This window comes from Opitutus sp. GAS368, from assembly GCF_900104925.1.
Taxonomy (GTDB): domain Bacteria; phylum Verrucomicrobiota; class Verrucomicrobiia; order Opitutales; family Opitutaceae; genus Lacunisphaera.
In genome coordinates this window covers 2,331,787-2,446,654 of sequence record NZ_LT629735.1, presented here as the reverse complement: position 1 = coordinate 2,446,654, position 114,868 = coordinate 2,331,787, and the positions used below count along the sequence as shown (strand labels likewise).

Below are 114,868 nucleotides of genomic sequence, written 5' to 3'. Positions count from 1 at the left end.
CGCAGGCAGATGCCTGGGAAACAACAACAGGTCGTAAGTCAGATTAAACTGCCCCAGCAGCGCAATTCCCCGGCGAAACTTCGGTCGCAGGATGAACCTGTCGTCGGGTTCGTCGTGCACGACATGCCGGACCCCCACCAGCTTCGTTTCCCGGGCATATTTCCCGAGTTGTTTTTCGAGGTCGTCCGCCCGCAGATCGACCCAGCCGACCACGCCCTTGACGAAATTGTGTTGCTTGGAAATTTCCAACAGCCAGTCGGTTTCCTCGATACATTGCCGGGCCTGGACGGCAATGCTGCCGTCAAATCCGGTCGTCGCGAGCAAAGGCTGCAGATCCGCCGGCAGGAAATCCCGGCGCAAAGCCGACTTCTCGGGCGTGATCCACCCGTATTGCTCGGTATTGTAGATCCAGAAATGCTGATGGGAATCAATGCGCTCCATGAATGCCCCCCGCGTTGAGGTTGCACGCCCGGCCAGGCGCATTTGAATCCGTCTGGCAATATGGGCAGGATACTACGGCACTCATTGCACTACCTCCAGGACGGCTTGCCGCTCGATGCCAGAGCCGTTGCCCAAATGGATATCCACGAACCCCGGCTCCATGCCCAGCGCCATGGCGCGATTATAAAACGCGAGCTCGGCGCGACCCAGTTGGAATTGGACCTCACGGCGTTCGCCGGGAGCCAGCGTGATTCGCCTGAACCCACGCAGCTGCCTTACTGGACGGGTGACGGAGGCCACCCGTTGGTGCACGTAAAGCTGCACCACCTCGTCCCCGATCCGGTCGCCGGAGTTTCTTATTTCGACCGTGACCGTGGCGGTTCCATCCCGGGGGATTTGTGCAGGACTGATCCGGGGGAGGCCAAATTCAAATGTCGTGTAGGACAGTCCGAAACCAAACGGGAACAGCGGCTCCCGCGGTGAATAGAGGTAGTCGCGATCCACACTGGGTTTGTGGTAATAATACGCTGGCAGCTGCCCGACGTTTTTCGGGAAGGTGATGGGCAGTTTCCCACCGGGGTTGAAATCGCCGAAGAGAACATCGGCCACCGCGGTTCCCGTTTCCTGGCCCAGATAAAATCCCTCGAGCACTCCTGCGGCCGCCTCCACCATCCCGCCTGCCGCCAGCGGCCGGCCATTGATCAGGATGACCACGGTCGGCACGCCCGTGGCCGCCACCGCCTTGACCAGCTCCTCCTGCCGGCCCAACAAAGCGAGGCTATCGCGGTCCCCCAGGTGTTGTTGGCTCCAAGCCTCGCGGCACACTCCCTCATTTTCGCCGATGACGATCACGGCTACGTCGGCCCCTCTCGCCTGCTCCACCGCCTCTGCAATGCGCGCAGTCTCCTCTGTCGCGACCGGCGGCTTGCTCGCTTCATCGGTCCACCACGCCTCCCATCCCTGGACCGCGTCCGTAATCCGACAGCCCTCGGCATAACGCACGGCAGCCTGGCCGCCCACTTTCCGCCGAATCCCTTCCAGCACACTCACACCCTCCGCGGGCGCATAACTGTAACCGCCCACATGCACAGCGGCCGCGTTCGGCCCCAGAACGGCAACCGTCCTTATTTTCCCCAGGTTCAACGGCAGCAGCCCGCCGGCGTTTTTTAAAAGCACGATCGACTTTCTCGCGGCCTCCAGCGCCAGGCGCCGATGCTCAGGAGCGTTGGTCACCGCTTTCGCCCGGGCGGGGTCGACCAGCGGCTGTGCGAACAGGCCGAGCGCCTGCTTGGCCTTGAGGATCCGCGTCACCGCTTCATCGATCCGCTGCGGGGAAACCGCGCCTGAGCTGACCTGTTCGGCCAGGGAACCGAAGGTCCCGTGATCGTCGGAGAGTTCGAGGTCGACGCCGGCTTGAAAGGCCTGCCGGGCGGCATCAACCGGATCGGCGGCCACATGGTGCAAAGTCTCCAGCTGCGCGACACCATTGTCATCTGCGCAGATCAAGCCGGTGAACCCCCACTCGTCGCGCAAAAGCCCCTGCAGCAGTTTTCGATTGGCATGCGAAGGAACGCCATCGATCTCATTGTATGATGCCATGACCGCGCCAACGTGCGCTTCCCGCACCGCCGCTTCAAAAGGTGGGAAAAATTGCTCCCGGAGGATCCGCTCCGAATAATTTCCAGGCCCACGGTTTGTCCCGCCCTCCGGCTGGCCGTGCGCCGCAAAATGTTTCGCGGTGGCAAGGACGTGATCCTTGCCGATGCCTGGCCCACGCCCTTGCAGGCCAAATATCGCCGCCACTCCCATGCGCGAGACCAGGTAAGGATCTTCCCCGTAGGTTTCCTCGGTCCGGCCCCATCGGGGATCACGAGCCACGTCCAAAACCGGCGTAAGCAGCCAATTGGCGCCGCGAGCCCGCGCCTCCAAGGCAACCGCAGTGAATACTCTTTCCAACAACTCGGGATCCCAAGAACTCGCCAAGGCGATGGCTTGGGGAAACGAAGTCGCACCTTTGGCCATGAGTCCGTGCAACCCTTCTTCGACCACAAGCGCGGGGATGCCTGAGCGGGTCTCGTTTTTGAGTTTCCGTTGCAAGGTATTCGCTGATTTCGCCGCCGCTTCAGCGTCAAGGTAGGTCGTGACTCGCCACACCCACCCCGCCCCGTTACCGAGAACCGGTTCGGCCACCTCATCTGAAAACACTCTGATCGGATACAAGCCCGAAGTATTGCCAACTACGGAGTGAATCTGCGCGATCTTTTCCTCCAGGGCCATGTTCGCCACCAACTCGGCGGAAGCAGTCACTTCACCACCGGCAGCGCCGGTGGGGCAAAACGCGACCCAACCGGCGACGGACGCCAAGACCAATTGAATGAAACAAGAGGAAGCAGTTTCGATTTTTCGCTGGGCCTTGCTTGTCATTCGGTCACACCAAGTCAACAGGCGGCGGTCTTTGGCTCTACTTGTGAGAGCGTTAGGCCGTCGCGTCATGCGGACGTCGAGCTTTCAATGGCAATTGAGTCGGTCACCCTGGCATCCGTCAGGGCCCGATAACGAAACCAGTCGAAGTCCGCGGGTAAATTGAAGGCGCTCGAATCCTGGGCACAGAGGGCCGCAAACACCCCGGTAAAGGCGAGCCCAACCCCGCCCTCGTTGGGATAGTCGTCGGACAGTATCGTCGCGTCCAGATCCGGACCCAAGGTGCGTTGGGCGCCGCCCGGCAGCGTCATGAGAAATCTCAAATGCTCATGGTCGAGGATCGCGCCGATTTCGACGACCCCCGGGAACGCAGGCGGCAGCGCTTCAGAGTATACTTCGCTGCACCGCCGATTGTCCGAACTAAGAATGCGAAGAATCGGTTTGCCGGTTTCGTCGGCCGTCACATGCGCATAATAGAAGTTCGATGTGTTGTAATACATCGCCAATCCCGCGCTCTGCTGAAAGGAGCGGGGAGAAAATTCAAATCCCGCGGCTACTCGGCAACGCGGGTGATGCAGTCTGAAGCCGACCAGGCTTTGGTCGAAGAGGGACTGCAGGGAGCATCTTCCGCGCAATCGAAGATACCCCGGTTTTTCCGTCAGGCTGAGCCAATCCGACGTCGACGGCTCCCGCAGCGTATTCCATTGTAGATTCAGAGTCGCGTTTTCGAAATGGTCGTCAAAGGCGGGCAAATATTGCTCGACCGTATCCACCGGCGCTTGGAATGAATCCGCCGGCTCATGGCCGCCGGTGGCCAGCCGGGGCCATTCTCCCTTCGCCCAAACGATGTTCTGGATGGCGGTCTCCCGGCCAAGGATGCAGCGAGGGCGGGAATTGTGACGGGAACACAGGTGTGCAAGATACCACTCTCCCTCCGGTGATTGGACCAAGGAACCGTGCCCCGCCTTCTTGAGCCGCAGGCCGGGATTCCCCGAAGAAGTGAGCAGGGGATTATGGGGCGACGACTCATAGGGCCCGTCGATCGTGCGTGAGCGCGCCAGCGATACCGCATGATTCCATTCCGTGCCTCCCTCGGCGGTCACCAGATAATAATAGCCGTCACGCTTGTAGAGATGAGGCCCTTCGGTCAGGCCCCTCGCCGTTCCCGCGAATATATTCGCCGGTTCACCCATCAGGCGTTTTTCCTCGAATGAGTAGCTCTGAAGCGCGATCCCCGCAAACGCGGCTATTGTCGTGCTCGTGCGCCAGACCTGGCTCACGAGCCATTTGCGGCCATCCGTATCGTGAAAGAGTGATGGATCAAACCCGCTCCTATTGAGATAGACCGGGTCGGACCAAGGTCCCTCGACGCGTTCCGCCGTGATTAAGTAATTGCGGACATCTTTGAATGGACCCGAGTGACATTTGACATCCGAATACACGAGCCAGAACCGGTCGTCGGCGTAGCTAAGGGCCGGGGCCCAAACTCCACCCGAATCCGGATTTCCTCGCATGTCCAATTGGGACCGCCGGGTAAGTGCATAGCCGGCGAGCTCCCACTTACCAAGGTCGCGGGAACGATGGATCTGGACGCCCGGCCACCATTCAAAAGTGGAAGTTGCCAAATAATAGTAGCCCTTTGCCCAGATGATGCATGGATCCGGATGAAATCCTGGCAGAATGGGGTTTGGAATGTTGGCCATGAATTAAGCGGTTACTTTCAGGTTTTGTGCCTACCAGCTTGCTAAGTATTCCAGTCGGCGGCTTCGTGGTTTTGCATCTTCCCCTGCTTGAACTGCGAGGAGCTCAAAATGTGCTTGGGCCCCGTGTGGGAAAAAGACTGGCGCGCGGTTCCGCGCGCCAGTCTCGAAGTTCCGGAGCAAGCGATCTCTAGAAGGAGACCCGCGCGCTCAACTTATAAGACGCACCATCGGCATAAACGAGCCCGTAGCGCTTCTGATCGTCGAGGAGATTATCGATGTTAAATCGCAGCGCCACTTCGCGCTTGCTGGTCAGTTTATAGGTATACTCCACCATCGCGCTTAGGCTCAGTCGCGATTTTGTGCTCAGAACGAGCGAGTGCAGCTTCCCATCGGCACCCGGCACCGCAATCCACGTGCCGTCAACCGCGTATCCATTCATCCATTTCTCAGGCGACTGCCAGGTGCCACCGAAGCCCACCACAAAACCCTTAAGCGGCTCAATGTGTTTGAGGTCATATCGGTTCCAGATTGTGACGACATGCGAAGGCGATCCGTCAAGTGACTGACCTGTTCCCACACCAATACCCTTATAGGTCGAGCTGTCGGTCGGATCCGTATAGGCGTCTTTGGCGAGAATTCCTTGGAATGTGCCCCAGCCATAGGTCGGGAAATTCCAGATCGCCCATTGACTGCCGAAAACGTAAGGCACTTTCACGTATTTATAAGCCGAGGTCATCTTATTCTCGTTGTGGGCATACGTTGCCACGATTTGCCAATCGTTGGTCGGTGAGACGACAATCTGGGCATCCCAGCCTTTGTTTTCATCATCAATTGGCACATAAGCACCATCGGCCGAGTTACTTCCCGGCGAGTTCAGCAGCACATTACCAGTGCCATCGGTCAATGCCTGATTGTATCCGCTCTCAAACATCCAGCCCGGCCAGTTCAGGTAGGATTGTGACTGAAATATTTGTGCATCGTTCAAGACCTGGGCACCGGCGCTATTCGGATCGTTGGGAACTTTGAAGGTCAGGTTGCTTCCGGGTCCAATCGTGTGATTCGGGTCGAGCACCTGCATATACGGCTTGTTTTTGATGTAATCGTAGAATCCAGGGGTTATTCCGTCGATTGCATAGGCCAGCGGCTGGTTCGGATTGTAGTTTTTGGCCATTCTCACCGCATTAGGAGCCCACCAAATGAATCGCGGCGTGCCAGAACGCTTAATCTTGTAAGCGGCGATGGTGCCTGAAATGCGCCCGCCGAGCAGCTCAAATTTAAGCCCGAGTTCGTCGCTCTTGGATTGTGTGGGAGCAAGTGGCGCGCCGGCCCCGTCGGTCAGGTAATAGTTTGGCACGACACCTGTGGAGTGAACTCCATATATTGAGATGGAGGGCAGAACTTTGACGGTAAGCCCGATCTGCGGGCTGGTCTTGGTCGGGGGCGCGCTGACGGCTTTCGCCTGCGGGGTCCAAGTCGGCGTCGTAGCGTCATAAGCTATGGTTGAATTGGATGCATCGGTCCGATCATGCCGCAACCCACCGATCAGATTAATCCGGTTGTTGAGATAGCTTCCCTGATAAACGGCATAGTAGCCCAGATCCCAATCTATACTGTGAGCGCCGTCCAAAGGAACGACGGGGAGCGAAGGCCCACCATAGCCTTGGTGATTAAGGGAGAAGTAACCGGTATCATCGATGGCCTTGAAGTCGTAGATTTGATCACGATTTAGGGCACCACGCGTATTGCTCGACCGGGGGTTGCTCTTAAGCAAGTCGTCGAGAGTCGACTTTTGATAATTCAGCCCGATCAGGAAGTTATGCGTACCAAACGCCTCAAGTTTATAATTGAATTCAGCGCGCAATTGATCGCGCGTCTCATCCTGGCTGTCATTGTTCCACTGATACTGGATAACCGCGGTGTCAGTCGGCGGAAGATAGTATTGTGCGGTGGTATCGTTGGGATCGACGCCGATTTGGCGATACACATAGTGCCGATAGAGAACGTCGCCGAGGAAATGCCCGTTCCAATAGTCCAAAGCGTTGTTCCGATCAAATGGCGGGTTAAAGCCGTTGATGAATGCATTTGCCACGACTTGGCTACCCCTGGTCTCGTGCGTCCTCTGAAGACCGGCTCTAAAATAAAGGTTGTCCGCCAATTTTTGGTCCACGGTCAGCAAATGATTCTGGATTCCGGTGGTATGATATTCATCCGGTCCGCCCCAATTGAATGTGCGAAGGTTGACGACACCAGTGAGTAGAAAATCAGCGCGGCGGGAATTTGCGTAGCTCCCGTTGCTAATATCAACGCCGCGAATGTTCTGCAAATCACCAGATCCGGTGACCTTTTTGGTCCCCCATTCGTTGTCGAAAGTTATCAACGTGTTTGCCCAAGGACGGAAACTTAAGACCGGCGATATAAATTGCTGCTTGTTTTTATAGAGGTCAATGAAGCTGCCATTCTGCTGCAAAGCACCGGTAAGGCGAAATAGCAGATGTCCAGTTTGGCTCAAAGGGCCCGTGAGGTCCAGAGTCGCCCGTTGCCAGCCCTCGTTGCCTGTCTCAATTGCGATTTCGCCTCGTGCTTTTTCTTCCGGCCTTTTCGGAATATAATTAACAATACCACCGAAGGCGCCGACACCATAAAGTAGAGCCGAGGGGCCACGCACTACTTCGATACGATCCACATTGATGGTATCCGAAAATCCTTTTCTGGTAAACCCATCACGAAGCACGGAGTCTGTGATCAAACCACGAATCTTGTAGGTGGTCTGATTAGGGTCGCGCGTTACGCCTCGCGCATCGTTTGAGCCTGCGCTTGATGAGTTGTCATAAGACCCTGGGTCGACCAGCCCGTCCACCTGCGAATTCAGGACTACGCCGCCTGAAAACCGGAGGGCATCCCTCAGATTCGAAGATCCCGTGTCTTGGATGAATTGCGAGGTAATCACCTCAAGATCCATCGGAACATCCCTGATCGCCGTCGACAGACGGGTTCCAGAGGTTGAGTTTGTCGCTTTGTAACCCGAATCTCTCTCGGTATTGACAATAAAGGGACTCAACACGAGTGGCTGCCCTTCCAGTGAATCTTTCTTGGTGTCCGCGGGTGGTTGGTCCTCAGCGCTTAATACTCGGGGGACCAAGACCAAACTCAGGAGCAGGGATATACAAGTGCTGCGCTCCAGTGCCAATCTAGCGGGTTTGCTCGATTTCATCTGATTTTATTTTGGGTGTTTCGCGGCGTGCGGATTTTGATCAAAGCCACCAGAAACAGTCTCCAGCTGCTCAAGAGGGAACTTGCGCAAGGAGAGGGTGTGTTCAGGGGTAAGGGTAGGATCGCGCTTAACGCCTCAATTGAGGTGGGGGTGACGCGAAACAAGAATCAACGCAAACTACGCATGTCAATATATCTATTGCGCTATTTTGCATTACTTTTTGCGTAACTCAGCCACATGAATTTAGAAATTATTAAATTAATATCTCACCATTAATGTGTTATGAGTCGTATAAATTCAAATGAAACGGACTGTTTTATTTATATTTGCATAGACAATGTAAACACTTTGCACGCTTGCAAAGGCCCCGCTTTCTGCAATTAAGAGGTCTTCCCTAATGATCTCGGTAAAGCAGGATTCGATCGCCAAAAAGCTCAATCTATCAATCGCAACCGTTTCCCGCAGCCTGGCCAACCACCCCGCTATTAGTGCTGAAACCCGCACCCGAGTCCAGAGGGCTGCCGAAGAATTGGGCTACAAGCGGAATGCAGCACGTGACGCCGGGTCCAACCAAAAGACGAAGCAGATTCCGATCGGAGTATTTGTCGGAATCCAGCCGAACTCTTCACCCTTGGCGACTTTCCCGCTCATCTTGAAAGGCATTCAAGAGCGCGCGAAATCCGAAAATGTTTCGATCGATGTCAGCTTCCAGGATCCGACGCTTTTTAACCCGGACGCACGCGCTAATCCGGTCATGCGCCAAATCCGGGAAGGCAAGTGGCGGGGCATCATTCTAATCTATCCGTATTCCCATAAAGTGGTGGAAGCGCTGGCGAGAAAAATTCCACTGGTATCGACATTGGAGGATTACGACAACCTGAGCATCGATAGCATCGATACGAACCATCACACCGGGATCGTGGCGATGATCAATCGCCTGGTTGCCCTCGGACATCGCAAGATTGGATTTGTCACCTGGGCCTACGTGACGAGCGGGCACTGGAGCACCCAGCGTTTTGCCGCATATGTAACCGGGATATTCGCCAACGGATTGGAATTCCGCCTGGATTGGATCTTTAACGTTAACAAATCAGCGCCCGATCTGAGCATCAGTGAGATTGCCAATGAGGCGGTGAGAAAAACCCGCGAAGACGGCGTGACCGCCTGGGTTTGTGCTGCCGATCACCAAGCTTACCAGTTGATGATGGATTTCCACGCCCGCGGGATACGTGTCCCGGAAGATTGCTCGGTAACCGGTTTCGACGGCATCGAGCCGCCCCCTTCGCTCAAGCCTGTCACCAGCCAGCGCGTGCCAAACGAAACCATCGGTTCCGCGGCCGTGACTCGCATACTTAACCGCATTCAGCACCCTAAATCACATCAGCGGAAGATTCTGGTCGAAACTCAATTTGTGGAGGGGGCCACCATTGCCAGTCCTCGCCCCCTAGCTGGTGTTTCAGCCGAGAAAATACCTACCAGGTAAGCCCAATCCCCCGATCGATTCATGTCCGACATCAGCGATCAAGGGTAGAGGAGTTCCATGTTCCCACGGACACCAAGCTCAATCGCGGCAATCACCTTAGCGATTCGCATATAAACCTATTTCATCGGATTCCTCTCATTGAAACAGTTGACCATAAGGGCCCCGTTCAGAGCGCTCATTTTGGCCCTCTTACTGCCTTCCGTGGCAATCGCCTCTGGCGGCCTATATGACCAGCCAAGTCCATGGTGGCATTCGCTCAACATTCACGATCTAGACGGCAAGGATATGCCATTCGACGGAAAGTGGCTGGTCCTGGCATTTCTAGATGTAGACTGCCCTGTGTCCAATGCCTACGTGCCGGTGCTCAATGAACTCGCCCGTGACTTCGCTCCTAAGGGCGTCAGATTCGTGGGGGTTTATTCCGAATCAGAAAAAGAAACTGATCGTATGAAGCGTCATGCTCGCGAATTCTTACTCGGCTTCCCAACTGCGCGTGACCAAGCCCAACGACTCAAGCATGTCGCCGGAACCACTTATTCTTCCGAGGTGGCCGTGTTCGACGCAAAAGGCACCCTGTTATATCGGGGGAGAATCGACAACCACGTCGGCGAGAATGGCGCCTCGCGGCCACGGGCGACTCAGCATGATTTGCGAATGGTGCTGGACCGGCTTTGTGTCGGGGATGCCGGACCATTCCCTAGCCAAAATGGTTTTGGCTGTCCCCTCCCCGATTCGCCCAGCGATCGATGAAAGCATTTGTCCTGCTGTGCTGCGGTCTGCTCGTGACGACCAGGGGAACTCCTATTCCGGCAGAGGAGTCACCACCCACATGGAGCCGGGATATAGCACCCATTCTTTTCAGCAACTGCGTCGAGTGTCATCGGCCCGGCGGCCCCGCACCGTTTTCATTGCAGACGTATGAAAGCGCCGCCAAGCGAGCAAAATTCATCAGCCGGTTGACCGAGGCAAGGATCATGCCTCCCTGGCTTCCGTCAGGCCCCCATGGCGTCTTCCAGGGCGAGCGCGGGCTGTCCGAAGGAGAGATTGCGACGCTGGCAAAATGGGCCGCTCTCAGCGCCCCTGCGGGCGACCTCCCTTCAGCCCCGCCGGTTCCCACAGTCGAAAACCGCGAGTGGCCGCTTGGTCCGCCCGATGTCGTGGTGCGAATGCCCCAGCCGTTTCACCTCTCCAGCGGCCCCGGCGATATCTATCGGGCCTTTCCCATCTCCCTGCCGGCGTCCGCCATTCCGGCTGACGTCCGCGAAAGAGCGCGCATCCCGGGCACCGATCTGCTCGGCGTGGCCGCGATTGATATTCACCCCGGAAACCGGCGTGTGTTGCATCATGCGCACCTCTGGGCCGACTCAAGCGGGCAAGCCCGTCAACGTGAGATTTTCGTGGGCGCCGGCTACGAGGCTTTCGGCAACCCGGGATTCCCGGCCGCGGCGTATCTGGGCGGTTATGTGCCGGGCACGACTCCCCGGCGGCTGCCTCCCGGCATCGCCGAGGCCCTTCCCTTGGGGGGAGACTTGGTGCTCCAGATCCACTACAGCCCGAGCGGAAAACCCGAAGCGGACCAAACGGAGATTGGTCTCTATTTCAGCCGCGAGCCGATCAAACGCACCGTCGAATGGCTGCGGCTCGGCTCGTTCAACCTGGAGATTCCGGCCGGGGCGTCGGCCCATGTGATCACCGACGAGCTGGTGATTCCGGCCGACTGCTTCGTGCTGTCAATATCGCCGCATATGCATTTTCTTGGGCGCGAAGTCATCGCCCGCGCGATCTTTCCGGATGGTTCCATACGAGACTTGTTGAACATCCCTCGTTGGAATTTCAAGTGGCAGGATCGCTATAATTTTAAGGAACCACTGCCGCTGCCCCGGGGCACGAAAATCCAGGTCCGCTGGGTCTACGACAACAGCGCGGCCAATCCCCGCAATCCGCATTCCCCGCCGCAAGCCGTGCATTTCGGCCCCAACACCACCGACGAGATGTGCGAGTTCCACCTGTTCGTGGTTCCGTGGTCGATCGATGACTACCCGAAATTCGGCGAACTGATGGAACGCAAGATGGCCCAGAAAATCGCCGAACTCACCGACGAACAACGCCAGCGCTACGGTTTCGATGCCGCCGAAAAACGCTGAGGCGTCTCAGGCGCGATGTTGCATGCGGCGCCGGTGCTCCGCGGGGCCGTAGCCCATCAAACGACTGAAAACCCGGTGAAACTGGGCGTAGCTGTGGAAGCCCGCCTCGTAAGCCGCGGCCAGCGCCGTGAGCCGGTTCCCGCTTCCGTAACGTTCGATGAATCGCTCCAAGCGCAGCCGGTTACGATATTCCGCGATCCCCAGTCCCACCTCGGTTTTGAACCTCCGGCTCAGCCGCGCCGGGCTCAAACCGGCACGCAACGAAAGGCGACCCAACGATTCGTCGGATTCTCCGCGGCGCAGCATCTGCAGCGCATTCTCCACGGCGGGATGCAGCGTTTGGTAGTGCGGCATGCCGGCGTTCGCGGCAAACCGCTCCCAGCTGCGCAGCACCAGGTAGCGAAGACCGGCATTGAGAATATCCACGTGTTCACTGTTCCGAAAAAGTTCGGCGCAGAATTGCGTCAGTGAAAGCATATCCCCATGGGCCAGACTTTTGCAGAAACGGCCCGCCGGATCCCTCTCGGTCAGGATTGCCGCCGGCGAATTCCGCACGGCCGCCTTCAATGCCTGCGGCGTGAATACCACCACCCACATCTCGTAGTCAGGAGAGCGATCAATCAACTGATGTTCCTGGGCCGGGAAAAGCCATACGAGATCGTCGGCCCGCAATTCGTAACGCCGGTCCCCCAGGATGTAGCTGGCCCGGCCCGAGATCACCAGATTCAACTCCAGCTCCGAATGCTTGTGCATGGGCCACACCGAAGTCTGGCGGGCGCGGTAGAACCACACGGCGCCCTGCGTCCCCTTCGGCAGATTGAATTTCTCGAACATGCGCGGTGCGACAAATACTGATAGGCTTTCGGGAATGGCAACAAGAAGTTGCTGCGCCAAGCCCGCACCCTCACGGCCCGGCGCAAACCAGACGCGCCGCCACTTAAAAAACACCCGCCCCCTGTTGGCGCTCGCCTGGGTTATATAGAAACCGGGACCTAGCGCCCACCCCTCCCATTTATGTGACTGTGATCGAGATTTCTCCCGTTTGAAAACCTGTTCGGGCTGGGCTCCCGCGAACCGCACGTGGCAAAGAATGATAACACTTCGCGATCCAATGAGAAGACGACGGCCGGGGGCGTCTGCTACGTTTCATCCACACCCCGACCCCATGCCTACTCCTCTCCCCAAAACCAAACTGAATGAAACGCAACTTCGCCAATTCCGTGACGAGGGCTATGTGATCCTCGGACGCGTGCTCAGCGATGAACAACTCGAAGGCCTGCGCGGCGAAGAGGCCCGTTTTCGCGCGAACGCGCAGGTCGGCAAGGACCAGAAGAACCAAACCCTTTTCTTCAGCCAGGTCGGTCCCTATTCCCAGATTGTCCGCCAAGTCGGCCTTGAAGGGGCGCACCTCGATGCCTTGGAACAGCTCATTGGGCCCAACCTCATGTTGTGGTATACCCAGTTCGTCACCAAGATGCCCGATGGTGAAAGCGGAAAGTCGGAATTTCCCTGGCACCAGGACAATGGCTACATCTCGATCGAACCGGCCAACAATGTCACCGTCTGGATCGCGCTCGACGATGTCGACACCCGGAACGGTTGCGTGTGGGTCGACCCCAAGAGCCACCTTCAGGGGCTCCTCCCGCACAAAAAGAAAAGCGCCGACAGCTGGTTCCTCGAGATCAAGGTCGCGGGCGATGGCGTGCCAGCGGTGCTGAAGGCGGGCGAGGCTGTCGCTTTCACGGGCCTGACGCTGCATCGCTCCAAACTCAATCATACGGACCGGCCGCGTCGCGCATTTTTCTTTGAATACTGCGACCCGGCGTCGGTCGCGGTGTCGCTCGTCGATCACTCCGGCGATCCGGCGTCGGCACCCCGCTCCCCGGTCATCCGCCGGGCAGGCACCTGGCTGGCTCGTGGCCAGCTGCCCCTGCCCCCGAACAACAAGTTCGAAGCCTGAGGTCCGATGCAAGCAGCCGCTTTCGCGCGCAACCAACGCTCCGTTTCCCGGCTCGGCTTCGGTGCCATGGGCCTGGCCGGCTGGTTTGGCACCTACTCCGAAGATGAGCTCATCCGCTCCGTGCTGCACGCGCTGGACTCCGGCATCGATTTCATCGACACCGCCCGCGCCTACGGACGGTCCGAGGAAATCCTGCATCGTGCGCTCAAAGCCTGGAAAGGCCGGGCGCCCTTTGTGGCCTCCAAGGTCAATCCGCTGGGCCCAAACACCAAATGGGGCTGTCCGATTGCTGCTGAGGTCGTGTTTCCCCGAGGCCATGTGACCAGGGAAATCGATCTGTCGTTGCGAACGCTGGGAGTCGAGCGCATCGATCTCATGCAACTCCACGTCTATTGGGGCTCATGGGGGACGGAAGGCTACTGGCTCGATGAACTCGACGCTGCCCGGGCGGCGGACAAAATCGCGCTGGCCGGGGTTTCGTTGCCGGATCACCGACATGATGTGGCCCTGCCATTGGTTCGAAGCGGCCGCATCGATTCCGTGCAGACGATCATGAACATCTTCGATCCGTTTGCCGGCGATTGCCTCATCCCCGCCTGCCTGCAGCATGGGGTGGGCGTGATCGCCCGCTGCATCCTCGACGAAGGCGGCTTGGCGGGATTTCTCAAAGCGGACACCACTTTCGAGAGCTCGGATTTCCGTTCACGCTACTTCGACTCGGTCGGACGCGACATCTACCTCAGGCGGGTCGAGGCGCTCCGCCAGTTCGTGCCGGCCGAGGCAGCTTCGCTGGCGACCCTGGCGGTCAAATATGTGCTGGCCCATCCCGGCGTAACCACCGCGATCTCTTCCATGCACGTCAACCGCTTTGCCGATGAAAACATCGGCGCGCTGCGCGAACCACCCTTGGATCCGGCGGTGGTCGAGACCCTGCGCTTGCATCACCGCTGGACCCGGAATTTCTACGAGGCCAAGTATGTGTAGTGGCCGTTGCGACGCCCGGAAGCAGACCGGTGTGGCGTGTGTCCACTGGGCGGAACTGTTGCCGGATGAGTTCCGGGCCCGTCGCGCAGCAGCCCCGTTGGCTTGGCTGCCGCTCGGGCTATGCGAACCCCACGGGCACATCGCCGCCTACGGGCTCGATACCATCAAGGCAGAATGGCTTTGCACCGAAGCGGCCCGCCGCTTTGGCGGGATTGTGGTTCCCACCCAGGCATGGCACATTCATGAAACCGGCTACCATGCCCGCTGGCTGGAGGATGTAATCGGTCAGGAGGAAGGCGAACTCGGCACGCTCCCGCCCGATGTGCTGCTCCGAACCTTCCTCTATCAACTGCGCGCGCTCGCCAATGCCGGTTTCCGTGCGGTGGTCGCGGTCTCCGGCCACGCCGGCGGCAACCAGCAGGACCTTCGGCGCGTGGCGGCGGCTTTTTCCGCCCGGGTGCCGGTGGCGGTCGATGTTTTCGCCGACCCCGAGCTGGTCGCCGGCACGTTTGCGGGTGACCATGCCGGCAAGTTTGAGATCTCGCAGCTGATGGCCATCCGGCCTGACCTCGTCGACCTGAGCCGGCTGCGCCGCGGCGACGAACCGGGCGCGGGCGGCTCCCTGGCCATCGGTAACGATGCCGCGGAGTCGACGCTTGAACACGGCCGCGCTATTCTTGAGGCCCAAGTGGCCTTCCTGGGGAAGGTCGCCAAATCCCGTCTCACCACCGCGCTGGTGGCGCCCCCGGCAGAACGCGTTACTTTCGCAGTGACCGAGGAAATCTGGACTGGAATCATGCGCGATCCGAAACCGTTCGTGACCGCCCACCCTCTGCCCGATCAAGCGCCGGTTGCGTCGGCTTCACGCTGGAAGTCGGGTGAGCACTTTGTCGTCACGGGGCAGCCCGCGAAAGCCTGAGCTTGCTTTTCACCATCGCCCAAATCCATCCATGATTCAGCCGCCCCAGTTCAAGCGGATTACTTTCACTCGGCCGGGCGTCGTCGAATACGCGTCGATGGACGAGCCACTAATCATCTCAAAGCCTACCGAGGTGATCGTCAGAAACCTTTACTCCTTGGTCAGTGCCGGCACCGAACTGGCGTGCCTGAGTGGAGCGGAATGGTGGTTTCCGTTGCCGAACATCCCCGGTTACGCGGCGGTCGGCGAAGTGGTGGCCCGAGGAACCGCCGTGACGAAGGTTGTCCTCGGCGATGTTGTGCTCACGCACGGTCCTCACGCCGGATACTTCAAGATCGACACGACGGATCGCTATACAGGCACCTGCATCAAGCTGCCAGCCGGTCTCGCCCCGGAACTTGCGGCTTTGGCCCGCATGGCGAGCATTGCCATGACCTCGCTGAGGGTGGCGCACATCGAATTGGGCGACCAGGTGCTCGTCGCGGGGCTCGGCTTGGTCGGCAACCTGGCCGCACAGCTGGCCGGTCTGCAGGGCGGCACGGTGATCGGCATCGACTTGAACGAAAAACGCCGCGCCCTGGCGCAGGCGTGCGGTCTTGCCCATACGGTCGATCCCGCCCGGCCGGATTGGAAGGACGTGGTGCGCGACATCACGGGGCGGCGGGGCATCACCACCTTCATCGACGCCACCGGCCTTTCCCAAGTCATCGCGGAAGCCAGCACGCTGGTGGCCCCTCGTGGCGAAACCGTGCTGCTGGGCACCCCACGGGCTTCCCATCAAGCCGACCTGACCGAAGTCTTCCGCGGTATTCATCTTCCGGGTTTCGTCACCTACAAGGGCGCGCTCGAATGGCGCTACCCGACCTTCACCGAAGAATTCGAAAAACACTCCGTCGAGCGGAATTCCGGCATCATCATGGAACTCGCCGCCGCCGGGACACTGGTCTTCGACCGCTTGCTTACCCACCGGGTCGCCCCGGAACGGGCGCCGGAGATTTACGCCGGGCTTAAGAACGGGCAGGATGAATATTTAGGCATTATGTTTGATTGGACAACATGAACACCGGTGAAAGTGTCATCGCAGGCGGCGGTTTCACGCGACAATATCGGCAAAACAGCCGCAGACTCAAAACAACATCCCCATGGTAAACGACATACCCCTCGTTTCTTCGACGATCACCCGGTGGCTGACCGCACGAGCTCTCTCGGCGTTGGGTGGTCTCTGCCTTGCTCTGGCGGGAGCGGGGGCAATGCGGGCAGCGTCACCGAATCCGGTGGCCCGTTGGTCCTTTGAGGAGATGTCTCCCACCATCGCCAATGACACCATCAGCGGGCATGATGACGAGATTGTCGGCTTTTCCAAACGAGTGCCGGGAGCGAGCGGACAAGCACTGCGATTTGACGGTTATACGACCGGAATCAAGCGTCTGGCAGCCAATGCCCCCCGCCTCGGCGATGCCGTGACTTTCGAAAGCTGGATCGCCCTCCAAGCCTACCCATGGGCCTTGTGCGGGATTGTGAACCAGGCCGATGAGCAGGAGGTGAAAATTTCTGCCCATGAGGGTATGATTCCGGCGAAAGACGGAGATCCCGCGATGGAGCCCGATCCGCGGGCCGGCTATTTCTTTGGTATCGACGGCGACGGACGGGTGCATCTGCAGCTATCGCTCGGCGGGCATTGGGTGAAATGTCGTTCGGATGCGACGATCCCACTGATGAAATGGACGCAAATCGCGGGCACCTACGATCCGAAAGCCGGCCGGATGGCCGTCTACATAAACGGCAAGTGTGTCGGCTCGATGCCGGCGAACGGACACATTGATTTCGCGCGCGAGGTGGAACTGCTGATCGGCAGAAATCACCAGGCGAAAACTCACGAGCATCCCATCAGGCTGAGTCCGCCGGCGCTATTCGGCATCGAAGGATATCTGGACGAGGTCATTATCCTCGATGGCGCGCTCGGCGCAGACGAGATCAAGCGCGACTATGACTCGATTCAGCCGCCAAGGGACTCAGGAATGCAGTTGGCCAAGCTGCCCGACGTGGCGCCCGCACCGGCCGGTTTCGGCGCCTATTACACTCGCCTGAAATTTACGGAGACATGGGACGCATCGCGCCGCGACGGTCCGGACAGCGATGTGGTCGTCCTGTTCGATGACCGTCCTTGGAAATATATGCTCTGGCGCGGGACGAACTACATTCCCCACTGGGTCACTGAAAAAGGCATCTGGTATACCAATGAGTTCAACGAGACGTGGGGTTCCGGCGCCTTGGGCTGCGCCGAGCCAATGTCGGACAAGCAATCCCGTTATTCACGCGTCAGTATCGTCGAAAGCAGTCCCGCGCGGGTGGTAATCCACTGGCGTTATGCCTTGGCCGACACCCGCTATGTTTCGGCCCGCGTCGATCCGCTGACCGGATGGGGTGATTGGTCCGATGAATACCATATCATCTATCCGGATGGGATCGGCGTGCGGAAGATTTGCCTTTGGAGCACGCAGCCCCGGGAACCGCATGAATTTCAGGAATCGATCGTCCTCGTTCCGCCCGGCTCGCGGCCCGAAGACGTCCTCGAAACGGACGCGGTGACGATCATGAACATGCAGGGCCAGGCTCACCTGTATTCCTGGGCCGAACATGCGCCCGACAAAATCGCCCAGCCCGAGCACGCGAATATCGAGATCATCAACGTCCGTTCGATTGCGCGGCCATTCCTGATCGTATCCGACGAGCCGTTTGAGCTTTATGGCGAAAAACATGACGGACCGCTCTTCCGGCCAATGAATGTGGAAATCAACCGCGAGAACTCGATTTTCCCGTGGTGGAATCATTGGCCGGTGGCGCAGATCCCGTCGGACGGCCGGGTGGCCACACATGCGGATCGGATGGCGCATTCCTCGCTCACGACCGGACTGGAATGGAAGGACTGGGACAACTCCGTCAATTCCCGCACGCGGGTAATGCTGCACGGGTTGACGGAATTGCCGCCGGCACGTCTCGTGGGAGTTGCGCGCTCCTGGTTGCACGCCCCGGCGCTTCGGGGACTCCCGGCCGGGATCAGCAGTCGGGGTTACGATATGTCCGAACGCGCCTATCTGCTTGAGAAAGCGACCGCGGGCGACGCAGAAGTCATCGGATTCACGCTGGATGCCAGTGCCGAACACCCTCTTTATCACCCCGCCTTCATCATCAAAAACTGGGGTGATCAGCCAGCCCGCGTCAGCGTGAACGGGCGTGAGCGTCCCGTGGGGCCAGGCCTGCGAACAGGTATCCGGCGAACGATCGATGGCATCGATTTGATTGTGTGGCTTGATCTGGAGAGCACGGCGCCGGTTCAACTGGTTGTCTCACCAAGATAGGCGCCCCCCGGCTGGATCGACCGATGAATAAAGTGGTCTTAATAGATTACAGCTTGGCTCTCTACCAAGGGGAAAAGACCAAAAATGGACCGCTAGCACCCGCCCGGTGATCTGAATCGGGTTTTTTGCAGTATGCCCATTGCCCTTCGTTTGATCCGCTTGTGCCTGCTGCTCGCTTTCTCCGCTGTTTTTGCAGCGTCTGCTTTGGCCACCACGCCCGTGCCCGAGCAACTGCCTGAAGGCATCATCATCGCTTGCGGCGATTCCTTTCTGAAAATCGAAGTCTGCGCCGACGATATCATCCGGGTTGCCCATGCCAAAGACCGCGCTTTTTTCAACCGCTCCAGTCTCGTCGTGGAGAAACGCCCCGCCTCCATGCCACAATGGCATTACGCCGCCGAAGACGGATCCGTCACTGTCCGCACCGCCAGGCTCCAGGTGCGGGTCGATCTTGCGACCGGCGGCGTCTCGTTCCTCGACGCCCACGGCCGGCCGATTCTGGCGGAAGAACCCGGGACACGCCGGCTTGAGCCCGCCGAGGTGCAGGGCGAGAAAACCTGCCATGTCCGCCAAGCCTGGACATCCAACATCGGCGAAGCCCTCTACGGCCTCGGTCAGAACCAGCTCGGGTTGCTCAATCTCAAAGGTTACGACCTCGATCTCTGGCAGCACAACAGCACCACGGTCGTGCCCTTCCTGGTCTCGACCTGCGGTTACGGCCTGCTCTGGGATAACCTCTCATTCACGCGCTTCGGCGATCTGCGCGAACCCGTGCCGATCCCGGCCACGCAGCTGTTTGACGCCGACGGCCGGCCCGGCGGTCTGACCGCCTCTTATTTCAGCGACGCCAGCCTTGAAAAGAAGGTCACGCACCGCACCGAAACCCGCATTGACATCGACGTGCCGAATACCGTCGCCAAACCCAATCGCCGCGTTCACCCCGACCTGCCCGAGGAAGGCGACTGCAGCGTCCGCTGGGAGGGCTACGTGCAGCCCGCCGAAACCGGCGATCACATTTTCGAGGGTTACTCGAACGGCGACATCAAACTGTGGATCGACGGCCGGCTGGTCATGAACCACTGGCGCCAAGGCTGGTTACCCTGGCTGGACGTCGCCCGGGTGCCGCTGCAGGCCGGCCACCGTCACCAACTCAAACTCGAATGGTCCCGCGACCAGGGCATGCCCACGATGCGCCTGCGCTGGAAAACTCCGGCCGCGAGCACGGCCACGTCGCTCTGGTCGGAGGTCGGCGACGGGATTGACTACTATTTCGTTTACGGCCCGCAACTCGACCGTGTCGTGTCCGGCTACCGGCGGCTAACCGGGACGGCGCCAATGATGCCCGTCTGGTCGTTCGGTCTGTGGCAGTCGCGCCAGCGCTACGAGACGGCGCAGCAAAGCTTGGATGTGGTCACCGGGTTTCGCCGCCGCGGGATCCCCTTCGACAACATCGTGCAGGATTGGCTTTACTGGAAGGAGAAGGCGTGGGGTTCGCATCAGTTTGATCCCGCGCGCTTCCCGGACCCAGACGGCTGGATTCGCGCCATCCACGAGCAACACGCTCACCTGATGATTTCCGTCTGGGGCAAGTTTTACCCTGGCACGGAAAACTTCGCCGCCATGCACGCACACGGTTTCCTCTACGAGCGCAATCTCGACGAGAAGCTCATCGACTGGCTCGGGCATCCCTACACCTTCTACGACGCCTTCAATCCCGCCGCGCGGAAGCTTTTCTGGGCCCAGGTCGATCAAGCCCTGTTCCGTCGCGGAGTAGACGCTTGGTGGATGGACGCAACCGAGCCCGACCTCACGCCTGTGCCCACACTCGAGGGCCAGCGCTCGCACATGCATCCGACCGCGCTCGGCCCCGGGGCCCGTGTGCTCAATGCCTCGCCGCTGCTAAACAGTGCCGGCGTCTACGAGGGGCAGCGGGCCGCGGCGCCCAACCAGCGTGTTTTTACTCTGACACGCTCGGGGTTTGCCGGCCAGCAACGCTACTCTGCCGCCGTCTGGTCGGGTGATATCTCGTCCACTTGGACGGCCCTGCAAAAGCAAATTTCCGCCGGTCTGGGCTTTTCGCTTTCGGGCCTGCCCTACTGGACCATGGACATCGGCGGATTCGCGGTGCCACGGCGCTTCGCTCGCAAGGACGCGAAGCCGGAAGACGTGGAGGAATGGCGCGAATTGAACACCCGATGGTTTCAATACGGCACGTTCGTTCCACTGCTCCGCGTGCACGGGGAGTTTCCGAACCGCGAGATGTGGGAATTCGGCGGCGAGTCGCATCCCGCTTACCAAGCCCAGTTGAAATTCGACCGGCTGCGCTACCGGCTGCTGCCCTACATTTACTCGCTCGCCGGTGTGGTGACGCACGAAAACGGCACCATGATGCGCCCACTCGTCATGGATTTCACTGATGACCTGAAGGCCCGTGACATTGTCGACCAGTTCATGTTCGGACCGGCGCTATTGGTGAATCCGGTGACCGAATATCAGGCGCGCAGCCGCCGGGTCTATCTGCCCGATGCCGACGGCTGGTTCGATTTCTGGACCGGTGCCGCGCTCAAAGGCGGCCAAACCATCGAGGCACCCGCACCCTACGACTCAATTCCGCTCTACGTCCGGGCGGGCTCAATCGTTCCGTTCGGTCCCGAACTGCAATACACGCAGGAGAAACCCGCCGACCCGGTCACACTCCATGTTTATGCCGGCGCCAATGGCGAGTTCACGCTCTACGAAGACGACGGGCTCACTTACGGCTACGAACGTGGTGCCAGTGCGCGCATCCCCATTCGATGGGACGACGCCAGGCGCACCCTCACGCTTGGCGCCCGCACCGGCTCATTCCCCGGCATGCTTGCCGAGCGCACTTTCGAGATCGTGCTGGTAGCGAAAGACAAGCCCGTGGGCTTCACCTTCACGCCGCGTGCCGACCGGACCGTGCACTACCGTGGCGACATTGTTGCAGTGCAAATTCCCTGAAAGATCGGTGAGCGTCCGGCCGGACTTTCCATTACCTACAAATCCGCTGGGTTTGATCTGCGGCGCCGTGGACGAGCGGACAGTTTTCGCCCGGCTATAAGGGCCGGCAAAAAAAGATAACAAGCGGCCTCCGGATGAGAAGACGGGGCCCACGGCTGCCTGCTATGCTGCTCCAACCCCAACAGTTGTGTCCACGCCCAACCCCTTCCGTCCATGAAGACGTATGCCTCTTACCTTTCGCCCGATGAAACCAGCGACGCCCTGCGCGACTTCTTCTGGCGGGAATTCGAGCTGGCCCGCATGTGTTTCGGATGGCTGCCCGCCTTTGACACGTGGGAGCAGAAATGGTGGTCCGGCCAGATCGGTTACTGGCATTCCCGTCACATGCGGTTCCTGGAACAACGCATCCGGGAACTCCCGGGCGCCTTCCCAGATCGCAGCAGTCCGCCGGCCATTCTGCGGGATGCGTATACCCGGATTTCCCTGGCCCCCTCCGCCCGCGCCTTCTGGACCGGATACGACCTTCTGCTCCGGGAGCTCTATCGCGACTATGATGCGTTTCTCGCGGTGGCTGACCCGGTGACCAACAGCCCCACGCTCGACTGCCTCAACGTGGTCCTGGTGGAGCGCGCCCGCATTCAACACTGGCTTTCCGCAACTCCCCTGGCGCGATACCATGACCGCAGCAGCTTGGGCGGACCGGACCAGGAATGGCTCCGCTACTCCGAACAGGTGCTCGCCGGCATCGACCGCGCCATGGACGGCGACGAAAACGGCTGGCCGCCCGTTCCGGAGGCCGAACCGCTGGGACCGGTGCCGGTCGACGGCCGCAGCGATCCTTCCATGGTCGCCAGCGATTACCAGACGCGGATCCCGCAAAACGAGAAGGGAACCTACGAGTTCTACGCGGACCCGGCAAACTCCCCCATCGCCAACCACACGCGGCAGATGATCTTCATCAACTCGACCGAGATCATCGCTTCGGAGCTGGTCGCCTACATCTTCTATTCCTCCCACGAGCTTCCGTTCGAGTTCTACTACGACACGGCCCGCCATATCTGGGACGAGGTTCGCCACACCGAGATGGGCCTGCGCCGCCTGAAACAACTCGGCTTCAAGATTGAGGATTTCCGCTACTGGGGGCCGTGCCACGTCCAGAAGGACGCAACCGCGCTGGACCACTACGAATTTTATTCCGATCTCACCAACCGGGCGGAGGCCTGCTCCTTCAGCTACAAGCGCACCTGCGCCGAGGCCTTCCGGCAACACGGGGACATCGTGTCCGCCGTGCAGAGCGAATTCGATGTGGCCGACGAGCGGCTGCACACCGGCTATGGCTCCAAATGGAGTCCTGAGCTGTTCAAACTCGCCACCGGAGAGAGCATGACCTCCGCGGCCCTCGTGGAACGCTACCGCATCGCCGCGCTCAAAAAGAAGGGTTACAGTGCAGAGGAGATCGAAACCCGGAAAAAGGCACTCAACAATTTTTGCGGCGCGGCCGAGGGGCTCGGCAAACACCTCACGACCGTCGCCAAGTCGGCTTACTGAACCCTAACCCGCATGGCCTTGGGGAAAATCGATTCGGCCCGCCGTCCCGCGTTTGGCATCATCGGGACCGGGGAAATTGTCCGGATGATCCGGCCGACGCTCCTGCGCGACGACTCGCTCCGGGTGGCCGCCATCGCGGGCAGCAAGCCCGGCGCCGCGGCGCAGCTGGCCCGGGAATTCGGCGGGATCACCGCCTGTGCCGACTACCGGGAATTGCTGCAGCTTGACTTGGACGCTGTCTTCATCGCGACGCCGCCGCATATTCATTGCGAAATAATCGAGGCCGCGCTGGCCGCGGGTAAACACATCGTGTGTGAAAAGCCGCTGGTCATGAACCTCGAGGAGTTGCGCGCCGTCGAGGCTGCTCACTGCCGCCATCCCCACCTGAAGCTGGCCAGCAGCTCCAGCCGGTTTCACGCCTGCCCGCCGGTGCGCAAAGCCCGCGAACTGATCGCCCGCGGCCGACTCGGCAAGATCCTCACGGTGCGCCTGAACATCTCGAGCGAATACCCCCGGGCGGTGGCCTCGCAGCCCGCCTGGAGACGCCAGCGCGCCACCAGCGGCGGCGGCATCGCCATGGATTGGGCCGTCTACGACCTGGATTGGCTCCGGTATCTCCTAGGCGATCTCTTCGTCCCCAAGGCCGTCATGGGTTCGATCAACTTCTGGCAGGATGAAGGGACGAAATTGGAAACCAGCTATCTCGCCCATATTCTGTGTGAGCGTGGGCTGACAATTTCCCTGGAACGCCGGCCGGAACACGGACCGCAATTCCAACGCGCCGAAATCCGGGGCACCGACGGGGGACTCGATTTGCCGTTTATGCCGGGAGGCGGACCGCCCGGACTAGTTTGGTATCACCGGATCGACAATGCCACGCTGCAAGAGGAGGCGCTCGCGGAGAAAATGAACGATTGGGACAGCATTCTCGCCTACCCGGTGATCGATCTGGCACGCGCCCTCGCGGAAAACCGCGAGGTGGCCTCGCCCCTGGAGGTGCAGCCGGGGATCTACGGCGTGATTGCGGCCTTGTATCAATCGGCCCAGACGGGAGAGAGCGTTGCCGTGACTCGTAAGCCAAAAAAATGAAAACATCCAAGGCTCTCTTCTCGCCCGGAACAACCTGGTTGGTGCGCGAACGGGATTTCAACGTCCCGGCAAAGATGGATTTCGGCCTGTTGAGGCTGCTGCCCGGATCCCGGCATTGTTTTTCAGCAAAAGCCGAGGTCGTCGTGGTTCTCCTGCACGGCCGGGCGCGCGTGACGGTCGCCGGGCAATCGGTGGTGGCCACCCGCCGTTCCGTCTTTGAGCAGGGGCCGTTTACGGTCAGCCTAGGCCGGGACGAGAAAGCCGAGATCCAATCACAGACCGCTTCCGAGTGGGTGGTCATGCGCACGACCACTTCAAAGGCGCGGGGTGCACGCCTCTATCGGCCGGCGGACTGTGCGGGCGAAGACCGCGGCGCCGGACTCGCCCAAGGCGCCTGCCGTCGCTTGGTGCGAACCATCTTCGATTACACGGCCCGGCCCGACTCATCCTTTGTGGTCGGCGAAGTGATCAACCTGCCCGGCCGCTGGTCGAGCTATCCACCGCATCACCACCCGCAGCCCGAGATCTATCACTATCGCTTCACCGCCCCGCAGGGTTATGGCCATGCCGAGACTGGCGAACGGGTGCATCGCGTGATGTCAGGCGATACCACGGTGATCCCCGGCGGCTGCGATCATGCGCAGGTTTCCGCTCCCGGCTACGGAATGTATTACCTCTGGGTTGTCAGGCATCTGCCCCGCAATCCCTACCGCGGTTTTACCGTCACAAAAGCGCACCAATGGTTGCTCGACCCCCATCAGCAGGGATGGAAACCCTCCCCCCACCTTTTCGCGTGAAAACCGTCCGGATTACCACTGCCGCCGCTGTGGTGCGGTTCCTGCAGGCGCAATATGTGCGCCGTGACGGCGTTGAGCACCGGCTGATCAACGGTATTTGCGGCATCTTCGGGCATGGAAACGTGGCCGGCCTGGGCCAGGCGCTGGAGGAGCACGGCGGTAAAATGCTGCCGTATTTTCAGCCAAAAAACGAGCAGGCCATGGTTCACTCCGCCATTGCCTATGCGAAAACCAAGCGGCGGCTCGGCACGCTGGCCTGCACGACCTCCGTCGGCCCCGGTGCGACCAACATGGTCACTGGTGCGGCCACCGCCACCATCAACCGCCTGCCCGTGCTCCTGCTACCCGGCGATATTTTTGCCAACCGCCGGCCTGGGCCCGTGCTCCAGCAACTCGAATACCCCGGCTCGCAGGATGTCAGTGTCAACGACTGCTTCAAACCGGTTTCGCGCTATTGGGACCGCATCAACCGCCCCGAGCAGATCCTGACCGCGTTGCCCGAAGCCATGCGCGTGCTGGCCGACCCCGCGGAAACGGGCGCGGTCACGATTGCCCTGCCCGAGGACGTGCAATCCGAGGCGTTTGATTGCCCGGTGAATTTCTTCGCCAAGCGCGTTTACGATGTTCCGCGCGCGCTCCCGCCGATCGCCGCGCTGACGGCCGCGGCCGCTATCCTCCGCACCGCGAAACGCCCCCTGCTGGTCGCCGGTGGCGGCGTGCATTACTCGGGCGCCTGCGCCGCGTTGAATAAATTCGCCGAAATCACCGGCATCCCGGTGGCTGTGACGCAGGCCGGCAAGGGTGCGCTGCTTGAATCCCACGCCCTCGGGCTTGGTGCGATCGGCGTCACGGGCACGCTGGCCGCCAATCGCATCGCCACCATCGCGGACGTCGTGGTGGTCGTGGGCACGCGTTTGGCGGATTTTACCACGGCGTCAAAAAGCCAGTTTCAAGATCCGAAGGCCCGCTTCATCTCGATCAACGTCCATGCGGCCGACGTGGCCAAGCACGGGGCCTTCCCTCTCCTTGGCGACGCCCGCGCCACCCTGGCCGTTTTCGGCCAGGCGCTCCGTGGCTGGCGCGTGCCCGCGGCGCACTCCCGCGCGATCGCCCGCGCCCGGACCGCGTGGGAAAAGCCCTGGCGCGCGATGACGTCGCCCGGCAAGCCGAGCCCCGACAGTCGCTTGTATCAGAGCGAGGTCATCCGCGTGCTCAATGAATTCTGCGACGAAGCCAGCACGGTGGTTCACGCGGCCGGCGGCATCCCCGGCGATATCCACAAACTTTGGCGCGGCCACTCTCCGACCGACTACCACTCCGAATACGGCTACTCCTGCATGGGCTACGAGATCGCAGGCGCGTTCGGCGTCAAGCTGGCTGATCCGGAGCGGGAGGTTTATGCCTTTCTCGGCGACGGCAGTTACCTGATGCTCAACCACGAGATTGTCACGGCGGTGCAGGAAGGACTGAAGATCACCGTCGTGCTAAGCGACAACACCGCCTACGGCTGCATTCACAACCTTCAGAAAGCCTGCGGCGGCCGCAGCTTCGGCAACGAATTCCGGCACCGGTCGGGCACGAGCGGCCGCCTGGACGGTGCCCCTCTCACCGTCGACTACGCCGCCAATGCCCGCAGTCTTGGGGCAACGGTGTTTACCGCCACCGATGCGGTATCGCTCAAGCAGGCCCTCACTGCCGCCCGGGCTGAGCGCAACACCTGCCTCATCTACGTGCCGGTGACGCCGCATTCGGTCATGCAGGGCTTCTCCTGGTGGGATGTGCCCCCGGCCGCACTGTCGGGAGTCCCGTCCGTGCGCGCGGCCCGCCGCACCTACGAGAAAGCGGTGAAGAAACAACGCTTCTATTACTGATTTATGCCCTCTCTGCCGTTCACCCCGCCCCTCGTTCAGCTGCACGACTGCCTCGTCGGTGCCAACCCGATCATCTGGAGCAATGACGACTTCAACGATCTCGCGGGCGATGTGCCGCTGGACACGATTCTCCGCGAAATGCGAACCGCCGGTTTCTCTGGCAGCGAACTGGGCCATGCCTATCCGCGCACGCCGGGCCCCCTCGCCGATGCCCTCGGCCGCCATGATCTCCGGCTCGTCAGCGGCTGGCACAGCACTTATCTCGTCTCGCGGGAGCTTGCGGAAGAGGAACGCTCCTTCCGCGCCCACAGCAACCTGCTCAAGGCCCTCGGCGCCCGCGTGGTGATCGTCGCCGAATGCACTCGTTGCATTCATGGCGACCGCGACACTGCGCTCGGCTTTGGCGACAAACTTGCGCCCCGCCTTAGCGAGGCCGAATGGCCCAGGCTGCTTGCCGGCCTGAAGCACTTGGCCGCGCTCGCCGTGGCCGAGGACATGCAGGTCGTCTATCATCATCACATGGGCACGGTGATCCAGAATGAAACCGACCTGCATCGCCTTCTCGCCGGGGTGCCCGAGCTCCGGCTGCTGCTCGATGCCGGCCACCTTGCCTTCGCCGGCATCGATCCGGTTGCCGTGGCCCGGCGTTACGCCGCTCGCATCGCCCATGTGCACCTCAAGAGTGTCCGGCCCGAAGTCGCCGAGCGCGTGCGCCGCGAGGGCTGGTCGTTCTATCGGGCTGTGGTTAACGGCGTGTTCACGGTGGCCGGTGACGGCTGCGTAGATTATCCCGCGATTTTCGCACTCCTGGCCGGTGCGGACTATCGCGGTTGGCTGGTGGTCGAAGCCGAGGAGGATCCGGTCAAGGTGCCCGCCCTGCCCAAGGCCACTCGCGCCCGCGACTATGTCCGCCAGCAGACCGGAGTCTGATTGAAACCTATCATCATGAATATTTCACGCATGTCCCAGATGTCGGCCCTCGGGGCCGATTGGTGGAACGACTCAGGTGCTCCCGCTGAACTCGGCGAAGCCGTGGCGCTCGGGGCCGTGGGCGGCACGTCGAATCCCGTCATCGTTTCGCAAACCGCCAAGGCTAATCCCCAGCTCTGCCTGCCGATCCTCGAGCAGCTCATCAAGGATCATCCCCACGCCATCGAGGACGAACTCGCTTGGAAGCTCATCCACGCGCTCGGCATTCAGTCCGCGCGGCAACTCCTACCCGTCTACGAGAGGACGAAAGGCGCGAAGGGATTCCTGTCGATGCAGGTGAACCCGAAGTTTTACCCGAACAAGGACCTCATGGTCGCACAAGCCATTGAACTCACCTCACTCGCACCCAACATCGCCATCAAGGCGCCAGCCACCGACACCGGCATCGCCGCCATGGAAGAGATGACGGCGCGCGGGGTGCGCGTGAACGCCACCGTCAGCTTCACCGTGCCACAGGCCCTCGCCGTGTCCGCCGCCTTGGAGCGCGGGCTCAAACGCGCGCGCGCAGCCGGCCACGACGCCGACGCGATCCGTCCCTACATCACGCTGATGATTGGCCGCGTGGACGATCAATTGAAACGTGTCGCCGCGGCGAAGAAGATTGCCACCACGCCCGGGGTCATCGACTGGGCCGGCATCGCCGTTTTCAAGCGCGCCCATCGGCTTTTTCTGGAGAGCGGCCGGCCAGGCACACTGCTCGCCGCGGCCTATCGCCACGAAGGCCACTGGTCGCAGATCATCGGCCGCGAGGTCCTGCAGACGATACCATACACGTGGTGGACGAAGTTCAACAATGCCGCCGCGCAGCCCCGCCTGACCCTCGACCAACCGGTGGACGACGCCATCCTCGCCGAACTGCGTGCGAAGTTTCCCGACTTTATCAAGGCGCACGACGAGGACGGCATGAAACGGGCGGAGTTCGTCCGTTACGGCGCGACCGTGCATACGCTCGACCAGTTTCTCGCCGGCTACGCCGATCTTCTGGCCATCGTCCGGGCGGCCATGCTCGGCTGAGTCGTAATGAACCCCCGTTCCCAAACCTCAACTCATCAGGAGAAAACGCTTGGATCGATCATCCATCCCTGACGTTTGGTGCGGATCGACCCTTTGGCGCCTGTATCTTTCGCGTCTCGATAGCCATTTTCAAATGACCCACCCCACCTCCTTCCAACATCCTTTCTATATCGACGGCGAATGGACGACCTTTGCGGGCGCCCCGCGCTCGCCGGTGTTCAATCCCTCGCTCGGCGAAGTCCTCGGCGAGCTGCCGCTTGGCGGTGCAGCCGAGGTCGACTCCGCCGTCCGTGCGGCCCACGCCGCGTTTCCAGCGTGGGCGGACACACCCGCCGTCGAACGCGCGCGCGTGATGTTCAAATACCGCACGCTGATCGAACAACACTTCGACGAAATCGCGCGTCTCATCTGCCGCGAGCACGGCAAGACCTACGCCGAGGCGCGTGGCGATCTGTTTCGCGGCTATGAAGTCGTGGAGCTTGCCTGTGCCGCGCCGACTCTGCTCACGGGCGAACTGCTGCCGAACATCGCCCGGGGCATCGACGGCGAACTCGCCCGCCACCCGCTCGGCGTGTGCGCCGGCATCACTCCTTTCAACTTCCCGGCGATGATCCCGCTGTGGATGTTCCCGCTCGCCCTCGTGTGCGGCAACACTTTTGTCCTTAAGCCCAGTGAGCGCGTGCCGCTCACTGCCATCCGTCTCACCCAATTGCTGGCCGAGGCCGGGCTGCCGAAGGGCGTCTTCAATCTTGTCCACGGCGGTCGGGACGCGGTCGATGCGCTGCTCAAACATCCCTTGGTGAAGGCGGTTTCATTTGTTGGATCAACCCCGGTCGCGCGGCATGTCTATACGACCGGCACCGCCCACGGGAAGCGCGTGCAAGCCAATGGCGGCGCCAAAAACTACGTGGTCGTCATGCCTGATGCGGATATCGGGAAAACCGTTGAAGGCATCATGAACGCCGCGTTCGGCTGCGCCGGCGAACGCTGCATGGCCGGAGCCAGCATGCTGACGGTTGGCGACCGGGGCGGCAAGCTGCTGCCCGAACTGGTCAAAGCCGCCCAAGCGCTCACGGTCGGTCGCACCGACGTCGAGAAGCAACCCGGCATGGGGGCCGTCATCACGGCCGCCCATCGCGATCGGGTGCGCAGCCTGGTCGACGAGGGCGAACGCGCCGGAGCCAGGGTGGTCGCGGATGGACGCAGCGTAAAGGTCACGGATGCGCCCAACGGCTTCTATCTCGGTGCGACGATCGTCGAGGACGTGCGCACCGAGATGAAGCTCGCGCAGGAGGAAGTCTTCGGTCCCGTGCTCAATGTGCTTCACATGTCCGACCTGGACCAGGCCATCGCGCTGGCGAACCAATCGAGTTTCGGCAACGGCGCCGCGATCTTCACCCGCAGCGGTGCCGCCGCGCGCGAGTTCAAGCATCGCGTGTCGGCCGGCATGATCGGCATCAATGTCGGCGTGCCTGCGCCGATGTCGATGTTCCCCTTCAGTGGCTGGAACGAATCGTTCTTCGGCGATCTGCACATGCAGGGCCGCGCCGGCGTCATGTTCTATACGCAACCAAAGGTCACCACGTCCCGGTGGTTTATTGACGGCGAAGGCGACATTTGGCGCAAGTAAACCCAAGCCCTTCCTCCATCAACGCTCCACCCCTTTCCCATGCTCACTTTCGCTCAATTCGGCGCCGGACGCATCGGTGCTATCCATGCCGCCAATCTGGCGGCTTCCGCTAACGCCCGCCTTCGCTATGTCGTGGACGTCAATCCCGCCAGCGCCCAAGCCCTCGCGGGAAAATATGGAGCCCGCGTTGTCGATACCGCCACCGCCCTCGGCGACCGCGAAGTCAACGCGGTTATCATTGCCTCCTCCACCGACACTCACGCCGATCTCGTGATTGCCGCCGCCCGCGCCGGTAAGGCCATCTTCTGCGAGAAACCCATTGATCTCTCGCTAAAGCGGGTCGATGCGTGTCTTGCCGCCGTGAAAAAGGCCGGGGTTCCGATGCTGGTCGGCTTCAATCGCCGATTCGACCCGAGCTTCGCAGAGTTGCACCGCCGGCTTCGCACCGGAGAGATCGGCGCGGTCGAGCAAGTGATTATCACCAGCCGGGACCCCGCCCCTCCGCCGGTGAGCTATGTCAAAATCTCCGGCGGACAGTTCCGCGACATGACGATTCACGATTTCGACATGGCGCGGTGGCTCCTTGGCGAGGAGCCGGTCGAAGTCTTCGCCGCCGGCAGCTGCCTGATCGATCCGGACATCGCGCATGCCGGCGATACGGACTCGGTGATGGTGGTGATGAAAACCGCCTCGGGAAAGCTCGCCCACATCAATAACAGTCGTCGCGCCGCCTACGGTTACGATCAGCGCGTCGAAGTTCACGGCGCCAAAGGCCGACTGCTCGCCGGCAATCTTACCCCGACCACTGTTGAACTGGCCGACGCCCGTTCGGTAAGCGTGGACAAGCCGCTCCATTTCTTCCTTGAGCGATACGCCGTCGCCTACCGGCTCGAGTTGTCTGCCTTCGTCGAGGCGACAACCCAGCGCAAACCGCTTCCCGTAAACGGCGAAGATGGTCGCCAGGCACTGGTCCTCGCCGAAGCGGCGGCAAAGTCGCTTCGCACGGGACGAGCAATCAAGCTCCCAACCAAACATTTTCAGTCCTGAGAAAATGGCGGTGCCACCGGCTGCTGAACCCACTGAATCAAAAAATCGCGCGCTCTCATGGATCTCTTCGATTTAACAGGCCGGCGTGCGTTGATCACAGGATCTGGCCAAGGACTTGGCCTCGCCATGGCGCGAGGCCTCGCCTCCGCCGGCGCTGAGCTCATCATCAACGATATTGATCCGCTGCGCGCCGCGGCTACGGCGGCCGAATTGCGCGGCTCGGGTATCCGGGCACAACCGCTCGCCTTCGATGTAACCGATGCCGCTGCCATAAACGCCGCGTTCGCGTCCGGCTTGGAGCCGATCGACATCCTGGTCAACAACGCCGGGATCCACCGTTACGGTCCTTTGGAAACACTGGCGCTCGCCGACTGGCAATGCGTATTGGACACCAATTTGACCGGCGCCTTCCTGACCTCTCAGGCCGCCGTCGCCACCATGTTGGTCCGTGGCCGCGGAAAAATCATCAACATCTGTTCGCTGATGAGCGAAGCCGGCCGGCCCACCACGGGGAACTACATGGCGGCCAAAGGCGGCCTGAAGATGCTCACCAAGGCCATGGCGGTGGAATGGGGACGCCGCGGCATCCAAGCAAACGGCATTGGTCCGGGGTATATGTTGAGCGAGATGACCCAGCATCTCGCCGCCAGACCCGACTTCGATGCCTGGGTGAAACAGCGCACACCGGCTGGCCGATGGGGAACGCCCCAGGATCTTGTCGGAGCCGTGGTGTTTCTGGCGTCACCCGCATCTGATTTCGTCAACGGACAGATCCTATATGTGGACGGAGGGTTTTTGGCGTCGCTTTAATCTAGCTCATTTACTTGATTCCGGCTCATGCCACTGTGAATCCTCTCCCGTCTTCCCTCCCCGGTCCCCGCGCAGAGCCGCCGCCTGAGACGACGACCCCCCGGCTTAAGCCCTTGCCTCATGCCGCGGCCGGCTTGACCGCCATTGCCAAGAGTTTCGAACATGGTCTGGGCCGCGCGGGTGTCGTGCGCACCGCCAAGGCGTTTGCCAAGGTCAACCAAAAGGACGGTTTCGACTGCCAGAGCTGCGCTTGGCCCAGTCCGGATGAGAAGCGCCATGTCTTCGAGTTTTGCGAAAACGGCGCCAAGGCCATCGCCAGTGAGGCCACGACCCGGACAATCACCGCGGAATTTTTCCGCGAATACTCCATATCCGCCCTCGCGGAGCAATCCGACCACTGGCACGAACTGCAAGGCCGGCTGACCGAGCCCATGGTGCTTCGCACTGGCAGCGATCACTATGAACCCATGGCGTGGAACGAGGCCTTTACGCTCATCGGCGAACGATTACGCGCCCTACCCTCGCCAGACGCGGCCGCGTTCTACACGTCGGGTCGCGCCAGCAACGAGGCGGCCTTCCTCTACCAGCTCTTCGCCCGCGCCTACGGCACGAACAACCTGCCGGATTGCTCCAACATGTGCCATGAATCGAGCGGCTGCGCGCTCAACGCCGCCATCGGCATCGGGAAGGGCACGGTCACGCTTGAGGACCTCGAAGCCAGCGACCTGATCGTCATCGCCGGCCAGAACCCGGGCACCAATCACCCACGCATGATGACGACGCTGGAGAACGCCAAGAAGCGCGGCGCGAAGATCATCGCGATCAACCCGCTGCGCGAGGTCGGCCTGATGCGGGTGAAGAATCCGAACCCCGAGGAATACTCCAACCCGCTCAAGTTTGCCGCCATGCTGCTCGGCAAAAGCACGGCGTTGAGCGATTTGTTCCTGCCCGTGCGCCTCAATGGCGATCTGTCGCTCTTCAAGGCGCTCGCCCGCCTGATACTTGAGGCCGAACAGGCCAACCCCGGCTCGGTGCTGGACCGGGATTTCATCGCAAACCTGACCACGGGCTTCGACGAATTCGCCAAGGACATCCGCGAAGGCGACTTTGCCGAATGGGTGCGCCTGTCCGGCGTGGCTGAGTCCGACATTCGCGCCGCTGGCGCCATGATGGCCGGCTCCAAGCGCATGATCATCTGCTGGGCCATGGGCCTCACCCAGCACAAGAACGCCGTCGATACGATCCGCTACGCCGTGAACCTGCTGCTGCTGGGCGGCCACATCGGCCGGACCGGCGCCGGCGTGTGCCCGGTGCGCGGCCACAGCAACGTGCAGGGCGACCGCACCATGGGCATCTGGGAAAAACCGCCCGACACCCTGCTCGCGGCGCTGGAGAAGGAATTTCATTTCACCCCGCCGGGCCATCACGGCTACGGTGCCGTCGAGGCCATCAAGGCCATGCACGACGGTCGCGTGAAGGCCTTCGTCGCGCTCGGCGGAAATTTCCTGCAGGCCACGCCCGACACCGCGTTCACTGCCGAGGCACTGCGCCGCTGCGACCTGACCGTCCACATCGCCACAAAGCTCAACCGCTCCCACCTCATCACCGGCCGCACCGCCCTGATCCTGCCCTGCCTCGGTCGCACCGACAGCGACGAACGCGCCACGGGCGAGCAATTCGTCACCGTGGAGGATTCGATGGGCATCGTGGGTTCGTCGCGCGGTCGCTTGAAACCGGTCAGCGACACCCTGCTCAGCGAGGTGGCCATCATCGCGGGCATCGCCCGCGCCACGCTGCCCTCATCGACGATCAACTGGACCGGCATGAGCCATGACTACGCGATCATCCGCGACCACATCTCGCGGGTGATTCCCGGCTTCACCGATTTCAACGCGCGCATCAGCCAAGGCCCGTTTTACCTGCCGAACGGCGCCCGCGAACGCGTCTTCCGCACCGCCACCGGGCGCGCCAATTTCCACACGGCGGCGACCAGCTTTGTGCCGGTCGCACCCGGCCGGTTCCTGCTGCAGACGATGCGCACGCACGACCAGTTCAACACGACGATCTACGGCCTCGACGACCGCTACCGCGGCATCCATGGCGGACGCCGAGTGGTTTTCCTGCATCCCGACGACATCGCCGCCCTCGGTTTCCAGCAGGGGCTGTTCGTCGACATCACCAGCCATTACGCCGGTCAGGAACGAATCGCACACCGCTTCATGGTGGCGCCCTACGAGATTCCCTGCGGCTGTGCCGCGACGTATTTCCCCGAAGCCAACGTGCTGGTCCCGATCGATAGCATCGCGGACGAAAGCGAAACCCCGACCAGCAAATCGATCGAGGTCAGCTTCACGGCCAGCCCCGACCAGGCCGCGGCAGCCCGGGCCCACCGCGCATGAACTCGGCCCGCCTGCCCGTCACTCGCTGGCCAGCGGGCGAAACCGGCACCGCAGATTCCACGGACAACCTCGCCATCGAAGAACCGATGGAAATCCGCGTCAGCGGACGCAGCGTAGCCGTCACCATGCGGACACCCGGCCACGACCGCGAACTGGCCGCCGGATTTCTGCTGACCGAGGGGCTGATCCGGCAGGCGTCCGACGTGTTGGATATTCTGATGTGCCGCGATCTCCCGGAAGGTCAGACTGGCAACGTCGTCGACGCCCTGCTCGCGCCGGATGTGGCCGTCGACTTTGCCCGGTTGACACGGCACGTCTTCAGCTCGTCGAGCTGCGGCCTGTGCGGCAAGGCGACGATCGATGCGGTCGCCCACAATTTCCTGCCGGCAGCTTCCGGACCGCAGTTTACCCCCGCCTTCCTGGCGACGCTGCCCGGCCGGCTCCGCGCCGCTCAGCCGGGGTTTGCCGCGACGGGCGGACTTCATGCCAGCGCGCTTTTCAACTCCGCCGGTGAACTGCTTTGCCTCCGCGAGGATGTCGGCCGGCACAACGCGCTCGACAAGGTGCTCGGCTGGGCCTTGCTGGAATCCCGCCTGCCCCTGCGCGACACGGTTCTGCTGGTCAGTGGGCGCGTCTCCTTTGAACTCGTCCAGAAAACGCTCGCCGCCGGACTGCCTCTGATCGCCGGCATCGGCGCTCCCTCGACCCTCGCGGTTGAATGCGCCCGGCGCGGCAATCTCACACTGGTCGGATTTCTCCGGGCCGAAAGATTTAATGTCTATTGCGGGGCGGAACGGGTACGCGGGGCATGAACATCGAGGCTATTTTCATTTCCCCCGGGCACAATTATGTCGGCCACCATGGGCAGCCGTCTGGCACGCACGCCATCGAGTCCGTGGAATCGGTGGAATGCGTCGCCGGGCGCGGTTTGCGCGGCGATCGCTTTTTTGACCACAAGCCTGACTACCCCGGCCAGATTACGTTTTTCGCCGCAGAGGTTCACGAGCACCTGCAGCGCTCGCTGAAGCTCCCGGTCGCCCCCGCTTCCGCCTACCGGCGCAACGTGCTGACACGGGGCGTCGACCTGATGACACTCATCGGCAGGGAATTTACCGTCCAAGGCGTGCGCTTTCGCGGCATGGGTGAATGCAAGCCGTGCTACTGGATGGACCAGGCCCTCGCGCCCGGAGCCGAGCAGTGGCTGCAGGGCCGCGGCGGCCTGCGCGCGCTGATCCTCAGTGACGGCTGCTTGCGCCTGACTGCGCCATCATGAGCCACACCGCCGTCCTGTTCGCCGGAGGCTATTCCCACCGCATGGGACGCGACAAGGCCGGGCTGACATGGGGCGACCGCCGGTTGCTCGAGCATCAGGCCGACACCCTCCGCGCCACCGATCCGCAGGAACTGATTCTGAGCTGCCGTCCTGAACAACCATTCGCATTGCCCGATTTCGTGCGTGTCGATGATGGCGAGCCCGGCGCGGGCGCGCTGGTCGCGCTGGCCGGCTTATGGGTCCTGCACCCGGCGGAAGTGCTGCTCGTCCTCGCCGTGGACATGCCCCTGATCCCGGCCACATGGCTGCGCGCGCTGGCACACCTGGCAGAAAACGAAGGACGGGCCGTGGTCCCGCGCCGCGCCTCCGGCTACGAACCGCTGGCCGCTGCGTGGCATCTGTCCTGCCTGCCCGAGCTGCGGGCCGCGCAGCTTTCCGGGCAAAGATCGTTTCAAGCCCTGTGCACGCGGCTGGAAGCTGCCGGGAACCTGCGGGAAATTTCCGCAGAGAATTTTCCCCCGGAATGGCTCACAAACCTGAATACACCGGAAGATCTGCCGGCCTCCCGATACGAGTGAGCCGAAAAACCAACCTCATCATTCCGGCGGGATTTCAATACACGTCGCACTGGCAACCTAGTCAAATTGGCCGCACTAACCGATAGCAAGTGCGCTCAATGGCGCATTCCGTCATTATCTTACTAGGCCAAGATCAAAACGCGTTATCTCCTTCCCTTCCTTTGCTCCCCCCCGCCAGTGTGGTGTTTACCTTCTTTGGCCATACTTGCCGTGGCACGGTGCTTTGCACCCATGCCACGCTACGCGCCATTTGTTGCACTGCGAAACAGTCGCTCGGGGGGCCGATAGCCCCAACGTGAAGCTAATGAATCAAATCAAACCCGTGCCAAGTTGGCCTGTCGGCGGTGATTTGCTTCAAGCCCCTTGAACCGGACGGCTGCTTTCCCTCTGAGAAACACTCTTGAAGGCCTAATTTTGAAGCAAATGGTTGTGACTTCTGACCATAGATGAGCCGCCACATAGCCACTTCGAGCGAAACACGAACTCAAGCCGAGGTTAGGGAAATCGCTTCGCCAGTGGCCGCGGCCTACAGGGCAACCAAAGCGACACATTTTCCTGAAGACTCCTCCAGTTCGTGATTTTGGAAGCGGATCGGGTCCAACCGACTGATTGGGCCCCACCGCGCACGAGGTTAGGAAATCTATGACCGCCTGCTTTTACCGGAACGGTTATCCGGGAGTATTGGAACCGCCGAGTGAAGCGCTTCGGTTCCGAGCCGCACCAAATCCCGGAGAACAGCCGCCCTCAGATTCCGGCCGTGGCCCGAACAATGCAAATCACCGGCGGCGCACTTCTGCGCTTCGCCGGTGATTGCCGGGTTGGACTGTCCCTTAGGCGGACGCGGCCCGCCCGATGAACTGGGCAATTTCCGCGGGCTTCGAGACGTAGACGGCGTGGCTGCCCGGGACTTCGGTCACCTGCGCCTTCACGCGTTCGGCCATCATCCGCTGGGCCGGCGGCGGGATCATATTGTCCTCGGAGGCCACCAGGTAGTGGCTCGGCTTGGACTTCCAGGCGGGATTCGTGACGGCGCCGGTCAGGGCATCAAGGCCCCACGGAACCTGCGAATCGGCCATGAACGCGGCCAGACCGGCTTCGACGTCTGCCGCGAAGGATGCGGCGAACCTGGAGCGGTCGAGGAAGAGATAACCATCTTTCGGCGGCAGGATCGGGGGAACGGGCGCGCCCGGGGGAGGATTGGCGATGAGGGAGGCGACCGACTCGCCCTGGTCGGGCGCAAAGGCCGCGATGTAGACGAGGTTCGAAACCTTGGGATGAGTGCCGGCTTCGGTGATGACGACGCCGCCGTAAGAGTGCCCCACGAGGACGACTTCGCCGTCCACACTCTCGATGGCGGCTTTGGTGGTGGCGACGTCGTCGGCGAGGGACTTGGTCGGGTTCTGAACCACGACGACGCTGTGGCCCTTGCGCTTCAGTTCGCGGTAGACGCCGGCCCAGCCGGAGCCGTCGACGAAGCCGCCGTGGACGAGGACGATGGATTTCTTGGCGCTGCTGTTCGATTGATTTGATTTCTGCGTATTCATGATGGGTTTTTATTTTGGGTTGCGGTGGCGGTTGCCAACCGTGAAGCCACTTTATCAGCCGCGCTCGAAACTGCCCAATACCACCTTTCTTTGATGGCGATGCCTTTCAGGAATATCAGGAAACGAGGCCGAAAGTGGCCCGCGAACACCCGCCGTGCTCAAACGTCGGGGCTGACGCGTCAGCTAGCCCGGCGCAGTCGCCCGGATCGTCGCCAGCAGCTTTTCCCCGGAGGGAGGCAGGTCGCCGTTTTGCGCGCGGGCGATGCCGACGCACATGACAGTTTCGGTCTCGGTCAACCGGCGATAAACGAGCCGGTTCCCAATCGCTTCCTTAAAGAGCTGGCTGACCACCGCCACGCACCGGCCGACACCGATTTCGGTGATGAGGGAATTCACGCTGTCGGCTTCCGTCGAGATGTTCGGCCGCAGGGGGGCGAACACGCGTTTTAGGATCCGGTGAAACTCGGAATTCTTTTTGCGATCGAGCACCACCAGGGGCTGTTTGGCCAGCTTGGCGGGCGGGACGGCTTTCAGCTTCGAGAGCGGATGGCCTGAGGCCATGGCGACGAAGAACGGATAGCGGCCAACCTCCTCGAATGTGATTCCCGCGGTGGCCTCCTCGCTGGGCTGCATCATGAGCGCGAGGTGCAGCTTTCCGTCGCGCAGGTCCTGGCAGAGTTCATCGCTGCCGCGATCGTGCAGCACGACTTTGACGCCGGGCGTTGTCTTCTGAAAGGCCGCGAGGGCGCGGGGAAGGATATGCAGGTCGAGCGGCGGCACATAGCCCACCTGCAGTTCGCCAAATTCCCCGCGTGCCAATGCGCGGACCTTCGTGACCGCTTCGTCGACGTGGGTGAGAACCAGACGCGCCTCGGCCAGGAACAGCTTCCCTTCTTCCGTCAGGCGGACGCCGTGTGAAGAGCGGCTCAGCAAGTCCACGCCCAGCTCGTCTTCGAGGTCCGCCACCTGACGACTCAACGCCGGTTGCGCCAACCGCAGCCGCGCGGCGGCCTTGGTGAAATTCAAGCCTTCCGCCACGGCCACAAAGTATCGCAGATGACGCAGTTCCATCGTCAGGGCATTGTGCCAGCCAGGCTGGCGTCGGCAAGAAAGGGTTGCTTCGACAACCGGGATCGAAGCGACTGACGTCCGCGGTGCGGCGAATCGCTCCGCTGTTCCGGGCAATCTCGATCGCGGCGGTTTGCCTCCGGTGGTCGTGGTTGAGGCGAAGGCGAAGCCGAATTTTCCCCTGGTAGGTTTGCACTCAGCAAACAATGATTTTGGGTGTCGAATCCGAAGAGCCTGATTTTCATCAGTCGCTAAAAATAAAGGCAACTGTTGGCAAAATGAAAATTGTTCCCGGCGCTTTGAAAGCATACATTAAATCGTGAAATACCGTACCCTCGGCTTAAGTCAGATCATCGTCAGCGAGATCGGTTTCGGTGGCTGGCAACTCGCCAATCCGGTTTGGGGCATGCAAGATGCGGACGAAGCATTGCGCATGGTGCAAGTTGCTCGGGATGCGGGGTGCAATTTCTTCGACACGGCTCCGGGTTACTCGGAGGGACGCAGCGAAGATTTGCTGGGGCGGGCATTGAAGAACGTCCGGGGACAGGTCGTGCTCTGCTCAAAATTCGGCCACACGGCCGAAGGCGAGACAAATTTCGACATAGCGGCACTGCGTCCTGCGGTCGCCGCCAGTTTGCGCCGGCTTCAGACCGACTATCTCGACGTCCTGCTCGTTCACAATCCGCCGGCAGCTTTAATGGATGGCAACCGAACCGCGCTTTACGGTGAACTGGAACGGCTGAAGAAGGAAGGCTGGTTGCGGTGCTACGGCGTTTCGCTCGACTCAGGGTGCGATCTCGCCCAAGTCGTGGCAACCACTGGGAGCGGGGTGATCGAAGTGTTGTTCAATGCCTTCCATCAGGAGCCTCTTACGGCCTTTGCCGGGGCGCAGAAAAAAGGTGTGGGATTAATCGCCAAGGTGCCGCTTGATTCGGGATGGTTGTCCGGAAAATATCGGAGCGATAGCCGTTTCGACGGGGTGCGCGACCGCTGGACCCCGGAGGTTATTACACGCCGGGCGGCGCTCGTGAAGCAATTTGCGGACTTGGTGCCGCCGGGTCTTTCACTCTCCCATGCCGCCCTTCGCTATGTCTTGGCGCAACCCGAGCTGTCCACGGTTATACCTGGAGCCAAGAGCACCGGGCAGGTGCTGGACAATATTGCCGCTGGAAACGCCGCGCTGCTGCCGGAAACTGTGCGGGCGATTCGCGCCCTTTGGGAGCGGGAGCTCAAGATGGCCCCGCTGCCTTGGTAAGCGAACGCCTTTGTGGAACCAGGCCTTTCACGTAATTGCCGCCGAACGTGCCGCCTAGGCATTTGCCGGTGCCTGCAATTTCCCTTTGGATCCAAGTGGGATCGCGCCCATCCGTTCAAAATGCCTTTCCGGGTCTCGGCGGCTTCTACGTAGGAAATCTTTCGACCTGTGAATCAAATCCACCATGCCTCCAATCAGTAGTGCGACCTCACCCACATCCAGTAATGCAACGGCAGTTCACCAGAAATACTTAGCCGCCAGCTAGCGCAGAAACAGACGGCCAAGACCGCAATGCAAACCAGGCCTCCCGGCCAAAGCCCGCCGCGCCTTCGTCGGTTTCCGACGTCGCTCCCCATGGCGACAGCCGTCAAAAGAACCGTTTCTTCCGCGGCACGCTTTTACTCCTAGGAAACCTGGCGAGGGCGTCAGCCCTAAAGCCCTGGAACTGCCGGTGGCCGCTCCCAACCACCTGAATCCAAGGCCCGGCGGAGCGTTTCGGTCAAAATGCTTTCCGGCACCGGTTTCCTGAGCATGGCGACAGCGCCGGCGCCCATCACCTGCTTTTCCTCGTCCTCTTTGGCGCAAGCTGTGATGAAGATAATTGGCAGGTGCGGATGGGACCGTCCCAGCCGCCTTTGCAATTCAAGGCCGTTCATTTCCGGCATACAGACATCGAGAATCAGGCACGACGCCTCGCCCAGTAGCGGCCATTGCAGAAACTGCTTCGCCCTCGCAAACGCTTCCGCGCGAAAGCCGAGGGAGACAATCAACATTTGCGCCGAGCGGCGCAACGATTCGTCATCGTCGACAATGGCGACCAAGGGGGCAGGGTCCGGTGGCGGAAATGGTTTCATGTTCAGTGGAATAATAACAATTCGATAGGATACACTTGCCAACTCGGAACCGCCATTAGACCTAAGTCCTACGGGAAACCCCGGACCTAGTCCCTCGGTTCCACGCAAACCGCACATTAGCCATCGGCGTGCAGTCTCTCGGCCATTCGCACCAAATCGGCCAGGGAGGTAGCTTGCATTTTTTGCATCACCCGCCCCCGGTGCGCCTTGATCGTTTTTTCCGCCGCTCCAAGCTCGGCCGCCACCTGCTTGTTGAGCAAACCGGTGACGACACTGGCCATGACCTCGCGCTCGCGGGGCGTAAGCCCAGCGTGCCGCTGGCGAAGCGCTGCCAGTTCGAGCCGCTCGCCGAGCGCGACCCGATCGCGCTCAAGGGCCTGGGTGATGGCCCGCAGCATCTCGTCCTCGCGAAATGGCTTGGTGAGGAATTCCACCGCGCCGGCTTTCATCGCTTTAACCGACATGGGAATGTCGCCGTGGCCAGTCATGAAAATGATCGGGATGTCGACGCGCATTCTTGCAAGTTCTTCCTGCAGCTGGAGTCCGGTCAAACCGGGCATGCGCACGTCGAGCACCAAGCAAGCCGGCAGCACCGGATGCGGAAATCCCAGGAACTCTTGGGCGGAAGCAAAGGCTTGAACCTTGAAGCTCGCCGACCTGATCAGGAACTCAAGCGATTGCCGTGACGACCGGTCGTCGTCGACAACATAGACGAGGTGGTCGCCGGGGGTCATGCGATGGCCGGCCCCGGCAGCGGCAGGAGTATCTGGAACGTGGCCCCCGCGCCACCGCTGGGCACCAGCGACAGGCGTCCACCATGCGCCTCGATGATCGAGCGACTGATGGGCAGACCGAGGCCCAGACCTTTTGCCTTGGAGGAGTAAAAAGGGGCGAACAACCGGGCCTCGTCAGACGGGTTGACTCCGGGGCCGTAATCCCGCACGCGCACCGTGAGAGCGGGCTCGTCCCCAGAGCATTCGAGGCGGGCGCTGATTTCAATGAAGCGCTGTACGGGCGGCATTGATTCCATCGCCTCACTGCCGTTTATGATCAGATTGAGCAGCACCTGCTGGAACTGAATGCGATCAACCGCGATTGCGGGCAAATCCGCCGCCAAATCCACCCGGATCGCCACCCCCCGCGCCCGCATTTCGTAGTTCGAGATGGCCACTGCGTCGGTGATGAGATCCTTGACCGCCAGCGGGGCTTTATCCGTGGGCTGCTTTTTGGCCAGAGCCCGGATGCGCGTGATGACATCGCTGGCCCGGTGGGCGTCCTCGACAATCCTGGAGAGGGCCTCGTCGATCCCGGCATTTCCCTCCTGCTGTGTGGCCAGCAGCCGTCGGCAGGCATTCGCGTAATTCATAATCGCGCCCAAGGGCTGGTTTACTTCGTGGGCAATCGAGGCGGTCAATTCACCCATCATGGTCACACGGCTGACGTGGGCGAGTTCGGCCTGCATCGTCTGCAGCGCCTCCTCGGCGGTTTTGCGCTCGGCAATTTCAGCTTGCAGCTTCTCGTTGGTCCGCCGCAGTTCGGCAGTGCGATCCTGAACCTTCTCCTCCAGTTTATCCCGCGCCTGCTGTAACAGCTCTTCGGCGCGCCTTTGTCGTCCGCTGATCCAGCTGACGACAAACACTCCCGCGGAAGTGACCGCCAGCCGAATCAAATCCGACGTCGTCGAAATGCCGGCGTAGGGTGGCGGAATGAAATGAAAGGCAATGGCCGCCGAGGAGAACGAGGCGGCCAGCAACCCGGGACCGGTTCCCCCGAACCACGCACTGAGGATCGTGGCGCAGTAAATGAGATCGGCTGGGGCATGCGGGCTGATGATCCGAAGGGCACGGGTGACAAGCACGGCGCCGAGGCTCGTCACCACCGCAATTGCGTAGCGCACAAAGGCCGAGTTCCGCAAGGACTGTGGAGCGTGGTTGCTCATTCAGACGGGGGGCCGCAGTGAACGCAGATTCGATGATGCCTGGTAGCGGTCTAGTTGCAGGTTGGCTCAGCCCAGGCTGCGGGGCAATCAACTTTACCGGACTGGGACTGGGTTTTGAGCAGATCTGATCCATGTGGATTTGCACCTGTTGAATGGGTGTAAACCGCGCCACTTTCAGGAGAGACGGCTCAAGGGCGCCAATAAGCCGGGCCGGTGAGTGATGGACCGCGGCCAGACGGTAATCATGGGTGAACGCGAATGCGGGGAGGCGGAGTTCAGGCGGCTGGAGTGAGGGTAGCGTGGATCGGAGCTAGTGGAGATCCGTGCGGCACTTTCTTCCGGACAGTCCGTCTCGTTATTTAACCAACTTACAGTCTTCCAGTAGCCGAGGCCATGGGACCAAGGTCCAATGGAATCACGGGAGCTGCGATGGTAGATTGCCCACATGGAAAATTCACCCCCCTCCCTTGGCGGACGCACAAGCAAGTCTGTTAAAGCACGACAGATTCACCCAGCGCAGATTTCCTGGTTTAAGAACGGCCACTCTCGCAGTCGTGGGGATGGCGCCGACCATTCTCGCAGCGGGCCAAGAGAAACCCGATCAGAGCACCAGCATGTCCGGGCCAGCAATCCGCTGTCCGAAGCGGAAAACGCCGAGACGGTGTTTTCTCCAGCCACCAATGCGGTTGGCTAGTTTGGTCGATTTGCCAGATTTAATATGAACCTCTCAATACGATCGCCCGACACCACTGGGCGGCTCCGCGGCAGCACCGATCAGCCTCAGGCCAAAGACGCGCTGCGGGAAAGTGAGGAACGCTTTTCCAGTGCATTCGAATATGCACCCATCGGCATGGCTCTGGTCTCACTTGAAGGCCGGTGGCTTAAAGTGAATCCGGCGCTCTGCAAGGTGGTCGGTTACTCCGAGGACGAACTACTCACCCGCACCTTTCAAAACATCACCCATCCGGAGGATCTAGAAGCGGACTTGAGCTATGTCCGCCGGATAATCGCCGGAGAAATTCACTCCTACCAACTCGAGAAACGCTATATCCACTCAAGCGGCCGGCCTATCACAGTGCAGTTAAGCGTTTCCCTAGTCCGTGATAGCCAGCGGCAGCCGCGCTACTTCATCTCCCAGATGCAAGACATCACCGAGCACAAGCGGGCGGAGGACGAATTGCGCTGGAAAACAGCTTTCCTCGAGGCGCAAGTGGATTCTGCCCTGGACGGGATATTGGTGGTGGACGGCCAGGGCAGAAAAATTCTCCAAAACCAGCGGCATCGCGCATTGTGGAAGGAGCCCGCGCATATCGCCGAAAAGGAAGATTATCCCGCACAGCTTCAGTTCTTCGCGGCCCAGACCAAGAATCCCGCTGAATTTCTCGAGAAGGTCGCCTATTTGTATGCCCACCCGGAAGAGGTGAGCCAGGACGAGATCGAACTGGTGGATGGCACGATTCTGGACCGCTACTCGTCGCCGGTCCGGGACAAGGCGGGAAGACATTACGGCCGAATCTGGACATTCCGCGACATCACCGAGCGCAAGCGGGCCGAGGAACGGATCGCGGAACAGGCCGCGCTGATTGACCAGACTCATGATGTCATCGTTGTCCGCGATCTTAACCACCGCATCATCTTTTGGAACAAGGGTGCGGAACGACTCTATGGCTTGACAGCAGCAGAGGCGATTGGCCGCGAGATCGACGAGCTAATTCAGTTCGATGCCGTGACCTTCCTCGAGGCTTTCAAGACCGTGCTCCGGGACGGCAAATGGAGCGGAGAAATGCAGAAGATTACCGGAGCTGGCGACAAACTCATGCTGCATACCCGGTGGACCTTGCTGCGGGATGCCCGGAACCAGCCCAAATCCATTCTCGTGATCGGTACTGATATCACCGAACGCAAACGGGCGGAAGGCGAATTGCGGAAGCGCGAAGACCGGTTCCGTCTGCTCATAGAAAATGCCTCCGACCTGATCACGATACTGAATGGCGAGGGGCTCATCCGCTTTCAAAGTCCCTCCGCCAAGCGCCTGCTGGGCTACGAACCGGAGGACGTCGTGGGACGGAACGCCTTTGAGTTTATTCATCCTTTGGATGCCGCCCGTGCGGCAGACACCCTCAAGCGCGCCTTGACCGATGCGAACGTGCCTTGGTCGGAAGAGTATCGCTTCCGCCATCAAGATGGCTCCTGGCGCACCCTGCAATCCATCGGGCGAAACATTCCCGGCGAAGCCGCGGACGGTTTCGTCGTCATCAATTCCCGCGACGTCACGGAAAGCAGGGATTTGGAGGCGCAATTCCGGCAGGCACAGAAGATGGAGGCCTTCGGGCAGCTGGCGAGTGGCGTGGCGCATGATTTCAACAATATCCTCGCGGTCATTAAAATGCTGGCCGGCCTGCTGCGACGCGAACAGGCGCTCGCTTCGACGCCAATGGACTTCGCCACCGAGATAGAAACGGCGGCCGAGCGCGGGGCCAACCTCACCCGTCAACTGCTCCTGTTCAGCCAACGCCAGGCCCTGCAGCCGCGCGACCTCGACTTGAATGAGACCATCAAGCACATTGCCAAGATGCTGCATCGCATCCTCGGGGAGGATGTCCACATGCAGTTCAAGTTCGCGCCGCAGCCGTTGTTTGTCCACGCCGACGCGGGAATGCTGGATCAGATCCTCTTGAACCTGACCGTCAATGCCCGCGACGCCATGCCCAAGGGCGGCCGGCTGATCATTGAAACCCAGACTTTCGAGTTTGATGAGGTTACGGCGGCACAAACTGCTCAGGCCCGGCCCGGTTCGTTCGTCTGCTTGAGCGTGACCGACACCGGCTGCGGCATCCCGACGGAAAACTTGCCGCGAATCTTTGAGCCGTTCTTCACCACCAAAGAGGTCGGCAAAGGGAGCGGTCTCGGGTTAGCCACCGTTTTTGGCATCGTCCAGCAGCATAACGGCTGGATCAATGTGTATAGCGAAGTCGGTCTGGGAACAGCCTTCCGGGTATATCTGCCCCGCCTCACCCAGGTTCCAAACCATGCAGCTGGCGGGCCGGCGCTGGCTACGATCACCGGTGGCAGTGAAACCATTTTACTGGTTGAGGATGATTCAGCCTTGCGCACCACCATGCAAATCGTGCTGTCGGGTCTCGGTTATCGCGTGCTGGAGGCGCGCAACGGGGTCGAAGCTCTGGAAGTCTGGAAACAGCACCGCCACGAAATCCACCTGTTGCTGACTGATTTGGTGATGGACGGTGGAATAACCGGCCGGGAACTGGCCGGACAGCTTTTGCAGCAAGACTCCAAATTAAGGGTGCTTTACGTCAGCGGCTACAGCGCGGAAATCGCGAGCAAGGATTTTCTATTGGAAGAAGGGGTGAATTTTCTCCCCAAGCCATTTGAAGCACATCGGCTCGCGCAGGCCCTCAGAAATTGCCTGGAAAAAAATCCGCCAAAAAAACCGGCATGAACGCAAACAATCCCAAGCGGTGGTTCGGCGCAGTGGCGGGCGTCGTGATGCAAATCGCCCTGAGCGTGGTCTATGCTTGGAGGGTATTTCATTCCGCGCGGCTGCGCCGCTACCGGCCTCGAGGTGGCGACGGCGGAGAGCACCATGTCGAACCTGGAGTTCAGCACCGTGCAACTGCGCGGCCAGCAGCTCGTGACCGCGATCGCCCTGGTCCGATCACCCGGCGGCGGGTGGCCGGAAGCGAAGCAACTTTAACAATCCTATGAATACAAAAACAGTGCAGAGCATGAAAACGAAACAATTGGGAAATTCCGATCTGTTCATCACGCGCGTGGGCTTTGGCTCCTGGGCCATCGGCGGCGCCGGATGGCAATACGGGTGGGGCCGGCAAAACGACGACGAATCTGTCGCCGCCATCCACCGCGCCCTTGAACTGGGCGTGAACTGGATCGACACCGCGGCGGTTTACGGCATCGGCCACTCGGAAGAGATCGTGAGCCGGGCGCTCGCGACCTGGTCGGGTGCCCGGCCCTACGTCTTCACCAAGTGCGGTCTCCGCTGGGACGCCAAAGGCCGAACCCGTCGCGACCTGACGGCCGCTTCCATCCGGCAGGAATGCGAGGACAGCCTGCGCCGGCTCAAGGTGGACACCATCGACCTCTACCAGATCCATTGGCCGGTCGATGACCCGAAACGCATCGAGGAGGGCTGGAGCATGATGGCGCAACTGCAACGCGAGGGAAAGGTCCGCTGGATCGGGGTTTCGAATTTTGACGTGGCCCAAATGAAGCACGCCCAAGCCATCGCCCCGATCACCTCATTGCAGCCGCGATATTCCCTGGTGCACCCCGAGATCGAGGCGGAGATCCTGCCCTTTTGCCGGCGCAACGGCATCGGCACGATCGTCTACTCCCCCATGGCCTCGGGGTTGCTGACCGGCGCCATGACCCGGGAGCGCATCGCCCGGCTGCCCGACGATGATTGGCGCAAGCACGATGACGATTTCACGGAGCCAATGCTGTCGGCCCACCTCGCTTTGGTGGAATGGCTGCGCTTCGTCGGCCAGCGCCACGGTTGTTCGCCGGGGGCGGCAGCCGTGGCTTGGACGTTGCGCCACCCGGCCGTGACGGCGGCGATCGCTGGCGCGCGCCGGCCGGAACAGGTGGAGGACGTGGTCGCAGCTGCGGACCTTCAGCTGACGCCCACGGACCTCTATGAAATTGAAACCATCGCCGAACTCGCCGGCTGAACCCGAAAGACAACATGAAAATCGGTTTCATCGGTTTGGGCATCATGGGTAGCCGGATGGCGGCCAACCTGCAAAAAGGCGGTCACACCCTGATTGTGCACAACCGGACGCGGGACAAGGCGGAGCCGTTGCTGTTCAAGGGGGCCGCCTGGGCCGGCTCCCCGGCCGCGGTGGCGGCACAGGCTGAGATCGTCTTCACGATGCTGGCGCCCACCCAGGCCGTCACGAATGCGGCCTTGGGCCCGGACGGCTTGCTTTCCACGCTCGAGCCCGGCCGGTTGTGGGTGGATTGCAGCACGGTCAATCCGTCGTTCTCGCGGGAGATGGCGGAGCATGCCCGGACCCACGGCCTGCGGTTCCTCGACGCTCCGGTCACGGGCTCCCGCAGCCAGGCCGAACAGGCAGCGCTCCTCTTTCTGGTCGGGGGTGCCGGGGACGATTTGGCCGCCTGCCGGCCTTTACTCGAACTCATGGGCACCCGCATCACGCACTGTGGCGGACCGGGCATGGGGGCTTCGCTCAAGATTGTGATCAACCAATTGCTGGGCACGGGCATGGCCGCGTTCGCGGAAGCGCTGGTGCTCGGCGAGTCCCTCGGGCTGGCGCGCGCAGCCCTGTTCGAGGCCCTGTTGGGCGGGCCGGTGACCGCACCCTTCCTCCAATTCAAACGCGAACGAATCGAGCAGGGGAACTACGAACCGGCCGACTTTCCGTTGCGCTGGCTGCAAAAGGATCTGCATCTGGCGGCGGTGAGCGCCCACGAATCCGGCGCGGCGATGCCATTGCTGAATGCGGCAAAGGAACTCAACCGCCTGGCCATCCGGGACGGTCATGGGGACGAAGACTTTGCCGCTATCTATAGCTACCTCGCAGGGCACCGCGAGGTTCGGTGACTCGGTCGTCCAATCCAAAAATCAATTCGTAGATTGATACAGTCCACAAAATACAACAACGAAAGATGAATACGACGCTGGCGGAATCTACCGTCCTTTTCTACGCTCTCAGGTCTCAGCTGGGTGAGCCGCGCAATGCGAGGTCATGCCTCCCGGTGAGATCATTCAGGGACACGCTGATTGCGGGAGTACTCCTTCTGACCGGACTCGGCGCCACGCATGCGGCTGCGCAGCAGCCTTCGTTCATCGGTGATGTCAATCGGGGGAAGAATTTCTTTCAGCAAAACTGTGCAATGTGTCACGCCACGACGCTCGGGCCAAACAACGAAGTCGTTACGGGACAGGGACCAAATCTTGTCGGTGTCCTCGGTCGGCGCGCGGCGACGGGCTCCAATTTCAACTATACGAAGGCCCTGCACGAATCCGGGCTTGCTTGGGACGCAACGACGCTGGAACGGTTCCTCGCAGATCCGCCGACGACGGTTCCCGGCACCACGATGCCGGTGCCCGTGCGCAACGCGGGCGATCGTCTCGACACGATCGCCTATCTGTCGACTCTGACCGCGCCGGCCGGCGTGGCCGTCACCACGACGCCGGCGAGCGCTTCAGCAGGCGGGCCCGCCACCGACGCGGGCGATTGGCACAACGCGGCTCCCGGTCTGAAGCATCACATCCGGCTTTCCGATTTGCCGGCGCCCTACAGCACCAGCTCGGCGGGTAACGGTCCGCAGGTGGTAAGCCAGCCGGCGAATGCCAGATTGTCCGTTCCCGCCGGTTTTACCGTTCGGCTGTTTGTCACGGGCCTCTCCGGCCCCCGTATCCTTCGCACGGCACCCAACGGGGATATTTTCATCGCCGAAACGCGCGCGAACCGCATCCGCGTGATCCGCACCGTGGATGGCGCGGATACTCCGTCGCAGAATGAGATCTTTGCGGACGGTCTCGACCGCCCCTTTGGGATCGCGTTCTACCCGTCGGGGGACGAACCACAATGGGTCTACGTCGCGAACAACAACTCCGTCGTGCGCTTCCCGTATCACCGCGGCGAGCTCAAGGCGGCGGAGGCGCCACAAGTCATCGTACCCACCCTGGCTGAGAGCACCGGTGGGCACACTACGCGCGATTTGGCCTTTTCGGCGGACAACAAACGGCTGTTCATCTCCGTTGGCTCAGGATCAAATGTCGCCGAAACAATCGGGAAGAAAACCCCCAAGGCAACCCGCGCATGGGAAGCGGAACACGGACTGGGCGCGGCGTGGGATTCCGAAACCAATCGCGCCGAGATTCTCGTGACCGATCCCGAGGGCCGCCTGCCTCTCCGCACCTTCGCGACGGGAATCCGCAACGGCGTGGGATTGGCCATGGATCAGACTACGGGCGAATTGTGGACCGCAACCAACGAACGCGACGGCCTCGGTGACGACCTGGTGCCGGACTATATCACCCGCGTGAAAGAGGGCAAATTCTACGGCTGGCCCTGGTATTATCTGGGCAACCACGAAGATCCGCGCCACGCGGGCGAGCGCCCCGATCTGGCTGGCCAGGCCGTTGTTCCCGACGTGCTGTTGCAGTCTCACTCGGCGCCGCTGGAGCTCGCTTTTTATACGGCGACAAAAGGCATGGCGGCGTTTCCCGTGGAGTATCGCGGGGACATCTTCGTGGCCTCGCACGGTTCATGGAACCGCGGCTCCCGCACCGGCTACAAGATCGTGCGCGTGCGACTCAACCACGGCGTCCCGACCGGCGAGTACGACGATTTTCTCACCGGGTTTGTCGTGGACAGCCGGAGTGTCTGGGGCCGGCCGGTGGGGGTGGCCGTGGCCCGTGACGGAGCGCTGCTCGTAGCCGAGGACGGCAACGGCACCCTCTGGCGCATTGCTTATCCCCGCCCATGACTGTCGCCAGTCCCGGGCCGTTGCCTGGCGGTTTGATGGATAAAGCAGCTCAAACATACGTCTCTCGATTGCAGCCGGGATCATGCAGTTGAAGGCAAATTTGTCACGAGACGCCGACAAATTAAAAGGTCGTCGTCGATTTCCCTATCGACCTCAGCGTCGCACTGCAGTGACTCAAACGACGTGTGCAACGCCCTTGAGCGTTGCACAACCTTTTCCGGGCTTTTCGACCCGCCGACATTTCGTAAGACAAATTGTCGGCTTACCGTTGCATACTAGCCCCAATCGGTTGTTGGCTTTCAGCACCTTGGGCGGTGTGCAACACCAGCATCTCGATTTGTGTTACAAATATCGATGGCTGCCCGACCTGGATTCGAACCGGCACCACCGGTCAAACGGACCGGACGCAGCGATATTTTGAAGGACTTCGGCCTTCCATGGTGTTAGGCATCATACCGTCAGCCTTTCCCCATGACACCACCGCCCGATCCACTTGATCCGTTGTTGGACCGCTGGTCCGAGACGCCCGAACCTCCGGCGCGGCTTTCCGCCGAGGTCTGGCACCGGATCGCCCGCGCGGAGCCGGAGCCGGCACCCAATTGGCGGGCCGCCGTCGAAGCCTGGTTCGCCCGGCCACCGTTCGCCCTCCTGTTCATCGCCTGCTGCGCCCTCCTCGGGCTGTTTCTGGCCGAGGTCCGCGTCAACCGTCTGGAAAGCGAACGCAGTGCGCAGCTCGCCCGCAGCTACCTGGTGCTGATCAACCCGCTGCTCGCCGAGAAGGCTGAGCCGCCCCGCCCGTGAAACGCACCCTGCTCACCCTCGCCCTCGGCCTTGCGGTCGGCCTCGGCGTGCATTTCACCTATTACCGCCTGCATCAGCCGGCTCCGACCGACACGCTGGACGGCCAGCTGGCCTGGATGCGGACGGAGCTGCAGCTCACCGACGCCCAATTCGCCCGCATCAAGGAAGTCCATCAGGCGTCGGGCCCGCGCCTGCGGGCCATCGCCGCCCAGCTGGCCGGGCTGCAGGCGGAGTTCCAGGCCTTCGAGCATTCCCGCTTTACGACCGATCAGGTGGATTTCCTCGAGTTCGCTCGCTACGTCGAGCTCCGCCGGCACGTGAGCAGCGAGAGCCAGGACTCCACGCGCCGGCTCGTGCTCGCCGCGACCGAGGTCATGACCCCGGAACAACGGCAGCGCTACATCCGGCTCGTCGCAGCCGTCGAACCGCCTGCCTCCCTTCTGCTCAATTGATGCGCCACCCCGCGCGTTGTGCCCACCACCGATACCGCCGCCGACCAGGCCAGCTTGCTCGCCCTGCAGCAGGGTGAAGCGGTCGCACTGAACCGGCTGATCACGCGCTGGCAGCGTCCGCTGCACAGTTTCGCCTACCGCTACGTGCAAAACAACGCGGATGCGCACGACCTCGTCGCCGAGACCTTCGTGCGTCTCTACCAACAGCGCCTCCGGCTGCGGCCTGACACCCGGCTCAGCGCATGGCTTTTCACCACCCTCACCAACCTCTGCCACAACCACCACCGCTGGCTGCGCCGCCATCCCACGGTCGCGCTTGACGCCCCCGCCACCGCCGACCCGGCGCAGCCGCCGGCAAGCCTTGAGCCGGTCAGCGGGGATCCCTCGCCCAATGTCGCGCTGGAGCAGGACGAAACCCTCGCCGCCGTCCGCGCCGCCATCGAGCGGCTGCCGCATGACCTGAAGGTGACGCTGCTCCTGCACCATTACGAGCACCTCTCGTATCACGAGATTGGCGAAATCACCGGCTGTTCGGATCGCGGGATCGAGACCCGGCTCTACCGCGCCCGCCGGCAGTTGCGGGAAAGCTTGGCCGACCTGCTCAACGAACCGACACGGCCTTAGCCTGGTCCGCTCCAGAATCAAGGTCTCAGGGTGACGCCTGGTCCTGTTGGACCCACTGAAAAGCGGACCGATCGGCCCGCCCATTGTGTCCGGTTTCGCACCAACCCGCGGCGACCCTCACGGCCCGGCCACGAAGTTGAATTCCTGCCGCACGAAGACCAGCGCCGGCCGGCCCCGATGAAGCGGGGGTTCGAAACGCCACTGCTTGACCGCGTCCAGCGCACAGGCGGCATACGGCGTGCCGACGTCGGCCCGCGAGACCGACGGCAGGCGCACCCGACCCTCCTCGTCGATATAGAACTCTACCGCCACCGTGCGTTTCTTCTCGCCCCCGCCCAGCCCGGGGCTGACCGGGGACACCACATGGACGGGCGTCGGAATCCGGTCAAGCTCGCGCAGGGTGCGGGAGCGATAGACATATCTGCCCTTCGTGATCTCATCGATCTGGTTCATTACGACGTCGAACCCGCTGAGGCTGACCACCACGCCGGTCCGGGAGAAATCGAAATGCACTTCCTGCACCGAGGACCAGGGGACGCCGTTGACCCGGGATGGATCGAAACGCCACCCCTTCAGCGCAGCCACCGCGGTGTCGGCGAACTCCTTGCGGGAGTATGCTGTGACCAGGCAATCCGTGAGCCGGCCGTCCTGGTCGACACTGATCGCCACCGTCGCGTCGCCATTCATCACCAGACTCTCGTTCAACTGCAGGGGAAACCTAGGCTCGTCGGTCCGGATGATCTGCAGCGGCATCTGGTCCGTCGCTTTCGCCCCTGGCTGGGCGCTGATCGGAACGGCAAACCACAGGGCGGAGCAAACCAAAGGCAGGCAGGGGAGTTTCATATTGAGCGAGGTTCGTTGGGCATAACACCAGATGGCCGCCCAACCCTTCATGGACGGGCCGCCAATTTGAAGAGGAACCATCCCCCGATAAGACCGCTTGTGTCCGCGGTTTCCCCCCGCATCTTGCCCGCCAATGCGCCTGCCCCTCGCGTTTTGCCTCGCCTTGCTGTCAACCCGCCTGACCGCCGCGGCACCGGCGCCGACGGTCTGGCCTCTCGTCCAGACCGTCACCATCGGTGGCTTCAAGGCCGAGGTGCTCGGCACGCCGCGCGTCGCGTCCGGCCCGGACGGCCCGGCCCTTTTTTTCAACGGCAGCTCCGACGGCCTCCTGCTGCCGGTCAACCCGCTGCAGGGTCTCGCGCGCTTCACCATCGAGGCCCTGATCCGACCGGAGGCCGGCGGTGCGCCGGAACAGCGGTTCCTGCACATCCAGGACGAGGCGGGCAGCCGCGCGCTGATGGAAATCCGCCTGACCGACGCCGGCTGGGCACTCGACACCTTCCTGTTCTCCGCGAAAAACCAGCAGAAGCTGCCGCTGCTGGACCACGCCCGGCTGCATCCCGCGGACCGCTGGACGTGGGTCGCGCTCGTCTATGCCGACGGTCACATGGCGCACTACATCAACGGCGTGAAGGAACTCGAAGGCGATGTGACCATCCCGCCGATGGGCGTGGGCCGGATTTCCCTCGGGGTGCGACAGAACAAGGTCTATTGGTTCAAGGGTGGCATCCGCGAGGTGCGCTTCGAACCCTCGGCGCTGGCGCCCGCCGAATTGCAGCGGGTGAAATAAGGTGGAGGCGGGACTATCAGTCCCGTGGGATGCTTGCAGCGACGCCGATGCATTGCGGGACTGATAGTCCCACCTCCATTCAAAACTACTTCCTCACGGTAGCTTCACGGCGTTGTTCATCCGGATGATTTCGCCGAGAGAGGAGCATGAGGCGTGAGGGCGGGCGGTTGGAACCTAGAATCCGGCGAAAGGTTTCGCGCGCTGGCACAGCTGCAGCGCCACGCCCCACGGGTCGCGCAGGAACATCAGCCGGGTGCCGTCGGGGGCGGTCTCCTCGGAAAACGGCTTCGCGCCCGCGGCCACGAGCCGCGTCCGCTCCGCCTCGGCGTCGGATACGAAGAACGCCACGTGCAGCACCAGCGGGTGGGTCGCCGCGAAGTCGAGGCAGGGGGCGGACGGGTTGGAGTAAATTTCCAGGAACACGCGCCCGGTCTCGTCCCCGAGAAACTGTGTGTAGGGCGCATCCTCCCGGCGGCGCAGGACCGTCAGGCCGAGGTGCTGCCCATACCAACGGCCCATGGCGCTTACATCAGGGACATTCAGGGCCAGGTGCTCGAATTTCATGCTCGGGAGGTGAGGGTGAACGTTGCTCCCATCACGGGCCGGCGGCCGGGCGAGGCAATTGGATTCATCTTCCGACCCGCAAATGTTCATAGGTGAAATCAAAGGCCGGGCGCGCCTTGCTCCCGTCCGGCCTGTCCACCATAGCCCAACGAGCGACGGCGGAAGGCCGGGTTTCACCTCAGGTGTTTCCCCGTTATCTCCGCCATTGACGCCGCTTTTGGCGGCGGATTCCATGGACACCGATGCCCGCCAAATCCGCCGCTTCACCCACCGTCAAATACCAGCGCGTCGTCCTGAAGCTGAGCGGCGAAGTATTGCGGGGTGGCAAGGGCACCGAGCCGATCGACGCCGCCACCCTCGAGCGGATGTGCGAACAGGTGAAGGAAATCCACGACCTCGGCTGCCAGGTCTGCGTCGTCATCGGCGGCGGCAACATCTTCCGCGGCCTCCAGGGCGCCAAGCGCGGCGTCGACCGCACCACCGGCGACTACATGGGCATGCTCGCCACCGTCATCAACGGCCTGGCCATCATGGACTGCCTCGAGAAGATGGGCGTGAAGACCCGCGTCCAGTCCGCCATCCCGATGAACCAGATCGCCGAGCCGTTCATCATGCGCCGCGCCATGCGCCACCTGGAGAAGAAGCGCGTCGTCATCTTCGTCGCCGGCACGGGCAACCCGTATTTCTCCACCGACACCACCGCCGCCCTCCGCGCCTCCGAGCTCCACGCCGACATCATCATGAAGGCCACGAAGGTCGACGGCATCTACGACAAGGATCCGAAGAAGTTTCCCGACGCGGTCAAATACGAGGAGCTCACCTTCGTCGAGGCCCTCCGCCAGCGGCTCAATGTCATGGACTCGACCGCCTTCTCGCTCTGCCTCGACAACAACGTCCCCATCCTCGTCTTCAACCTCGACGACCCCCACGCCATCAAGAAGGCCGTCATGGGCGACAAGATCGGCACGCTGGTGCATAATTAAGCTATAAGCCTTAAGCTGTAAGTTTTAAGCCAATCCATCGGTTACTTGCTCCGGGCTCACCTTTTTTGCTTACCGCTTAGCGCTTACCGCTTATAGCTTCATTCCCATGAGCCATCCCCTCCTCACCGACGCCCAGACCCGCATGAAGAAAACCGTGGACCACACGCTCCACGAGTTCTCCACCATCCACACCGGCAAGGCCTCCCCCTCCATGGTCGAGGGCATCATGGTCGAGGCCTACGGCGGCACGCAGCAGCTCAAGGCCTGCGCCGCCATCACGACGCCCGACGCGCGCATGATCCAGGTGCAGCCGTGGGACAAGGGCCTCCTCCGCGCCATCGAGAAGGCGCTCCAGCAGGCCAACATCGGCGTCAACCCGGTGGTCGACGGCAACCTCATCCGCCTCCCCTTCCCCGACCTCTCCAAGGAACGCCGCCTCGAGTTCGTGAAGACCGCGCACCGCCTCGCCGAGGAGGGCCGCGTCCACGTGCGCAACGTCCGCCGCGACGTGCTCGAGCAGGTCAAGAAGGCCAAGCTGCCCGAGGATGAGACCAAGCGCCTCGAGAAGGAAATCCAGGCCGCCACGGACAAGGCCATCAAGGACATCGAGACCCACCTCGGCCACAAGGAGAAGGAACTCACCTCGCATTGATTTGCCCCGCTGGGAGGGGCTTTATGCCCCGACGGTGTAGCGCGTTGACCTCAACGCGCTTCTTTTTTGCGCAGATCGAACCAACGCGCCGGGGTCAGCCCGTTCCACCTTGGCTTGTGTGGAAGGCCCAGCTCCCGCTGGGCCGCGAACGTGATATCGCAACCGCACTTCGGCCCAGCGGGAGCTGGGTCCGCCATTTATCCTTTGCTCTTTTTGCGCCTTTCTCCCCCGTGCCACAGGCTCGGGACGAGTCCGCCATAGCCTTGGCGACGGCGGATGCGCCTTTACCTTGCCACTTCTGAATTCTGGATTCTGGCTCCTGACTCCTTCTTCATGGATTTTGAACTGCCATCTTCTTCGCCTGCGGCCTCCGGCCGCTGGACGAATCGGCCGTAGCCTTGGCGTAGGCTGACCCGTCATGCCCGATTTTACCCTTCATACTCCCGGCGGCCACAACGCGCCCCAAGTCCCCGCGATCGACTTCCGCGCGCTTCTCAACGACGAGCAGTTCGCGGCCGTCACCGCCGCACCGGGCCCCCTGCTCGTCCTGGCCGGCGCCGGCTCGGGCAAGACCCGCACCCTCACCTACCGTGTGGCCTACCTGCTCTCCCAGGGCGTCCGCCCGGGCGAGATCCTCCTCCTCACCTTTACCAACAAGGCCGCCAAGGAGATGCTCCACCGCGTCCACGACCTGACCGGCATCGAGCCGGCGCGCTTCTGGGGCGGCACCTTCCACTCCCTCGGCAACCGCGCCCTGCGCATGTTCGGCGACGCCATCAAGCTCCCGAAGAACTTCACCATCCTCGACGCCGACGAATCCGAGACGATGCTCAAGCAGTCCGTCGAGGCCGTCGACAAGACCTTCTTCAAGGACAAGACCAACCCCCGCCCCGGCCCGCTCTTCAGCGTCCTCTCCCTCGCCCGCAACACCCAGCTCTCCCTCCACGACACCGTCGCGAAGAACTTCCCGCAATACGGCGAGATCAGCGACCGCCTCCCGGAGTTCGCCGCCGCCTACGAGAAAGCCCGGCGCGACCAGTCCGTCGTGGACTATGACGACCTCCTCGAGCTCTGGCTCAAGCTCCTCACCGACGCGCCCGAGATCGCCTCTTATTTCACCAACCGCTTCCGCCACGTCCTCGTCGACGAATACCAGGACACCAACACCCTCCAGGCCCAGATCGTGGACCGCCTCTCCGCCCACCACCAGGTGATGGCCGTCGGCGACGACGCCCAGTGCATCTACTCGTGGCGCGGCGCCGACTTCGAGAACATCATGACGTTCCCCGACCGCCACGCGGGCACCGTCATCCATCGCATCGAGATCAACTACCGCTCCACGCCCGAGATCCTCGCCTTCGCCAACGGCGTGCTCAACGCCCAGCCCAAGGGCCGCCACTTCGACAAGGAGCTCCGCGCCGCCCGCAAGCACTCGGTGAAGCCCTACGTCGTCCAGACCATGGACGACCGCGAGCAGGCCGAGTTCGTCCTCAAGCGCATCCACTCCCTCGTCAACGACGACGGCGTCGCCGCCAACGAGATCGCCATCCTCTACCGCTCGCACTTTCTCGCCCTCGAGATGCAGCTCGCCCTCTCCCGCGCCGGCATCCCCTACGTCATCACCAGCGGCGTGAAATTCTTCGAGCGCCAGCACGTGCGCGACCTCATCGCCCTGCTCCGCTTCGTCTACAACCCCGCCGACGTCCAGGCCTGGTCGCGCATTGCCATCCTCCTGCCCAAGGTCGGCGAGAAGGGCGCGCTGAAGATCCACGCCGCCGCCCTCGACCACGCCCGGATGATGCAGAAGAACTTCCTCGACGTCCTCTCGACCGACGACGTGAAGAGCAAGGTCGCCAAGGACGCGAAGGACGACTGGGCGCAGTTCTGCGAGTCGCTCGTGCAGGTCGCCGACGCCATGAGCAACCAGAAGCCCAGCGACACCGTGACCGTCGCCCTCGAGGGCTGGTATGGCGACTACATGAAGGGCGAATACGCCGACTACCTCGACCGCCTCGAGGAACTGAAGGCCCTCGTCGGCTTCGCCTCGCGCTTCGAGGAGATGCAGGACCTGCTCGCGCAGATCGTGCTCCTCAACGGCGAGACCAGCGAGCGCGAGGTCGATCCCGACGCCGCGGCCATCAAGCTCACGACGGTGCACCAGGCCAAGGGCCTCGAATATGACGTCGTCTTCCTCATCGGCGCCGCTGATGGACAATTTCCGACCCGCCGTTCGATCGAGGCCGGCGACGTCGAGGAAGAGCGCCGGCTGTTCTACGTCGCCGTCACCCGCGCCAAGAACGAGCTGTATATCAGCTATCCCCGTGTCGCCACCCGCGCCGGCCCCGGCGGGATGATGCTCACGCCCTCCCGCTTCCTGACTGAATTGGACGAAGACCTCTACGAAGAGTTAAGAATCAAGCGAAGCTACGGGTGGTGATCGACGTGGGAGGGGCTTTACGCCCCGACGGTAGGGGCGGTTGCCCCAACCGCCCTCTTGATATCCGCTATTGCTTTTCAAGCAGCCTGGCGTAGCCTGCCGGTAATGCGGTTTTCGTGGGATCGGGCCAAGGAGCGGCTAAATGTCGCCCGCCATGGCGTCGATTTCACGACCGCCCAGCAGGCTTTTGATGATCCAAAGTTCATTATTCTTTTTGACGACGCCCACAGCACTCCGCACGAACTGCGCTGGTGGCTGCTGGGCCGCGTCGGATCCCGAATCCTTCACGTTCGCTATACTCACCGTCCCGGTGGAGTCATCCGCCTGATCGGCGCCGGATACTGGAGAAACTCACGTGCCTACTATGAAATCTACTGGAAAGAACAAGAAGCCCAGGATTGAACCCCCGGTTTTCGATGCCGAGGGCTATCAAACCAACATCAAGGATCTGAACGGAACACCCCTGCCCAACCTCAGCAAAGTGCAGGCGGTGTCGTTTTGGGGCGGTGCCCGCAGCGGGGCCGGCCGTAAATCGACCGGACGCCAGCCTGTCTTGTTGCGCCTCACCCCCAAGACGCTGCGCCGCCTCCGTGCCGCCGCGCGCAAGCAGGGGAAATCCATATCGGAAGTCGCCGAGGCACGCCTTGTCCTCGCTTGAATCCACCTGCGCCGGCCCCGGCGGGATGACTTGTCCAGACGGCAAACAAGGTCAGGTCGAGTATGATGTGGTTACTTCCCGACGCCCGAAGACTCCGTCTTCATTCCACGGAATAGTTTGAGCTCTTTGCCGGTCGTGTCCACGTAGGACCGAATCTTCTGCGTAAGCCGGTCGATCTCCTTCGTCCGCTTTTCATCAGCGTAGGCGATGAACTTGAGGGTGTAGTCTTGGTAGATCTTCAGCCCCACCGCGGGGCCGTGCGTGATCGTCGTGCTCGGAGTGTCCGGTCGATGTAGCCTTCATAGACGAACGGTTTCTTCGGATCCTGAGGATTCTCGATGACGCTCCGGGTGTAGATTCGCTTTTCGGGGTGTTTGATGACCTCGATGAGCCATTTGTAGCCAGCGAACCCCTGGATGAGTTGGAAGGCTCCAAGCTTCGTCTGGAAATAATGGCTCTCGGCCGGCCGTGGCTCCGTGATGTTGCTGCCCTCCCGATAGGTGCCGACGACCAACTCCAGTTCAGCCGAATTGAGGGTGAATGGGCAGGCTGCCGCCAACAGGATATAATTAACTAGGCTCGTTTTCATTCTCTCCTTCTTGGGGTTATCCGGTGTCTGCATGTTGGCCCCCATGCAGTTGCACCGGCAGCTTGGTTCCCCGATGAGGAAGTTCAAGAATCGAACCGTAGTCTACTCCAGCACCTACCGCAGGGCGTGGTGACAGATCGCCATCAGGGTGACGGGGTCTTGACCGTGGTGATGCCGGGGCCGGTGCGGGCGGTGCCCGCCGGGCGGAAGGCGAACGTGGCCAGGTTGACGTTACCGCCGGTGACAATGCGCACCGTGAGCACGCTGACGCCCTTGGGCAGCGTGACGCTGACGACGTCGCGGGCCACGTTCCAATGGTGCCATTGCCGCCAGGGGATCGTCTCGGCGGCATCGAAGGTGGAGGCGAGGGCGAAGGGCGCGGCGGCGGGGACGCCGTTGACGTCGAGCGCGAGGGTCGCGTCGCGCTGCGCCGTGTAGAGGAGGTCGGCCACGTAGGTGCCGGCCGCGGCGGTCTCGACCGTGAGGTTGAACCATTCGCCCGGCTCGGTCCAGCCGACGTAGAGCAGGCCGAGGGGCGGGACCACCTTGTTGCAGGGTGAATCGCGATCGGGGATCTGCTTGGTGTAGGAGATGTCCACGCCCTCGTGCCGCCGGAATTCGTTGAGGTAGGTGCCGTCGGCGGGGTTGAGTTTGCCGCTGCCCTGGTTTTCCGCGTCGTGGTCGTGGTAGGCGACGCCCTCCCCGCCCTCGTCATAGTAGGCGCAGAACACGGCCCCCGGGATCCGCTGCGGTCCGGCGGGGTGGACGGCATCGTGAAACGGCTGGCCGGCCAAAGCCGGCGCCGCGAGACAACCGAGGGCAAAGGCGACGAGCAGGGGGTTCATACCGGCGCGATTGAGGAGAATCTGCGCCCGCCCGGCGAGACCCAACTCGACGGTTCACACTCCGCTCCACGCATGGGAGGCTGGTATGGCTGACGTGTCGTCCTCCCGCAGGGTGTGATACCAATGACCAATCGGCATCGGATTTTTCACCCGAAGATCGCCAAGGACACAAAGCACCCAATCGTTTGAGCATGAATCTGCTCTGCGTTCTTTGCGATCTTGGTGTAAAATCTCATCTCAAATCGTAATGGGCGTGACTCCTCGCCATGACCCTTTGAAGACGTTCCTTGGTCAGGGGGGTGCCCTCCGGTTTGGCGGGTGGCAGGACGGCCGGGCGCCGGCGGCTCGCCCGGGCCGCCTTGCACCGGGGTTTGGTCCTGCATTGGTTCCACTCTGGTTCCACATTGGTTCCACACGGTTCCACATTGGTCCTATTGCCCTCGGCCTGGTTTTTGCGTTCCGGGACATAAAGCCCCGCCCCACCCAGATCTCCTCCGGCCGGTTTCAGGATTTGAAGACGGGCCTTAAAGTTCCCTGGGGCGCGACTTTGTTTGGTTTTGCCCCGACCAGACTGATTTTTGCCCCCGCTTCATTTGGTTGGGTCGCGACCGAACTCGTTTTTGCCGCGACCGAACTAACTTTGGTCGCGACTAAACCTGATTTGGCCGCGGCTCTATTTGGTCCAGTCGCGACTCATTTGACTTTTGCCGCGACCAAACCTTCCAAAAGGCCGGGCGAAGGGCGTCAAGCCGGAGCAAAGTCTCCAGGTCCCGACTCCTGACCAGGGAGTGTTTTCAAATTTGGTTTGTCATCCTGAGCGCAGAGAAGCAGCGGTGTCAGCCGACAAGGGTAAAGTGTGGGTCTTTGAGCATGCGGTTGAGCACGACAATCATTTTGCGCATGACGGCGAGCAGGCAGACGTTGGCGGGTTTGCCGGCGGCCTGGAGTCGCTGATAGAACAGCGACAGGACCGGGTTGTGCTGGGAGGCACTGACTGCGGCCATGTACAGGACGTTGCGGACCTCCACGCGGCCACCGCGGGCATGGCGCGGCCGGGAGGTTTCGCCGCTGTCGTGGGCATGCGGGGCCACTCCGACCAAGGCGGCGATGCGCTTGTCGTCCTCTTCGCCCAGTTCCGGCAGGTACGCCAACAGCGTCGTCGCCAGCACCGGACCGACCCCTTGCAACTGCTGCATCCGCTCTGCCTTGGCCCGCAGGGCGGGATGCGCCCGCACCTGCTGCGCCACCAACTCGTCGGCCTTGGCCAGGGCGGCGGCTTGTTGCTCGCGTTGCGCCTGCAGCAAGGCCTGCAAGGTCGGGCCTGCTGTTTCCAGCCGGTTGGCCGTTTGCGTGCCTTGATCTACCAGCTGCCGGCGATAATCCAGCAGCTCGCGCAACGCGGTTACCTCGGGCAGCGGCGGCTTCTCCACGCGGGGATGCATCGCGCAAGCGTAGCGATAGATCAGCCCCACATCAATCTTGTCGGTTTTGGCCAGCGTGCCCTCCGCCCGGGCGAAGTTACGCACCCGCCCGGGCTGCAAGCGGCAGACCGGTACGCTCGCTTGGTGCAGCTGCTCCAGCAACCGGCGTTCATACCCGCCCGTCGCTTCGCATACCACGCGCACTCCCGGCAGCGGCTGGACGAGGGTGATCAGCGTGGCAATGCCCGCTGCCGTGTTCGGGACCTGCCGGCACTTCTGGCCGGCAATGGTGTAGTCCAGGCGCGCCTTGGAGATATCCAAGCTGACGTACCGCACAGGTTCGGTCGACTCTACCTTGTAATACGAGTTCATGACTCTTTCAGCGGTTCGAGGTTTGACCAGGCACAAGACCGCGACCCGGCTTCACTACGGGCTCGAGGGCCCAAGGATCCAGCGATCTGTCGGTCTTGCCGTCCACCGTGCGGCCTGCACGGCGAACGCCCTGGTGGGCGGCCTCCAGTCAATCCACCCGGACTGACTTGGCAACCCAGCCCAAGCCGGCCTCCTCCGACGAGCCATCGGGCCCATTCTCGGAGCCCGGCTCGGGCCAAACCCTTTTCAACTTTCATCGCCCAAGACATACAAGGATCCACGGAAGCGAAGGCCATATCGCGAGCGAAAGCATGGATTCTTCACTTCGTTCAGAATGACAGGAAACGGGTATTGGTTGGATTTGAAAACACTCCCCAAGTCACCCCGATGCCTCTCTTAGTGGGCCGGGCACACGCTTTGCCTCTTATCTTGGACTCTGCTTAACGCCGGGCGCCCAGTCCGCCAGGAAGGCCGCCACACGCCGCGCTACTTCCTCGTCGGCCGGGGCCGCCCATGATACGGTTTCCTGGGTCGTCAATTGCCGGCCATCCGCCTCCAGCACAACAATCGCCGGCAACCCGTATTTCAGCAGGGGATTGCCGTAGCGCGCGATGATGTCGGCGTTCCGCTTTTTGTCGTTCCGCGTGTTGGCGTCGACATGGACCAGCACGAAGCTCCGCCGCAGAATCGCAACCACGCCCGGATCGTCCGTGAACGCATGGTGCAGCCGCCGGCACCACGGACACCAGTTGGCGCCAAACAGGAGCACGACGCGCTTCCCCTCCTGCTGCGCACGCGTGACGGCCTGCGCCACCAGTTCCTCGCCCTTGGCCTGCCGGTCGAAGATGTCCGGCCCCATACCGGGATATTCGGGCGCGGCACGCGACGCGGGGGACAATAGCGCCAGCAACAGGAGACCGGGGAGCAAACGCTTCATTCGGCCCCTACCGTTACCCCGTTGGCCGGCGCGCGCAAGTGCCCGCGATGATAAAGACCCTCGGGGCAGGCCCGAGGCATTGGCCCAATCCCACGCGGGCGGGTCGCCCGCGCTCCAGCTCTTCACATGCTGGAGCCACGGCGACCTCGCCGTGGTCTTTGCCGGCAACGCTCCGTGCCTTCGTGGTAAAACATCATTCCGCGTTGTGCGCGCGAAGATTTGTCCGGTATTTCCAAGGTTTTTTCGGCGGCGCGGTTTTGCCTCGGGACGGAAACACCGCATGATGGACGGCAACCTGTTCCACCATGCGCACCTTCCTGAAACTGCTCGTGCTCCTGGCCGCGGCGGTGCCCGCGGTCGCGTCCGCCCAGCTGCGCGAGGTCTTCCACCCCAAGGCCGACCTGCCCGCGTTCCGCTGCCTCGTGCCCGACAGCTGGAGCAGCGGGGTTGACGCCGCCGGCAATCTCCTGCTCGCCAACCGGGGCCACACCACGAATTTCTCCCTCACCCTCGTGCCCGGCGCCAAACCGCGCGAGTCGCTCGACGAGCTCGCCAAGGCGCTCCTCGAAAGCGCCGTCCACCCCCCGTGGGACAGCCGTGAGCCCGCCGAGATCTCCGGCTATCGCGGCTTCAAATACACGGCCCGCGTCCGGCACACGAACGGCGTGGAGGTGCGGGCCGAGGTCGTGCTCGTCGCCATCGACGACAAACAGATCGCCGCCTGCTCGATGCTGCTGGCCGACCGCCTGTCGTCCGCCGACGAAAGCACCGCCCGGCTCGTGCAGGCCGCCATCCACCTTGTCCCCGGGCCCTAGCCCAGCACCTTCCGCAAGGCGCGGTGGCAGATTTCCATCTCCTCCGGCAGGCCGACGGTGATGCGGGCCCAGTCGGTCAGCGGTGGAAAGGGCCGGCCGACGATGACGCCCTCGGCGCGCATCCGGGCGATGAAGTCCTTCACCGGCCGGCCCGTCCGCATGAACACGAAGTTGCCCTGCGCCGCGGTGCACTCCTTGCCCAGCGCCTTCGCCTGCGCGGTCAGCGCCTCGCGGCCGGCCTTGATCTTGGCGCGCGTGGCCGTGACGTAGGCCGTGTCGCCGAGCGAGGCGGTGCCGGCCATGATCGTCGTCAGACTCAGGCTGCCCGTCATCCGCGCGCGGAGCGACACGGCGAGCTTTTCCGGCATGACCGCATAACCGAGCCGGCAGCCGGCCATGCCGAAGATCTTCGAGAAGGTCCGCGCGACGACGACGTTGTGCCCCGAGGTCGCGAGTCCGGCGCAGGTCCGGCCGGCGAAGTCGTCCGTGCATTCCAGGTAGGCTTCGTCGATGAACACCGGCACGCGCGCCGAGACGGTCCGCACGAATTCCTTCAACTCCGCCGCGTCGCACACCGTGCCCGTGGGGTTGTTGGGATTCACGATGTAGACGAGCGAGGTCCTCGGGCTGATGGCGGCGGCCATGGCCGGCAGGTCGTGCTCGAGCCGGGCGTTGAGCGGGACGCGCACGGCGCCGCCGCCGGCCCGCTGCGCGGCCTCGACGAGCTGCATATAGCTCGGGTTGGCGGCGATGATCTCGCCCTTGTCGTAGCCGAAGTGGAAGCCCGCGGCGTCGAGGATTTCGCCCGAACCGTTGCCCAGCACGATCTGCCCGGTCGGGCAGCCCTCGCGGGCGGCGACCATTTCCAGCAGCGTCTGCTCCTCGTCGTCCGGGTAGCGGCACGAGCGGGCGACGGCGGCGATCATCGCCCGCTGCGCCGACGGCGCCGGGCCGAAAGGGTTCTCGTTCCACGAAAGCTGCACGAGGCCCGACGTGGCGGAAGGCGCAGCCGGCAGCGTGGCGGCTTCGAGGCGGGACAAGCGCGGCGCCACGGCGGTGGCGGCGAGGGTGACGCCGGCGGCCTTGAGCCATTGCCGGCGGTTGAGGAGCGTGGTCATGGGAAGCGGAGGTTGGGACCGGCATTTCGCGGTGCGCCCGGCATCTCAGCAGGCCCGGCCGGACTTGCAATCCCCGGCAGGAGGTTGATGGGCGGAACTGGGCCCTTGTCTCCGGCCTAAATACTCCGGACCGGTTCGCCGCATGCACCCGATTAGCCCGTCCAGAGGCCGGGCTCCACCTTTCGCCCGCGATGATGAAAAAACTGCCACTTTGGGCGGGCCAGCCGGGTAATAGGACAACCATCCATTTGCCGACCCGGTCTTGCTCCTCGCGAATCCGGGCTTCGGTGCAACCCAGTCCTCCCCATGTTCCAGGATTTCCGCTTCGCCTTCCGCCTGATCGGCACGCACCGCTGGTTCTCCGCCGCCGTCATCGTCACCCTCGCTCTTGGCATCGGCATCAACACCACCGTCTTCACCCTGGTCAACGCCGCGCTGTTCAAGCCCGTGCCCCTGCCGGGTGGCGAACGCCTGGTCGCCGTCAGCCACTTCAACCCCACGGATCCGCGCGGCCGCAGCGCGATCTCGCTGCCGGACTTCCTCGTATATCGTGCGCAGAACCGCAGCTTCGCCGGGCTCGAGGCCACCGATCGCGGCCAGGCCGTCATCAGCGAAAACGGCAACCCGGCCGAGCGCTTCAACATGGGCATCGTGTCGACCGGTCTCTTCGAGATGCTCCGGACCCCGCCGATCCTCGGCCGGGGCTTCTCGGTGGCGGACGGTCGGGCCGGCGCGCCCGTGGTGATCCTGCTTGGGCACGACGCCTGGCAGCGGCGCTACGCCGGCGCGGCCGACGTCATCGGCCGCACCGTCCGGTTCAACGGCGACCCGGCCACGATCATCGGCGTCATGCCCGCCGGCTTCAAGTTTCCCGACAACGAGGAACTCTGGATCCCGCTCACGCCCACGAAAGAACGGGAAGACCGCACGCGGCACAACCTGATGGTCTTCGGCCTGCTCCAGCCCGGCGTCTCCCCGACCCAGGCGCAGGGCGACCTCGTCGTGATCTCGAACCGCCTGGCCAAAGACCATCCGGACACGAACAAGGATGTCGCAGCGCAGGTGCAGACCTTTCACGAGGCCTTCAACGGCGGGCCGATCAAGCTCATCTTCCTGCTCATGCTCGGCGCCGTCGGCTTCGTTCTCCTCATCGCCTGCGCCAACGTCGCCAACATGATGCTCAGCCGGTCCATCGCGCGCGGCCGGGAGATCGCGGTGCGCGCCGCGATGGGCGCGTCGCGCTGGCAGATCGTGCGCCAGCTCCTCGTCGAGAGCGTGCTGCTGAGCGTGCTCGGCGGCCTGCTGGGCCTCGGCCTCGCGGCGTTCGGTGTACACGCGTTCGACCTGGCGACGCAGGACGTGGGCAAGCCTTTCTGGGTCCAGTTCACGATGGACTGGCGGGCCTTCGCGTATTTCGCCGCCCTCTCGGTGCTGAGCGGCATCGTCTTCGGGCTGGTGCCCGCCCTCCGCGCCTCGCGCACCGACCTGAACGCGACGCTGAAGGATGGCACGGCCGGCGGCACCCGGCGCAGCGGCCGGCTCACCGGCGCGCTGGTCGTGCTGCAGTTCGCCCTCACCGTCGTCCTCCTCGCCGGCGCCGGCCTGATGGTCCGCAGCTTCCTCGCCGTGCAGGAGATCAACCCGTTCGTGCCGGCGGCGCACATCCTGACCGCGCGCGTCAGCCTGCCCGACGGCAAGGGCGACCGCTATGAAAGCGTCGAGGCCCGCCGCCTGATGCACGAGAAGCTCGCGGCCCGCCTCGCCACCCTGCCCGGCGTGACCCAGGTGGCGCTCACCTCCTATTTCCCCGGCCTCGGCGCGGACAACCGCGACCTGGAAGTCGAGGGCCGGCCGATCGCCGATCCCAAGCACCCGCCGCGCGGCGCCGCCATCTTCGCCTCGCCCAACTACCTGGCCGCGACCGGCCTGCCGTTGCTGACCGGGCGCACCCTCGCGGAGAATGACGGCGAGACCGGCCGGGAGGCAGCGGTGGTCACCCGCGCCTTCGCCGCACGCCATTGGCCGGACCAATCGCCGGTCGGCCGGCGCTTCCGCTTCCTCAGTGACGGCAAGCCCGGGGCCTGGAACACGGTTGTGGGCGTCTGCGGTGACATCGAGCAAAACGCCATGGACCGGGAAGCCCCGCCGGTCGTCTATCTTTCCGACCGCCAGGAACCGTGGGCCTGGCTCGGCCTGATGCTCCGCACGGAGGGCGATCCCGCGGCGCTGGCCCCGGCCGTGCGCGCCGCGGTGCAGGAACTCGACGCCGACCTGCCCCTCTTCGAGGTGCGGACGCTGCCGGCTGCCCTGGAACACGAGCACTGGTTCATCAAGGTGTTCGGTTCGCTCTTCTTCACCTTCGCGGTCATCGCCCTGCTGATGGCCTCGGTCGGCCTCTACGCCGTGGTGGCGCAGACCACCGCCCGGCGGACGCGCGAGATCGGCATCCGCATGGCGCTCGGCGCGACCACCGGCTGCGTCGTGCGGCTGGTGCTCTCGCGCGGGCTCGCGCAGCTGGCCGCCGGCCTGGTCCTCGGGCTCGGCGGCGCCTTCGCCGCCACGCGGCTGATGAGCACGCTTTTGGCCGTGTCGCCCACCGACCCGGTGGTGTTCGCCACCGTGCCGGTGCTGCTGGCCGTCATCGGGCTCTTCGCCTGCTGGCTGCCCGCGCGCCGCGCCGCGCGGATCGCCCCGACGGAGGCGCTGCGCACGGAATAGCGCGGTCCGGCGGCGGACAAAGCATGATTCGCCGCTGCCGCGACGGGGAAGCCGCAAAAGAAACCGTAAACTGCTTTCCGCGCCACCCCTCATCTCTGGTAACGTAATACGTTACCAGAGGCCGGACCAGGGGTCGGATGCCGCCGCATATAGTCTGGCGGGAGGAACGGGCGCGGACTGATTCCGGCTCAGGCCGTGACTCAAACCTTCGGTCCGAAGTTGGCCCGGGCCACGAGCGCGGCGCCGATGGCCTGGGAGAGTTCGCCGAGCGTGGCGGGCACGACCTGGATCTTCGCGCGCTGCGCGGGCCAGAGGTAGGGCTCGGCCGCCGCCCGGATGCCCGCCAGGTAGCGTGCGCGAAATTCGGGCGTGGTGGACCCGGGATCGATCAGCCCGCCGCCGATCACGACAAACTCCGCGTCCACCGCCATGGCCAGGTTGGCCAGGTGCAGGCCAAGGGCCCGCGCCTGAAAATCAAAGATGTCGAGCGCGAGGCCGTCGCCCTGCTGCGCGAGGCCGCGCAGCGTAAGCGCCTTTTCCTTCGGCGCGAGTGGCGAGGTGGCGAGCGGGTGTTGCGGGTGCTTTTTGAGCATTTCCGCGAGCAGCTGCGGCAGGCCGGAGATGGTGGTGTAGGCCTCGATGCAGCCCCAGTCGCGGCCGCAGCCGCAGGTGAACGGCCGGATGCCGCCGAGCAGGTGGAGTGGCGCGGGCATGTGGCCGGCCTCCATGCCGCAGAGCGTGTCGCCGTCGAGCGGCAGGCCGTTCGGGTCGACGTAGGCGCAACCCAGGCCGGAGCCGGGAGCGAACATCAGCACGCCGGCCCGGCGGCCCGCGCGCACGCGGTGCGCCTCGCCCACCCCGCCGTAGTTGCCGTCGTTGCCGACGATGAGCGGCACCGCGCGGCCCGCGGCCGCCGCGATCGCCCGGGCGTAGTCGCCGGCAAAATCCCAGCCCGCGAAATCCGCGGGCAGGTTCGCCGAGCGGCCGAGCACGCCGTAGCCCTCGTAGGGCCCGGGGATCGCCAGGCCGACGCCGCGCACGTCGCGCCAGGCAAACTTGTTTTCGGCGAGGAAACCGCTGGCGCCCTCGATCCAGCCCTGGATGACCGCGGCGCGGCCCGCCGCGGAGTTGGTCGAGCTCTGCCGGAGCTGGTGGGAGATGATGGAGCCGTCGGCGCGGATGCCGCCGGTCTTGGAGGTGGTCGCACCGCTGTCGGTGCCGAGGTAGATGCCGGGAACAGTCATGGAAAGAAGGCGCGGAAGTTTCAGCCGCAGGTTGCCCGAAGCCGGCCGGCGCGCAAGGCCGCAATCCGTGCGCCGGTCTCTTCACCCTTCTCCCGCAAAACTGGATTGATCCGGGCGGATGAAATGTTTCCCTCGGCCGGGCCACACTCACCTTGCATACCTCCCCGACCTCCCATGAGCCGGCTGCCCGGCCCCTGAGTGGTGCGGCCCGGTTGGTGCTGATTGCCACCACCGCCGCGACCATCGCCCTGTTCTATCTGTTCATCTGCCTGTCACTCCTGGCCCTGCTGGTCTGGCTCGGGTTGTTCCTGCTGGTGGTCGCCGGCCTCGCCCGCTTCGGCGCGGCCGGGCTCATCATTAAATTTTTCGAGCGAGATGTCCGGCTGTTCGGTCTGGTGGTCCGCTCGCTCTGGCTGAGTGAGGGCGCCACCTACCGCCTGCCGCTGCAGCGGGCGGACGCCCCACGGTTGTTTGCGATGGTGGAGGGACTTGCCGGCCGTCTCGCGATTCCGCCGCCTGACGAACTCTGCCTGGAGATGAACTGCGGCGCCTGGGTGCAGCTGCACGGCCTGAAGACCGGCCTCGGCACCACTCGCATTGGCGTGGGCTACGACCTCCTCGCCGGCTTGAGCGAGCAGGAGGTCGAGGCAGTGATGGCCCACGAGCTCACCCATGCCAAGTTGATCAGCCGGGCCCTGCGCAACTGGCTGTTTGCAGGCCTCGGGCGCGCAGCCACCGTGTCCAACCAGCTCTCGGCCGTGGTCGATGCCCACCGTCGTGCCGGGGAAGGCTCCGGCCCTGGCGACTTGATGCTCCTGGGCGCAGACGCCCTGACCCGGCTGTGCGCCCGCCAGATGGGCGCCTACTCGCGGCAAAACGAGTTCGAGGCGGACCGCGGCGCCGCGGAGCTGTGCGGCAGCGCGGCGATGCGCGCCTCGCTGCAACGGCTTGAGGTGCTGCATCCCAAGCTGGCCCGCCTGCCCTGGAATGAGCGCGTGGCGAAGATTGAGTCGCCCGACGGCCTCAGCCGCTGGCTGCAGCAGGAACTCGCGGCCGCCGGCCCGGCGGCCGAGGACGGCCCCGCCGAGGTGTTTGACCGCTATTCCACGCATCCCTCGTTGCGCGACCGGCTGGCGGCGCTCCCCGCGGACAATTCAAAGCTGAGCGAGAGTCAGTCCGGCCTGTCGCTTCTCGCCGAGCCGGACAACATCGTGTTGAAGCTCGTCGCGGCCATCCAGCAGACCGCCCTGAAGGAGGAGGCCAAGGATCTTCGCGAACTGCGGAAATGGCTGCGCAAGATCCGGGACACCCGCAGCTATCGTGCGGCCCAGTTGCCCGGCATGCTGGTCATCGGGGGGAGCATCGTCTGCGGAGCCATCGCGCTGGCCATGGGCATGTGGGTGGCCGCGGCGGCATGCTTTCTCGGACTCGTCCCTTTGGGCATCTGGTTTTGGATCCTTGGGCGCTACCGCGACAAACGGCCGCTGCCCGTGCCCGACTACGAGGCCTTCATGAAAGGCCGGCAGGATTACCCGCTGCCAGACCTCGAAAACCGCGAGAAAAAAATCGAGGAGGAACTGCGCCAGCTCATCGCCGGCGAACCCAAGAAACGGCGCCAAGCGGCGCGTCTGGTAGACGAAGGCGTGGCGGCGCTCGGTCGCGTCGACTACCTGCGGGCCCATGTGGCGTCGCGCCTCGCGCAGAAACTGGACCCCAAGTCCGTCGAGTGCGCGCTGGTGACGCTGGTCGCCGCGGGGGCGTTTGACCAGCGGGACGTCGTCGGGGGCCTGATGGCGGCCGCACTCAAGCAAACCGGCCTGCGCTCCCCTTCCTCCGCCTGGGCCGGCGCGTGGGCGCTGCTGCTCTGCGGCGACTGGCGGGCGGCCGAGGCGTTCCTGCACGAGGCGATGAAACCCCGGCCGGACGATCCCCAGCTCCTCGCGCTGCTCGCATTCTGCCAGTCGCGCCGCGGCAAGTGGCAGAGCGCACTCGCGAACATCCGGCGCTGTTGCCAGCCCCGACCGCCGACCGCCCAGCACCATAAGCTGTTCGTCAGCCTGCTGCTGGATCATGGCGCGCTCCGCGAGGCCGGCCGGCTCTTGGAGCAATTCGGCCCCGCGGCCGCCTACGATCCCGATGTCGTCCACCTCCGCATCCATTTCCACTTGTTGCGCCGCGAATTCGCGCACGCCGAGCAACAGCTGGCGATGCTGGCCGAAAGCGACCTGCCGGGCCACCGGCTCCTGGCCATCGGTTATCTCTACGAGAACGCCCGCACCGACACCAAGGCGGTGGAGTTTTTCCAACGCGCCTTGGCCCAGGGCCACTACCCCGATGCACTCCTCGCGCTGGCCCGCCACGCCGCCGAGGCCCGGGACAAGGCCCGGGCGCGGGAATACATCCATGCCGCGCTCGACACCATGAAGAAGGCGGCGGACAAGGCGGCTTCCGCCTACGACGTATTTCATCCGGCTCTCAACCAGCTGCTCCGCCTCGAGGAGCCGGTTGACTCGTGCCGCGCCTGGCTCGCCCGCTTCCTGCCCGGTAAGGACGCCGGACTGCTGACCAAGCATGCCCTCCTCGTTTTCGCCCCGACCGAACAAGCGGTCCACGCCTACGTGCAGACCCTGTTGCAGGCGATGAAGCCGGGCGAACCGCCGCTGAGCGGCGCCTACGTGCAGGTTCAGCCCGCGCCCCGCGACCTGCAGCCGGTCCGCCCTGTGCGCCCCGGCATCCAGTATGTTTACCAGTAGCCCGTTGCTGCATAAAGTCTGGCCGCGCGGGCGGAGCAGGACTATCTCAACGGTATGAAATCTCTCATGCGCCACCCCGGGACGGCTCTCCTGATTCTCGCGCTGGCGTTGCTGGCACCGCTTTCCGCCAAGGACGTGCGCCACCCGGCGACAGGCGCCCCGGCGTATGCCTTCACCATCCCGGACGACTGGACCACCCAGGACGGCGGGTCGGGCAACCTGCTCATCCTCGATGCCAACCGCTCCACGATCGTAGTGATCCTCGTGGTGGCCTCCACCGACCCGCTGGACAAGACCGCGAAGGAAGCTCTGGAGGTGGCGCACGCCACGCCCGTCTCGCGCAAAGAGCCGACCGCCATCTCCGGCTGCGCCGGCTTCACCTGGTTCTCGACCGTGCAGAATCCCAGCAACCTCACCTTGAGCCTGGAAATGACCATCGTGCGGATCGACGACGCCCACGTGGCCTCAGCCTCCCTCATCATGGTCCCCAACCTCGCGTCCGAGGCGGAGGCCGTCGCCCGCCGCGTGCGGAACGGCCTCACCTTGGTGAAGGGGTGATCGCTCTCACCGCCTTGGCTGTGACCCTCTCGTAGCGGCCGGGCGGCGCGCTGTCGCCAATCTTCCGCCCTTCGGCCCGGGGCCGAAAGTTGGAACGCTTCCGGAGTGGATTGCGTTGCGGGCGTGCCGCGTTCCGCCTGCCTCGCACGTGCCCGTCCTCCCGCCGTGCTGTTCAACGGCGCCTGCCATTGCCCCGGCATTCCCGTCGCGCTCCTCCCGCGGCAAGGAGCAGATGACGCTCGTCGGCTGGGCCGCCGCCGGCTTCCCGATCTACGCCGCGAACGCCGCCAGTGGTCGTGGCATGACCCATTTGAAAATGCCCTCCACACTGTAACGGCCAGCAGCTTGCGTCCCGAGGCAAACCGCCTCATCAATGCGCCATCCCATGAAAACAGTCCTCATTGTCCTCGGGGTTCTTGCGGCCATCGTCGTCTTCGGAGCCCTTTTCCTGACCGGCCAATACAACGGCCTGGTGAATCGCGCCCAGGCCGTCGACGCCCAGTGGGCGCAGGTGCAAAATGTCTATCAGCGCCGCGCCGACCTCATCCCCAACCTCGTCGCCACCGTCTCGGGTGCCGCCAACTTCGAGAAGTCCACCCTGACCGAGATCACCAACGCCCGCGCCTCCGTGGGCAAGGTGCAGCTCAACGCCGGCGGCACGCCGAGTGCCGCCCAGCTGGCCCAGTTCGAACAGGCGCAAGGCGCCCTGTCCTCGGCCTTGTCCCGGCTGCTCGTGGTGGCGGAGAACTACCCTTCCCTCAAGGCCACGGCCAATTTCCAGGAACTGCAGGCCCAGCTCGAGGGCACCGAGAACCGCATCAGTGTCGAACGCGGCCGGTTCAACGAACTGGCGCGCGACTACAATTCCGCCATCAAGCGCGTGCCCGCCGTCTTCTTCGCCGGAATCTTCGGCTTCACGGATAAACCCTATTTCGCCGCCAAGGCGGACGCGGACACGCCGCCGGCGGTGCAGTTCGACTTCAACAAGAAGCCCTGAACCCACCCGTGAAGCTTTGCTTCCGCCTCCTGGCGTTCGGTGCGCTGCTGGCCAGCCTGAGCCTGTCCGCCGCCGAGCGCATCCCGCCGGCCCCGCTGCGGTATTTCAACGACTACGCCGGCGTGGTGTCGCCTCCCGTGGCCGACCGCCTGAACGCCCGCCTCGAGCAATTCGAGCGCGACAGCTCCAACCAGCTGCTCGTCGCAATCTACCCAAAGATGGAGTCGGACTCCTCCGTCGAAGACTACACGGTGCGGGTGGCGCAAGCGTGGCGGGCCGGACAGACGGGGAAAAACAACGGCGCCGTGCTCTTCTCGTTCATGCAGGAGCACCAGCTTTACCTGCAGGTCGGCTACGGCCTCGAGGCCGTGCTGCCGGACGCCACGGCCAAGCGCATCATCGAGCGGGAGATCGTACCCCGCTTTCGCGCCGGGGACATCGACGGCGGCATGAACGCCGCGGTGGAGTCCATGATCGCTGCCACCAACGGCGAATACCGCGGCACCGGGCGCACGCAGGCCGGTTCGCGGTCGGACGGCTTCAGTGGCAACTGGCTGTTCGTGGTGTTTTTCATCGGCATGCTGGTGATCAAGATGATCCAATGGCGGCGCAACCCGGCGGCGCTCTTCCTCAATCCCGGGCGCCGCACGTCCACCTGGATCAACTGGGGCGGCGGGTCCGGCGGAGGCTGGTCCGGCGGAAGTGGCGGCGGCGGCTTCTCGGGCGGCGGCGGTAGCTTCGGGGGCGGCGGGGCGGGAGGGAAATGGTAGTCATGAAGCCCAAACATTTTATCGCGCGGCTTGACCGCCAGCAGATCGAACAAGCCATCCAGCGGGCGGAGCGACTGACCTCTGGCGAAATCCGCGTCGTCATTCATCGGCAGCCGGCGCATGATGCCGTGGCGGTCGCACGTGCGGAGTTCGTGCGGCTGGGGATGCCCAAGACCCGGCACCGCAACGCCGTGCTGCTGTTTGTGGCGCCCACCTCGCAGTCCTTCGCCATCATCGGCGACGAGGGAGTGCACGCGAAATGCGGCGACGCCTTCTGGTCCGAAGTGGCGGCCGCCATGCAAAAGAATTTCCGGGACGGCCATCACACCGCGGCGATCATCGAGGGCATCAATCGCGCCGGCGTGCTGCTGGCCGAGCATTTCCCACCGGAGCCGGGCGCCGCCAACGAGCTGCCCAATCAGGTCATTGAACGGTGACCGGCCCGGCGATCCGCCCGCCGGCTCAGGTTGCGTAGTGTTGCAGGAACGCCCGCACATCCTCCGGCACGGCCGCCGCGAGGTTGGGCACGACCCACGTGAACAGCCGGCCGATCTCGAGGCACTGGTCGTTCGAGGCGGGCCGCGAGCCCGTGCCGGCGATGTCCGCGAGAAATTCCACCCCGTGCCCCGCGGCCGCCCGCACCAGGTTGTCCTTCAGCTGGAACTCGAAGGCCGCCACCGAGGCGTTGGCCGGATGCCGCCAGACGGTCAGGCGCGAGGGCCGGCTGCTGGCGTAAACCTCCACGAGGTAGCCGGAGGCGTCGGGCTGGTCCGCCTTGGGCTGCAGCTTGAGCGTCGAGCCGAGCGCCACGACCTCGAGCAGCTGGAGATAGTCGCGGCGGACCGCCGCGTCCGTCAAATCGTGCACCAAGCCGAGCACCATGCCTTCGGGCGGCTCGCTGATGTTGGCCACATGGCACGGCACCGTGATCTCATAGGCCTGCACGCTGAGCTTGAGGTCGCAGTTCTCGGCAGGCTCGGCGCGGATCCCGGGGCCCAGCTGCATGCGTGCACCCAGCTCGGAACATTCGATGAGGCGCCCCTTCCAGTTCCAGCCGTGCCGGGTGTTGCTCATCGGCGCGCCGCTCTCATCGCGCGCGACGAAACTGAGCACCGCCTTCAACGGAAACTGCGGGCTGATGGCGAAGCGCGGCACGCTGCGCCGTTCGATCCGCGGTGTTTCCGTCACCACGGTTTCGGGCTCCTTAAGAATGCGCCTGAAGAAGGTCATCGGCCTAGGGGAATCAACCCACACAAATCTTGGGATGCCGTCAACCTCGCCGGGCGGTTTGGGCGGTAAAAAATCCCCTAGTCAGGGTCTGCCCGGCCCGCCATGTTCGCGGCCATGCAGACCCGCACCCTCGGCCGCACCGGCATCAACGTCTCGGTCGTCGGCGTCGGCACGTGGCAGTTCGGCGGCGAATGGGGCCGGGCCTACACCGCGGCCGACGCCCGCGAGATCCTCGCCGCCGCGCAGGATTGCGGCATCAACCTCATCGACACCGCCGAGTGCTACGGCGACCACCTGTCCGAGCGCCTCATCGGCGAAACGCTGCCGGGGAAACGCGCGGACTGGATCATCGCCACCAAATGGGGCCACAAGTTCCACGAATGTTTCAAGCGCGAGCAGTGCGTCGGCCCGGCGGACTTGCTCGGGCAGCTCGACGCCTCGCTCAAGGCGCTGCGCACCGACTACGTGGACCTGCTGCAGTTCCACTCCGGCAGCGACGCGCAGTTCGCCACGCCGGGCATGTGGGAGGCGGCCCACGAGGCCAAGCGCCAGGGCAAGGTGCGCTTCCTTGGCAATTCCATCAGCAGCAACACCGCCGACCCGCACCAGGTGGACCGCTCGACCGATGTCGGCGTGGACGTGATCCAGCTCATCTACAACCGCCTCGAGCGTGAACCCGAGACGGCCGTGTTTCCCTCGTGCGCACGGCAGAACCTCGGCGTGCTGGCCCGCGAGCCGCTCGCCAGCGGTTTTCTCTCCGGCAAATACAAGCCCGGCCACAAGTTTCCCGCCAACGACGTCCGGGAGGTCCTGATGCAAGCCCGTCAGGAACGCCTGCTGGGCCAGGTCGCGCAGATCGCCGCCACCGAGGTCCCGGCCGGCGTGCCGATGGCGCAGTGGGCGCTGGCCTGGGTGCTGAAGAACCCCGCCGTCACCGCCGTCATCCCCGGCTGCAAGGATGCCGCGCAGGTCCGCGCCAACGCCGCCGCCGTCGCGCTGCTCTGAGCGGAACGCCGGCAGGCGGAAGCCGCCGCCACCCGTCGGGTAGCAGGCGGCTGGGGCGGAACGCGCGATCGGCCGCGGGCTCAGCCCTCGATCAGCTGGAGCGGAAGCACGACCTTGATGCTCACCGGGACGCCGTTCCGGAGCGCCGGCTTGAATTTCCACTGCGAGACGGCGGACACAAGTCTCGGGGCGAGATCCTGGTCACCGCGCGACACGACCTTGATGTTATGGGGCCGGCCGGACTCATCGATGGTCATCGAAAGGGTGACGATTGAGCCATTGCTGCTGGCCGGCAGTCTGGTCGGGGACACGACGCTCTCCGGGGCCGGCGCCTCGAAGTTGGCGATCTTGCCGGGGGCCACGGTGGTGAGGGCGGAGGCGGAGCAGAACAGACCGCCGGCGAGGGCGGACGCGATGACGAGTGATTTGATTTTCATCTGGAGGACCCGCGGGAGCGGGATGGGGGTTGTGGATGCGGGCCCCGGGACTTCCGGGGTTGGCCGCGCTTGGCTGTCAGCGCGTGTGTGGACGGGCTCTTTGCAGCGCCCATGCCAACAAACACCGCACAGCCGCCGGTAGTTGCAACCCAGAGGGAAAATCGGCGGAAAAAGAAATGTCATATCCCGCCGGCCCGTCCGGGATTTTGCGATACCGAGACCCGCGCTTCCCACGCGCGGGATTGGCCGGGCCCGGAAAACCGGAAACGCGCCCTACACCCGGCGACGGCCGGCGATCGCCAGGGCCACGCCCCCGAGCACGAGCACCGAGGCCAGCACCAGGCGGGCGGAAAGGGTCTCCGCCAGGAACAACACGCCGCCGAGCGCCGCCAGCACCGGCACCGTGAGTTGCAGCGTGGCGGCGCGCGTGGCCGTCAGCCGCGGCAACGCCGCATACCACACCGCGTAGCCCGCCCCCGAGGCCAGCGCCCCCGACAGCACCGCCCAGGTGACACCGGCCGCCGAGACCTGCGCCCGACCCGGCGCCGCCACGAACAGCAGCAGCCCCAGCGGCACGGCCCAGACAAAATTTCCCGCGGTCGTCGCCAGCGGATCGCCGAGCTTGCGGCCGCGGAGGGAATACACGCCCCACGCGACGCCGGCCAGCGCCATCAGGCCCGCGCCGAGCGGCGGCGGGGCCGCCAGTCCCGGTGACACCAGCCAGGCGAGACCACCCAGCGCCACCAGCAGGCCGGACCATTCCCACGCGCCCGGCCGTTCACCGCGGAAGAGCCCGGTGCCGATCATCGTGACCTGCACGGTGCCGAACAGCAGCAGCGCACCGGTGCCGGCCGTGAGTTCGCGGTAGGCGAACGAGAAGGCGGCGGCGTAGGCGAACAGCGCCGCGGCCGAAGGCACGTCCCGCCGGAACGGGGCCCGGCCCTGCGCCCCGCAGAGGAGCGCCAGCGTGACCGCGCCCGCGAGCAGGCGCAGCAGGGTGAAAGTGGCGGCGTCGATCTCCGCGCGCCCGAGCGCCAGCCGGCAGAAGACGGAGTTGGCGGCGAAGGCCAGCAGCGCAACCGCCGCCCCCGGGGGGAAGCTGGATGACTTGGGATTGATGCCGGCGATTGTGCGGGGGACCGGCCGCACGACAAGGGCGATCACGCCGCCGCCGCGCGGCGGAGCGCGCGGTCGCGGCGCAGCACCAGCATGCTGTCCGCGCCGGCGAAGAACTCGTAGGCCACCGGCATGATGTCGCTGCGGACGCCGTGCGCGGCGAGGTCGGCGCGCAGACGCGGGAGCTCGGCGTAGGTCCGGCCGGCGGCGCTGCATACCGGGTGGATCCGCACCTCCCCTGCCGACACCCGCACCAGCTCGAGGCAGGCCGCGAGGTGCCAGGCGTAGTCGAACCGGTCGGCGTAGATGAAGAGCAGGTGCGCGCAGAGCACGAGCGAGAAGCTCTGGTCGAGGAACGGCAGCGCGGGGAGCGACGCCCGCACGTAGCGCCCGTGTCGCTCGTTGCCGTCGAAGTCCGCGAGGAAGCGCGCCGCGGCCAGCCGGCGGTCGGCCTCGGCCGCGGCGAAAGTCTTGAACGACTTCAGCCGGAACAGGTGCCGCTTGGCGCGCATCTGCGCAAACATCCGGCGGTAGTCCTCCCGCACGCGCGCGGCGAGTTGCGCGGGGCCGTGGCCGTAGAGCGGATCCACCGCCACGGCGTCGATCCCGTGGCGGACGGCCTCGGCGGTGAACGACGACGGCCCGGCGGCGACGTCGAGCACCGAGAGCCGGCGGAGGGCCGCCGGGTCGAGGGCGAAGAAGCGCGTGTATTCCTCGAACGTGCGTCCGAAGAACGACACGGTCGGCAGTTCCATCCGGGTGGCGGAGGGCGGCGGGAGCGGAGCGAGGAGCGTGGGCATGGGAGGAAAATAAAAAGCCCGACTCGGAGGAGTCGGGCTCGGGTGGAAGTGGTTGCTTAAAATTTGCGGATTACGCGTTCACCATGCTTCGCCGAGCCCTCGGGGGGAGCCAAACGTTTTTGCCGGCCATCAGTTTGATGGTCGCGTCGGAACGGCGGAGGGCGGCGGACAGGTTCACGGGCGCAGTTGATGCGGAAGTTTTCCCCGCCGTGCAAACACAAATTTTTGCCGGGCGACCGGCCCGGACAAACACCGGGCTGGCAGCAGCCAGCAACGGTGCCCGCTCTCTGACGACCCCCACAAGCCGGCTTGCGCCCCGCCGGTTGCCGGCCCAAGGTGCCGGTAACATGCCCACCAAAACCAGCCACGCGGCCATCCTGCGGCAGGAACACATCGGCTTCTCGGTGATCCTGCTCCTCAGCTGGGCGGCGGAAATCCTGCGGTTGCCGCATCTGCTGTTTAACGATCCCGTCGGATTCAACTGGTCCCGCGTCCTGCTCCGGTCGGCGGTGATCATCATCGTCTGGGCCTGGGTGTATTTCACGACCCGCAGCCTGATCCGGCGCCTGCACCATCTCGAGGAATTCATGCTGATCTGCAGCTGGTGCCGTAAGGTCGGCCACGACGGCGAGTGGCTGACGATGGAGCAGTATTTCGGCACGAACTTCGCCACGCAGACCTCGCACGGCGTCTGCCCCGAGTGCGCCGGGAAGGCGCGCGAGCGGCTGGCCCAGCTGATCACCGAGGCCGGCGGCAAGGTCTGATATCGGCGACCCTGTGCCGGCCCGGCGACGCCGGCGGCTTGCGCCAGACGCCCGGGTCGACTGAATGACACCATGTCCACCTACACCGCCGGAATCCGCTGGAGCCGGGGCGCCGCGGAAAAATTCACCGACAACCGCTACAGCCGCACCCACACCCTGACCTTCGACGGCGGCGCCGTCGTGCCCGCGTCCTCCTCGCCCAGCGTCGTGCCGCTGCCGATGTCCGACCCGCAGGGTGTCGACCCCGAGGAGGCGTTCATCGCCAGCCTGTCGAGCTGCCACATGCTCTGGTTTCTTTCGATCGCCGCGAAGCGCGGCTACACCGTCGACGCCTACGCCGATGACGTGCTGGGCGTCATGGCGAAGAACGCCGCCGGCCGGCAGGCGATGACGTCCGTCACGCTGCGCCCGCGGGTGACCTTCAGCGGCGCGAAGCTCCCCGATCGCGCCGCGCTCGACGCACTGCACCACGAGGCACACGAGGAGTGCTTCATTGCCAACTCCGTCCGCAGCGAGGTCGTGATCGCGCCGCGAGTGACTTGAGGTTTCCGCGCGAAGCGCCACACCCCGTCGCTTCGCGCCACCCCTCTCCAGAGGGGACCCGAATCAACGCCAACGGGGATCCCCTCTTGGAGAGGGGTGTCCGCCAAGGCTCAGGCCGGGATCGTTGTTGCCGGCCGCCGCCGCGGCCTTGGCGAGGGCGCTCTCCGCGATTTTCTGGCGGATCATGCCAAAGCGGGTGAGCGCGGCGATCGCCAGGATCATGACCCTGACTGTCTTCAGGCGATTCATACCGGCGTGGCGGCAGGCTCCCAACCCCCGCCGGCTAAATCCACCTTCGTATCCGCTGCCCGGCCGGTTTCACCCCCGGGGCGCCGGTCTCCGCCACAAAACCGGCCCGTCAGTTGAGCAACCGGAAGGTGTTGCCGCCCCAGAGTTTTGCCAGAGCGGTCTCCGACCAGCCGCGCGCGAGCAGCGCCGCGGTGATCGCCGGGTAGTCGGCCACGCTGTTGAGCCCCGGGAATCCCCCGCCGCCGTCAAAGTCACATCCGATGCCGACGTGCTCGATCCCGGCGACGTTCACCGCGTGCTCGATGTGCCGCACATAGTCTTCCAGCGTGACGGCCGGATTCGGGTAGGTTTGCTCGATCCGGCCCCACTCGACGCTGGCCCACGCGCGCACCTCGGGCGTCAGCACCTTGTCCTGCATCTGCAGCAGCATGGCGGCCGTGGCGGCGGTCCGGCCATCCTCCTTCATATTCACGACGGCGACCGGCAGGGCGTTGATCTGGATGACGCCGCCCTTGGCCGCGAGGGCGCGCAGCAGGTCGTCACCGACGTTGCGGGGGTGGTCGCACACCGCGCGGCAGCCGGAGTGCGAGAGGATCACGGGAAACTTGGAAATCTCCAGCAGGTCCCGCAGCGCGGCGTCCGAAGCGTGCGAGGCGTCGACGACCACCCGCAGCCGGTTGCACTCGGCCACGACCGCGCGGCCGAACGGACTCAGCCCGCCCCACTCCGGGCCGCGCGGGTCGGTGGACGAGTCGGCGACGTCGTTGTTGAGCATGTGCGTCAGCCCGAGCATGCGCATACCGAGCCGGTGGAATTTGGCGACGTTCCCGACGTCGCGCCCGAGCGGGTAACTGTTTTCGATGCTGAGGTAGAGCGCGCGCCGGCCCTCGAGCTTCAGCCGCACGGCATCGACGCCGGTCAGCGCGAGCCCGCAGGCGCCCGGATTCTGGCGGATGACTTCGTGGGTGCGCGCGAAGACCTGCAGGGCCCGGTCGTGCGCCGCGGCGAAACCCGCGGGCGTCCGCGCCATCTGGGCCGAGTAGACGGCGAACACCAGGGCGTCGATGCCGCCTTGCTTCATCCGGGGCAGGTCGCACTGCGCGCCGCCGGCCGCGAAATCGTGCGCGGCGGCGAAGTCCCAGCCCGGCTTCATCAGGCTCGCGGTGGGCGTGTCGATGTGGGTGTCGATGGTGAACAGGCGTTCGTGGAGTGAGATGACAGTGGCCCCGGTCATATTCATTCCACCGCAGTTAGGTGGGGTCGCCGGCCGCCGGCAATGGACATTTCATGGTCCCTTCTGCCTACGCGCATCTCGGGAGTTGCGCTCGGCCCCGGGTTGGCTCTCTTTGAAGCCCGCCTTTCCCATGTCCGCCAAAGTTGAAAACGTCGTCATCGTCGGCACCGGCTGCGCCGGTCTCACCGCCGCCATCTACACCGGCCGCGCCAACCTCGCGCCCCTCGTCCTCGAGGGCACGCTGCCCGGCGGCCAGCTGACGACGACCTCCGAGGTGGAGAATTTCCCGGGCTTTCCCGACGGCATCGACGGTTTCCAGCTGATGCAGAACCTCCGCAAGCAGGCCGAGAAATTCGGCACGCACTACGAGAGCGGCACCGTCACCGGCATCGATACCGCGAGCTGGCCCTACACGCTCAAGCTCAGCGACCGCGAGATCAAGGCGAAGACCGTCATCGTCGCCACCGGCGCCTCGCCGCGCCTCACCGGCATTCCCGGCGAGAAGGAGCTTTACGGCGGCAAGGGCGTGACGACCTGCGCGACCTGCGACGGCGCGTTCTACCGCAAGATGGACGTCGCCGTCATCGGCGGCGGCGACAGCGCGGCCGAGGAGGCCCTGTTCCTCACGCGGTTCGCCAGCAAGGTTTACCTCGTCCATCGCCGCGACTCGTTGCGCGCCTCCAAGATCATGGCCGACCGCGCCACCTCGCACCCGAAGATCCAGCCGGTGTGGGACAGCGTGCCGGTCGCCGTCGAGGGCGTCGCGCAGGGCGCCGTCAGCGGGCTGAAGGTGAAGAACCTCAAGACCGGCGCCGAGAGCGTGCTGCCGGTGAAGGGCATCTTCGTCGCCATCGGCCACGTGCCGAACACCGCCGCGTTCAAGGACGCCGCAGACACGGACGACCAGGGCTATTTCATCCCCGCCGGCCACAGCCAGGTGAAGACGAAGACGCCCGGCCTGTATGTCGCCGGCGACTGCGCCGACCACCATTACCGCCAGGCCATCACGGCCGCGGGCATGGGGTGCCAGGCCGCCATCGAGGCCGAGCGCTGGCTCGCGGACAAGGAAGCCTGAGCTGGTCGCCAGGCTACGGGGGGTGTTCACCCAACTAGTCCCCGTTGGCCTTAGCTGTTAGGCTCACACTCCCCGCAAAGGGAATGCTGATGCCCGCCTACCCCCCACCGATAACCGCGAAGAAGCGCATCCTGATCGTGGACGATAACGCCAGCGACACCCTGCTGGTGGAACTCTGCCTGGAACAGACCAACGACTACGTGGTAAAGACGGAAAATAACGCCAAGCTGGCGTTGGCCACGGCAAAGGAGTTCCGGCCGCACCTGATTCTGCTGGATGTAAGAATGCCGGGCCTGGACGGCGGGGAACTGGCCGCTTGTTTCCAGGCGGACCCGGCCTTGAACGCCGTGCCGATCGTGTTTTTGACGGCACTCGTCACGAAAAGCGAAGTGGCGGCCGGTAATGGCCGGGGGGGAAAATTTCCCATTCTGGCCAAGCCCATTATATTGCCAGAACTGGTCGCCTTTCTCAAACAGCGCCTGGGTGGATGACGCCGCACGGAGCGAACCAACCATGGCCCATGCCCCTTCCCTGCCCCGCGATGCCGAACGTCTCTCGGCGGGCACGGCGGAGGTCATCACCGAGGTTCGCCGCGAGGAGGCCCTGCTGAAGGCGGGCGCGCTGCAGAACGCCATCCTCAACAGCGCCAATTTCTCCAGTATCGCCACCGACGAGAAGGGCGTCATCCAGATCTTCAATGTCGGCGCCGAACGCATGCTCGGCTACACGGCCGCCGATGTCCTGAACCGGATCACCCCGGCCGATATCTCCGATCCCCAGGAAGTCATCGCGCGCGCCAAGGCCCTCAGCCTGGAGCTGGCCACCACGATCACGCCGGGCTTCGAGGCCCTGGTCTTCAAGGCCTCGCGCGGCATCGAGGACATCTACGAGCTGACCTACATCCGCAAGGACGGCAGCCGCTTCCCGGCCATCGTGTCGGTCACGGCGCTGCGCGACGAGCAGGGTGGGATCATCGGCTACCTGCTGATCGGCACCGACAACAGCGCCCGCAAGCAGGCGGAAGAGGCTCTGCTCAAGGCCGGGGCCCTGCAGAGCGCCATCTTCAACAGCGCCAACTTCTCCAGCATCGCCACGGACGCGAAAGGCGTCATCCAGATCTTCAACGTCGGCGCCGAACGCATGCTGGGCTACACGGCCGCCGAGGTGATGAACCAGATCACGCCGGCGGACATTTCCGACCCCCAGGAGGTGATCGCGCGCGCGAAGGCGCTCAGCGCCGAGCTCGGCACCCCCATCACCCCGGGCTTCGAGGCCCTGGTCTTCAAGGCCTCGCGCGGGATCGAGGACATCTACGAGCTGACCTACATCCGCAAGGACGGCAGCCGGTTCGCGGCGGTGGTGTCCGTCACGGCGCTGCGCGACGAGCGGGGCGGAATCATCGGCTACCTGCTGATCGGCACCGACAACACCGCGCGCAAACAGGTCGAGGAGGAGCAGAAGAAACTCGATCAGCGCCTGCGCGACCAGCAGTTCTACACCCGCTCGCTCATCGAATCCAACATCGACGCGCTGATGACCACCGATCCGGCCGGCATCATCACCGACGTGAACAAGCAGATGGAAGCGCTCACGGACTGCACGCGCGACGAGTTGATCGGCGCGCCGTTCAAGAACTACTTCACCGATCCGGAGCGGGCCGAGGCCGGCATCAAGCTCGTGCTGAGCGAGAAGAAGGTCACGAACTACGAACTCACGGCGCGCGCCCGGGACGGCAAGGAAACCGTCGTCTCCTACAACGCGACCACGTTCTACGACCGGGATCGGCGGCTGCAGGGCGTGTTCGCTGCCGCGCGCGACGTCACGGAGCGGAAACGCTTCGAGCAGGCGCTCCAGGAATCGAATGTCGAGCTGGAGGGCGCCAAATCCGCGGCGGAGAAAGCCAACCTCGCCAAGTCCGATTTCCTTTCCAGCATGAGCCACGAGCTGCGCAGCCCGCTCAATGCGATCCTCGGCTTTGCCCAGCTCATGGAGTCGGCCGCCCCCCGGCCGACGGCCGCCCAGGCGGCGCGCATCACGCAGATCCTCCAGGCGGGATGGCATCTGCTGAAGCTGATCAATGAAATCCTCGACCTCGCGGTGATCGAGTCCGGGCAGGTGCTGCTGTCGAAGGAATCGGTGTCGTTGTCCGAGGTCATGGCCGAATGCCGGACCATGATGGAGCCGCAGGCGCAACAGCGCGGCATCGGCATGACTTTCCCGCAATTCGACCACCCCGTCTTTGTCGGAGCCGACCGGACCCGCCTGAAGCAGATCGTCATCAACCTGCTTTCCAACGCGATCAAATACAACAAGGACCATGGCACGGTGGTCGTGGACTGCGCCGTGATCGCCCCGGAGCGCATCCGCATCAGCGTCAAGGACACCGGCGCCGGTCTGCCCCGGGAAAAGATGCAGCAGCTGTTCCAGCCGTTCAACCGGCTGGGCCAGGAGGCCGGCAGCGTGGCCGGCACGGGCATCGGCCTGGTGGTGACCAAGCGGCTGGCCGAGCTGATGGAGGGCACCCTCGGCGTGGAAAGCACGCCCGGGATGGGCAGCGTGTTCTGGTGCGATCTGCCCGCGGCGGCGGCGCCTCAACTCGAAATCCCACCCGGCGAAGCCGAGGCCCCGGTCCAGCCGGAACTAGTGGCCGGCAGACCGCGGCGCACCCTGCTCTATGTCGAAGACAACCCGGCCAACATGGAATTGGTCGAGCAGCTCATTGCGCTGCGCCCGGACATAAAACTGATCACCGCGGTGAACGGAACCCTGGGCATCGAACTCGCCCGCACCACGCGCCCGACGATGATCCTGATGGACATCAACCTGCCGGGCCTCAGCGGGATCAAGGCCCTGAAAATCCTGCAGGAAGACCCCGCCACCGCGCACATCCCCATCGTGGCCCTGAGCGCCAATGCCATGCCCCGCGACATCGCGAAGGGGCTGGAAGCAGGATTCTTCCGCTATCTCACCAAGCCCATCAAGGTAAACGAGTTCATGGACACATTGAACATCGCGCTGAAATTTGCCGAGACGTCGGTCGCGCTGGACGCCTGACAAATGCCATGATCGCCCCCGCGGACATTCTCAAGGCCAGCATCCTGATCGTTGACGACCAGGCCGCCAACATCTCCCTGCTGGAGCAGATGCTGCGCGAAGCCGGCTACGCTTGCATCGCCTCCACGCAGGATCCGCGCGCGGTCTGCGCGCTTCACCGCGAGCACCGCTACGACTTGATCCTGCTCGATCTGCAGATGCCCGGCCTGGATGGATTCCAGGTGATGGAGGGTCTGAAGAAAATCGAAACGGACGGCTATCTTTCCGTCCTCGTCATCACCGCCCAGCCGGATCACAAGCTGCGCGCCCTGAAGGCCGGGGCGAAGGATTTCGTCAGCAAGCCGATCGATCTCGCCGAGGTCTTGCTCCGGGTGCACAATATGCTCGAAGTCCGCCTGCTGCACCGGGACGCGGCGCGGCGGACGCAACAGGCCGAGCTCAGCGAACAGGCCCTCCGCGCCTCCGAGCTGCGCTATCGCCGGTTGTTTGAAGCGGCGAAGGACGGCATCCTGATGCTGGAGCTGGTCACGGGGCGCATCACCGATGTGAACCCTTTCCTGATCGCCCTGCTGGGTTCATCCCACCGGGACATGGTCGGCAAAACCGTCGGGGAGCTCAGCCCCTTCAAGGACATCGAGTCAAACCAGGTCATGCTCGAGCGGTTGCAACAGGACGGGTATGTCCGCTATGACAACCTGCCGCTGGAAACGACGGATGGCCGGCGCATTGCCGTGGAGTTTGTCAGCAACGTGTATCAATCCGGCGAGGAAAAGGTGATCCAATGCAATGTCCGCGACATCACCGAGCGAAAGGCGGCGGAGGAAAAAATCCGCCAGCTGAACGACGACCTGGAACGTCGTGTGACCGCGCGCACCGCGCAACTCGATGCGGCGAACAAGGAGCTCGAGGCGTTTTCCTATTCGGTGTCGCACGATCTGCGCGCGCCGCTGCGGGCCGTCGACGGATTCTCGCAGGCGGTGCTGGAGGATCACGGGCCGGCGTTGTCGGAGGACGGCCGGCGCCAGCTGCAGGTCATCCGGGAGTCAGCGCAGAAAATGGGCGTGCTCATCGACAATTTGCTGTCCTTTTCCCGGCTCAGCCGCCAGGCGCTGGACAAGCGGAGCATCGCCACCGGCCGGCTGGTGCGTGGCGTGCTCGCCGAGCTGGGCTCCCCGTGGCCGGAACGGTCGGTGGAAATCCGCACCGGCGACCTGCCCGCGTGTTGCGGTGATCAGGCGTTGCTGAAACAGGTCTGGCTTAACCTCCTGTCCAACGCGCTGAAATACACGGGCCGGCGGGAAAAAGCGGTGATCGAGATCGGCTGCCTGCCAATCAACGGCGTGGAGACCTTTTTCGTCCGCGACAACGGCACCGGGTTTGACATGCGCTATGCCGGCAAGCTCTTCGGCGTCTTCCAGCGGCTGCACCGCGCGGAGGAATACGAGGGCACCGGCGTCGGCCTCGCAATCGTGCAGCGCATCGTGCAGCGCCATGGTGGACGCGTGTGGGCCGAAGGCGCCGTCGATTGCGGAGCGACGTTTTATTTCAACCTGGAAAAGGAGACCAAAGCATGAACGCCACCAACGCCGTCGAGCTGCTGCTCGTCGAAGACAGCCCGCAGGACCTGGAGCTGGCGTTGCGTGCCCTGCGCCAGGCCAAGATCTCGAACAGCATCCACGTCGCCCGCGACGGCGCCGAGGCCCTCGAGTTTGTTTTCTGCGAGGGCGCCCATGCCACCCGCAAGATCACGGACGGCCCCAAGGTGATCCTGCTCGACCTGAAACTGCCCAAGGTGGACGGGCTCGAGGTGCTGAAGCGCATCAAGGGCGATGCGCGCACGAAGATGATCCCGATCGTCGTGCTCACCTCGTCAAAGGAGCAGAGCGACGTGGTGGAAAGCTACCAGCTCGGTGTGAACAGCTACATCGTGAAGCCCGTGAATTTCGAGCAGTTCACCGAGGCCGTGCGTCATCTCGGGCTCTACTGGCTGCTTCACAACCAGCCGCCGAAGGCCGGCGAATGAGTTTTCCATGCCGCGGCCACTCAAAGTCCTGCTCGCCGAGGATAATCCGCGCGACGTCGAACTGACGCTGCGGGAGCTGCGCCGGGCCGGCTTCGAGCCGGAATGGCACCAAGTGGACACGGAGGCGGCGTATCTGGCGCAGCTCCATGATGGGCTCGACCTTGTGCTGTCGGATTTTCACATGCCGCAGTTCACCGGGTTCCGCGCGCTGGAATTGCTGCAGCAGCGCGGACTGGAGGTGCCCTTCATCCTCGTGTCCGGCACCATCGGAGAGGACACCGCCGTGGAAGCCATGCGGCGCGGGGCAACCGACTATCTCCTGAAAGACCGGCTGTCCCGCCTGGGCTCGGCCGTCACCCATGCCCTGACCGAAAACCGGTTGCGCGGTGAGCGCCGGAAAGCCGAGGAGGCTTTGCGGCAGAAAACCGCGCTGTTCGAGGCCCTGCTCGACTCGTCGATTGACGGCCTTCGGATCGTCGATCTCCAAGGGAGGAAAATCCTGCAGAACCGACGTTTCAGCGAATTGCTGAAGATCCCCCGGGAAATCGCCGACGGGGATGACGATGAAAAAACGCGGCTGTTCGTCGCCGGCATGGTCCGGCACCCCGAACCGTTCCTCGCGCGGGCGCGGCATCTCTATGCCCACCCGGAGGAATCCAGCGTGGAGGAAATTGAGATGGCCGACGGCTCGGTGTTCGACCTCCATTCTTCGCCCATCCTGAGCAAGGAGGGGAAAAACTACGGGCGGATCTGGGCGTTCCGCGACATCACCGCAAACAAGGCCGCTGTGCTGGCGCTGCGGGAGAGCGAGCAGCGCTTCAAACTCGTGGCGCGCGCCGTGAGCGATGTCGTCAGGGACTGGGACTTTCCCTCCAACACCCTCTGGTGGAGCGACGATTTTCAGACCACCTTTGGTTTTGCCCCCGGTGACATCGAACCCGGAATCGAGTCCTGGACCAATCGCATCCACCCCGATGAGCGCAACCGGGTGATGGACAGTGTCCATCACGCCATCGACGCGCGCACGGATGCCTGGAGCGGGGAATATCGTTTCCAGCGCAAGGACGGCAGCTATGCCTTTGTGCAGGACCGCGGCTACATCCTCCGCGATCCGGCCGGTCACGCCACCCGCATGGTGGGCGGCATGCGCGACCTGACCGAACAGAAAAACATGGAGGCGCAACACCTGCGCACCCAGCGCATCGAGAGCATCGGGACGCTGGCCGGCGGCATCGCTCACGACCTGAACAACGTCCTCGCCCCGATCATGATGTCGATCGAGCTGCTCAAGCTCGATCCCGCCAACGACCCGCGGCGGCGCAGGATCCTCGAGACCATCCAGGCGAGCAGCCAGCGCGGGGCCGACCTGGTCCGCCAGGTGCTCACCTTCGCCCGGGGCGTCAAGGGCGAGCGGATTGCCCTCCACCTGCACCACCTGGCCGGCGAACTCCGAAGCGTCATCAGCCAGACCTTTCCCCGCAACATCCGGATCGAAAGCGAGGTGCCGGGCAACCTCTGGCCCGTCATCGGTGATTCCAGCCAGTTGCACCAAGTCCTGCTCAACCTCACCGTCAACGCCCGTGACGCCATGCCCAACGGCGGCACCCTCACCTTGGCGGCGGTCAACGTGGCCCTCGACGCCGGATTTGCCGCCACCAACCGGGAGGCCAAGCCCGGCCCCTATGTGCGACTCAGCGTGACCGATACCGGCCAGGGCATCCCGCCCGGGGTGCGTGACCGGATCTTCGAGCCGTTCTTCACCACCAAGGAACTGGGGCAGGGCACCGGGCTCGGCCTCGCGACGGTGCACACCATCGTCAAAAGCCATGGCGGCTTCGTGCAGGTCGAAAGCGAGGTCGGCCGCGGCACGACCTTCCACGTCTACCTGCCGGCCGACCCTGCCTTGGGCAATAGCCCCCCGCCGCACCCGCTGGCTCCCGACCTGCCGCGCGGGCACGGGGAACTGGTGCTGGTGGTCGATGACGAGTTTTCCATCCGGCATATCACGCAGAAAACCCTGCAGGCCTTCGGCTACCGGGTGCTGACCGCCGGCGACGGCGCCGCGGCCGTCTCCCTCTATACCAAACATGCCGGGGAGATTGCCGTGGTGCTCACCGACATGATGATGCCCGTCATGGATGGCGCCGCGACCATCCGGGCGCTCCGGCGCATCAATCCGGCCGTCAGGATCATCTCCGTCAGCGGTCTAGACGGTGGCGGGGACGCCTCCCGGACCACGAGCGACGACGGGCAATACTTTCTGGCCAAGCCCTACAGCGCGGAGATCCTCCTGCGGCTCATCCGCAAAGTGCTCGACCAGCCGGCGGTTTCCGTCTGACGCCGAACCATCAGTCCGCCGGCGCACGCTTGCCCTGCCCGGGCCGATGCGTTGCGCTGTCGCATCATGAAACCGACCCTGCGACAACTCTGGGCCGCTCTCGGCATCCCGGCCGATTATGCGCGGACGCGCGGCCTGCCGGTGCAGCGCGTCGCCCGGTCGCTGGTATCGGTCGGCCCGGCGGCGGACGATGGCAAACCGGTGCGACTGGCACCGCGCGCCGCCGCGGCATGGCGGAAGATGCAAGCCGCCGCTGCCGCCGACGGGGTGGAACTGCTGGCGCTCTCGGGTTACCGCAGCGTGGCACGGCAGGCGCGGATCATCCGCCGGAAACTCACCGCGGGCGAAAACATTGGCGGCATCCTGCGGCTCGTCGCGGCGCCCGGTTGCAGCGAACACCACACCGGGCGGGCCATCGATGTCGGCTCGCCGGTTTACCTGCAGCTCGACGAGCACTTCGCCCGGACCGCTGAATTCCGCTGGTTGAAGCGACACGCCGCCCGCTTTGGTTTTCACCTGTCCTATCCCCGCAGGAACCATCACGGCATCGGCTACGAACCTTGGCACTGGTGCTGGCGGGCGTGATTTTATGACAACTTAAGCTGCAGGGCCGCAGGCACCTGCACCTGGATTTAGAATTATTCTAATTCTCACTTGAAACCCGGTCTCGTCTGCTTTGTTTTACCCAGTTCCCCCATCACCATGTCCACCACCACCGACAACCACGCGGCCTTGTGCGAGCGGCTCAAGGCCTGCGACGTGCGCCCCACCCCCCAGCGCGAGGTCGTGCTCAAGGTCATCCTGGAAAAACGCGACCATCCCACCGCCGACGAGATCTTCGCCCGCGTAAAGGCCTCGATGCCCACCATCTCGCTCGCCACCGTCTACAACTGCCTCGAGGCGCTCGTCTCGGGCGGCCTCGTCCGCCAGGTCAACCTCGAGCGCGCTCCGACCCGCTACTGCCCGAATCTGCACGAGCACGCGCATTTTCACGACGAGCACACCGGCAAGATCCACGACGTGGACCTGCCCGACGATTTCGTCGCCCGCCTGCGCCAGATTTTGCCCGCCGGTTTCGACGCGCGCAGCATCGAGCTGAATTTCCGCGGCAAGGCCGCCGCGAATTAACCATCATCCGCACGACCTGTCATTCTGAGCGCAACGACGAATCCAGCAACACAACCGTCACCGAACATCATCCTGGATCCTTCTCTTCGTTCAGGATGACACCAAAGGCGCTTTCACCCTCCCTCTCACTTCCACTTCCTCACATGAGCCAACTCGTCATCAAAGACCTCCACATCAGCATCGGCGACAAACCCATCGTCAAGGGCCTCAACCTGACGGTGAAGCCGGGCGAGGTGCACGCCATCATGGGCCCCAACGGCACCGGCAAGAGCACCCTCGCCAAGGCCATCGCCGGCCACCCGGATTACACCATCACCGGCGGCGACGTGCTGCTCGACGGCAAGTCCGTCCTCGCCATGGAGCCCGACGAGCGTGCCCGTTCCGGCCTGTTCCTCGCCTTCCAATACCCGAGCGAGATCCCGGGCGTCTCCATCGCCAACTTCCTCCGCGCCGCCGTGCAGGCCCGCATGGCCGAGGGCGAAGAGCTCGACGCCACCGGCTACTACAAGAAGCTCTACAGCAAGATGGACCTCCTGAAGATCGACCGGAAGTTCACCTCCCGCGCGGTCAACGACGGTTTCTCCGGCGGCGAGAAGAAGCGCTGCGAGATCCTCCAGATGGCCATGCTCGAGCCGAAGATCGCCCTGATGGACGAGACCGACTCCGGCCTCGACATCGACGCGCTCCGCATCGTCGCCGAGGGCGTCAACTCCATCCGTGCCGCCGCCAACCCGCCCGGCATCCTCCTCATCACCCATTACCAGCGCCTGCTCGACTACATCGTGCCGGACTTCGTCCACGTGATGTATGACGGCCGCATCGTGAAGAGCGGCGACAAGACCCTCGCCCTCGAGCTCGAGGCCAAGGGCTACGACTGGGTGAAGCAAGAGCTCGCCGCCGCCACCGCCTGAAGACCCATCTCCCCTGGTAGGAGCCTGCTTGCAGGCGACCTCACAACCATCGCCTGCAAGCAGGCTCCTACAATCGAACCAAATCTCCCATGAAGCCACCGACCGAAATCGAGACCGCCGTCGCGATGGACAACAATCCTGTCGCCGGCATTGACCAGACCAAGGGCGACTTCCAATACAAGGTCGACTACGCCTTCGACGCGGGCACCGGCCTCAACGAGGACACCGTCCGCTACATCAGCTCCGTCAAGAAGGAGGAGCCGTGGCTGCTCGAGTTCCGCCTCAAGGCCCTGAAGACCTTCCTCGAGAAGCCCATGCCCACGCACTGGGCGACGAAGGATCTCGAGAACATCGATTTCAACAAGATCCGCTATTACCTCTCGCAGGGCCAGAAACCCAAGCGCACGTGGGACGAGGTGCCGGACGACATCAAGAAGACCTTCGAGCGCCTCGGCATCCCCGAGCAGGAGCGCAAGTTCCTCGCCGGCGTCGAGGCCCAGTTCGACTCCGAGGCCGCCTACTCCAACATCAAGGAGATCGTGGCGAAGCAGGGCGTCATCTTCGTCAACTCGACCGAGGGCCTGCGCGAGCACCCGGAGATCTTCCGCAAGTTCTTCGGCAAGGTCATCCCGACGGGCGACAACAAGTTCTCCGCGCTCAACAGCGCCGTGTTCTCCGGCGGCTCGTTCATCTACGTGCCGCCCGGCGTGAAGGTCGCGCAGCCGCTGCAGGCCTACTTCCGCATCAACGCCGAGAACTTCGGCCAGTTCGAGCGCACCCTCATCATCGCCGACGAGGGCGCCGAGGTCGTCTACATGGAAGGCTGCACCGCCCCGAAGTTCAGCACCTCGACGCTGCACAGCGCGGTGGTCGAGCTCGTCGCGCTCAAGGGCGCCAAGATCCAGTATATCACCGTCCAGAACTGGGCGAACAACGTCTTCAACCTCGTCACCAAGCGCGGCGTCGCGCACGAGGACGCCGAGATCAAGTGGATCGACTGCAACATCGGCAGCCGCCTCACCATGAAATACCCGGGCGTCGTCCTGAAGGGCGAGCGCGCCCGCGGCGAGGTGCTGTCCATCGCGCTGGCCAACGACGGCCAGCACCAGGACACCGGCGCCAAGATGATCCACGCCGCGAACAACACGACGTCCAACATCATCGCCAAGTCCATCTCCGTCGGCCAGGGCCGCTCCACCTACCGGGGCGTCGTCCACATCCCGAAGCACCTCAAGGGCTGCAAGAACAACACCGAGTGCGACGCGCTGCTGATCAACACCAACAGCCGCACCGACACCTATCCCGCCATCTCGGTGCGCGGTGACAAGAACGCCACGCAGCACGAGGCCAGCGTCTCCAAGGTTTCCGAGGACATGATCTTCTACATGCAGTCGCGCGGCCTCACCGAGGCGCAGGCGATGAGCCTCGCCGTGAACGGCTTCATCAACGACCTCGCCCGCGAGTTCCCGATGGAATACTCCGTCGAGCTCAAGCGCCTCATCGATTTGGAAATGGAGGGATCGGTCGGCTGACGCCGACAAGGACTGAAAAGCTGAAAGACTGAAGGGCTGAAGCGCCCAACCACCTTTCAACCTCAGCCCGCCATTCCTTCAGCCATTCAGCCTTTCAGTCCTTCAGCCATTTGCCCATGTCCGCAGTTTCCACCACTTCCCTCACCGGCTCGTTCACCCGCGAGGCTTTCGCCGCCCATCTCGAGCGCGTGAAGCACCTCCCCGCCTGGTGGCTCGACCGAAAGCGCGCCGCCTACGAGCGGTTCGCCACCGCGCCGATGCCCAGGCGCACCAACGAGGGTTGGCGTTTCTCCAACCTCTCCACGCTGACGCTCGACGGCTTCAACGCCACGCCCGCCGCCGTCCGCTTCGACCAGATGGCCCACCGCGAGCTCGGCGTCACCGGCGCCGGCCACCTCGTGTTCGCCAACAACCGGCTCGTCACCGCGCAGGCGCTCGACGCCAGCACCGCCGGCTCGGGCATCATCTTCGACACGCTCCAGCACGCGCTGCTCCAGCACGCCGACCTCGTGAAGGCGCACCTGCTGGCCCAGCCCTCCAAGCTCGGCTCCGACAAGTTCGCCGCCCTGCACGAGGCCTTTCTCGAGGACGGCGCCTTCATCCATGTGCCGAAGGGGGTCACGGCCACGCTGCCCGTCGGCGTGTTCCACTACGCCTGCGGCGACGGCACCGCGGTCTTCCCGCACACTCTGGTCATCGCCGAGGAAAACGCGAAGATCACCGTCGCCGACTTCTTCCGCTCGGAAAAGGCCGGCGAGGCGCACTTCGCCTGCGGTGGCAACGATCTCTACGTCGGCCACGGCGCGCAGGTCACCTACCTCGCCATGCAGGACTGGAGCCGCGCGACCCTCTCCTTCCAGTTCAACGCCACCGTCGCCCGCCGCGACGCCAAGGTGCTCTCGCTCAACCTGCACGCCGGCGCCCGCCAGGCGCGGCACGAGTCGTTCTCCCAGCTGGCCGCCCCCGGCGCCCACTCCGAGATGCTCGCGCTCACCGTCGCGCACGGCACGCAGGAGTTCGACCAGCGCACGCTACAGATCCACCAGGCGCCGAACACCAGCTCGAACCTCCTCTACAAGAACGCGCTCATGGACCAGGCGAAGACCATCTTCTCCGGCCTGATCGTCGTCGATCCCGACGCGCAGAAGACCGACGCCTACCAGAGCAACCGCAACCTGATGCTCAGCGACGAGGCCGAGGCCAATTCGCTTCCGGGCCTCGAGATCCAGGCCAACGACGTCCGCTGCACCCACGGCGCCACCTCGGCCCGCATCGATCGCGAGCAGGAGTTCTACCTCGAGTCCCGTGGCATCCGCGCCGCGCAGGCGCAGGAGCTGCTCGTGTTCGGCTTCTTCGAGGAGGTCCTCGGCAAGATCGAGCACGAACAACTCCACGATACGCTGACGAACATCATCCGCGAGAAATTCAAAACCTGAGATTCTCCGCGGATGGCGCGGATGAACGCGGATAACTTCTGCCTTCATCCGTGTTTTATCCGCGTAATCCGCGGTAAAATTCATTTCCCATGAGCACCACCGACAAACGCGACCGCGCCCTGACCCGCGAGGTCACCGTCACGCAGATCCCCAGCGGCGACAAGCAGACGCTGTTCGCCGGCGACACCGTCTTCATCCACCAGGTGCTCGGCGGCAGCTATACCATCCAGACCTCGACCGGCCTCTACCGCCTCGACGGCAAGGACGCCGACGCCATCGGCGAGACCGTCGCCGTGCAGACCGTCACCGCGGCCACGCTGGCCGATGGCGCGCCCGACCCCGAGGCGATCTGGGACCAGCTGCGCAAGGTTTTCGACCCCGAGATTCCCGTGAACATCGTCGACCTCGGCCTCGTCTATTCGATGGACGTCGGCAAGGCCGACGACGGCGGCTTCAAGGTGGACGTCGCCATGACGCTCACCGCGCCCGGCTGCGGCATGGGCCCGGCCATCGCCGAGGATGCCAAGGGCAAAATCCTGCTCGTCCCCGGCGTCAGCACCGCCGACGTTCGCATCACCTGGGAGCCGGCCTGGAACCAGTCCATGATCAGCGAAGAGGGCAAAATGAAGCTCGGCCTGATCTGAACTGCCGGGCGGGATGCCCGATCCCGCTCCTTGTCTTGGTTGGCCCGGGCCTTCGCCAGATCGTCACCTGTCGCCGCTTGTCTTGGCCGGTGGCGCGGCCATGCTGCCCACATGAGATTTCGTGACGGCTGCGTGCTGGCGCTTGTCGCCGGGCTTGGCTGGGGCGCCACGGCCGGCGCGGAGCCCCGGCCGCCGGTCATGCTGCCGGGATTGCAGCGCGATGGCTCGGTGCTGCTGCCCAACCAGTGGTCGTTGCGCCCAGCCGGCCGCCAGGTGGTCGTCGGTGATTTTCCGGTCAACCTCGCCCTCCATCCCGGCGGACGTTTTGCGGCCGTGCTGCACTGCGGGTATTCGCAGCATGAGATCCGCCTCCTCGACCTGGCCTCCGGCCGGCAAGTTTCCCAAGTCGCGCTCGACGAATCGTTTTATGGGCTCGCCTGGTCCGCCGACGGCCAGCACCTCTACGCCAGCGGCGCCACGCTCGAGACCGTCCATGTCTTTGCCTTTGCCGACGGGCTGCTTTCGTCTCCGGCGGATTTCCGCGTGCGACCTGAGAAGGAAACCGGCGTGCCGGTCGGGCTCGCTACCGACAAAACGGGGGCGCTTTATGTCGCCGAAGGCTGGGGCCAGCGGGTGGACAAGCTTGAGGCGGCCTCGGGCCAGCCCGTCTGGTCGGTCTCCCTCGCCACGGCGGCGCCAGTTTCAGTCACCGACCCCGAGGGGCCGCGGTGGCAACCTTCCGATGCGACCGATGCACCGTTCCCGTATGCTTGCCTGCCCGATCCGTCGCGCGGCCGCCTCTATGTCAGCCTGTGGGGCCGCGCCGCCGTGCTCGTGCTGGACGCGAAGAGCGGCGCCGAACTCGCCCGCTGGCCCGTCGGCCCGCACCCGAATGAAATGGCCCTCTCCGCCGACGGCCGCCTCTTCGTGGCCGAGGCCAACACCAACACGGTGAGCATCCTCGACCCGGCCGACGGCCGCGTGCTCGAAACGTTGTCTACCTCGCCCACCCCCGGGGCCCTGCCGGGCTCGATGCCCAACAGCCTCGCGCTCTCCCCCGACGGCCATCTGCTCTTCGTGGCCAACGCCAACAACAACTGCGTGGCCGTCTTCGACGTTTCCGCGGCCCGCCGGACGGTTTCACTCGGCCTTGTCCCGGTCGGCTGGTTTCCGACCAGCGTGCGCGTGAGCGCCGACGGCCGCACGCTCGTCGTCGCCAACGGCAAGGGCGTGATCTCCGCCGCCAACCCCGCGGGCCCGTTTCCGGGGGACCCGCGGCCACGCAACCTGCAGGACTACATCGGCAGCCTCTTCAAGGGCACCGTCAGCCTCATCGCGCTGCCCGCGGCCGACCGGCGGACCGCGGTGTTTGGCGCCTGGACCCGGGAGGTTCTCGCTACCCAGCCCGTCGCGACGTCCGCTAGGCCCGCCGGGAGCCCGGTGCCTGCCGCGCCCGGCGAGGCGTCGCCGGTCCGGCACGTCATCTACGTGGTGAAGGAGAACCGCACCTACGACCAGATGCTGGGCGACCTGCCCGGGGGCAACGGCGCACCGCAACTCTGCCTGTTTCCCGAGTCTGTCACGCCCAACCACCATGCGCTCGCCCGTGAATTCGTGCTGCTGGATAATTTTTATGCCGACGGCGAGGTCTCGGCCGACGGCCACGAGTGGTCGATGGGGGCCTATGCCAGCGACTTCGTCGAGAAGACCTGGCCGCTCAATTACGGCCACAACCAGCGCAATAAGATCGGCTACCCGAGCGAGGGAGCCTACGCCATCGCCGCGCCCGAACGCGGCTACCTCTGGGACCAGGCTGCGCAGGCCGGAGTCAGCTACCGCAGCTACGGCGAATTCGTGTTCAACGGCCGCCGGGCCACCGATCCCGCCCGGCCCTCCCTCCCCGTGCTGCGCGAGCACATCGACCCGCTCTACCGCGGCTTCGATCTCGACTACCCCGATGTGAAGCGTGCCGAACGCTTCATCGCCGAGCTGCAGCGGTTCGAAGCCCGGGGCGACATGCCGCGCCTGCAGGTCGTGCGCCTCGGCAACGACCATACTTCCGGCACGCTCGCCGGCGCCCTCACCCCCCGGGCCCTCGTCGCCGACAACGACCTCGCCCTTGGCCGGCTGGTCGACGCGGTCAGCCATTCGAAGTTCTGGACCGATACCGCCATCTTTGTGCTGGAGGACGACGCACAAAACGGCCCCGACCACGTCGACGCGCATCGCAGTCCGTGTCTGGTCATCAGCCCCTACACCGCCCGTCACTCGGTCGATTCGACGCTCTATTCCACCACCAGCGTGCTCCGCACGATCGAACTGATCCTCGGGTTGCAGCCCATGTCGCAATTCGACGCCGCGGCCGCGCCGATGCACGCCGCCTTCACCGCGACCCCCGATCCGACCCCTTTCACCGCCCGCCCGGCCCAGGTCGACCTGAACGAGCGCAACCCGGCCGGCGGCTGGGGCGCGAAGGAATCGGCCCGCATGGATTTTCGCGAGGCCGACCGCGCCGATGACATCGCGCTCAATGAAATCGTCTGGCGTTCCGTCAAGGGCGCCGGCTCGCCCATGCCCGCGCCGGTCCGTGCCGCCTTTTTCAAGGCCCGCGCCAGGACGGACCGGGACGACGATTGAGGCGGGCGGCCGCGAATCCGGCACGCTTCAGAAGGTTGGCCACCGTGCGCCGCAAGCGCCGCACGGTGTCAACCGGCCCAAGCCGGGACTCCGTCCCCTTGCAAATCACCGACCACCTGCTAGGGACGAAGGCATGCGTTGCCTTGTTGCCGTTCTTGCCACCCTGACACTGGCCGCCCCGGCGCCCGCGGCCGAGCCCCGCGAACTCTTTGACGGCCGCGACCTCGCCGGCTGGGAATTCACGACCAACCCGGCCACCGCCATCGCCACGGTCTGCACGGTCCGGCCCGACGGCGTCATCGCCGCGACCGGCCAGCCGGTGGGCTTCATCGCCACCACGGCGGCCTATTCGAACTACCGCCTGCATGCCGAATGGCGCTGGCCGGGCAAGCCGGGCAACAGCGGCGTGCTCGTGCACATCAGCTCCGGCCCCAGGGATCGCGTGTGGCCGCTTTGCTACCAGGTGCAGATGAAGAACAAGTTCGTCGGCGACCTCCTGCCCATGGCCGGCGCCACCTTTGCCGAACCGCTCACGAGCGTCCCCGGCGCGGCGACCGCCATCAAGGGGTATACCGCCCCCGACAGCGAAAAGCCCGCCGGCGAGTGGAACACGTGCGACGTCATCTGCCGGGGCGACACGATCGAGGTCATGGTCAACGGCGTGCGGCAAAACCGGATCACGGGCTGCTCGTTACATGGAGGTAAAATCGGGTTCCAGTTCGAGGGCACGCCCTTCGAGCTGCGCCACGTCACGCTGGTCGGACTTGACTAACCGCGCCGGAACCGGCCGTCTGTCCTTCCCCCTGTCCCGTCGCCATGTTGGAAGACATCCCTCCCAGTCATCCCGAGTTCTGGAGTTCGCGCTATCTCAGCGCGAACACGCCTTGGGATTTCGACGGCGTGCCGGCCGATCTGCGGGAATTTCTCAAGCGCAAGGACACCGGCTCCAACCCGCAGGCCCGCGGCAAGGTGCTCATCCCCGGCTGCGGCCTCGGCCACGAGATCAAGGCGTTCAGCCAGGCCGGCTACGACGTGACGGCGATCGACTTCGCGCCCGGCGCCGTCGAGCGCGCCCGCCGGCTCAACGGCACCGCGCTGGCCAGCCGCATCATCCTCGGGGATTTCTTCAGCCACGATTTCGCGCCCAACTCGTTCGACTATGTCTACGAGCGCGCCTTTCTCTGCGCGCTGCTGCCGGAACGGCGCGAGGTCTACCGCGCCCGCATGGCCAGCCTGCTGAAATACCAGGGCGCGCTGCTCGGCTATTTCTACTACCAGAAGCCGGTGCTCTCGGAAGGGCCGCCCTACGGCTTCGCCTGGGGCACGGCCGACGAGCTGTTCGCCCGTTATTTCCTCCTGGTGAAGGATTCGCCCGTCAACGACTCCGTGCCCATGTTCGCCGGCCGCGAACGCTGGCAGGAGTGGCGCCGCACCTCGTTCAAGGGTTGAGCGGGCTTGCGCGGCTCCGCGCCGCCGCCACCATGCCGGTATGAACGACGCCGGCTTCTATGAACAACTGGCCGCCCTCGGGCGCGAGGGCACGGCGTTCGTGCTCGTCATCCTCACCGAGTCGCTCGGCAGCACGCCCCAGGACACCGGGGCCAAGATGCTCGTCACCGCCGCCGGCCTGCACACCGGCACCGTCGGCGGCGGCAAGGTCGAGGCCAAGGCCATCGGCGTCGCACAGGCAATGCTCGCCGGGGCCACGGCCGCACCGCGCTTCGTCAACTGGACGCTCAGGACCGATGTCGGCATGACGTGCGGCGGCTCGGTGAAACTTTATTTCGAGCCGCACGCCGGCGGCGGTGCCGGCGCGGCGTGGCCCGTCTGGGTCTTCGGCGCCGGCCATGTCGTCCAGGCGCTCGTGCCCGTGCTCGCCCCACTCGACTGCCAGCTGACCGTCGTCGACCCGCGCCGGGAGTGGCTCGACAAGCTGCCGCGGGCCCGCAACGCCCGCTACGTCGAAGCCGCCGAGCCGGCCGGCCTGGTGCCGACGATGCCCGACCACGCTTTCCTGCTCTGCCTGACCCAGGGCCACGCTTCCGACCGCCCCGTGCTGCAGCGCGCGCTCGCCGAGCGGCACTTTCCCTTCGTTGGCGTCATCGGCAGCGAAGCCAAGGCGGAGGTGCTCCGGAAAGAGCTCATTGCCGCCGGCCTGCCCGCCAAGCGCGCGAAGGAATTCCACTGTCCCGTCGGCCTGTCCTTCGGCAGCAACGACCCGCGCGAGATCGCCCTGAGCATCGCCGCCCAGCTCCTGACCGAGCGGGACCGATTGCGCGCCGGGGCAAAATAACCCGTCGTCAACCGGTCCGTTCGAATACGAACAGGTGGTTGAGCCCGCCCTGAAACCTCGACCGGTGCAACAGCCGGAACCGCGGCGCGGCAAAGATCCGCTCCGTGTCCGCCGGCTCGAAGCCGTAATGCTCCTCCAGCGACATGCCGTCGATCAACCGCAGGAAGCGCAGCACCGCCAGGATGTGGTCCACCGTTTTCGCCGGCACCGTGATGATCACCCGGCCGCCGGGCTTGAGCAGCTCATGACAGGCTGTCGCGAGCGCCTGCTGCTCCTTCGTCGGCACGTGCTCCAACACGGCCAGCATCGTTACCGCATCCCAGCCGCCCTCCGCCGGCCGTGCCGCCGGGAAGAACCCGGGGATAATCGTGAACTTGGGCGCGTCCAGCACCGTCTTTCGCAGCGGCTCAATGCCAAACCCGCGGATCAGCCGGTCGCCCAGGGCTTGGAAAAGTTCGCCTTCATGCGCGCCGATGTCGATGACCCGGGTGCCGGCCGGGATGAACCGCATCGCCTGACGCATCCGCCACTGCTGGATGAAACGATCCAACGCCTTCATGCCGGTCCAGTCAGCCGCGACTGAATCGAGGCGAAGATCGCCTCGCCCGTCGCGGGCGAGGCCAGCGGCACCTCGCCGCCGGGTGGACCGAACGCCGCCACCGCGTCGCGCAGCGCCTCGCGCACCGAGAACGCCAGCATCAACGGCGGCTCGCCCACGGCCTTGCTGCCGTGGATGGTGTTGGACTGCGCGGCCCGGGGCAAAAGCGTGACGTTGAATTCGACAGGCGCGTCGCTGAACGCGGGAATCTGGTAGGTGCTGGCGCTGTGCGTGAGCAACCGGCCTTGCTTGTCCCAACGCAGTTCCTCGCGCGTGAGCCAGCCCATGCCCTGCACGAAGCCGCCCTCGATCTGGCCGCGGTCCACGCCGGGGTTGAGCGAGTCGCCGACGTCATGGACGATGTCCACGCGCCGCACGCGGTGCATGCCGGAGAAACCGTCCACCTCCACCTCCGCCACGGCCGCGCCGCAGGCGAAGTAGTGGAACGGCCGGCCCTCGGCCTTGACCCAGTCCCACTTCACGCCGGGCGTCTTGTAGTAGCCGGTCGACGAAAGGCTGATGCGCTCCGCGTAGGCCTTGGCGCAGACCTGGGCGAAGGGGAGACGGGCCGACGGGTTCGATTTTGCGAAAACCTCGCCGTTTTCGAAAACTATTTCTTGCAGGTCTGGCTTTATGCCCGACATGTCGGCGGTAAACCCCGCCCTACCTGCCGAAAGCAGGCCCGCCGCCACCGGCAGCAGCCGCTCGCGGAGCGTGGCGCACGCCGCCGCCACCGCCGCGCCGTTCAGGTCGGCGCCGCTCGACGCCGCCGTGGCCGAGGTGTTCGGCACCTTATCGGTGCTGGTGGTCATCAGCCGGATGCTGGCGGCGGGGAGGCCGAGCTCGCGCATGGCGACGCCGAGAATCTTGGTGTGCAACCCCTGCCCCATCTCGGTGCCGCCGTGATTCACCTGCACCGAGCCGTCCTGATAAATGTGCACCAGCGCGCCGGCCTGGTTGTAGTGCGAGAGCGTGAAGCTGATGCCGAACTTCACCGGCGTCACCGCCAGCCCGCGCTTCATGTGCGGATTGGCCCGGTTCCATTGGTCGACCTCGGTGCGCCGCTTGGCGAACTCCGCCTGCGCGAGCACCTGTTGCCAGATATGCTGGATGCGGTTGTCGCCGATGTCCTCGTTGTAGTGCGTGCGGTTGGTTTCGCCGGTCCCGTGGTAAAGGTTGCGCTCGCGCACGACCGCCGGCGGCAGGCCGGTTTGGCGCGCGATGCGATCGATGATCTCCTCGATGACGATCATGCCCTGTGGGCCGCCGAAGCCGCGGAACGCCGTGTGCGACGTCACATTGGTCTTCGCCACCCGGCCGCTTAAATGCACCGCCGGGATGTAGTAGGCGTTGTCGAGGTGGAACAGCGCGCGGTCGTTGATCGCCGTGGACAGGTCGAGCGACCAGCCGCCGTCCGACACCAGCTCGACCTGCGCGGCGAGCAACCGCCCGTCGTTGTCGTGGCCGATGGAAAACCTGGCATGGAACGGGTGCCGCTTGCCCGTCAGCTTCATGTCGAGGTCGCGGTCGAGCTGCACGCGCACCGGCCGGCCGGTCTTCACCGCCGCCAGCGCCACCAGCGCCGCGAAGCCGTTGCCCTGCGTTTCCTTGCCGCCGAAGCCGCCGCCCATGCGCGGGGCCTGCACGACGACCTTGTGTCGCGCCACATGCAGCACCTCGGCGACGATGGCCTGGATCTCCGACGGATGCTGGGTCGAGGAATTGACCAACACGCTGCCTTCCTCGCCCGCCTCGGCCCAGGCCGCGTGCGTCTCGAGGTAGAAATGCTCCTGCCCGCCAAATTCGAACTCGCCTTCGAGCCGGGCCGGCGCCGTCCCCAACGCCGTCGCGACATCGCCGCGCTTCAGCGCGTGCGGCTCGGTGTGGTAGCTGCCCGCCGCGATGGCGGCCGGCAGGCCGATGATCGCGGGCAACGGCTCGTAGTCCACCTCGACCAGCGCCGCGGCGGCGCGGCACGCCGCGAGCGAATCTCCGACCACCCAGGCCACCATCTGACCGTGGAAAAGAATCTCGTCCTGCGCCAGCAGCGGCTCGTCGTGCCGCACCGGGCCGGTGTTGTTCTCACCGGGGATGTCCTCGGCCAGCAGCACGGCGTGAATGCCCAGCGCCTGCCGGGCCTTGGTGGCGTCGCGCCGCAAAATCTTCGCGTGGGCGTGCGGCGCGCAGACCGGCCAGCAATCGAGCATCTTCCGGCGCTGCGCCGTGTCGTCCACATACAGCGCCCGGCCGGTCACGTGGCCGACGGCGCTCTCGTGCCGCAGGTTGCGGGAGGCATCTTCGATTGGCCACCGGCTGTCGCCGGCGAACCCCAGATCGGCGTCCTGCGCCTGGCTCTGTTCGCCCGAGACGAATTTCTCCCAGAGGCTGACGACCAGACCGCGCCGGTAGTCGGCACCGCTGCGGGCATCGTCGATCGGCTTGAAAGTGTCATGGAGGAGGTGCGCCACCGCCGGATCATTCAGCTTCTTGCCCACCAGCGCCGTCTCGGCCTTCAACGCCCGTAGCGGCATCGCCGCCACGCCGCCGTAGGCAATGCGCGCCTTGCGGACGATACCGCCGGCATCGAGGTCCACACAGAACGCCGCCGCCACGATGCTGATGTCGAGCTCGCGGCGCTTGGAGACCTTGAGGAAATCCACCCGGCGCGTCAGGCCGCGGGTCGGCCCGCCGCGCGGCAACACGATCTCGCGCATGATCTCGCCGGGCTTCAGCACGGTCTTGCGGTAGGCGGTGAAGAACTCGGCCAGCGGCACCGTGCGCTCGCCCTTGGCGGTGACGAGCACGACGCTCGCGTCGAGCGTCAGCAGCACCGGGGCGCTGTCGCCGATGGGCGACGCCGTCACGAGGTTGCCGCCCAGCGTGGCACGGTTGCGGATCTGGCGGGCGGCGAACACGCGCAGCATCTTCGCAATGGAGGGATACTCGTGGCCCAGCACCTCCTCGACGTTGGTCAGCGTGGCGCCGGCGCCGATGTGCCAGGCCTCGGTCGTCGCGGTGATGCGCGTCAGTTCCGGCACGCCCTCGGTGGAGATGAGCAGCGGGAACGCCTTGAACTTCTTGTTCAACTCGACGCCGATCTCGGTCGCGCCGGCCACCAACTGGGCCGCCGGGTAGGTGGCGAGCAGCGTGAACATCCCCGGCAGCGACGTGGGGCGGAAGAACTTCGCCTCGCCCGCGGTGTAGTTGAGCGCCATGGGCGGATGCACCGGGACCTGCAAGCGGGCGGCAAAGTGATCGGTTGTAGGGTCGGCGCTTGCGCCGACCTTCGGCGCGGTCGGCGCAAGCGCCGACCCTACATTGCGCTGGGCGAGCGCCGCCACCGCCGCATCGCGGATCGGCCGGTAGCCGGTGCAGCGGCAGAGATTGCCACAGAGCTGGTCGCTGACCTGCCATGGCTCCTTGCAGCCGTCCCGGTAATAGGCCTCGAACATCGAGACCACGAAGCCGGGCGTGCAATAGCCGCATTGGGAGCCGTAGTGCTCCACCATCGCGGCCTGCACCGGGTGGAGCTGCTTTTTGTCGGCGCCGCATTGCGCGAGGCCCTCGACCGTCACGATCTCGCGGCCGGCGAACATCGGCACCAGCGCGATGCAGCTATTGAAGGCGCGGTAGGTCGCTTTGCCCTTCGCATCGCGGTCCACCAGCGCCACGGAGCACGCACCGCAGTCGCCCTCGGCGCAGCCTTCCTTGGCGCCCGTCAGGCCGTTGGCGCGCAACCAGGCCAGCAGCGTGGTGGTGGACGCCACGCCCGCGGTGGAGACGGCACGGCCGTTGACGATGAGGTCGAGACTGGCCGGAGCCGCCGGGTCAGATGGCCGGACGGTTGACATCCTTGTAATAGAGATAGCTCGCGGGGACCTTGCCCATGGCGACAAACCACTGCGCGCAATACGGCGCCATCCAGACGGCGTCGCCCGCCTGCACCGGATACCAGCTGTCCTCGAGGCGGTAGACGCCCGCGCCGCCGAGCATGACGAGGCCGTGCTCCATGACGTGCACCTCCACGAACGGCAGGTGGCCGCCCGGTTGGTAGGCGAAAATGTTCACGGCCAGGTCGAAGGCCGGCTCGTCGGGCAGCAGCACCTGCAGGTTGGCCGCCGGGTCGCCGAGGAACGCCGCGCCCTTCACCTTGGCCGCATCGCCGATGATGGCCTTGGGCAGGGGCGTGCCGGGAAGCGCGACATACTTTTTCTGGAAAAGCGTCAGCTGCGTGCCGGCCTTGGGCGTGGCTAGGCTCCACGACTGGCCGGCGGGCACGTAGAAAAACCCGCCGGCGCCGATCTTCGCCTTTTCCTTCCCCACCGTCAGCGCGCCGCCCCCGTGCACGACGTAGCCAAAGGTCTGCGTGCCGCTCGCCGGCTGCGCGGCGCGGCCGTCGGCCGTGAAGGTCACCAGCAGCTGCGCGAACTTCGCGCCCATGGCCTCGTTGAACAGGACGACCGTCGTCGCGCCCGTGATGCCCGGCACGGAGCTGTTCACGTGGTTGCCCGGCGTGATCAGGGCGTGGCGGGCGGCGATGCGGGCGCGGGTGTGGCCAAAAAGGTCGGACATGTCAGGTGTGGGTTGGGCGCAGAAACTGACCCTTCGGCGAGCCGGATGCAACCCCGCCGTCAGCCCATACGGGGCAGCCGCGGACATAAGTATGGGTCACACGCGTCCGGTTGGCCCGGCCGACATACGGGCTGATCCGGTGGCGCGTCCACAGGTCGTCCGCCTTGATGGTCCGCTTGGGGCCGAACTCGACGAGGGTGAAATCCGCGTCGCGCCCCTCGGCCAGCAGGCCCTTGCGGTCGTCGATCCGGAAGCGGCGCGCGACATTCCGCGCCAGCACCGCCGCCAGCCGCGGCAGATCCTGGTCCGCCGTCGCGGCACATTCGTTCATCAGCAGCTGGAAACCATGCTGCACGCCGGCGATGCCGCCCCAGATTTCAAAGAAGTTTTTCGCCGTCTTCATCTCCGGCGGCGACGGCGAGTGATCGGACCCGACCGTCTGGATATGGCCGGCCCGCAGCTCCTGCCACAGCGCCAGCCGGCGCTTCTCGTCGCGGATCGGCGGAGCGCACTTGGCCGGGGCGCCGAGCTTCGCAACGTCCTTGTCGTTCAACAAAAGGTAATGCGAGCAAGTCTCGGCCGTCACGTCGACGCGCTGGGCCCGGGCCTCGGTGATGAGGGCGACGCCCTCCGGACTGCTGACGTGCACGACGTGCAGCGCGCAGCCGGTCTCGCCGGCGAACTCGAGCGCCTGGCGGATCGCGCCCAGCTCGACCTCGACCGGGCGCGACGCGAGCCAGGCCTTGGCGTCATGCCGGCCCTTCGCCTGCTGCTCCGCGGTGAACTTCGCCGCCAGGGCGTCGTCCTCTGCGTGCACCGCCACGAGCAGGCCCAGCTTGGCGGCGCGCTTCATGCCCTCGTAAAGCGACTTGGCATCGACGCGGGGAAAACTGTCGATGCCGCTGTTCGACATGAACGCCTTCAGGCCGATCGCGCCGGCGTCGCGCAGGCCGGCCAGCTTGTCGAGATTGCCCGGCACCAGCCCGCCCCAGAGCGCGAAGTCCACGCATGATTGCTGCTCGGCCAGTTCGCGCTTCACGCGCAACGCGGCGGCGTCCAGCACGGGCGGCTCGGAGTTGAGCGGCATGTCGAAGAAGCAGGTGCCGCCGCCGGCCGCGAGTGCGAGGGAACCATGGGCCAGCCCCTCCCATTCCGTCCGGCCGGGCTCGTTGAAATGCACGTGGGCGTCGACGATGCCTGGGAAGACATAACGGCCGGCCGCGTCGAGTTCCGTGTGCGTCGGATCGGTGACCTCCGGCGCCAGCCGCACGATCTTGCCGTGCAGGATCCCCAGCTCGGCGGCCTGCACGCCGTCGGGCGTCACGACCCGGCCGCCCCGGACCACAAGGTCGAGCACTTCGGGTTCGGTCGCCTCGACGAGATTTTTTCCGCGCCGTTTCATCCGCGCTGATCCTTCGCCAGTCGCTCCAGGAAGTCGGTCACCACCGCCAGCGCCACGGCCAGGTCCTTGGGTGAGGCGTATTCATCCGGGTGATGGCTCAATCCGTCCCGGCACCGCACCAAGAGCATCGCGACCGGTGTCAGCGCGGACATCACCACGCCGTCGTGGCCGGCGCCGCTGACGAGCGAGAGCGATTTGCCCTGCACCGCTTTCACGCTCTGTTCGAGCCAGGCGGTCAACGATGGCGAGCAGGCCACCGCGCCGTTCTCCTGGGTGCGTTGCCAGGCGCGGCTGAGCTTCCGGCGGCCGGCAATCCGCGTGGCCAGCCGGCCGATCGCCATCAGCCCCTGGCGGCGCCGGCGGTCATCGGCATGACGAACATCAAGGGTGTGGACCACGGAACCGGGAATCACATTGGCCGCGCCGGGCGAAACCGTGAGCGTCCCGACGGTCGCCACCAATCCCGGCATGCGGCGCGCGATGGCCTCGACCCCCGAAATAAATTCAGCGACACCAGCGAGCGCGTCGCGGCGCAGCGCCATCGGCGTCGTGCCGGCATGCCCGGCCTTGCCGGTCCAGGTCAGCTTGAAGCGGCTCTGGCCCGCGATGGCCGAGACGACGCCCACGGCGAGTTTCTTTGCCTCGAGCACCGGGCCCTGCTCGATATGCACCTCGATGTAACCTAATAAGTTACTTTTGCTGTGCGCTGCCTTGAGGTGGAGCGCGTTGACCCCAACGCGCTTGCTTGAATGTCCTGGGGTCAGGCCGTTCCACCTTTGGATCGCTTCGCTCACGCTGACGCCATCGGCATCGCACATGGCCAGATCCTTCGCGGTCAGCTTCCCACAATAACCCTTGCTGCCGAGGTAGGCGCTGGCGAAACGCACGCCCTCCTCCTCGGAGAAGCCGAGCACCTCGACATGGAAGGGCAAATGCACCCCGCGGCGCTTCAGCTCCGCGAGCGCCACGATCGGCAGCAGCACGCCGGGCGGCCCGTCGAACCGGCCGGCGTCGCGCACCGTGTCGAGGTGCGAACCGAGCAACAGGGTCTTGGCCTTGGGATTGGCCGACGCGAGCCGCCCGATGAGATTGCCGACGGCATCCACCCGCACCTTCAGCCCGGCGGCCCGCATGCAATCGCCCACGAGCCGGTTCGCCCGCTGCATGGCCGGCGAAAGGAAGGTCCGGCTCAACCGGCCCGGCTCGTCCGTGATGTGGCCGAGCTCGTCCAGCATCGAGACGAGGAGCTGCGCCGCGTTGCTCATTTTCTAGATTTCCCTCTCTGCCTAACAGCTGCGCAGTCCTCATAGTATTCAACTATGTTGGCTATGTCTGTGCCTGTTGCAGAGAACAGCTCATGCTCATTCCAGCATAGATCACGCAAAACCTCATAAAACGGGACTAATGCAATGTGCTTCTCCAGCTCACTCACCTCTTCGGAGTGACGTACTACACCGTAAACCAACTTCTTCTGCCATTTTAGGCCAGGCCATAATCTTTCTCGGACCTTTGTTTTAGCCGTGGAGTTAAATTTCTTTTCAATCCAAGCAGTGACCGATTCGGAAATAATTTCAGGCGATCTTTTCCACGCCGTCGTCCTAGCTTTGCCAATTTTTTTTGCCCGCTCGTTAGTCAACGGCGTCACGTAACTGACGGGATTAAAGCTGACCTGTGATTCAATGTGCCAAGCTTCAATCGATCCTTTTTTTGTTCGAACGCCCAATAAATCGATTTCGGCAACACCGTCTCTCACACCACGAATAGTAAAGAACCCTTGTCGGTTCATCCACTCTTCGACGAGGTTTTCAGCTAGAAGGGACATTCTCAGCTCCCGCGGTAGGTGCTGTAGGCCCAGGGCGTGACGAGCAGCGGGACGTGGTAGCCGACCGCGGCATCGGCGATGGCAAACCGGACCGGCACGCGGTCGAGGAACGGGCTGTCCTCCAGATGCGTGACGAAATAATCCTTCACAAAGAACACCAGCTCGTAGCTGCCGACGGCCATCTCGGCCCCGGTCAGCAGCGGGCCGTCGGTGCGGCCGTCGGCGTTGGTGGTGACGGCCTTGAGCATGGTGTGCTTGCCGTCGTTTTTCCAAAGCTCGATGCGCATCCCGGCGGCGGGCCGGCCGGTGGTGAGGTCGAGGACGTGGGTGCTGAGTTTGCCGGGCATAAGAGAATGAATTCTCCGCGGATGACGCTGATTAACGCGGATAAAGGCAGTGTAGTGATCGAATCATCCGTGTCCATCCGCGTAATCCGCGGTTAATTCCGCTTCAGGACGTCTTGCAGCCGGAGCCAGGCGATTTTTTCGATTTCGGCCAGGGCGGTGTCGCGCTCGACTGCCGGGGTATGCGGCAGGCGGGCCGACATCGCGGCGAGGATGGCCGCCTTGGCGTTAAGCCGGGCGCAGATGATGAAGGGAAAGCCGAACTTCACCTTGTAGGCGTCGTTGAGCCGCGTGAATTCCGCCAGCTCGGTGTCAGTCAGCTGGTCGAGCCCGGCACTGGCCTGCTCGCGGGTGGACTCCGCGGTGAGTTTCTTTTGCTGTGCCAGTCGCCCGGCGAGGTCGGGATGGGCGCGGATGAGGGCCCGTTGCTTGTCGGCCGGCGCGGCGCGCATGGCCGCGCAAAGCGCGGCGTGCAGGGCCTCGGCGGAGGCGAAGGGCCGGCGCAACCAGCCCTGCTCCGCCACCCACGGCGAGTGCTCGAACAGGTGGCCGAGCGCCGCGGTGAACGCGGCGCGGTCGGCTTGGTTCAGATAATCGAGCGAAGGCATCAGAGGGAAACCACGAATGGACGCGAATTCACACGAATGCCTCATCCAAAACCAATTCGTGTCTATTCGTGTCCATTCGTGGTTAATTTATCACGGCAGCAGCTCGTAGGCCGGGAGCGACAAGAACTCGTCGAACTCGGCGCTCTTCGACATGCGCATGAAGAGCTCGATTGCCGCCGGGAAATGCCCGCTGTTGTAGCGCTCGTCACCGTATTCGGCGCGGATCGCGACCAGCTCGGCGGGCAGCAACTCGTCGTAGAGCTTCGCTGTGACGGGCCGGCCGTCGGTGAGCTTCGCACCGAACTTCAGCCACTGCCAGAGCTGGGCGCGGGAGATCTCCGAGGTGGCGAGATCCTCCATCAGGTGGTGGATCGGCTCGGCGCCGGAGCCGCCCAGCCAGGCCTCGAGGTAACGGACGCCGACGTGCAGATTCCAACGGACGCCGGCCTCGGTGATCGGGCCCGACAGCGGCGCGAGCAGGTCGGCGGCGGTGACCTTCGCCTCATGGATGACATGGAGCTGGTTCGGCCCTTTCATGTGCTCGCCGAAGGCATCGAGCGCGGTCTGGACCAGGCCGGGGTGTGCGACCCAGGTGCCATCGTGGCCGGCTTTCACTTCGCGGGTCTTGTCGGCGCGGACCTTGGCGAGGGCGGCGGCGTTGGCGGCGGGATCATTCTTGATCGGGATCTGCGCGGCCATGCCGCCCATGGCGTAGGCGCCGTGACGGTGGCAGACATTGATGACGTGGGTGACGTAGGCGCGGAGGAACGGCACCTCCATGGTGATGAGCGTGCGGTCCGGGAACATGTAGCCCGGCCGGTTCCGGAGTTTCTTCACCATGCTGAACATGTAGTCCCAGCGGCCGCAGTTGAGGCCGGAGGCGTGCTCGCGCAACTCGTAGAGGATCTCCTCGGCCTCGAAGGCGCCGGTGATGGTCTCGATCAGCATCGTGCAGCGGATGGTGCCGCGCGGGAGGCCGAGCGCGGCCTGGGCGTGGACGAAGACGTCGTTCCAGAGGCGCGCCTCGAGGTGGCTCTCCAGCTTGGGCAGGTAATAATACGGGCCGCTGCCGCGCGCGATCAGCGCCCGGGCGCAGTGGAAGAAATGCAGGCCCCAGTCGAAAAGCGAGGCGGAGATGCGCGCGCCACGGAAATGCACGTGCTTCTCCTCCATGTGCCAGCCGCGCGGGCGGGCGACGATGACGGCGATCTTGTCCTTCAGCGCGTATTTCTTCCCCTCGGGCGAGGTGTAAGCGATGGTGCGACGGGCGGCATCGCGCAGGTTGATCTGGCCCTCGAGGCAGTTCTCCCAGGTGGGCGAATTGGCGTCCTCGAAATCGGCCATCCAGCACTGCGCGCCGGAGTTGAGGGCGTTGATGGCCATCTTGCGGTCGACCGGGCCGGTGATCTCGGTCCGGCGGTCGAGCAGGTCGGGCGGGATGGGCGCGACCTTCCAGTCGCCGCCGCGGATGGCGGCGGTTTCCGGCAGGAAGTCCGGCAGTTTTCCGGCATCGATCGCCTGCTGACGTTCGACGCGCTTGGCCAGCAGCGCGAGGCGGCGCGGGCCGAATTTCTCGAGCAGCCCGGCGACAAACGCGCCGGCCTCGGGGGTCAGGATCTCGTTATAACCGGGGTGCAGCGGGCCGCGAATCTCCAGGCCGCTGATGGAGGGATAGGAACTCATGTTGGTAGCCGGGCAGCAAAGCCGGGGAGTCCCGCCCTGTCAGCACCAGAGTGGTAGGGCGAATCCTCCGGATGAGCCGCGGCTCGTCGGGACGACTCGCCCTACCCGACACTTTCACCCTTCAACTTTCACCCGCCCTGTGTTCTCATGCCGCCCGATGAGTAACGAGAATTTCATGCGCGAAGCGATCAAGCTCGCTGACGAGGGCATGGCGGCCGGCCGCGGCGGACCGTTCGGCTGCGTCGTCGTCCGGTCGGGCCAGATCGTCGGCCGCGGCAACAACCGCGTCACCTCCACCAACGACCCGACGGCGCACGCCGAGGTCACGGCCATCCGCGATGCCTGTGCCAATCTCAAGACCTTTCAGCTCACCGACTGCGAACTCTACACCAGCTGCGAGCCTTGCCCGATGTGCCTCTCGGCCATCTACTGGGCGCGCATCCCGACCGTCTATTACGGCAACACGCGGGCGGACGCGGCCGCCATCGGCTTCGACGACGACTTCATCTATCAGCAGGTGCCGCTGGCGCCGGAGAAGCGCGCGATCAAGATGCAGCCCTTCCTGCGGGATGCCGCGCTGGCCAGCTTCAAGGGCTGGGCGGCCAAGCAGGACAAAGTGCGCTACTGAATACCAGCAATCGCACCAAGATCACGGACGATGAATGCGCGGTGCTGGCCGCGTGGATGAAGGCGCGGTCCAACCGAAGTAGCGATCCCGACCGTGCACTATGCGATTGCCCGGTTCCGAGGAGCAGCGTAACCTCGTCCCGCTCATGAATATCCTCCTCCGCCCCTGCCGCGCACTTGCTCCGCTGATTTTCATCGTGCTCTGCCTGACCGGCCAGCTGGCCGCCCAAACCCCGACAACGAACATACCTCCTCCTGCAAACCCGCCTGCCGCGACACCGAAAACCCCGGCCGAACCGGGCGTGAGCGGGGTGGAGAATTCCGTCGTGAAGGTTTTTTCCACCGTCCGCTACCCCGACCTCTATCGGCCCTGGACCAAGCAGGCGCCCAGCGAATTGACCGGCTCCGGGGTGGTCATCGAGGGTAAGCGCATCCTCACCAACGCCCACGTCGTGCTCTATGCCAGCCAGGTCCAGATCCAAGCCAGCCAGGCGGGGGACAAGATTTCCGCCTCGGTGGTCGCGGTCGCCCCCGGCATCGACCTCGCAGTGTTAAAACTGGATGACGAAACCTTTTTCGACACGCATGCGCCGCTGGCCCGGGCGAACACGCTGCCTGACGTCAAAGATGCGGTGATGGCCTACGGCTTTCCGACGGGCGGCACCAGCCTCTCGATCACCAAGGGCATCGTCTCGCGGATCGAGTTTGTGCCCTATAATTTCCCGACCTCGGGCCTGCGCATCCAGATCGACGCGGCCATCAACCCCGGCAACAGCGGCGGCCCGGCCATCGCCGGCGACAAAATGATCGGCCTCGCCTTCAGCACCCTCAACAACACCCAGAACATCGGCTACATCATTCCCAACGAGGAGATCGATTTTTTCCTGCGGGACATCGCGCGGGGGCCCTACCAGGGAAAACCCGCCATGTTCGACGAGCTCCAGACCCTGGAGAATCCGGCGCTGCGCGCCTACCTCAAGCTCGACAAATCCGTCGAAGGCATCGTCGTCCACGAACCTTATGAATCCGACCCCGCGTATCCCCTGAAGGAGTGGGACGTCATCACAAAGGTCGGTGACACAAGCATCGACGACCAGGGCATGATCAAACTCGGGTCGAACCTTCGTGTTCGTTTCCAATACCGCATTCAGCAGATAGCGCAGAACGGCAAGGTGCCGCTCACGCTGGTCCGCACGGGCCGGGAGCTCAAAGTCGACCTGCCCGTCTCGCCCGACCGGCCAATGCTGATTCCTGACCTGAAAGACGCCTATCCCTCTTATTTTGTGTTCGGGCCGCTGGTGTTCTCCAAAGCCACGGCACAGCTCCTCGGATCGTTTAGCGCCAACGCCAACCTCGTCGTCATGCTGAGCGCGATCCGCAGCCCGTTGGCCGTTCGGCGCAGCGACAAGCCGGCGTTCCCGGACGAGGAACTCGTGATTCTCTCCTCGCCGTTTTTCCCCCACCGGCTCGCGAAGGGCTACGGTCCCCACGTCGGGCACGTGCTCAAGACGGTCAACGGCACCGCCGTCCGGAATCTGCGACACCTCGTCGGCCTGTTGCGGGACTCCGCAGACGAGTTCATCACCCTGGAGTTCGACAACCACGGCGGCGAGGCCCTGGTTTTCCCGCGCAAGGAGATGCTGGCGGCGACCGACGAGATCCTGAATGACAACGGCGTGCGGGCCCAGGGCTCGCCCGATATGCTGGAGGTCTGGAACGCCAAACCGGCGAAATAAGCCGGGCTGTCGACAGGTCCCCATCCGTGCGTCCGCCATGGCGCGCGGATTTTTCATGTAACCTCGGCGCGACATCCGGGTTCTATCACGGCACGCGCCCGTTCCATCCTTCATCCTGTCGATGCACACCGATCTACGCCTCGCCTTCCGCCAGCTGGCCAAAGCCCGCGGCTTCACCCTTGTCGCCACCTTCACGCTCGCCGTCGGCATCGGCTCCTCGACGGCCATGTTCAGCACGCTGCGAGCCCTCGTCGTCCATCCTTTCGACTACCCCGA

Annotated in this window: 99 protein-coding genes (2 of these 99 running past the window's edge); 66 read left to right on the top strand and 33 right to left on the bottom strand. The window is 64.1% G+C overall.

Annotation, left to right across the window (positions count from 1 at the left end):
- From BLU29_RS10515 to BLU29_RS10500, 4 genes are all read right to left on the bottom strand, one after another.
- Positions 1-441, bottom strand: the 5' portion of a protein-coding gene (locus BLU29_RS10515; RefSeq protein ID WP_091057558.1) for an amidohydrolase family protein. The gene continues 408 nt to the left of window position 1, outside the view; the window shows 441 of its 849 coding nt (coding positions 1-441); its start codon is at positions 439-441; its stop codon lies off the left edge, out of view.
- A gap of 81 nt (positions 442-522) precedes the next feature.
- Positions 523-2,865 carry a glycoside hydrolase family 3 N-terminal domain-containing protein gene (locus BLU29_RS10510; RefSeq protein ID WP_091057555.1) on the bottom strand — a complete coding sequence of 781 codons (2,343 nt, stop codon included), beginning with the start codon at positions 2,863-2,865 and terminating at the stop codon, positions 523-525.
- Between the two features lie 65 nt (positions 2,866-2,930).
- Complete coding sequence (locus BLU29_RS10505; protein ID WP_091057552.1) at positions 2,931-4,565, bottom strand: glycoside hydrolase family 43 protein; 1,635 nt, start codon at positions 4,563-4,565, stop codon at positions 2,931-2,933.
- A 187-nt stretch (positions 4,566-4,752) separates the two neighbouring features.
- A complete protein-coding gene (locus tag BLU29_RS10500) occupies positions 4,753-7,776 on the bottom strand; it encodes a TonB-dependent receptor plug domain-containing protein (protein ID WP_091057550.1) in 3,024 nt (1,007 codons plus the stop codon).
- A gap of 397 nt (positions 7,777-8,173) precedes the next feature.
- Between BLU29_RS10500 and BLU29_RS10495 the strand changes: the two genes are divergently transcribed.
- The 3 genes from BLU29_RS10495 (at position 8,174) to BLU29_RS10485 (ending at position 11,403) form a co-directional block, all read left to right on the top strand.
- Complete coding sequence (locus BLU29_RS10495; protein WP_091057548.1) at positions 8,174-9,259, top strand: LacI family DNA-binding transcriptional regulator; 1,086 nt, start codon at positions 8,174-8,176, stop codon at positions 9,257-9,259.
- Positions 9,260-9,460: 201 nt separating this feature from the next.
- Positions 9,461-10,009 carry a redoxin domain-containing protein gene (locus tag BLU29_RS10490; RefSeq protein WP_157693785.1) on the top strand — a complete coding sequence of 183 codons (549 nt, stop codon included), beginning with the start codon at positions 9,461-9,463 and terminating at the stop codon, positions 10,007-10,009.
- Positions 10,006-11,403, top strand: a complete 1,398-nt coding sequence (locus tag BLU29_RS10485; protein ID WP_157693784.1) for an ascorbate-dependent monooxygenase — start codon at positions 10,006-10,008, stop codon at positions 11,401-11,403. Before BLU29_RS10490 ends, BLU29_RS10485 begins: the two co-directional genes overlap by 4 nt.
- 6 nt (positions 11,404-11,409) lie before the next feature.
- Here the strand turns inward: BLU29_RS10485 and BLU29_RS10480 are convergent, their stop codons facing one another.
- On the bottom strand, positions 11,410-12,297 hold the full coding sequence (locus BLU29_RS10480) for an AraC family transcriptional regulator (protein WP_172830252.1): 888 nt from the start codon (positions 12,295-12,297) through the stop codon (positions 11,410-11,412).
- Between the two features lie 271 nt (positions 12,298-12,568).
- Between BLU29_RS10480 and BLU29_RS10475 the strand changes: the two genes are divergently transcribed.
- The 19 genes from BLU29_RS10475 (at position 12,569) to BLU29_RS10385 (ending at position 36,653) form a co-directional block, all read left to right on the top strand.
- A complete protein-coding gene (locus BLU29_RS10475; RefSeq protein ID WP_157693783.1) occupies positions 12,569-13,363 on the top strand; it encodes a phytanoyl-CoA dioxygenase family protein in 795 nt (264 codons plus the stop codon).
- A gap of 6 nt (positions 13,364-13,369) precedes the next feature.
- Positions 13,370-14,347, top strand: coding sequence for an aldo/keto reductase (locus BLU29_RS10470; protein ID WP_091057536.1), 978 nt, complete (start codon positions 13,370-13,372; stop codon positions 14,345-14,347).
- A complete protein-coding gene (locus BLU29_RS10465; RefSeq protein ID WP_091057533.1) occupies positions 14,238-15,266 on the top strand; it encodes a creatininase family protein in 1,029 nt (342 codons plus the stop codon). The genes BLU29_RS10470 and BLU29_RS10465 overlap by 110 nt, the downstream gene beginning before the upstream one ends.
- Positions 15,267-15,297: 31 nt before the next feature.
- Complete coding sequence (locus BLU29_RS10460) at positions 15,298-16,326, top strand: zinc-binding alcohol dehydrogenase (RefSeq protein WP_091057531.1); 1,029 nt, start codon at positions 15,298-15,300, stop codon at positions 16,324-16,326.
- Between the two features lie 238 nt (positions 16,327-16,564).
- Positions 16,565-18,625 carry a LamG domain-containing protein gene (locus BLU29_RS10455; protein WP_157693781.1) on the top strand — a complete coding sequence of 687 codons (2,061 nt, stop codon included), beginning with the start codon at positions 16,565-16,567 and terminating at the stop codon, positions 18,623-18,625.
- Between the two features lie 132 nt (positions 18,626-18,757).
- Positions 18,758-21,607: a TIM-barrel domain-containing protein gene (locus BLU29_RS10450; protein WP_091057525.1), complete on the top strand. Its 2,850-nt coding sequence runs from the start codon at positions 18,758-18,760 to the stop codon at positions 21,605-21,607.
- A 213-nt stretch (positions 21,608-21,820) separates the two neighbouring features.
- Entirely contained in the window at positions 21,821-23,155 is a 1,335-nt protein-coding gene (locus BLU29_RS10445; protein WP_091057524.1) for a DUF455 family protein, read from the top strand.
- Between the two features lie 12 nt (positions 23,156-23,167).
- The gene (locus BLU29_RS10440) at positions 23,168-24,244 is read left to right on the top strand and encodes a Gfo/Idh/MocA family oxidoreductase (protein WP_091057521.1); all 1,077 of its coding nucleotides are present in this window, start codon (positions 23,168-23,170) and stop codon (positions 24,242-24,244) included.
- On the top strand, positions 24,241-25,041 hold the full coding sequence (locus BLU29_RS10435; protein ID WP_091057519.1) for a 5-deoxy-glucuronate isomerase: 801 nt from the start codon (positions 24,241-24,243) through the stop codon (positions 25,039-25,041). The genes BLU29_RS10440 and BLU29_RS10435 overlap by 4 nt, the downstream gene beginning before the upstream one ends.
- Positions 25,038-26,912, top strand: a complete 1,875-nt coding sequence (gene iolD, locus BLU29_RS10430; protein WP_197677687.1) for a 3D-(3,5/4)-trihydroxycyclohexane-1,2-dione acylhydrolase (decyclizing) — start codon at positions 25,038-25,040, stop codon at positions 26,910-26,912. Before BLU29_RS10435 ends, iolD begins: the two co-directional genes overlap by 4 nt.
- Positions 26,913-26,915: 3 nt before the next feature.
- On the top strand, positions 26,916-27,842 hold the full coding sequence (iolE, locus tag BLU29_RS10425; protein ID WP_091057514.1) for a myo-inosose-2 dehydratase: 927 nt from the start codon (positions 26,916-26,918) through the stop codon (positions 27,840-27,842).
- Between the two features lie 15 nt (positions 27,843-27,857).
- Entirely contained in the window at positions 27,858-28,916 is a 1,059-nt protein-coding gene (locus BLU29_RS10420) for a transaldolase family protein (RefSeq protein ID WP_091057511.1), read from the top strand.
- A 133-nt stretch (positions 28,917-29,049) separates the two neighbouring features.
- Positions 29,050-30,546 (top strand): CoA-acylating methylmalonate-semialdehyde dehydrogenase, encoded by a 1,497-nt coding sequence (locus BLU29_RS10415; RefSeq protein ID WP_091057508.1) that lies wholly within the window; start codon positions 29,050-29,052, stop codon positions 30,544-30,546.
- A 39-nt stretch (positions 30,547-30,585) separates the two neighbouring features.
- A complete protein-coding gene (gene iolG / locus BLU29_RS10410) occupies positions 30,586-31,593 on the top strand; it encodes an inositol 2-dehydrogenase (protein WP_091057507.1) in 1,008 nt (335 codons plus the stop codon).
- Positions 31,594-31,650: 57 nt separating this feature from the next.
- A complete protein-coding gene (locus BLU29_RS10405; RefSeq protein ID WP_091057504.1) occupies positions 31,651-32,403 on the top strand; it encodes an SDR family oxidoreductase in 753 nt (250 codons plus the stop codon).
- Positions 32,404-32,537: 134 nt separating this feature from the next.
- On the top strand, positions 32,538-34,802 hold the full coding sequence (locus BLU29_RS10400; RefSeq protein WP_197677686.1) for an FdhF/YdeP family oxidoreductase: 2,265 nt from the start codon (positions 32,538-32,540) through the stop codon (positions 34,800-34,802).
- Positions 34,799-35,614 (top strand): formate dehydrogenase accessory sulfurtransferase FdhD, encoded by an 816-nt coding sequence (fdhD, locus tag BLU29_RS10395; RefSeq protein WP_091057500.1) that lies wholly within the window; start codon positions 34,799-34,801, stop codon positions 35,612-35,614. The genes BLU29_RS10400 and fdhD overlap by 4 nt, the downstream gene beginning before the upstream one ends.
- Positions 35,611-36,075 carry a molybdenum cofactor biosysynthesis protein gene (locus BLU29_RS10390; protein ID WP_091057498.1) on the top strand — a complete coding sequence of 155 codons (465 nt, stop codon included), beginning with the start codon at positions 35,611-35,613 and terminating at the stop codon, positions 36,073-36,075. Before fdhD ends, BLU29_RS10390 begins: the two co-directional genes overlap by 4 nt.
- The gene (locus tag BLU29_RS10385) at positions 36,072-36,653 is read left to right on the top strand and encodes a molybdenum cofactor guanylyltransferase (RefSeq protein WP_091057495.1); all 582 of its coding nucleotides are present in this window, start codon (positions 36,072-36,074) and stop codon (positions 36,651-36,653) included. Before BLU29_RS10390 ends, BLU29_RS10385 begins: the two co-directional genes overlap by 4 nt.
- Positions 36,654-37,483: 830 nt before the next feature.
- Here BLU29_RS10385 and BLU29_RS10380 read toward each other — a convergent pair.
- The gene (locus BLU29_RS10380) at positions 37,484-38,197 is read right to left on the bottom strand and encodes an alpha/beta hydrolase (protein WP_091057494.1); all 714 of its coding nucleotides are present in this window, start codon (positions 38,195-38,197) and stop codon (positions 37,484-37,486) included.
- A gap of 183 nt (positions 38,198-38,380) precedes the next feature.
- Positions 38,381-39,268 (bottom strand): LysR substrate-binding domain-containing protein, encoded by an 888-nt coding sequence (locus BLU29_RS10375; protein ID WP_091057491.1) that lies wholly within the window; start codon positions 39,266-39,268, stop codon positions 38,381-38,383.
- A 316-nt stretch (positions 39,269-39,584) separates the two neighbouring features.
- Here BLU29_RS10375 and BLU29_RS10370 point away from each other — a divergent pair, with 316 nt between their 5' ends.
- Entirely contained in the window at positions 39,585-40,520 is a 936-nt protein-coding gene (locus tag BLU29_RS10370) for an aldo/keto reductase (RefSeq protein ID WP_091057490.1), read from the top strand.
- Positions 40,521-40,951: 431 nt separating this feature from the next.
- On the opposite strand, the gene BLU29_RS10365 is transcribed toward BLU29_RS10370, so the two are convergent.
- The 3 genes from BLU29_RS10365 to BLU29_RS10355 all read right to left on the bottom strand — a co-directional run bounded on the left by BLU29_RS10365 (position 40,952) and on the right by BLU29_RS10355 (position 43,313).
- Complete coding sequence (locus BLU29_RS10365) at positions 40,952-41,341, bottom strand: response regulator (RefSeq protein ID WP_172830250.1); 390 nt, start codon at positions 41,339-41,341, stop codon at positions 40,952-40,954.
- A gap of 149 nt (positions 41,342-41,490) precedes the next feature.
- On the bottom strand, positions 41,491-42,108 hold the full coding sequence (locus tag BLU29_RS10360) for a response regulator transcription factor (protein ID WP_091057486.1): 618 nt from the start codon (positions 42,106-42,108) through the stop codon (positions 41,491-41,493).
- Positions 42,105-43,313: a PAS domain-containing sensor histidine kinase gene (locus BLU29_RS10355; protein ID WP_091057483.1), complete on the bottom strand. Its 1,209-nt coding sequence runs from the start codon at positions 43,311-43,313 to the stop codon at positions 42,105-42,107. Before BLU29_RS10355 ends, BLU29_RS10360 begins: the two co-directional genes overlap by 4 nt.
- Before the next feature lie 718 nt (positions 43,314-44,031).
- Between BLU29_RS10355 and BLU29_RS10350 the strand changes: the two genes are divergently transcribed.
- From BLU29_RS10350 to BLU29_RS10315, 8 genes are all read left to right on the top strand, one after another.
- Positions 44,032-46,773, top strand: a complete 2,742-nt coding sequence (locus BLU29_RS10350; protein WP_091057479.1) for a PAS domain S-box protein — start codon at positions 44,032-44,034, stop codon at positions 46,771-46,773.
- 72 nt (positions 46,774-46,845) lie between these two features.
- Complete coding sequence (locus tag BLU29_RS10345; RefSeq protein ID WP_091057478.1) at positions 46,846-47,028, top strand: hypothetical protein; 183 nt, start codon at positions 46,846-46,848, stop codon at positions 47,026-47,028.
- Positions 47,029-47,059: 31 nt separating this feature from the next.
- Complete coding sequence (locus tag BLU29_RS10340) at positions 47,060-48,022, top strand: aldo/keto reductase (RefSeq protein ID WP_091057475.1); 963 nt, start codon at positions 47,060-47,062, stop codon at positions 48,020-48,022.
- 14 nt (positions 48,023-48,036) lie between these two features.
- The gene (locus BLU29_RS10335) at positions 48,037-48,915 is read left to right on the top strand and encodes an NAD(P)-dependent oxidoreductase (protein ID WP_091057473.1); all 879 of its coding nucleotides are present in this window, start codon (positions 48,037-48,039) and stop codon (positions 48,913-48,915) included.
- Between the two features lie 65 nt (positions 48,916-48,980).
- Positions 48,981-50,810: a PQQ-dependent sugar dehydrogenase gene (locus BLU29_RS10330; RefSeq protein WP_172830249.1), complete on the top strand. Its 1,830-nt coding sequence runs from the start codon at positions 48,981-48,983 to the stop codon at positions 50,808-50,810.
- Between the two features lie 471 nt (positions 50,811-51,281).
- Positions 51,282-51,611 (top strand): hypothetical protein, encoded by a 330-nt coding sequence (locus BLU29_RS10325; RefSeq protein WP_157693779.1) that lies wholly within the window; start codon positions 51,282-51,284, stop codon positions 51,609-51,611.
- Positions 51,608-52,063: a Spy/CpxP family protein refolding chaperone gene (locus BLU29_RS10320; RefSeq protein WP_091057469.1), complete on the top strand. Its 456-nt coding sequence runs from the start codon at positions 51,608-51,610 to the stop codon at positions 52,061-52,063. The genes BLU29_RS10325 and BLU29_RS10320 overlap by 4 nt, the downstream gene beginning before the upstream one ends.
- An 18-nt stretch (positions 52,064-52,081) precedes the next feature.
- Entirely contained in the window at positions 52,082-52,687 is a 606-nt protein-coding gene (locus BLU29_RS10315) for an RNA polymerase sigma factor (protein ID WP_091057466.1), read from the top strand.
- Positions 52,688-52,804: 117 nt separating this feature from the next.
- Here BLU29_RS10315 and BLU29_RS10310 read toward each other — a convergent pair whose 3' ends face one another.
- Positions 52,805-53,530, bottom strand: coding sequence for a TonB family protein (locus BLU29_RS10310; protein WP_172830248.1), 726 nt, complete (start codon positions 53,528-53,530; stop codon positions 52,805-52,807).
- Positions 53,531-53,663: 133 nt separating this feature from the next.
- Here BLU29_RS10310 and BLU29_RS10305 point away from each other — a divergent pair, with 133 nt between their 5' ends.
- The gene (locus BLU29_RS10305) at positions 53,664-54,320 is read left to right on the top strand and encodes a LamG domain-containing protein (protein ID WP_091057464.1); all 657 of its coding nucleotides are present in this window, start codon (positions 53,664-53,666) and stop codon (positions 54,318-54,320) included.
- A gap of 174 nt (positions 54,321-54,494) precedes the next feature.
- Here BLU29_RS10305 and BLU29_RS10300 read toward each other — a convergent pair whose 3' ends face one another.
- Entirely contained in the window at positions 54,495-54,884 is a 390-nt protein-coding gene (locus tag BLU29_RS10300) for a VOC family protein (RefSeq protein WP_091057461.1), read from the bottom strand.
- A 242-nt stretch (positions 54,885-55,126) separates the two neighbouring features.
- Between BLU29_RS10300 and pyrH the strand changes: the two genes are divergently transcribed.
- The 5 genes from pyrH (at position 55,127) to BLU29_RS18045 (ending at position 59,614) form a co-directional block, all read left to right on the top strand.
- Entirely contained in the window at positions 55,127-55,867 is a 741-nt protein-coding gene (pyrH, locus tag BLU29_RS10295) for a UMP kinase (protein ID WP_091057459.1), read from the top strand.
- A 106-nt stretch (positions 55,868-55,973) separates the two neighbouring features.
- The gene (frr, locus tag BLU29_RS10290; RefSeq protein ID WP_091057457.1) at positions 55,974-56,519 is read left to right on the top strand and encodes a ribosome recycling factor; all 546 of its coding nucleotides are present in this window, start codon (positions 55,974-55,976) and stop codon (positions 56,517-56,519) included.
- Positions 56,520-56,937: 418 nt separating this feature from the next.
- Complete coding sequence (locus tag BLU29_RS10285; protein ID WP_091057456.1) at positions 56,938-58,956, top strand: ATP-dependent helicase; 2,019 nt, start codon at positions 56,938-56,940, stop codon at positions 58,954-58,956.
- 57 nt (positions 58,957-59,013) lie between these two features.
- Complete coding sequence (locus BLU29_RS10280) at positions 59,014-59,358, top strand: BrnT family toxin (protein WP_197677685.1); 345 nt, start codon at positions 59,014-59,016, stop codon at positions 59,356-59,358.
- Positions 59,321-59,614, top strand: a complete 294-nt coding sequence (locus tag BLU29_RS18045; RefSeq protein ID WP_157693777.1) for a hypothetical protein — start codon at positions 59,321-59,323, stop codon at positions 59,612-59,614. Before BLU29_RS10280 ends, BLU29_RS18045 begins: the two co-directional genes overlap by 38 nt.
- Before the next feature lie 238 nt (positions 59,615-59,852).
- Here the strand turns inward: BLU29_RS18045 and BLU29_RS18040 are convergent, their stop codons facing one another.
- The 4 genes from BLU29_RS18040 to BLU29_RS18035 form a co-directional block, all read right to left on the bottom strand.
- Entirely contained in the window at positions 59,853-60,290 is a 438-nt protein-coding gene (locus BLU29_RS18040) for a hypothetical protein (protein WP_157693776.1), read from the bottom strand.
- A gap of 56 nt (positions 60,291-60,346) precedes the next feature.
- Positions 60,347-61,048 (bottom strand): hypothetical protein, encoded by a 702-nt coding sequence (locus BLU29_RS10270; RefSeq protein ID WP_197677684.1) that lies wholly within the window; start codon positions 61,046-61,048, stop codon positions 60,347-60,349.
- 836 nt (positions 61,049-61,884) lie between these two features.
- Positions 61,885-62,841 (bottom strand): IS110 family transposase, encoded by a 957-nt coding sequence (locus tag BLU29_RS10265; RefSeq protein WP_091054872.1) that lies wholly within the window; start codon positions 62,839-62,841, stop codon positions 61,885-61,887.
- A 424-nt stretch (positions 62,842-63,265) separates the two neighbouring features.
- Positions 63,266-63,778 (bottom strand): thioredoxin family protein, encoded by a 513-nt coding sequence (locus tag BLU29_RS18035; RefSeq protein ID WP_157693775.1) that lies wholly within the window; start codon positions 63,776-63,778, stop codon positions 63,266-63,268.
- 305 nt (positions 63,779-64,083) lie between these two features.
- Between BLU29_RS18035 and BLU29_RS10255 the strand changes: the two genes are divergently transcribed.
- The gene (locus tag BLU29_RS10255) at positions 64,084-64,593 is read left to right on the top strand and encodes a hypothetical protein (protein ID WP_091057447.1); all 510 of its coding nucleotides are present in this window, start codon (positions 64,084-64,086) and stop codon (positions 64,591-64,593) included.
- Here the strand turns inward: BLU29_RS10255 and BLU29_RS10250 are convergent.
- A complete protein-coding gene (locus BLU29_RS10250) occupies positions 64,590-65,711 on the bottom strand; it encodes a histidinol-phosphate transaminase (RefSeq protein ID WP_091057444.1) in 1,122 nt (373 codons plus the stop codon). The two genes, BLU29_RS10255 and BLU29_RS10250, sit on opposite strands and share 4 nt — an antisense overlap.
- Positions 65,712-66,017: 306 nt before the next feature.
- Between BLU29_RS10250 and BLU29_RS10245 the strand changes: the two genes are divergently transcribed.
- Positions 66,018-68,429, top strand: a complete 2,412-nt coding sequence (locus BLU29_RS10245) for an ABC transporter permease (protein WP_091057442.1) — start codon at positions 66,018-66,020, stop codon at positions 68,427-68,429.
- 200 nt (positions 68,430-68,629) lie between these two features.
- On the opposite strand, the gene BLU29_RS10240 is transcribed toward BLU29_RS10245, so the two are convergent.
- On the bottom strand, positions 68,630-69,673 hold the full coding sequence (locus BLU29_RS10240) for an ROK family protein (protein WP_091057439.1): 1,044 nt from the start codon (positions 69,671-69,673) through the stop codon (positions 68,630-68,632).
- A gap of 152 nt (positions 69,674-69,825) precedes the next feature.
- On the opposite strand from BLU29_RS10240, the gene BLU29_RS10235 reads away from it, so the two are divergent.
- The 5 genes from BLU29_RS10235 (at position 69,826) to BLU29_RS10215 (ending at position 75,188) form a co-directional block, all read left to right on the top strand.
- Positions 69,826-72,426 carry a M48 family metalloprotease gene (locus BLU29_RS10235; protein ID WP_157693774.1) on the top strand — a complete coding sequence of 867 codons (2,601 nt, stop codon included), beginning with the start codon at positions 69,826-69,828 and terminating at the stop codon, positions 72,424-72,426.
- Between the two features lie 54 nt (positions 72,427-72,480).
- Entirely contained in the window at positions 72,481-72,984 is a 504-nt protein-coding gene (locus BLU29_RS10230; protein ID WP_157693773.1) for a hypothetical protein, read from the top strand.
- A 385-nt stretch (positions 72,985-73,369) separates the two neighbouring features.
- A complete protein-coding gene (locus BLU29_RS10225) occupies positions 73,370-73,981 on the top strand; it encodes a LemA family protein (protein ID WP_091061083.1) in 612 nt (203 codons plus the stop codon).
- Positions 73,982-73,989: 8 nt separating this feature from the next.
- On the top strand, positions 73,990-74,751 hold the full coding sequence (locus tag BLU29_RS10220; RefSeq protein ID WP_231962212.1) for a TPM domain-containing protein: 762 nt from the start codon (positions 73,990-73,992) through the stop codon (positions 74,749-74,751).
- A gap of 2 nt (positions 74,752-74,753) precedes the next feature.
- Positions 74,754-75,188 carry a TPM domain-containing protein gene (locus BLU29_RS10215; RefSeq protein ID WP_157693772.1) on the top strand — a complete coding sequence of 145 codons (435 nt, stop codon included), beginning with the start codon at positions 74,754-74,756 and terminating at the stop codon, positions 75,186-75,188.
- Positions 75,189-75,213: 25 nt separating this feature from the next.
- On the opposite strand, the gene BLU29_RS10210 is transcribed toward BLU29_RS10215, so the two are convergent.
- Positions 75,214-75,981, bottom strand: coding sequence for a hypothetical protein (locus BLU29_RS10210; protein ID WP_091057427.1), 768 nt, complete (start codon positions 75,979-75,981; stop codon positions 75,214-75,216).
- A gap of 114 nt (positions 75,982-76,095) precedes the next feature.
- Here BLU29_RS10210 and BLU29_RS10205 point away from each other — a divergent pair, with 114 nt between their 5' ends.
- The gene (locus BLU29_RS10205) at positions 76,096-76,986 is read left to right on the top strand and encodes an aldo/keto reductase (protein ID WP_091061080.1); all 891 of its coding nucleotides are present in this window, start codon (positions 76,096-76,098) and stop codon (positions 76,984-76,986) included.
- An 80-nt stretch (positions 76,987-77,066) separates the two neighbouring features.
- Here BLU29_RS10205 and BLU29_RS10200 read toward each other — a convergent pair whose 3' ends face one another.
- The 3 genes from BLU29_RS10200 to BLU29_RS18390 all read right to left on the bottom strand — a co-directional run bounded on the left by BLU29_RS10200 (position 77,067) and on the right by BLU29_RS18390 (position 79,339).
- Positions 77,067-77,423, bottom strand: a complete 357-nt coding sequence (locus BLU29_RS10200; protein WP_157693771.1) for a TonB family protein — start codon at positions 77,421-77,423, stop codon at positions 77,067-77,069.
- Between the two features lie 273 nt (positions 77,424-77,696).
- The gene (locus tag BLU29_RS10195) at positions 77,697-78,542 is read right to left on the bottom strand and encodes a DMT family transporter (protein WP_343125161.1); all 846 of its coding nucleotides are present in this window, start codon (positions 78,540-78,542) and stop codon (positions 77,697-77,699) included.
- A 41-nt stretch (positions 78,543-78,583) separates the two neighbouring features.
- On the bottom strand, positions 78,584-79,339 hold the full coding sequence (locus BLU29_RS18390; RefSeq protein WP_197677682.1) for a methyltransferase: 756 nt from the start codon (positions 79,337-79,339) through the stop codon (positions 78,584-78,586).
- Positions 79,340-79,686: 347 nt separating this feature from the next.
- On the opposite strand from BLU29_RS18390, the gene BLU29_RS10190 reads away from it, so the two are divergent.
- Together BLU29_RS10190 and BLU29_RS10185 are read left to right on the top strand one after the other, a co-directional pair.
- Complete coding sequence (locus BLU29_RS10190) at positions 79,687-80,103, top strand: hypothetical protein (protein ID WP_091057420.1); 417 nt, start codon at positions 79,687-79,689, stop codon at positions 80,101-80,103.
- 72 nt (positions 80,104-80,175) lie between these two features.
- Positions 80,176-80,646 (top strand): OsmC family protein, encoded by a 471-nt coding sequence (locus tag BLU29_RS10185; RefSeq protein ID WP_091057418.1) that lies wholly within the window; start codon positions 80,176-80,178, stop codon positions 80,644-80,646.
- Between the two features lie 63 nt (positions 80,647-80,709).
- On the opposite strand, the gene BLU29_RS18030 is transcribed toward BLU29_RS10185, so the two are convergent.
- Together BLU29_RS18030 and BLU29_RS10180 are read right to left on the bottom strand one after the other, a co-directional pair.
- A complete protein-coding gene (locus tag BLU29_RS18030) occupies positions 80,710-80,895 on the bottom strand; it encodes a hypothetical protein (RefSeq protein WP_172830247.1) in 186 nt (61 codons plus the stop codon).
- A 109-nt stretch (positions 80,896-81,004) separates the two neighbouring features.
- A complete protein-coding gene (locus BLU29_RS10180) occupies positions 81,005-82,135 on the bottom strand; it encodes a dipeptidase (protein WP_091057416.1) in 1,131 nt (376 codons plus the stop codon).
- A 124-nt stretch (positions 82,136-82,259) separates the two neighbouring features.
- Here BLU29_RS10180 and trxB point away from each other — a divergent pair, with 124 nt between their 5' ends.
- The 16 genes from trxB to xdhC all read left to right on the top strand — a co-directional run bounded on the left by trxB (position 82,260) and on the right by xdhC (position 101,200).
- Positions 82,260-83,204: a thioredoxin-disulfide reductase gene (trxB, locus tag BLU29_RS10175; protein ID WP_091057413.1), complete on the top strand. Its 945-nt coding sequence runs from the start codon at positions 82,260-82,262 to the stop codon at positions 83,202-83,204.
- An 89-nt stretch (positions 83,205-83,293) separates the two neighbouring features.
- A complete protein-coding gene (locus BLU29_RS10170; protein ID WP_091061078.1) occupies positions 83,294-83,695 on the top strand; it encodes a response regulator in 402 nt (133 codons plus the stop codon).
- Between the two features lie 22 nt (positions 83,696-83,717).
- A complete protein-coding gene (locus tag BLU29_RS10165) occupies positions 83,718-86,258 on the top strand; it encodes a PAS domain-containing sensor histidine kinase (protein WP_091057412.1) in 2,541 nt (846 codons plus the stop codon).
- Between the two features lie 8 nt (positions 86,259-86,266).
- Positions 86,267-87,832, top strand: coding sequence for a response regulator (locus tag BLU29_RS10160; protein ID WP_091057409.1), 1,566 nt, complete (start codon positions 86,267-86,269; stop codon positions 87,830-87,832).
- Complete coding sequence (locus BLU29_RS10155; RefSeq protein ID WP_091057407.1) at positions 87,829-88,281, top strand: response regulator; 453 nt, start codon at positions 87,829-87,831, stop codon at positions 88,279-88,281. The genes BLU29_RS10160 and BLU29_RS10155 overlap by 4 nt, the downstream gene beginning before the upstream one ends.
- Before the next feature lie 7 nt (positions 88,282-88,288).
- Entirely contained in the window at positions 88,289-90,619 is a 2,331-nt protein-coding gene (locus BLU29_RS10150; RefSeq protein WP_091057405.1) for a response regulator, read from the top strand.
- A gap of 66 nt (positions 90,620-90,685) precedes the next feature.
- Complete coding sequence (locus BLU29_RS10145; RefSeq protein ID WP_091057402.1) at positions 90,686-91,204, top strand: M15 family metallopeptidase; 519 nt, start codon at positions 90,686-90,688, stop codon at positions 91,202-91,204.
- A gap of 117 nt (positions 91,205-91,321) precedes the next feature.
- Positions 91,322-91,747, top strand: a complete 426-nt coding sequence (locus tag BLU29_RS10140; RefSeq protein WP_091057401.1) for a Fur family transcriptional regulator — start codon at positions 91,322-91,324, stop codon at positions 91,745-91,747.
- A gap of 143 nt (positions 91,748-91,890) precedes the next feature.
- On the top strand, positions 91,891-92,658 hold the full coding sequence (gene sufC, locus BLU29_RS10135; protein ID WP_091057398.1) for a Fe-S cluster assembly ATPase SufC: 768 nt from the start codon (positions 91,891-91,893) through the stop codon (positions 92,656-92,658).
- Positions 92,659-92,747: 89 nt separating this feature from the next.
- Positions 92,748-94,190 carry a Fe-S cluster assembly protein SufB gene (sufB, locus tag BLU29_RS10130; RefSeq protein ID WP_091057397.1) on the top strand — a complete coding sequence of 481 codons (1,443 nt, stop codon included), beginning with the start codon at positions 92,748-92,750 and terminating at the stop codon, positions 94,188-94,190.
- A 116-nt stretch (positions 94,191-94,306) separates the two neighbouring features.
- Entirely contained in the window at positions 94,307-95,626 is a 1,320-nt protein-coding gene (gene sufD, locus BLU29_RS10125) for a Fe-S cluster assembly protein SufD (RefSeq protein ID WP_091057394.1), read from the top strand.
- An 89-nt stretch (positions 95,627-95,715) separates the two neighbouring features.
- On the top strand, positions 95,716-96,270 hold the full coding sequence (gene sufT, locus BLU29_RS10120) for a putative Fe-S cluster assembly protein SufT (RefSeq protein ID WP_091057391.1): 555 nt from the start codon (positions 95,716-95,718) through the stop codon (positions 96,268-96,270).
- 111 nt (positions 96,271-96,381) lie between these two features.
- Positions 96,382-98,907, top strand: coding sequence for an SMP-30/gluconolactonase/LRE family protein (locus BLU29_RS10115; protein WP_091057390.1), 2,526 nt, complete (start codon positions 96,382-96,384; stop codon positions 98,905-98,907).
- A gap of 133 nt (positions 98,908-99,040) precedes the next feature.
- On the top strand, positions 99,041-99,679 hold the full coding sequence (locus BLU29_RS10110) for a DUF1080 domain-containing protein (RefSeq protein WP_157693769.1): 639 nt from the start codon (positions 99,041-99,043) through the stop codon (positions 99,677-99,679).
- A gap of 44 nt (positions 99,680-99,723) precedes the next feature.
- Entirely contained in the window at positions 99,724-100,356 is a 633-nt protein-coding gene (locus BLU29_RS10105; RefSeq protein ID WP_091057384.1) for a methyltransferase domain-containing protein, read from the top strand.
- 40 nt (positions 100,357-100,396) lie between these two features.
- Positions 100,397-101,200: a xanthine dehydrogenase accessory protein XdhC gene (gene xdhC / locus BLU29_RS10100; protein ID WP_091057382.1), complete on the top strand. Its 804-nt coding sequence runs from the start codon at positions 100,397-100,399 to the stop codon at positions 101,198-101,200.
- Between the two features lie 7 nt (positions 101,201-101,207).
- Here the strand turns inward: xdhC and BLU29_RS10095 are convergent, their stop codons facing one another.
- The 9 genes from BLU29_RS10095 to aceB all read right to left on the bottom strand — a co-directional run bounded on the left by BLU29_RS10095 (position 101,208) and on the right by aceB (position 112,229).
- Complete coding sequence (locus BLU29_RS10095) at positions 101,208-101,759, bottom strand: methyltransferase domain-containing protein (protein WP_091057380.1); 552 nt, start codon at positions 101,757-101,759, stop codon at positions 101,208-101,210.
- A complete protein-coding gene (gene xdhB, locus BLU29_RS10090) occupies positions 101,756-105,649 on the bottom strand; it encodes a xanthine dehydrogenase molybdopterin binding subunit (protein WP_091057377.1) in 3,894 nt (1,297 codons plus the stop codon). The genes BLU29_RS10095 and xdhB overlap by 4 nt, the downstream gene beginning before the upstream one ends.
- Positions 105,627-106,370 (bottom strand): (S)-ureidoglycine aminohydrolase, encoded by a 744-nt coding sequence (gene allE / locus BLU29_RS10085; protein WP_091057375.1) that lies wholly within the window; start codon positions 106,368-106,370, stop codon positions 105,627-105,629. Before allE ends, xdhB begins: the two co-directional genes overlap by 23 nt.
- A 1-nt stretch (position 106,371) precedes the next feature.
- On the bottom strand, positions 106,372-107,772 hold the full coding sequence (allB, locus tag BLU29_RS10080) for an allantoinase AllB (RefSeq protein ID WP_091057373.1): 1,401 nt from the start codon (positions 107,770-107,772) through the stop codon (positions 106,372-106,374).
- Positions 107,769-109,037 (bottom strand): allantoate amidohydrolase, encoded by a 1,269-nt coding sequence (locus tag BLU29_RS10075; RefSeq protein WP_091057371.1) that lies wholly within the window; start codon positions 109,035-109,037, stop codon positions 107,769-107,771. Before BLU29_RS10075 ends, allB begins: the two co-directional genes overlap by 4 nt.
- Positions 109,034-109,594, bottom strand: coding sequence for a hypothetical protein (locus tag BLU29_RS18025; protein WP_157693768.1), 561 nt, complete (start codon positions 109,592-109,594; stop codon positions 109,034-109,036). Before BLU29_RS18025 ends, BLU29_RS10075 begins: the two co-directional genes overlap by 4 nt.
- A gap of 2 nt (positions 109,595-109,596) precedes the next feature.
- The gene (gene uraH, locus BLU29_RS10070; RefSeq protein WP_091057368.1) at positions 109,597-109,941 is read right to left on the bottom strand and encodes a hydroxyisourate hydrolase; all 345 of its coding nucleotides are present in this window, start codon (positions 109,939-109,941) and stop codon (positions 109,597-109,599) included.
- Between the two features lie 92 nt (positions 109,942-110,033).
- The gene (uraD, locus tag BLU29_RS10065) at positions 110,034-110,546 is read right to left on the bottom strand and encodes a 2-oxo-4-hydroxy-4-carboxy-5-ureidoimidazoline decarboxylase (protein WP_172830246.1); all 513 of its coding nucleotides are present in this window, start codon (positions 110,544-110,546) and stop codon (positions 110,034-110,036) included.
- A gap of 90 nt (positions 110,547-110,636) precedes the next feature.
- The gene (gene aceB, locus BLU29_RS10060) at positions 110,637-112,229 is read right to left on the bottom strand and encodes a malate synthase A (protein WP_091057366.1); all 1,593 of its coding nucleotides are present in this window, start codon (positions 112,227-112,229) and stop codon (positions 110,637-110,639) included.
- 157 nt (positions 112,230-112,386) lie between these two features.
- Here aceB and BLU29_RS10055 point away from each other — a divergent pair, with 157 nt between their 5' ends.
- The 3 genes from BLU29_RS10055 to BLU29_RS10045 form a co-directional block, all read left to right on the top strand.
- Positions 112,387-112,857, top strand: a complete 471-nt coding sequence (locus tag BLU29_RS10055) for a nucleoside deaminase (RefSeq protein WP_091057364.1) — start codon at positions 112,387-112,389, stop codon at positions 112,855-112,857.
- Positions 112,858-113,002: 145 nt separating this feature from the next.
- Positions 113,003-114,592 (top strand): S1C family serine protease, encoded by a 1,590-nt coding sequence (locus BLU29_RS10050; protein WP_091061074.1) that lies wholly within the window; start codon positions 113,003-113,005, stop codon positions 114,590-114,592.
- 121 nt (positions 114,593-114,713) lie between these two features.
- Positions 114,714-114,868 carry the start of an ABC transporter permease gene (locus tag BLU29_RS10045; protein ID WP_091057361.1) on the top strand. Its footprint extends 2,254 nt past the window's final position, so only the first 155 of its 2,409 coding nucleotides appear in the window; the start codon lies at positions 114,714-114,716; its stop codon lies off the right edge, out of view.

What these genes read in the sequence shown, in the direction of transcription:
- BLU29_RS10450 (WP_091057525.1), top strand. Translation starts at nt 18,758, where the DNA reads ATGCCCATTGCCCTTCGTTTGATCCGCTTGTGCCTGCTGCTCGCTTTC.
- BLU29_RS10050 (WP_091061074.1), top strand. Translation starts at nt 113,003, where the DNA reads ATGAATATCCTCCTCCGCCCCTGCCGCGCACTTGCTCCGCTGATTTTC.
- BLU29_RS18035 (WP_157693775.1), bottom strand. Translation starts at nt 63,778, where the DNA reads ATGAAGCGTTTGCTCCCCGGTCTCCTGTTGCTGGCGCTATTGTCCCCC.
- BLU29_RS10095 (WP_091057380.1), bottom strand. Translation starts at nt 101,759, where the DNA reads ATGAAGGCGTTGGATCGTTTCATCCAGCAGTGGCGGATGCGTCAGGCG.
- BLU29_RS10145 (WP_091057402.1), top strand. Translation starts at nt 90,686, where the DNA reads ATGAAACCGACCCTGCGACAACTCTGGGCCGCTCTCGGCATCCCGGCC.
- BLU29_RS10200 (WP_157693771.1), bottom strand. Translation starts at nt 77,423, where the DNA reads ATGAAAATCAAATCACTCGTCATCGCGTCCGCCCTCGCCGGCGGTCTG.
- BLU29_RS10360 (WP_091057486.1), bottom strand. Translation starts at nt 42,108, where the DNA reads ATGACCCCCGGCGACCACCTCGTCTATGTTGTCGACGACGACCGGTCG.
- sufC (WP_091057398.1), top strand. Translation starts at nt 91,891, where the DNA reads ATGAGCCAACTCGTCATCAAAGACCTCCACATCAGCATCGGCGACAAA.
- BLU29_RS10205 (WP_091061080.1), top strand. Translation starts at nt 76,096, where the DNA reads ATGCAGACCCGCACCCTCGGCCGCACCGGCATCAACGTCTCGGTCGTC.
- sufB (WP_091057397.1), top strand. Translation starts at nt 92,748, where the DNA reads ATGAAGCCACCGACCGAAATCGAGACCGCCGTCGCGATGGACAACAAT.
- BLU29_RS10420 (WP_091057511.1), top strand. Translation starts at nt 27,858, where the DNA reads ATGAATATTTCACGCATGTCCCAGATGTCGGCCCTCGGGGCCGATTGG.
- BLU29_RS10210 (WP_091057427.1), bottom strand. Translation starts at nt 75,981, where the DNA reads ATGACCTTCTTCAGGCGCATTCTTAAGGAGCCCGAAACCGTGGTGACG.
- BLU29_RS10455 (WP_157693781.1), top strand. Translation starts at nt 16,565, where the DNA reads ATGTCTCCCACCATCGCCAATGACACCATCAGCGGGCATGATGACGAG.
- BLU29_RS10105 (WP_091057384.1), top strand. Translation starts at nt 99,724, where the DNA reads ATGTTGGAAGACATCCCTCCCAGTCATCCCGAGTTCTGGAGTTCGCGC.
- BLU29_RS10115 (WP_091057390.1), top strand. Translation starts at nt 96,382, where the DNA reads ATGAGATTTCGTGACGGCTGCGTGCTGGCGCTTGTCGCCGGGCTTGGC.
- BLU29_RS10465 (WP_091057533.1), top strand. Translation starts at nt 14,238, where the DNA reads ATGAAAACATCGGCGCGCTGCGCGAACCACCCTTGGATCCGGCGGTGG.
- BLU29_RS10255 (WP_091057447.1), top strand. Translation starts at nt 64,084, where the DNA reads ATGCGCACCTTCCTGAAACTGCTCGTGCTCCTGGCCGCGGCGGTGCCC.
- BLU29_RS10170 (WP_091061078.1), top strand. Translation starts at nt 83,294, where the DNA reads ATGCCCGCCTACCCCCCACCGATAACCGCGAAGAAGCGCATCCTGATC.
- BLU29_RS10165 (WP_091057412.1), top strand. Translation starts at nt 83,718, where the DNA reads ATGGCCCATGCCCCTTCCCTGCCCCGCGATGCCGAACGTCTCTCGGCG.
- BLU29_RS10240 (WP_091057439.1), bottom strand. Translation starts at nt 69,673, where the DNA reads ATGACTGTTCCCGGCATCTACCTCGGCACCGACAGCGGTGCGACCACC.
- trxB (WP_091057413.1), top strand. Translation starts at nt 82,260, where the DNA reads ATGTCCGCCAAAGTTGAAAACGTCGTCATCGTCGGCACCGGCTGCGCC.
- sufT (WP_091057391.1), top strand. Translation starts at nt 95,716, where the DNA reads ATGAGCACCACCGACAAACGCGACCGCGCCCTGACCCGCGAGGTCACC.
- BLU29_RS10270 (WP_197677684.1), bottom strand. Translation starts at nt 61,048, where the DNA reads ATGAACCCCCTGCTCGTCGCCTTTGCCCTCGGTTGTCTCGCGGCGCCG.
- BLU29_RS18045 (WP_157693777.1), top strand. Translation starts at nt 59,321, where the DNA reads ATGAAATCTACTGGAAAGAACAAGAAGCCCAGGATTGAACCCCCGGTT.
- frr (WP_091057457.1), top strand. Translation starts at nt 55,974, where the DNA reads ATGAGCCATCCCCTCCTCACCGACGCCCAGACCCGCATGAAGAAAACC.
- BLU29_RS10245 (WP_091057442.1), top strand. Translation starts at nt 66,018, where the DNA reads ATGTTCCAGGATTTCCGCTTCGCCTTCCGCCTGATCGGCACGCACCGC.
- BLU29_RS10505 (WP_091057552.1), bottom strand. Translation starts at nt 4,565, where the DNA reads ATGGCCAACATTCCAAACCCCATTCTGCCAGGATTTCATCCGGATCCA.
- BLU29_RS10330 (WP_172830249.1), top strand. Translation starts at nt 48,981, where the DNA reads ATGAATACGACGCTGGCGGAATCTACCGTCCTTTTCTACGCTCTCAGG.
- BLU29_RS10335 (WP_091057473.1), top strand. Translation starts at nt 48,037, where the DNA reads ATGAAAATCGGTTTCATCGGTTTGGGCATCATGGGTAGCCGGATGGCG.
- BLU29_RS10110 (WP_157693769.1), top strand. Translation starts at nt 99,041, where the DNA reads ATGCGTTGCCTTGTTGCCGTTCTTGCCACCCTGACACTGGCCGCCCCG.
- iolG (WP_091057507.1), top strand. Translation starts at nt 30,586, where the DNA reads ATGCTCACTTTCGCTCAATTCGGCGCCGGACGCATCGGTGCTATCCAT.
- uraD (WP_172830246.1), bottom strand. Translation starts at nt 110,546, where the DNA reads ATGCCTTCGCTCGATTATCTGAACCAAGCCGACCGCGCCGCGTTCACC.
- sufD (WP_091057394.1), top strand. Translation starts at nt 94,307, where the DNA reads ATGTCCGCAGTTTCCACCACTTCCCTCACCGGCTCGTTCACCCGCGAG.
- allE (WP_091057375.1), bottom strand. Translation starts at nt 106,370, where the DNA reads ATGTCCGACCTTTTTGGCCACACCCGCGCCCGCATCGCCGCCCGCCAC.
- BLU29_RS10310 (WP_172830248.1), bottom strand. Translation starts at nt 53,530, where the DNA reads ATGAAACTCCCCTGCCTGCCTTTGGTTTGCTCCGCCCTGTGGTTTGCC.
- iolE (WP_091057514.1), top strand. Translation starts at nt 26,916, where the DNA reads ATGCCCTCTCTGCCGTTCACCCCGCCCCTCGTTCAGCTGCACGACTGC.
- BLU29_RS10190 (WP_091057420.1), top strand. Translation starts at nt 79,687, where the DNA reads ATGCCCACCAAAACCAGCCACGCGGCCATCCTGCGGCAGGAACACATC.
- BLU29_RS10485 (WP_157693784.1), top strand. Translation starts at nt 10,006, where the DNA reads ATGAAAGCATTTGTCCTGCTGTGCTGCGGTCTGCTCGTGACGACCAGG.
- BLU29_RS10150 (WP_091057405.1), top strand. Translation starts at nt 88,289, where the DNA reads ATGCCGCGGCCACTCAAAGTCCTGCTCGCCGAGGATAATCCGCGCGAC.
- xdhB (WP_091057377.1), bottom strand. Translation starts at nt 105,649, where the DNA reads ATGTCAACCGTCCGGCCATCTGACCCGGCGGCTCCGGCCAGTCTCGAC.
- BLU29_RS10350 (WP_091057479.1), top strand. Translation starts at nt 44,032, where the DNA reads ATGAACCTCTCAATACGATCGCCCGACACCACTGGGCGGCTCCGCGGC.
- BLU29_RS10435 (WP_091057519.1), top strand. Translation starts at nt 24,241, where the DNA reads ATGAAAACATCCAAGGCTCTCTTCTCGCCCGGAACAACCTGGTTGGTG.
- BLU29_RS10510 (WP_091057555.1), bottom strand. Translation starts at nt 2,865, where the DNA reads ATGACAAGCAAGGCCCAGCGAAAAATCGAAACTGCTTCCTCTTGTTTC.
- BLU29_RS10445 (WP_091057524.1), top strand. Translation starts at nt 21,821, where the DNA reads ATGAAGACGTATGCCTCTTACCTTTCGCCCGATGAAACCAGCGACGCC.
- BLU29_RS10075 (WP_091057371.1), bottom strand. Translation starts at nt 109,037, where the DNA reads ATGAGCAACGCGGCGCAGCTCCTCGTCTCGATGCTGGACGAGCTCGGC.
- BLU29_RS10325 (WP_157693779.1), top strand. Translation starts at nt 51,282, where the DNA reads ATGACACCACCGCCCGATCCACTTGATCCGTTGTTGGACCGCTGGTCC.
- BLU29_RS10345 (WP_091057478.1), top strand. Translation starts at nt 46,846, where the DNA reads ATGCTTGGAGGGTATTTCATTCCGCGCGGCTGCGCCGCTACCGGCCTC.
- BLU29_RS10305 (WP_091057464.1), top strand. Translation starts at nt 53,664, where the DNA reads ATGCGCCTGCCCCTCGCGTTTTGCCTCGCCTTGCTGTCAACCCGCCTG.
- BLU29_RS10380 (WP_091057494.1), bottom strand. Translation starts at nt 38,197, where the DNA reads ATGAATACGCAGAAATCAAATCAATCGAACAGCAGCGCCAAGAAATCC.
- BLU29_RS10055 (WP_091057364.1), top strand. Translation starts at nt 112,387, where the DNA reads ATGAGTAACGAGAATTTCATGCGCGAAGCGATCAAGCTCGCTGACGAG.
- aceB (WP_091057366.1), bottom strand. Translation starts at nt 112,229, where the DNA reads ATGAGTTCCTATCCCTCCATCAGCGGCCTGGAGATTCGCGGCCCGCTG.
- pyrH (WP_091057459.1), top strand. Translation starts at nt 55,127, where the DNA reads ATGCCCGCCAAATCCGCCGCTTCACCCACCGTCAAATACCAGCGCGTC.
- BLU29_RS10355 (WP_091057483.1), bottom strand. Translation starts at nt 43,313, where the DNA reads ATGAGCAACCACGCTCCACAGTCCTTGCGGAACTCGGCCTTTGTGCGC.
- uraH (WP_091057368.1), bottom strand. Translation starts at nt 109,941, where the DNA reads ATGCCCGGCAAACTCAGCACCCACGTCCTCGACCTCACCACCGGCCGG.
- BLU29_RS10460 (WP_091057531.1), top strand. Translation starts at nt 15,298, where the DNA reads ATGATTCAGCCGCCCCAGTTCAAGCGGATTACTTTCACTCGGCCGGGC.
- BLU29_RS10250 (WP_091057444.1), bottom strand. Translation starts at nt 65,711, where the DNA reads ATGACCACGCTCCTCAACCGCCGGCAATGGCTCAAGGCCGCCGGCGTC.
- BLU29_RS10390 (WP_091057498.1), top strand. Translation starts at nt 35,611, where the DNA reads ATGAACATCGAGGCTATTTTCATTTCCCCCGGGCACAATTATGTCGGC.
- BLU29_RS10180 (WP_091057416.1), bottom strand. Translation starts at nt 82,135, where the DNA reads ATGAATATGACCGGGGCCACTGTCATCTCACTCCACGAACGCCTGTTC.
- BLU29_RS10375 (WP_091057491.1), bottom strand. Translation starts at nt 39,268, where the DNA reads ATGGAACTGCGTCATCTGCGATACTTTGTGGCCGTGGCGGAAGGCTTG.
- BLU29_RS10155 (WP_091057407.1), top strand. Translation starts at nt 87,829, where the DNA reads ATGAACGCCACCAACGCCGTCGAGCTGCTGCTCGTCGAAGACAGCCCG.
- BLU29_RS10185 (WP_091057418.1), top strand. Translation starts at nt 80,176, where the DNA reads ATGTCCACCTACACCGCCGGAATCCGCTGGAGCCGGGGCGCCGCGGAA.
- fdhD (WP_091057500.1), top strand. Translation starts at nt 34,799, where the DNA reads ATGAACTCGGCCCGCCTGCCCGTCACTCGCTGGCCAGCGGGCGAAACC.
- BLU29_RS10475 (WP_157693783.1), top strand. Translation starts at nt 12,569, where the DNA reads ATGCCTACTCCTCTCCCCAAAACCAAACTGAATGAAACGCAACTTCGC.
- BLU29_RS10160 (WP_091057409.1), top strand. Translation starts at nt 86,267, where the DNA reads ATGATCGCCCCCGCGGACATTCTCAAGGCCAGCATCCTGATCGTTGAC.
- BLU29_RS10440 (WP_091057521.1), top strand. Translation starts at nt 23,168, where the DNA reads ATGGCCTTGGGGAAAATCGATTCGGCCCGCCGTCCCGCGTTTGGCATC.
- BLU29_RS10215 (WP_157693772.1), top strand. Translation starts at nt 74,754, where the DNA reads ATGAAGCCCAAACATTTTATCGCGCGGCTTGACCGCCAGCAGATCGAA.
- allB (WP_091057373.1), bottom strand. Translation starts at nt 107,772, where the DNA reads ATGAAACGGCGCGGAAAAAATCTCGTCGAGGCGACCGAACCCGAAGTG.
- BLU29_RS18390 (WP_197677682.1), bottom strand. Translation starts at nt 79,339, where the DNA reads ATGCCCACGCTCCTCGCTCCGCTCCCGCCGCCCTCCGCCACCCGGATG.
- BLU29_RS10140 (WP_091057401.1), top strand. Translation starts at nt 91,322, where the DNA reads ATGTCCACCACCACCGACAACCACGCGGCCTTGTGCGAGCGGCTCAAG.
- BLU29_RS10265 (WP_091054872.1), bottom strand. Translation starts at nt 62,841, where the DNA reads ATGAACTCGTATTACAAGGTAGAGTCGACCGAACCTGTGCGGTACGTC.
- BLU29_RS10285 (WP_091057456.1), top strand. Translation starts at nt 56,938, where the DNA reads ATGCCCGATTTTACCCTTCATACTCCCGGCGGCCACAACGCGCCCCAA.
- BLU29_RS10300 (WP_091057461.1), bottom strand. Translation starts at nt 54,884, where the DNA reads ATGAAATTCGAGCACCTGGCCCTGAATGTCCCTGATGTAAGCGCCATG.
- BLU29_RS10470 (WP_091057536.1), top strand. Translation starts at nt 13,370, where the DNA reads ATGCAAGCAGCCGCTTTCGCGCGCAACCAACGCTCCGTTTCCCGGCTC.
- BLU29_RS10230 (WP_157693773.1), top strand. Translation starts at nt 72,481, where the DNA reads ATGAAATCTCTCATGCGCCACCCCGGGACGGCTCTCCTGATTCTCGCG.
- BLU29_RS10500 (WP_091057550.1), bottom strand. Translation starts at nt 7,776, where the DNA reads ATGAAATCGAGCAAACCCGCTAGATTGGCACTGGAGCGCAGCACTTGT.
- BLU29_RS10340 (WP_091057475.1), top strand. Translation starts at nt 47,060, where the DNA reads ATGAAAACGAAACAATTGGGAAATTCCGATCTGTTCATCACGCGCGTG.
- BLU29_RS10225 (WP_091061083.1), top strand. Translation starts at nt 73,370, where the DNA reads ATGAAAACAGTCCTCATTGTCCTCGGGGTTCTTGCGGCCATCGTCGTC.
- BLU29_RS10405 (WP_091057504.1), top strand. Translation starts at nt 31,651, where the DNA reads ATGGATCTCTTCGATTTAACAGGCCGGCGTGCGTTGATCACAGGATCT.
- BLU29_RS10385 (WP_091057495.1), top strand. Translation starts at nt 36,072, where the DNA reads ATGAGCCACACCGCCGTCCTGTTCGCCGGAGGCTATTCCCACCGCATG.
- BLU29_RS18025 (WP_157693768.1), bottom strand. Translation starts at nt 109,594, where the DNA reads ATGTCCCTTCTAGCTGAAAACCTCGTCGAAGAGTGGATGAACCGACAA.
- BLU29_RS10415 (WP_091057508.1), top strand. Translation starts at nt 29,050, where the DNA reads ATGACCCACCCCACCTCCTTCCAACATCCTTTCTATATCGACGGCGAA.
- BLU29_RS10495 (WP_091057548.1), top strand. Translation starts at nt 8,174, where the DNA reads ATGATCTCGGTAAAGCAGGATTCGATCGCCAAAAAGCTCAATCTATCA.
- BLU29_RS18030 (WP_172830247.1), bottom strand. Translation starts at nt 80,895, where the DNA reads ATGAATCGCCTGAAGACAGTCAGGGTCATGATCCTGGCGATCGCCGCG.
- xdhC (WP_091057382.1), top strand. Translation starts at nt 100,397, where the DNA reads ATGAACGACGCCGGCTTCTATGAACAACTGGCCGCCCTCGGGCGCGAG.